General features: G+C 68.3%; 98 protein-coding genes, 1 tRNA gene, 3 pseudogenes and 1 riboswitch (1 of these 103 cut by a window edge). Of the genes and pseudogenes, 48 read left to right on the top strand and 54 right to left on the bottom strand.

The genetic code is table 11. The annotated features are described in order from the left end of the window. Positions 1-44: 44 nt before the first annotated feature. Together ASE43_RS14485 and ASE43_RS14480 are read right to left on the bottom strand one after the other, a co-directional pair. Positions 45-854, bottom strand: coding sequence for a YfaZ family protein (locus ASE43_RS14485; protein WP_235567247.1), 810 nt, complete (start codon positions 852-854; stop codon positions 45-47). 284 nt (positions 855-1,138) lie between these two features. After that, positions 1,139-1,345 carry a DUF2061 domain-containing protein gene (locus tag ASE43_RS14480; RefSeq protein ID WP_056180541.1) on the bottom strand — a complete coding sequence of 69 codons (207 nt, stop codon included), beginning with the start codon at positions 1,343-1,345 and terminating at the stop codon, positions 1,139-1,141. Positions 1,346-1,678: 333 nt separating this feature from the next. Here ASE43_RS14480 and ASE43_RS14475 point away from each other — a divergent pair, with 333 nt between their 5' ends. The 9 genes from ASE43_RS14475 to ASE43_RS14435 all read left to right on the top strand — a co-directional run bounded on the left by ASE43_RS14475 (position 1,679) and on the right by ASE43_RS14435 (position 8,970). Next, the gene (locus tag ASE43_RS14475) at positions 1,679-2,047 is read left to right on the top strand and encodes a hypothetical protein (RefSeq protein WP_082576590.1); all 369 of its coding nucleotides are present in this window, start codon (positions 1,679-1,681) and stop codon (positions 2,045-2,047) included. 10 nt (positions 2,048-2,057) lie between these two features. Next, on the top strand, positions 2,058-2,882 hold the full coding sequence (atpB, locus tag ASE43_RS14470) for a F0F1 ATP synthase subunit A (RefSeq protein WP_056180534.1): 825 nt from the start codon (positions 2,058-2,060) through the stop codon (positions 2,880-2,882). Positions 2,883-2,961: 79 nt separating this feature from the next. Continuing rightward, positions 2,962-3,228 (top strand): F0F1 ATP synthase subunit C, encoded by a 267-nt coding sequence (atpE, locus tag ASE43_RS14465; protein WP_056180531.1) that lies wholly within the window; start codon positions 2,962-2,964, stop codon positions 3,226-3,228. Between the two features lie 88 nt (positions 3,229-3,316). Continuing rightward, the gene (locus ASE43_RS14460) at positions 3,317-3,787 is read left to right on the top strand and encodes a F0F1 ATP synthase subunit B (RefSeq protein WP_056180526.1); all 471 of its coding nucleotides are present in this window, start codon (positions 3,317-3,319) and stop codon (positions 3,785-3,787) included. A 43-nt stretch (positions 3,788-3,830) separates the two neighbouring features. Beyond that, the gene (locus ASE43_RS14455; RefSeq protein WP_056180522.1) at positions 3,831-4,358 is read left to right on the top strand and encodes a F0F1 ATP synthase subunit delta; all 528 of its coding nucleotides are present in this window, start codon (positions 3,831-3,833) and stop codon (positions 4,356-4,358) included. A 63-nt stretch (positions 4,359-4,421) separates the two neighbouring features. Next, positions 4,422-5,972 (top strand): F0F1 ATP synthase subunit alpha, encoded by a 1,551-nt coding sequence (gene atpA, locus ASE43_RS14450; protein ID WP_056180519.1) that lies wholly within the window; start codon positions 4,422-4,424, stop codon positions 5,970-5,972. A gap of 109 nt (positions 5,973-6,081) precedes the next feature. After that, positions 6,082-6,945: a F0F1 ATP synthase subunit gamma gene (atpG, locus tag ASE43_RS14445; RefSeq protein WP_057160949.1), complete on the top strand. Its 864-nt coding sequence runs from the start codon at positions 6,082-6,084 to the stop codon at positions 6,943-6,945. Between the two features lie 61 nt (positions 6,946-7,006). Continuing rightward, positions 7,007-8,410 carry a F0F1 ATP synthase subunit beta gene (gene atpD, locus ASE43_RS14440; protein ID WP_056180511.1) on the top strand — a complete coding sequence of 468 codons (1,404 nt, stop codon included), beginning with the start codon at positions 7,007-7,009 and terminating at the stop codon, positions 8,408-8,410. A 134-nt stretch (positions 8,411-8,544) separates the two neighbouring features. Beyond that, positions 8,545-8,970 (top strand): F0F1 ATP synthase subunit epsilon, encoded by a 426-nt coding sequence (locus ASE43_RS14435; RefSeq protein ID WP_056180509.1) that lies wholly within the window; start codon positions 8,545-8,547, stop codon positions 8,968-8,970. Positions 8,971-9,164: 194 nt separating this feature from the next. Here the strand turns inward: ASE43_RS14435 and ASE43_RS14430 are convergent, their stop codons facing one another. Further along, entirely contained in the window at positions 9,165-9,548 is a 384-nt protein-coding gene (locus ASE43_RS14430; protein WP_057160948.1) for a GtrA family protein, read from the bottom strand. A 144-nt stretch (positions 9,549-9,692) separates the two neighbouring features. Between ASE43_RS14430 and glmU the strand changes: the two genes are divergently transcribed. Then, positions 9,693-11,066: a bifunctional UDP-N-acetylglucosamine diphosphorylase/glucosamine-1-phosphate N-acetyltransferase GlmU gene (glmU, locus tag ASE43_RS14425; protein WP_057160947.1), complete on the top strand. Its 1,374-nt coding sequence runs from the start codon at positions 9,693-9,695 to the stop codon at positions 11,064-11,066. Positions 11,067-11,272: 206 nt separating this feature from the next. Here the strand turns inward: glmU and ASE43_RS14420 are convergent, their stop codons facing one another. From ASE43_RS14420 to ASE43_RS14385, 8 genes are all read right to left on the bottom strand, one after another. After that, complete coding sequence (locus ASE43_RS14420) at positions 11,273-12,592, bottom strand: ATP-binding protein (protein WP_056180500.1); 1,320 nt, start codon at positions 12,590-12,592, stop codon at positions 11,273-11,275. A gap of 10 nt (positions 12,593-12,602) precedes the next feature. Continuing rightward, positions 12,603-13,958 (bottom strand): sigma-54 dependent transcriptional regulator, encoded by a 1,356-nt coding sequence (locus tag ASE43_RS14415; protein WP_057160946.1) that lies wholly within the window; start codon positions 13,956-13,958, stop codon positions 12,603-12,605. Positions 13,959-14,082: 124 nt separating this feature from the next. Then, positions 14,083-15,912 (bottom strand): DUF885 family protein, encoded by a 1,830-nt coding sequence (locus ASE43_RS14410; protein ID WP_200956265.1) that lies wholly within the window; start codon positions 15,910-15,912, stop codon positions 14,083-14,085. Between the two features lie 149 nt (positions 15,913-16,061). Continuing rightward, positions 16,062-17,294: an FtsX-like permease family protein gene (locus tag ASE43_RS14405; RefSeq protein WP_056180494.1), complete on the bottom strand. Its 1,233-nt coding sequence runs from the start codon at positions 17,292-17,294 to the stop codon at positions 16,062-16,064. An 8-nt stretch (positions 17,295-17,302) separates the two neighbouring features. Then, positions 17,303-18,616 (bottom strand): ABC transporter permease, encoded by a 1,314-nt coding sequence (locus ASE43_RS14400; RefSeq protein WP_056181257.1) that lies wholly within the window; start codon positions 18,614-18,616, stop codon positions 17,303-17,305. 25 nt (positions 18,617-18,641) lie between these two features. After that, positions 18,642-19,367 (bottom strand): ABC transporter ATP-binding protein, encoded by a 726-nt coding sequence (locus ASE43_RS14395; protein ID WP_056180491.1) that lies wholly within the window; start codon positions 19,365-19,367, stop codon positions 18,642-18,644. Between the two features lie 34 nt (positions 19,368-19,401). Then, entirely contained in the window at positions 19,402-19,620 is a 219-nt protein-coding gene (locus ASE43_RS14390; RefSeq protein ID WP_157489464.1) for a hypothetical protein, read from the bottom strand. 2 nt (positions 19,621-19,622) lie between these two features. Further along, a complete protein-coding gene (locus ASE43_RS14385; protein ID WP_057160944.1) occupies positions 19,623-20,909 on the bottom strand; it encodes an HlyD family efflux transporter periplasmic adaptor subunit in 1,287 nt (428 codons plus the stop codon). Between the two features lie 210 nt (positions 20,910-21,119). On the opposite strand from ASE43_RS14385, the gene glmS reads away from it, so the two are divergent. The 3 genes from glmS to ASE43_RS14370 all read left to right on the top strand — a co-directional run bounded on the left by glmS (position 21,120) and on the right by ASE43_RS14370 (position 24,775). Then, positions 21,120-22,952 carry a glutamine--fructose-6-phosphate transaminase (isomerizing) gene (glmS, locus tag ASE43_RS14380; RefSeq protein WP_056180480.1) on the top strand — a complete coding sequence of 611 codons (1,833 nt, stop codon included), beginning with the start codon at positions 21,120-21,122 and terminating at the stop codon, positions 22,950-22,952. 234 nt (positions 22,953-23,186) lie between these two features. Continuing rightward, positions 23,187-23,492: a helix-turn-helix transcriptional regulator gene (locus tag ASE43_RS14375; protein ID WP_057160943.1), complete on the top strand. Its 306-nt coding sequence runs from the start codon at positions 23,187-23,189 to the stop codon at positions 23,490-23,492. Then, entirely contained in the window at positions 23,489-24,775 is a 1,287-nt protein-coding gene (locus ASE43_RS14370) for a type II toxin-antitoxin system HipA family toxin (RefSeq protein ID WP_056180476.1), read from the top strand. Before ASE43_RS14375 ends, ASE43_RS14370 begins: the two co-directional genes overlap by 4 nt. Positions 24,776-24,889: 114 nt before the next feature. On the opposite strand, the gene ASE43_RS14365 is transcribed toward ASE43_RS14370, so the two are convergent. The 5 genes from ASE43_RS14365 to ASE43_RS14345 all read right to left on the bottom strand — a co-directional run bounded on the left by ASE43_RS14365 (position 24,890) and on the right by ASE43_RS14345 (position 30,907). Then, positions 24,890-26,473 (bottom strand): Na+/H+ antiporter, encoded by a 1,584-nt coding sequence (locus tag ASE43_RS14365; protein ID WP_057160942.1) that lies wholly within the window; start codon positions 26,471-26,473, stop codon positions 24,890-24,892. A 134-nt stretch (positions 26,474-26,607) separates the two neighbouring features. Then, on the bottom strand, positions 26,608-28,158 hold the full coding sequence (locus ASE43_RS14360) for a phospholipase D family protein (protein WP_057160941.1): 1,551 nt from the start codon (positions 28,156-28,158) through the stop codon (positions 26,608-26,610). Positions 28,159-28,228: 70 nt separating this feature from the next. Next, positions 28,229-28,723 (bottom strand): anthrone oxygenase family protein, encoded by a 495-nt coding sequence (locus ASE43_RS14355; protein WP_057160940.1) that lies wholly within the window; start codon positions 28,721-28,723, stop codon positions 28,229-28,231. Positions 28,724-28,772: 49 nt separating this feature from the next. Further along, the gene (locus ASE43_RS14350) at positions 28,773-29,756 is read right to left on the bottom strand and encodes a PD40 domain-containing protein (RefSeq protein ID WP_057160939.1); all 984 of its coding nucleotides are present in this window, start codon (positions 29,754-29,756) and stop codon (positions 28,773-28,775) included. An 11-nt stretch (positions 29,757-29,767) separates the two neighbouring features. After that, entirely contained in the window at positions 29,768-30,907 is a 1,140-nt protein-coding gene (locus ASE43_RS14345) for a hypothetical protein (protein WP_235568757.1), read from the bottom strand. 100 nt (positions 30,908-31,007) lie between these two features. Here ASE43_RS14345 and ASE43_RS14340 point away from each other — a divergent pair, with 100 nt between their 5' ends. Next, complete coding sequence (locus tag ASE43_RS14340; RefSeq protein ID WP_057160938.1) at positions 31,008-31,946, top strand: LysR substrate-binding domain-containing protein; 939 nt, start codon at positions 31,008-31,010, stop codon at positions 31,944-31,946. 9 nt (positions 31,947-31,955) lie between these two features. Here ASE43_RS14340 and ASE43_RS14335 read toward each other — a convergent pair whose 3' ends face one another. The 7 genes from ASE43_RS14335 to ASE43_RS14305 form a co-directional block, all read right to left on the bottom strand. Further along, positions 31,956-32,339, bottom strand: a complete 384-nt coding sequence (locus ASE43_RS14335; protein WP_056180461.1) for a hypothetical protein — start codon at positions 32,337-32,339, stop codon at positions 31,956-31,958. Positions 32,340-32,370: 31 nt separating this feature from the next. Continuing rightward, a complete protein-coding gene (locus ASE43_RS14330) occupies positions 32,371-32,817 on the bottom strand; it encodes a DUF3592 domain-containing protein (RefSeq protein WP_057160937.1) in 447 nt (148 codons plus the stop codon). Further along, positions 32,814-33,017, bottom strand: a complete 204-nt coding sequence (locus tag ASE43_RS14325) for a hypothetical protein (protein WP_057160936.1) — start codon at positions 33,015-33,017, stop codon at positions 32,814-32,816. Before ASE43_RS14325 ends, ASE43_RS14330 begins: the two co-directional genes overlap by 4 nt. A gap of 190 nt (positions 33,018-33,207) precedes the next feature. Further along, positions 33,208-36,315, bottom strand: a complete 3,108-nt coding sequence (locus ASE43_RS14320) for a serine/threonine-protein kinase (protein WP_157499942.1) — start codon at positions 36,313-36,315, stop codon at positions 33,208-33,210. A 190-nt stretch (positions 36,316-36,505) separates the two neighbouring features. Continuing rightward, positions 36,506-38,350, bottom strand: coding sequence for a TonB-dependent vitamin B12 receptor (gene btuB, locus ASE43_RS14315; protein ID WP_057161140.1), 1,845 nt, complete (start codon positions 38,348-38,350; stop codon positions 36,506-36,508). Between the two features lie 124 nt (positions 38,351-38,474). Then, a riboswitch (cobalamin riboswitch) is annotated at positions 38,475-38,707 on the bottom strand. 1,333 nt (positions 38,708-40,040) lie between these two features. Further along, the gene (locus tag ASE43_RS22925; protein WP_056180446.1) at positions 40,041-40,445 is read right to left on the bottom strand and encodes a TfoX/Sxy family protein; all 405 of its coding nucleotides are present in this window, start codon (positions 40,443-40,445) and stop codon (positions 40,041-40,043) included. Then, the gene (locus tag ASE43_RS14305; RefSeq protein ID WP_056180443.1) at positions 40,442-40,924 is read right to left on the bottom strand and encodes a GAF domain-containing protein; all 483 of its coding nucleotides are present in this window, start codon (positions 40,922-40,924) and stop codon (positions 40,442-40,444) included. Before ASE43_RS14305 ends, ASE43_RS22925 begins: the two co-directional genes overlap by 4 nt. Positions 40,925-41,003: 79 nt before the next feature. Between ASE43_RS14305 and ASE43_RS14300 the strand changes: the two genes are divergently transcribed. The 4 genes from ASE43_RS14300 to ASE43_RS14285 all read left to right on the top strand — a co-directional run bounded on the left by ASE43_RS14300 (position 41,004) and on the right by ASE43_RS14285 (position 46,923). Continuing rightward, complete coding sequence (locus ASE43_RS14300) at positions 41,004-41,759, top strand: TMEM175 family protein (RefSeq protein WP_162250666.1); 756 nt, start codon at positions 41,004-41,006, stop codon at positions 41,757-41,759. Continuing rightward, positions 41,756-42,427 (top strand): dethiobiotin synthase, encoded by a 672-nt coding sequence (bioD, locus tag ASE43_RS14295; RefSeq protein ID WP_157489462.1) that lies wholly within the window; start codon positions 41,756-41,758, stop codon positions 42,425-42,427. Before ASE43_RS14300 ends, bioD begins: the two co-directional genes overlap by 4 nt. Positions 42,428-42,554: 127 nt before the next feature. Then, the gene (locus ASE43_RS14290; protein WP_082576558.1) at positions 42,555-43,721 is read left to right on the top strand and encodes an efflux RND transporter periplasmic adaptor subunit; all 1,167 of its coding nucleotides are present in this window, start codon (positions 42,555-42,557) and stop codon (positions 43,719-43,721) included. A gap of 16 nt (positions 43,722-43,737) precedes the next feature. Beyond that, complete coding sequence (locus ASE43_RS14285; protein WP_057160934.1) at positions 43,738-46,923, top strand: multidrug efflux RND transporter permease subunit; 3,186 nt, start codon at positions 43,738-43,740, stop codon at positions 46,921-46,923. Between the two features lie 767 nt (positions 46,924-47,690). Here ASE43_RS14285 and ASE43_RS14280 read toward each other — a convergent pair. The 3 genes from ASE43_RS14280 to ASE43_RS14270 all read right to left on the bottom strand — a co-directional run bounded on the left by ASE43_RS14280 (position 47,691) and on the right by ASE43_RS14270 (position 48,878). Then, the gene (locus ASE43_RS14280) at positions 47,691-48,092 is read right to left on the bottom strand and encodes a phasin family protein (RefSeq protein WP_056180431.1); all 402 of its coding nucleotides are present in this window, start codon (positions 48,090-48,092) and stop codon (positions 47,691-47,693) included. Between the two features lie 239 nt (positions 48,093-48,331). Further along, positions 48,332-48,685 (bottom strand): 6-carboxytetrahydropterin synthase QueD, encoded by a 354-nt coding sequence (queD, locus tag ASE43_RS14275; RefSeq protein WP_056180428.1) that lies wholly within the window; start codon positions 48,683-48,685, stop codon positions 48,332-48,334. Between the two features lie 116 nt (positions 48,686-48,801). Beyond that, positions 48,802-48,878: transfer RNA gene (locus tag ASE43_RS14270), tRNA-Met, on the bottom strand. 115 nt (positions 48,879-48,993) lie between these two features. Between ASE43_RS14270 and ASE43_RS14265 the strand changes: the two are divergent. From ASE43_RS14265 to ASE43_RS14250, 4 genes and pseudogenes are all read left to right on the top strand, one after another. Continuing rightward, a pseudogene (locus ASE43_RS14265) lies at positions 48,994-49,473 on the top strand (RNA pyrophosphohydrolase); the annotation flags it as partial. 211 nt (positions 49,474-49,684) lie between these two features. Continuing rightward, positions 49,685-49,888, top strand: coding sequence for a (2Fe-2S)-binding protein (locus tag ASE43_RS14260; protein WP_056180423.1), 204 nt, complete (start codon positions 49,685-49,687; stop codon positions 49,886-49,888). 143 nt (positions 49,889-50,031) lie between these two features. Then, positions 50,032-50,502: a bacterioferritin gene (bfr, locus tag ASE43_RS14255; RefSeq protein WP_056180419.1), complete on the top strand. Its 471-nt coding sequence runs from the start codon at positions 50,032-50,034 to the stop codon at positions 50,500-50,502. Between the two features lie 194 nt (positions 50,503-50,696). After that, positions 50,697-51,158 (top strand): hypothetical protein, encoded by a 462-nt coding sequence (locus tag ASE43_RS14250; protein WP_157499939.1) that lies wholly within the window; start codon positions 50,697-50,699, stop codon positions 51,156-51,158. Between the two features lie 81 nt (positions 51,159-51,239). On the opposite strand, the gene ASE43_RS14245 is transcribed toward ASE43_RS14250, so the two are convergent. Continuing rightward, positions 51,240-51,821: a DUF4126 domain-containing protein gene (locus ASE43_RS14245; RefSeq protein ID WP_057160932.1), complete on the bottom strand. Its 582-nt coding sequence runs from the start codon at positions 51,819-51,821 to the stop codon at positions 51,240-51,242. Positions 51,822-51,888: 67 nt separating this feature from the next. Between ASE43_RS14245 and ASE43_RS14240 the strand changes: the two genes are divergently transcribed. From ASE43_RS14240 to ASE43_RS14215, 6 genes and pseudogenes are all read left to right on the top strand, one after another. Continuing rightward, entirely contained in the window at positions 51,889-52,623 is a 735-nt protein-coding gene (locus ASE43_RS14240; RefSeq protein ID WP_057160931.1) for a DUF6776 family protein, read from the top strand. Positions 52,624-52,625: 2 nt separating this feature from the next. After that, positions 52,626-52,997: pseudogene (locus ASE43_RS14235) on the top strand (polymer-forming cytoskeletal protein); the annotation flags it as partial. 93 nt (positions 52,998-53,090) lie between these two features. Continuing rightward, entirely contained in the window at positions 53,091-53,819 is a 729-nt protein-coding gene (locus tag ASE43_RS14230; protein ID WP_057160930.1) for a DUF6776 family protein, read from the top strand. A 248-nt stretch (positions 53,820-54,067) separates the two neighbouring features. Next, positions 54,068-54,445 carry an iron-sulfur cluster insertion protein ErpA gene (gene erpA / locus ASE43_RS14225; protein WP_056180404.1) on the top strand — a complete coding sequence of 126 codons (378 nt, stop codon included), beginning with the start codon at positions 54,068-54,070 and terminating at the stop codon, positions 54,443-54,445. Between the two features lie 65 nt (positions 54,446-54,510). After that, positions 54,511-55,410 (top strand): NAD(+) diphosphatase, encoded by a 900-nt coding sequence (gene nudC / locus ASE43_RS14220; protein ID WP_057161139.1) that lies wholly within the window; start codon positions 54,511-54,513, stop codon positions 55,408-55,410. A gap of 148 nt (positions 55,411-55,558) precedes the next feature. Next, positions 55,559-56,458: a hypothetical protein gene (locus ASE43_RS14215; RefSeq protein WP_056180401.1), complete on the top strand. Its 900-nt coding sequence runs from the start codon at positions 55,559-55,561 to the stop codon at positions 56,456-56,458. Positions 56,459-56,491: 33 nt separating this feature from the next. Here ASE43_RS14215 and ASE43_RS14210 read toward each other — a convergent pair whose 3' ends face one another. From ASE43_RS14210 to ASE43_RS14195, 4 genes are all read right to left on the bottom strand, one after another. After that, the gene (locus tag ASE43_RS14210; protein ID WP_056180396.1) at positions 56,492-56,767 is read right to left on the bottom strand and encodes a CD225/dispanin family protein; all 276 of its coding nucleotides are present in this window, start codon (positions 56,765-56,767) and stop codon (positions 56,492-56,494) included. Positions 56,768-56,828: 61 nt separating this feature from the next. Next, entirely contained in the window at positions 56,829-57,251 is a 423-nt protein-coding gene (locus ASE43_RS14205) for a DUF2752 domain-containing protein (RefSeq protein WP_056180393.1), read from the bottom strand. 1 nt (position 57,252) lies between these two features. Continuing rightward, complete coding sequence (locus ASE43_RS14200; protein ID WP_057160929.1) at positions 57,253-57,582, bottom strand: CD225/dispanin family protein; 330 nt, start codon at positions 57,580-57,582, stop codon at positions 57,253-57,255. A 137-nt stretch (positions 57,583-57,719) separates the two neighbouring features. Continuing rightward, the gene (locus ASE43_RS14195; protein WP_057160928.1) at positions 57,720-59,600 is read right to left on the bottom strand and encodes an MFS transporter; all 1,881 of its coding nucleotides are present in this window, start codon (positions 59,598-59,600) and stop codon (positions 57,720-57,722) included. 313 nt (positions 59,601-59,913) lie between these two features. On the opposite strand from ASE43_RS14195, the gene ASE43_RS14190 reads away from it, so the two are divergent. Beyond that, positions 59,914-60,195 carry a hypothetical protein gene (locus ASE43_RS14190; RefSeq protein WP_056180385.1) on the top strand — a complete coding sequence of 94 codons (282 nt, stop codon included), beginning with the start codon at positions 59,914-59,916 and terminating at the stop codon, positions 60,193-60,195. 130 nt (positions 60,196-60,325) lie between these two features. Here the strand turns inward: ASE43_RS14190 and purD are convergent, their stop codons facing one another. After that, positions 60,326-61,621, bottom strand: a complete 1,296-nt coding sequence (purD, locus tag ASE43_RS14185) for a phosphoribosylamine--glycine ligase (protein ID WP_057160927.1) — start codon at positions 61,619-61,621, stop codon at positions 60,326-60,328. A gap of 261 nt (positions 61,622-61,882) precedes the next feature. Between purD and ASE43_RS14180 the strand changes: the two genes are divergently transcribed. Further along, positions 61,883-63,337 (top strand): sodium:alanine symporter family protein, encoded by a 1,455-nt coding sequence (locus ASE43_RS14180; protein ID WP_200956264.1) that lies wholly within the window; start codon positions 61,883-61,885, stop codon positions 63,335-63,337. Positions 63,338-63,347: 10 nt separating this feature from the next. On the opposite strand, the gene ASE43_RS14175 is transcribed toward ASE43_RS14180, so the two are convergent. Further along, entirely contained in the window at positions 63,348-63,860 is a 513-nt protein-coding gene (locus tag ASE43_RS14175) for an N-acetyltransferase (RefSeq protein WP_057160926.1), read from the bottom strand. Positions 63,861-63,862: 2 nt separating this feature from the next. After that, on the bottom strand, positions 63,863-65,437 hold the full coding sequence (gene purH / locus ASE43_RS14170) for a bifunctional phosphoribosylaminoimidazolecarboxamide formyltransferase/IMP cyclohydrolase (RefSeq protein ID WP_056180375.1): 1,575 nt from the start codon (positions 65,435-65,437) through the stop codon (positions 63,863-63,865). A 252-nt stretch (positions 65,438-65,689) separates the two neighbouring features. On the opposite strand from purH, the gene ASE43_RS14165 reads away from it, so the two are divergent. The 6 genes from ASE43_RS14165 to ASE43_RS14140 are packed head-to-tail and all read left to right on the top strand — an operon-like array spanning position 65,690 to position 71,587. Then, positions 65,690-66,334 carry a CDP-alcohol phosphatidyltransferase family protein gene (locus ASE43_RS14165; RefSeq protein ID WP_056180370.1) on the top strand — a complete coding sequence of 215 codons (645 nt, stop codon included), beginning with the start codon at positions 65,690-65,692 and terminating at the stop codon, positions 66,332-66,334. After that, positions 66,331-68,073, top strand: a complete 1,743-nt coding sequence (locus tag ASE43_RS14160) for a bifunctional alpha/beta hydrolase/class I SAM-dependent methyltransferase (protein ID WP_057160925.1) — start codon at positions 66,331-66,333, stop codon at positions 68,071-68,073. Before ASE43_RS14165 ends, ASE43_RS14160 begins: the two co-directional genes overlap by 4 nt. Beyond that, a complete protein-coding gene (locus ASE43_RS14155; protein WP_057160924.1) occupies positions 68,070-69,413 on the top strand; it encodes a phosphatase PAP2/dual specificity phosphatase family protein in 1,344 nt (447 codons plus the stop codon). Before ASE43_RS14160 ends, ASE43_RS14155 begins: the two co-directional genes overlap by 4 nt. Further along, the gene (locus ASE43_RS14150) at positions 69,410-69,958 is read left to right on the top strand and encodes a hypothetical protein (protein WP_057160923.1); all 549 of its coding nucleotides are present in this window, start codon (positions 69,410-69,412) and stop codon (positions 69,956-69,958) included. The genes ASE43_RS14155 and ASE43_RS14150 overlap by 4 nt, the downstream gene beginning before the upstream one ends. Then, complete coding sequence (locus ASE43_RS14145) at positions 69,951-70,619, top strand: lysophospholipid acyltransferase family protein (protein ID WP_056180358.1); 669 nt, start codon at positions 69,951-69,953, stop codon at positions 70,617-70,619. Before ASE43_RS14150 ends, ASE43_RS14145 begins: the two co-directional genes overlap by 8 nt. After that, positions 70,616-71,587 (top strand): phosphatidate cytidylyltransferase, encoded by a 972-nt coding sequence (locus ASE43_RS14140; protein ID WP_056180355.1) that lies wholly within the window; start codon positions 70,616-70,618, stop codon positions 71,585-71,587. Before ASE43_RS14145 ends, ASE43_RS14140 begins: the two co-directional genes overlap by 4 nt. A 990-nt stretch (positions 71,588-72,577) precedes the next feature. Here the strand turns inward: ASE43_RS14140 and fis are convergent. From fis to prmA, 3 genes are all read right to left on the bottom strand, one after another. Next, positions 72,578-72,850 (bottom strand): DNA-binding transcriptional regulator Fis, encoded by a 273-nt coding sequence (fis, locus tag ASE43_RS14135; RefSeq protein WP_056180352.1) that lies wholly within the window; start codon positions 72,848-72,850, stop codon positions 72,578-72,580. Between the two features lie 121 nt (positions 72,851-72,971). Continuing rightward, on the bottom strand, positions 72,972-73,919 hold the full coding sequence (locus ASE43_RS22365; protein ID WP_235568755.1) for a DUF3426 domain-containing protein: 948 nt from the start codon (positions 73,917-73,919) through the stop codon (positions 72,972-72,974). A gap of 34 nt (positions 73,920-73,953) precedes the next feature. Beyond that, positions 73,954-74,874 (bottom strand): 50S ribosomal protein L11 methyltransferase, encoded by a 921-nt coding sequence (gene prmA, locus ASE43_RS14125; protein WP_057160921.1) that lies wholly within the window; start codon positions 74,872-74,874, stop codon positions 73,954-73,956. Between the two features lie 258 nt (positions 74,875-75,132). Here prmA and ASE43_RS14120 point away from each other — a divergent pair, with 258 nt between their 5' ends. Together ASE43_RS14120 and ASE43_RS14115 are read left to right on the top strand one after the other, a co-directional pair. Next, positions 75,133-76,143, top strand: a complete 1,011-nt coding sequence (locus ASE43_RS14120; protein ID WP_235568754.1) for a hypothetical protein — start codon at positions 75,133-75,135, stop codon at positions 76,141-76,143. After that, positions 76,140-76,487: pseudogene (locus tag ASE43_RS14115) on the top strand (hypothetical protein); the annotation flags it as partial. The gene ASE43_RS14120 and the pseudogene ASE43_RS14115, both read left to right, overlap by 4 nt. Before the next feature lie 259 nt (positions 76,488-76,746). Here the strand turns inward: ASE43_RS14115 and ASE43_RS14110 are convergent. The 9 genes from ASE43_RS14110 to ASE43_RS14070 all read right to left on the bottom strand — a co-directional run bounded on the left by ASE43_RS14110 (position 76,747) and on the right by ASE43_RS14070 (position 84,468). Continuing rightward, positions 76,747-76,986, bottom strand: a complete 240-nt coding sequence (locus ASE43_RS14110) for a hypothetical protein (RefSeq protein ID WP_056180340.1) — start codon at positions 76,984-76,986, stop codon at positions 76,747-76,749. A gap of 68 nt (positions 76,987-77,054) precedes the next feature. After that, positions 77,055-78,422: an acetyl-CoA carboxylase biotin carboxylase subunit gene (gene accC, locus ASE43_RS14105; protein WP_056180338.1), complete on the bottom strand. Its 1,368-nt coding sequence runs from the start codon at positions 78,420-78,422 to the stop codon at positions 77,055-77,057. After that, the gene (locus ASE43_RS14100; RefSeq protein ID WP_056180335.1) at positions 78,415-78,852 is read right to left on the bottom strand and encodes a four helix bundle protein; all 438 of its coding nucleotides are present in this window, start codon (positions 78,850-78,852) and stop codon (positions 78,415-78,417) included. The genes accC and ASE43_RS14100 overlap by 8 nt, the downstream gene beginning before the upstream one ends. Before the next feature lie 27 nt (positions 78,853-78,879). Beyond that, positions 78,880-79,359 carry an acetyl-CoA carboxylase biotin carboxyl carrier protein gene (gene accB / locus ASE43_RS14095; RefSeq protein ID WP_056180332.1) on the bottom strand — a complete coding sequence of 160 codons (480 nt, stop codon included), beginning with the start codon at positions 79,357-79,359 and terminating at the stop codon, positions 78,880-78,882. A 42-nt stretch (positions 79,360-79,401) separates the two neighbouring features. Continuing rightward, positions 79,402-79,848 carry a type II 3-dehydroquinate dehydratase gene (gene aroQ / locus ASE43_RS14090; protein WP_056180330.1) on the bottom strand — a complete coding sequence of 149 codons (447 nt, stop codon included), beginning with the start codon at positions 79,846-79,848 and terminating at the stop codon, positions 79,402-79,404. Between the two features lie 244 nt (positions 79,849-80,092). Continuing rightward, the gene (locus ASE43_RS14085) at positions 80,093-80,695 is read right to left on the bottom strand and encodes a TlpA disulfide reductase family protein (RefSeq protein ID WP_082607294.1); all 603 of its coding nucleotides are present in this window, start codon (positions 80,693-80,695) and stop codon (positions 80,093-80,095) included. After that, the gene (dsbD, locus tag ASE43_RS14080; protein ID WP_057160920.1) at positions 80,695-83,148 is read right to left on the bottom strand and encodes a protein-disulfide reductase DsbD; all 2,454 of its coding nucleotides are present in this window, start codon (positions 83,146-83,148) and stop codon (positions 80,695-80,697) included. Before dsbD ends, ASE43_RS14085 begins: the two co-directional genes overlap by 1 nt. After that, complete coding sequence (cutA, locus tag ASE43_RS14075) at positions 83,141-83,476, bottom strand: divalent-cation tolerance protein CutA (protein ID WP_057160919.1); 336 nt, start codon at positions 83,474-83,476, stop codon at positions 83,141-83,143. The genes dsbD and cutA overlap by 8 nt, the downstream gene beginning before the upstream one ends. 68 nt (positions 83,477-83,544) lie before the next feature. Further along, positions 83,545-84,468: a LysR family transcriptional regulator gene (locus ASE43_RS14070; RefSeq protein ID WP_057160918.1), complete on the bottom strand. Its 924-nt coding sequence runs from the start codon at positions 84,466-84,468 to the stop codon at positions 83,545-83,547. Between the two features lie 94 nt (positions 84,469-84,562). Between ASE43_RS14070 and ASE43_RS14065 the strand changes: the two genes are divergently transcribed. The 3 genes from ASE43_RS14065 (at position 84,563) to ASE43_RS14055 (ending at position 89,388) form a co-directional block, all read left to right on the top strand. Beyond that, positions 84,563-85,573 (top strand): NAD(P)-dependent alcohol dehydrogenase, encoded by a 1,011-nt coding sequence (locus ASE43_RS14065; RefSeq protein ID WP_057160917.1) that lies wholly within the window; start codon positions 84,563-84,565, stop codon positions 85,571-85,573. A gap of 537 nt (positions 85,574-86,110) precedes the next feature. Further along, positions 86,111-87,289: a hypothetical protein gene (locus tag ASE43_RS14060; protein ID WP_057160916.1), complete on the top strand. Its 1,179-nt coding sequence runs from the start codon at positions 86,111-86,113 to the stop codon at positions 87,287-87,289. Next, positions 87,289-89,388 (top strand): WG repeat-containing protein, encoded by a 2,100-nt coding sequence (locus ASE43_RS14055; RefSeq protein ID WP_057160915.1) that lies wholly within the window; start codon positions 87,289-87,291, stop codon positions 89,386-89,388. The genes ASE43_RS14060 and ASE43_RS14055 overlap by 1 nt, the downstream gene beginning before the upstream one ends. A gap of 432 nt (positions 89,389-89,820) precedes the next feature. Here ASE43_RS14055 and ASE43_RS14050 read toward each other — a convergent pair whose 3' ends face one another. Both ASE43_RS14050 and ASE43_RS14045 read right to left on the bottom strand, forming a co-directional pair. Then, positions 89,821-91,599, bottom strand: coding sequence for an endonuclease (locus tag ASE43_RS14050; RefSeq protein ID WP_056180306.1), 1,779 nt, complete (start codon positions 91,597-91,599; stop codon positions 89,821-89,823). Between the two features lie 85 nt (positions 91,600-91,684). Then, positions 91,685-92,101 carry a helix-turn-helix transcriptional regulator gene (locus ASE43_RS14045; protein WP_082576554.1) on the bottom strand — a complete coding sequence of 139 codons (417 nt, stop codon included), beginning with the start codon at positions 92,099-92,101 and terminating at the stop codon, positions 91,685-91,687. 966 nt (positions 92,102-93,067) lie between these two features. On the opposite strand from ASE43_RS14045, the gene ASE43_RS14040 reads away from it, so the two are divergent. The 3 genes from ASE43_RS14040 to ASE43_RS14030 all read left to right on the top strand — a co-directional run bounded on the left by ASE43_RS14040 (position 93,068) and on the right by ASE43_RS14030 (position 96,475). Next, positions 93,068-93,355: a co-chaperone GroES gene (locus tag ASE43_RS14040; protein WP_056180300.1), complete on the top strand. Its 288-nt coding sequence runs from the start codon at positions 93,068-93,070 to the stop codon at positions 93,353-93,355. A 126-nt stretch (positions 93,356-93,481) separates the two neighbouring features. Further along, the gene (groL, locus tag ASE43_RS14035; protein ID WP_056180298.1) at positions 93,482-95,122 is read left to right on the top strand and encodes a chaperonin GroEL; all 1,641 of its coding nucleotides are present in this window, start codon (positions 93,482-93,484) and stop codon (positions 95,120-95,122) included. A gap of 129 nt (positions 95,123-95,251) precedes the next feature. After that, entirely contained in the window at positions 95,252-96,475 is a 1,224-nt protein-coding gene (locus ASE43_RS14030; RefSeq protein ID WP_162258796.1) for a right-handed parallel beta-helix repeat-containing protein, read from the top strand. Positions 96,476-96,635: 160 nt separating this feature from the next. Here the strand turns inward: ASE43_RS14030 and ASE43_RS14025 are convergent, their stop codons facing one another. After that, a complete protein-coding gene (locus ASE43_RS14025; RefSeq protein ID WP_057160913.1) occupies positions 96,636-96,989 on the bottom strand; it encodes a hypothetical protein in 354 nt (117 codons plus the stop codon). A 187-nt stretch (positions 96,990-97,176) separates the two neighbouring features. Here ASE43_RS14025 and ASE43_RS14020 point away from each other — a divergent pair, with 187 nt between their 5' ends. Further along, positions 97,177-99,081 carry an alpha/beta hydrolase gene (locus ASE43_RS14020; protein ID WP_157499937.1) on the top strand — a complete coding sequence of 635 codons (1,905 nt, stop codon included), beginning with the start codon at positions 97,177-97,179 and terminating at the stop codon, positions 99,079-99,081. 406 nt (positions 99,082-99,487) lie between these two features. Here the strand turns inward: ASE43_RS14020 and ASE43_RS14015 are convergent, their stop codons facing one another. The 3 genes from ASE43_RS14015 to ASE43_RS14005 form a co-directional block, all read right to left on the bottom strand. After that, positions 99,488-101,506 (bottom strand): multicopper oxidase domain-containing protein, encoded by a 2,019-nt coding sequence (locus ASE43_RS14015; RefSeq protein WP_057160911.1) that lies wholly within the window; start codon positions 101,504-101,506, stop codon positions 99,488-99,490. A 288-nt stretch (positions 101,507-101,794) separates the two neighbouring features. Continuing rightward, positions 101,795-103,228, bottom strand: a complete 1,434-nt coding sequence (locus ASE43_RS14010) for an XVIPCD domain-containing protein (protein ID WP_057160910.1) — start codon at positions 103,226-103,228, stop codon at positions 101,795-101,797. A gap of 15 nt (positions 103,229-103,243) precedes the next feature. After that, entirely contained in the window at positions 103,244-103,741 is a 498-nt protein-coding gene (locus tag ASE43_RS14005) for a hypothetical protein (RefSeq protein WP_157499935.1), read from the bottom strand. A gap of 299 nt (positions 103,742-104,040) precedes the next feature. On the opposite strand from ASE43_RS14005, the gene ASE43_RS14000 reads away from it, so the two are divergent. The 3 genes from ASE43_RS14000 to glnE all read left to right on the top strand — a co-directional run bounded on the left by ASE43_RS14000 (position 104,041) and on the right by glnE (position 110,280). Next, entirely contained in the window at positions 104,041-105,645 is a 1,605-nt protein-coding gene (locus tag ASE43_RS14000) for an NAD(P)/FAD-dependent oxidoreductase (protein ID WP_057160908.1), read from the top strand. 319 nt (positions 105,646-105,964) lie between these two features. Further along, positions 105,965-107,314, top strand: a complete 1,350-nt coding sequence (locus ASE43_RS13995) for a S8 family serine peptidase (RefSeq protein ID WP_162258795.1) — start codon at positions 105,965-105,967, stop codon at positions 107,312-107,314. 134 nt (positions 107,315-107,448) lie between these two features. Further along, a complete protein-coding gene (gene glnE, locus ASE43_RS13990) occupies positions 107,449-110,280 on the top strand; it encodes a bifunctional [glutamate--ammonia ligase]-adenylyl-L-tyrosine phosphorylase/[glutamate--ammonia-ligase] adenylyltransferase (RefSeq protein ID WP_057160906.1) in 2,832 nt (943 codons plus the stop codon). A 763-nt stretch (positions 110,281-111,043) separates the two neighbouring features. On the opposite strand, the gene ASE43_RS13985 is transcribed toward glnE, so the two are convergent. Then, a complete protein-coding gene (locus ASE43_RS13985) occupies positions 111,044-112,108 on the bottom strand; it encodes an IS30 family transposase (protein ID WP_057160905.1) in 1,065 nt (354 codons plus the stop codon). A 330-nt stretch (positions 112,109-112,438) separates the two neighbouring features. Further along, on the bottom strand, positions 112,439-113,125 hold the 3' portion of the coding sequence (locus ASE43_RS13980; RefSeq protein WP_057160904.1) for a mitochondrial fission ELM1 family protein. The gene runs 267 nt beyond the window's last position; only the last 687 of its 954 coding nucleotides appear in the window; its start codon lies beyond the right edge, outside the window — the gene reads right to left on this strand; it ends in the stop codon at positions 112,439-112,441.

Here is a 113,125-nt window from a genome sequence, read left to right as displayed (position 1 = left end):
CCGCAGCCGCAGCCGCAGCCGCAGCCGTTAGGCCGATTCGCCGATCAGAACGCGAACGTCACGCCCGCCATCGGGCCTTTGAAGCGCTGGTCCAGGCCTAGCACGCCGTCGCTGCCGCGCTGGTCCACGTCCAGCTTGAACCAGTCGTAGCCGACGAATACGCCCACGTTGGGCGTGAAGCGGTATTCGACCAGAGCGTTGGCGCGGCTGAGGTCGCCTTCGTAGTCGTCGAAGTTGCCCCAGCTCGCGTCCAGGTACTGGCCCTGGGCGACGAAGCGCCAGTGCTCGTTCGGTGCCACGGTCAGGCGCGCGCCGACCACCGGCGCGTAGCCGTCGTCGCTGGAGCGCGATTCGTAGGTGTTGACGCCGGACTCGGCGTACAGCTTGCCTTCGAGCTTGGCGTACTCGACGCCCAGCTGCAGGCCGAGGCTGACGGTGTCGGTTTCGACCACCGCGTAGTCGTAGACCACGCTGGCCAGTTCGAACTTGGCCTTGGCCTTGGCGAAGCTGCCGGCGGGGATGGTCACGTTGTCGAACGACAGGTCCTGGCCCAGCGTCGCGCGGCGGTCCTTGTCGTAGCCGAAATAGTTGAACAGCAGACGATTGCGCTCGCTGAAGCGGAACTGGCCTTCCAGACGCGGCACCACTTCGTCGCCGCCGAAATCGAAGTCCTCGCTGAACTCGAATGGCTGGCCGGCGAACACGGTGCTGCCGCGCAGTTCGCTTTGCGCGTCCACTTGCATCGCGCCCAGGCGCAGGGTGAAACGGTCGTCTTCGATGGCATGCGCTGGCAGCGCGAATACGACGCCGGTCGCGGCCAGCGCGAGCGTCAGGGGCAGGGTCTTGGGATTCACTAGTCGCACTCCGGATCGGGGGATGGGCCGTGCGGCACAACAAAAGTGCACGGCAGCCACATCAATGCCGAACGGCGGGTGCAACGACCGTGAAAGCGCGCGTTTGAATCGCGCGATTCAAAGTAGCGAAGGCCGGAAACGCGATAGGCGTCACAAAAGGCGAAGCCCCGGCCGGGGCCGGGGCTTCGGGGAGCCCACCGCTGCTTTTGCCATTGACGAGGAGAGAGTGGCGGGGGGCGTTCTATAAGACTGACCGGGGTCGGGCGGAAAGGTTCCGCGACTTTTCAGGTCGCCAGCGCGGCGGCCTCGGCCTCGGCCCGGCGGCGCTCGATCCGCTTCCAGACCTTCTCGTGCAGGTGGAAAGCCACGGTATTGCAGGCCGGTTCGACCAGGGCCAGGGCGCCGCCGACCCAAACGCTGCCGGTCATCAGATAGCCGACCAGGAAGGCGACGGTGAAATGCACGCAGGCGAAGCTTACGGTCTTGCCCATGATGGCGGCCACTAAATGAGAATTATTCTCAATTGTGCACGCGCGAGTCGCGAAGTCAAATCGATAGACACGCTCGCTTCGATAGTCATCGGCTATCGCGTTTTCGCCCCCGCGGATCCGCGCCGCGGACTTGACCTCCCAGGTAATTCAATGACCTACGCGGCGCGCGCACAGTGTTGCGCATGGACCGAAGACGCATCGAAGCCGTCCTCACCCCGGGCACTGCGCCGCACGCGGCCGTGACGCCCGGCGGTTGCCCGAAACGCTTACGCGTTCTATACTTTTGCGGCTCTACCGGGCGCTTTGCGCCTACCCCAGACCGACGAGACCCGCGTGCACGATCCATTGTCCACGGGCCGCCGGCTGGCGTCGCGCGCGATTGCCTGGCAAGCCGGCGCGACGGCGCTGACCGCGCTGGCCTTCCTCCCCCTCGGTGCGCGACATGCGCTAGCGGGCGCGGTCGGCGGAGGCGCGGTCTTCGCGGGTGCGGTGGTGGCGGCCTGGATGGCGCTAGGGGGCGGCGTGCAGCCGGCCGGCGCGGCCATAGGCCGCTTGCTGGCTGGAGTCATGCTGAAGTGGGTGGTGGTGTTCTTGATGCTCGGGCTGGGTCTGGCCGTGCTTCGGTTGCCGCCGCTGCCAATGCTGGTCGGGGTGCTCGCGGCGACGCTGGCCTTCGTACTGGCCAATCTTTTGAAACGATAGGTGTCTTTTCGTGAGTGAACAGACCGGTTCGGGCGGCCTGAACGAATACATCAAGCACCACCTGACCCACAACACCACGGAGGTGTTCGGGGGGCAGTTCCATTTCGACTCGTGGATCGTCGCTCTGGTGCTGGGCTTGGTGTTCGTGCTGTGGTTCGGTCTGGCGGCTCGCAAGGCCACCGCCGGCGTTCCCAGCAAGGGCCAGGCCTTCGTCGAGATGATCGTCGAGTTCATCGACGGCCAGGTGAAGGACACCTTCCACGGCGACCGCCGTTCGGTCACGCCGCTGGCGCTGACCATCTTCATGTGGGTCGTGTTCATGAACACGATGGACCTGCTGCCGCTGGATCTGTTCGGCTGGCTGGTCCACACCACCGCCGGCGCCGAAGCCGCGCACCACACTTATTTCCGCGCCGTTCCCACCGCCGACCTCAACACCACGTTCGCGCTGTCGGCCTCGGTGTTCTTCATCTTGATCGGCCACGCGGTCTCGGCCAAGGGCGCGCTGGGCTTCGGCAAGGAGCTGCTGACCGCGCCGTTCCACGCCCACGGCTTCATGAAGATCGTGCTGGTCCCGGTCAACCTGGTGATGAACGTCATCGAGTGGCTGGTCAAGCCGGTTTCGTTGGCGATGCGACTGTTCGGCAACATGTACGGCGGCGAGTTGGTGTTCATGCTGATCGCCGGCCTGATGGGAAGCATCTACACCATCGTCCCCGGCATCATCGCCAACGCGGCCTGGGCGATCTTCCACATCCTGATCATCCTGCTGCAGGCCTTCATTTTCATGATCCTCACGGTCGTCTACATCGCAGGCGCCCGCGAAAGCCATTGATTCAAGCCGCGTCACCCAGCTGCACCCCCAATTCGTTTTCCCTTCACCGTTTAGCACTACCTCTACCAGGAGAAGCACCATGGAGTTCATCGCCAACGTTCAGGGTCTGACCGCGATCGCGATCGGCATCATCATCGGTCTCGGCGCTCTGGGCGCTTGCCTCGGCATCGCGATCATGGGTTCGAAGTTCCTCGAATCCGCCGCTCGCCAGCCGGAGCTGGTCCCGATGCTGCAGGGCCGTATGTTCCTGCTCGCCGGTCTGATCGACGCCGCGTTCATCATCGGTCTCGCCGTGGCGCTGTTCTTCGCGTTCGCCAACCCGCTGATCAGCGTCCTCCAGGCCTGATCCGGGCCGGTTCGCGCGGCAACGCGCGAATCGGGCACACGGGCCGGCCACTCGGCCGGCTCCAGTACGACTACGTCGAGGACCCGTCATGAATCCCAACATGACTTTCTTCGGCCAGATGCTCTCCTTCGCGATCCTCGTCTGGTTCACGATGAAGTTCATTTGGCCGCCGCTGAACGCGGCCATCGAAGAACGCCAAAAGAAGATCGCCGAAGGCCTGGCCGCGGCGGAGCGTAGCCAGAAGGATCTCATCCAGGCGCAAGAGCGCGCGGATGCGGAACTTCGCGAGGCTCGCACCAAGGCCAACGAGATCATCGATCAGGCGCATCAGCGCGCCAATCAGATCATCGACCAGGCCAAGACCGATGCCGTCGTCGAAGCCACGCGCCAGAAGGCGTTGGCCGATGCCGAAATCGTCGCCGCCGCCACGCGTGCCCGCGAGGACCTGCGCAAGCAGGTGTCGACGCTGGCCGTCAGCGGTGCCGAGAAGCTGCTCAAGCGCGAGATCGACGCCAACGCCCACAAGGCGCTGCTCGACGATCTGGCCGCGCAGCTCTGAACGGCGCGCGACGCGAACGCACTGATCGGATAGCCCAAAGCTGATGAGCCAGAACCTCACACTCGCCCGCCCGTACGCCCGCGCCGCGTTCGCGTTGTCGCGCGACGGTGGTCGCTCCGCCGCCTGGTCGCAGGGCCTCGCCCTGGCCGCGCGCATCGCCGCCGACCCGCAGGTGCACGAACTGCTCGCGCACCCGCGCCTGTCGTCGGCCGACGCCGTCGGCCTGATCGCGATCGATGGCGCCGACGAAGCCTACCTGCGCTTCCTCGGCCTGCTCGCGGACAACCGCCGGCTTAGCTTGCTGCCGGAGATCGCGGGCATGTTCGAGGAACTGCGCGCGGAAGCCGAACGCATCGTCAAGGCGCGCGTCACCGCCGCCAGCGAACTGCCGGCCGCCGAGCTCGAGTCGATCAAGGCCGCGCTGACCAAGCGCTTCGGCCGCGAAGTCGAGATCGAGACCGCGGTCGACGCGTCGCTGATCGGCGGCGCGGTGATCGACGCGGGCGATGTGGTCATCGATGGCTCGCTCAAGGGCAAGCTCGCGCGCCTGCAGACCGCTCTCGCGGGCTGACCGGCGACCAGAACGAACTTAATTGCAAATCCGGCGGTATCGCCGGGCACAAGGGAACCACCCATGGCAAGCACGCAGCTCAACCCGTCCGAAATCAGCGAACTGATCAAGACCCGCATCGAGAAGGTCAAGCTGGCCGCCGAGGCGCGCAACGAAGGCACGGTCACCTCCGTGTCCGACGGCATCGTGCGCATCCACGGCCTGGCCGACGTGATGCAGGGCGAAATGATCGAGCTGCCGAACAACACCTTCGCGCTCGCCCTGAACCTGGAGCGCGACTCGGTCGGCGCCGTGGTCCTGGGCGACTACGAGCACCTGCGCGAAGGCGACGTGGCCAAGACCACCGCGCGCATCCTCGAAGTGCCGGTCGGCAACGAGCTGCTCGGCCGCGTGGTCAACGCCCTGGGCGAGCCGATCGACGGCAAGGGTCCGATCGACGCCAAGCTGACCGCGCCGGTGGAGCGCGTCGCGCCGGGCGTGATCTGGCGTAAGTCGGTCGACCAGCCGGTGCAGACCGGCTACAAGACCGTCGACGCGATGATCCCGATCGGCCGCGGCCAGCGCGAGCTGATCATCGGCGACCGCCAGACCGGCAAGACCGCGATGGCGATCGACGCGATCATCAACCAGAAGGGCACCGGCATTAAGTGCGTGTACGTCGCGATCGGCCAGAAGGCCAGCTCGGTCGCCAACGTCGTGCGCAAGCTGGAAGAGAATGGCGCGCTCGCCCACACCATCGTGGTCGCCGCCACCGCGTCCGAGTCGGCCGCGATGCAGTACATCAGCCCCTACTCCGGCTGCACCATGGGCGAGTACTTCCTCGACCGCGGCGAAGACGCCCTGATCGTGTACGACGATCTGTCCAAGCAGGCCGTGGCCTACCGCCAGATCTCGCTGCTGCTGAAGCGTCCGCCGGGCCGCGAAGCCTACCCGGGCGACGTGTTCTACCTGCACTCCCGTCTGCTCGAGCGCGCCGCGCGCGTGTCCGAGGAGTACGTCGAGAAGTTCACCAACGGTGCGGTGAAGGGCAAGACCGGTTCGCTGACCGCGCTGCCGATCATCGAAACCCAAGCCGGCGACGTCTCGGCGTTCGTGCCGACCAACGTGATCTCGATCACCGACGGCCAGATCTTCCTGGAAACCGACCTGTTCAACGCCGGTATCCGTCCGGCCGTGAACGCCGGTATCTCGGTGTCCCGCGTCGGCGGCGCCGCCCAGACCAAGATCGTGAAGAAGCTGTCGGGCGGCATCCGTATCGCCCTGGCCCAGTACCGCGAGCTGGCTGCGTTCGCGCAGTTCGCCTCGGACCTGGACGAAGCCACCCGCAAGCAGCTCGAGCGCGGCCAGCGCGTCACCGAGCTGATGAAGCAGAAGCAGTACGCGCCGATGTCGATCGCGCTGCAGTCGCTGTCGATCTACGCGGTGGACAAGGGTTACATGGACGAAGTGCCGGTCGCCAAGATCGGCGCGTTCGAGGAAGCCCTGCACGCCCACTTCACCAACACCGCCGGCGAACTGATCAACAAGATCAACGCCACCGGCGCGTGGGACGACGAGATCGAAGGCGCCTTCAAGAAGGGCATCGAAGAGTTCAAGCAGACCGGGACCTGGTGAGTAAGGCCGGGATTCGAGATACGGGATTCGGGATTCGGCGAGGCCGAACCCGACCCGCTGGTACGAATCCCCAATCCCTAATCCCTAATCCCACGAGCGGAGCGAGTTAATGGCAGGCGGACGCGAAATCAAGACGAAGATCAAGAGCGTGCAGAACACCCGCAAGGTGACGCGCGCGCTCGAGATGGTCTCGGCCTCCAAGATCCGCAAGGCGCAGGAGCGCATGAAGACCTCGCGTCCGTACGCGCGGGTGATGAAGCAGGTGATCGGTCACCTGGCCCAGGCCAATTCCGATTACCAGCATCCGTACATGATCGAGCGTAAGGAAACCAAGCGCGTCGGTTACATCATCGTCTCCTCCGACCGCGGCCTGGCCGGCGGCCTCAACAACAACCTGTTCCGCAAGCTGCTGGGCGAAATGCGCAAGTGGCAGGAGCAGGGCGTCGAGGTCGACGTGGTCACCATCGGCCAGAAGGCCTCGGTGTTCTTCCGCCGGATCAAGGTCAACATGCTGGCCTCGGTGACTCACCTGGGCGACAAGCCGCATCTGGAGCAGCTGGTCGGCGTGATCAAGGTCATGCTGGACGCGTACAGCGCCGGCAGCATCGACCGTGTGTTCCTGTCCTACAACGACTTCGTCAACACCATGACGCAGCGCGCGGCGTTCGATCAGCTGCTGCCGCTGCCGGAGCCGGAAACGCAGGTCGCCCACCACGACTGGGACTACATCTACGAGCCCGATGCGAAGACCGTGCTGGAGCACGTGTTGACGCGCTACATCGAGTCGCTGGTGTACCAGGCGGTGCTGGAGAACGTCGCGTCCGAGCACGCCGCCCGCATGGTGGCGATGAAGGCGGCCAGCGATAACGCCGGCAAGCTGATCGACACCCTGAAGCTGGTCTACAACAAGGCGCGCCAGGCTGCGATCACGCAGGAAATCTCCGAAATCGTCGGCGGCGCCGCGGCGGTCTAAACCATACACGCGGACGCCTGTCGCGGCCGCCATGCAGCATTAAGTTACTGAGGAAAGAACCATGAGCCAGGGCAAGATCGTTCAGATCATCGGTGCGGTCGTCGACGTCGAGTTCGCGCGCGCGGAAGTGCCGAAGGTGTACGACGCGTTGAAGGTCGCCAACACCGAAATCACGCTGGAAGTGCAGCAGCAGCTCGGCGACGGCATCGTGCGTACCATCGCGCTGGGTTCGACCGACGGCCTCAAGCGCAACCTGATCGCGACCAACACCGGTCACGCGATCTCGGTGCCGGTGGGCGCGGGCACCCTGGGCCGCATCATGGACGTGCTGGGCAACCCGATCGACGAAGCCGGCCCGGTGCAGGCGACCGATCATTGGGAAATCCACCGTTCGGCTCCGTCCTACGAGGACCAGTCCTCGGCCAACGACCTGCTCGAGACCGGCATCAAGGTCATCGACCTGATGTGCCCGTTCGCGAAGGGCGGCAAGGTCGGCCTGTTCGGCGGCGCCGGCGTGGGCAAGACCGTCAACATGATGGAACTCATCAACAACATCGCCAAGGCGCACAGCGGTCTGTCCGTGTTCGCCGGCGTGGGCGAGCGTACCCGCGAGGGCAACGACTTCTACCACGAGATGAAGGACTCCAACGTCCTCGACAAGGTGGCGATGGTGTACGGCCAGATGAACGAGCCGCCGGGCAACCGTCTGCGCGTGGCCCTGACCGGCCTGACCATGGCCGAGTACTTCCGCGACGAGAAGGACGCGTCCGGCAAGGGTAAGGACGTGCTGCTGTTCGTCGACAACATCTACCGCTACACCCTGGCCGGTACCGAAGTGTCGGCGCTGCTGGGCCGTATGCCGTCGGCCGTGGGTTACCAGCCGACCCTGGCCGAGGAAATGGGCGTCCTGCAGGAGCGCATCACCTCGACCAAGACCGGTTCGATCACCTCGATCCAGGCCGTGTACGTGCCCGCGGACGACCTGACCGACCCGTCGCCGGCGACCACCTTCGCCCACCTCGACGCCACCGTCGTGTTGAGCCGTAACATCGCGTCGCTGGGCATCTATCCGGCCGTGGATCCGCTGGACTCGACCTCGCGTCAGCTCGACCCGAACGTGATCGGTGCCGAGCACTACGACACCGCGCGTCGCGTGCAGTCGACCCTGCAGAAGTACAAGGAACTGAAGGACATCATCGCGATCCTGGGCATGGACGAGCTGTCGGAAGAAGACAAGCAGGCCGTGTCGCGCGCGCGCAAGATCGAGCGTTTCTTCTCGCAGCCGTTCCACGTGGCCGAAGTCTTCACCGGCGCGCCGGGCAAGTACGTGTCGCTGAAGGACACGATCCGCGGCTTCAAGGGCATCGTCGACGGCGAGTACGACCACCTGCCGGAGCAGGCGTTCTACATGGTCGGCGCGATCGAGGAAGCGGTCGAGAAGGCCAAGAAGATGGGCGTGGGCTGAGACGCCTGACGGCGTCTCGGAAACTGGGGGTCGAGAATCGGGAATCGTAAGAGCGGAACGTCAGCCCTCGCGGCTTTAGACGAATCCTCATTCCCCATTCCCGATTCCCGTCGAGCGAGCAAAGCGAGAGAAACATGGCCACTACGTTCCGTTGCGACATCGTCAGCGCCGAGGAAGAAATCTTCCACGGCGAAGCGACGCTGCTGGTCGCCACCGGCGAAATCGGCGAGCTCGGCATCGCGCCGCGCCACGCGCCGCTGATCACGCGTCTCAAGCCCGGCAAGGTCGTGGTGACCCTGCCCAACGGCGAGCACCTGGACTTCGCCGTGTCCGGCGGCATCCTGGAAGTACAGCCGCAGGTCGTGACCGTGCTGGCCGACACCGCGATCCGCGCTCAGGACATCGACGAGGCCGCCGTGCGCGCCGCCAAGGAAGAAGCCGAGCGCATCCTGTCGAAGAAGGATCCGAAGATGAGCGCGGAAGAGGCTCAGGCGCAGCTGGCGATGAGCGTTGCCCAGCTGAGCGCTCTGGAGCGTCTGCGCAAGAACATGAAGCACTGATCGCGCGCCACCGCGTCGCGAACGAAACGCCGGCCTCGCGCCGGCGTTTTTGTTTTGGGCAGTCCTGGGGGATGAGCGGCGTGAGCCGCGACCACGAAACCTCGGTCGCCGAAGAGCCCGCGAATGCGAGGCAGGGTCGCGGCTTATGACCGAAGGAAATCCCTGTGGGATGCCGCTGCTGCCCCAAAGCCCGGTCAGCGGCGATAGATCCAGTACCGCGACAGCAGGAAGCCGATCGCGCCCAGCACCAGTTCCACCGCGGGCTTGGCCAGCCAGGTCCAGGTCAGGCCGACCGCATCGTCGATCGCGCCCATGGCCCAGGTGCTGACCAGGGTGGTCGCGATCCACATGCCCAGGAAGCGGCCGAACTGACGGCGGCCGACGCGGGTGTCGTCGCCGGCGAAGGTGATGCGGCCGTTGAGCCAGAAGCCGAGCAGGGCGCCGCTGACGCGGCCGGCGATGTTGGCCGGTTCCACCGCCATGCCGGCGTGGCTGAGCGCGACCATCACCCCCCAATCCAGCAGCCATTGGATCAGGCCGATGATGAGGTAGTGGCGGCCCTGACGACCCAGGCTCATCCGGCGCGGCTCCGCGGACGGCGGCGCGCCGATGGGCGGTGGCGTGAATGGCGCGGGGTCGGATTCGGCACCGCCGCATCCTAGCAGGGCCGGCGCGGCTAGAATCACTGTTCACTGATCGCGTAATCGCCTCCCGGAGTCCGCATGGCCGCACCCCTGCATGTCGTCATTCTCGCCGCCGGCGAGGGCAAGCGCATGAAGTCCGACACCGCCAAAGTGCTGCAGAAAATCGGCGGACGGCCGATGCTCGCGCACGTGATCGCGACCGCGCGCGCCCTGGATTCGGCCGGCATCCACGTGGTCTACGGGCATGGCGGCGAGCAGGTGCGCGCGGCCTTCGCCGATCAGCCGGACCTGCACTGGGCCGAACAGGCGCAGCGCCTGGGCACCGGCCACGCGGTGCAGCAGGCGATGCCAGGCGTGCCACAGGATGCGCGCGTGCTGGTGCTGTACGGCGACGTGCCGCTGACCACGCCCGCGACCTTGCAGCGCCTGCTGGACGCGCCGGGCCGGCTGGCGGTGCTGGTCGCCGACCTGATCGATCCCACCGGCTATGGCCGCATCGTGCGCGACGCCGAAGGCCGGGTCGGCCAGATCGTCGAGCACAAGGACGCCGACGAGGCGCAACGCGAGATCTGCACCGTCAACACTGGCATCCTGGTCTGCGACGGCGAGCCCTTGCGGCGCTGGCTGCAGAGCCTGGGCAACGACAATGTCCAGGGCGAGTACTACCTCACCGACGTGTTCGCCGCCGCCGCCGCCGAATTCAGCGCCGCCGAGATGGTGCACGTGAGCGATCCGCTGGAGGTCGAGGGCGTCAACGACCCCTGGCAGCTGGCGCAGATGGAGCGCGCGTTCCAGCGCCGCGCCGCGCGCGCGCTGTGCGAGCAGGGCGCGCGCCTGGCCGATCCGACCCGTTTCGATCAGCGCGGCGTAGTCAGCGTCGGCCGCGACGTCGAGATCGATGTCGACGTGATCCTGGAGGGCCGCGTGGAGCTCGCCGACGGCGTGCGCATCGGCCCGTTCTGCCGGCTCAAGGACGTGACGCTGGGGCCGGGCACCGAAGTGCGCGCGCATTGCGACCTGGACGGCGTGGTGGTCGAGGGCGCGGCCCAGATCGGCCCGTACTCGCGCCTGCGTCCGGGCACCGTGCTCGCCGACGGCGTGCACGTCGGCAACTTCGTGGAAACCAAGAACGCGCGCCTGGGCGTGAGCAGCAAAGCCAATCATCTGGCTTACCTCGGCGACGCGACCATCGGCAGCGGCGTGAACGTCGGCGCGGGCACCATCACCTGCAACTACGACGGCGTCAACAAATCGGTCACCGTGATCGAGGATGGCGCCTTCATCGGTTCCAACTCGGCCTTGGTGGCGCCGGTGACCATCGGCGCGGGCGCGACCATCGGCGCCGGCTCGGTGATCGGCAAGAACGCGCCGGAAGGCAAGCTCACCGTCGCGCGCGCGCGCCAGGTCACGATCGACGGTTGGCAGCGACCGGTGAAGAAGCCTAAGGCTTGAGGTGGGTAGTTGGAGGTTCCCCTCCAATCACTCGAAGTATTTCCCCCCCTCCGCGAACAGTTCCCCCTTTGAAAAAGGGGGGCTAGGGGGGATTTGCTGTTGCTGTTGCTGGTTCGTTCAAGGCAAAAGCAAATCCCCCCTAGCCCCCCTTTTTCAAAGGGGGGAACTCAAAAGCAGGGATGGGGGCGTAGGCGACGAAACCACGCTCAATCCGGAATCAACATCGACACGCACAGGCCGCCGCCTTCGCGGTTGAGCAGGGCGATGCGGCCGCCGTGGGCTTCGGCGATTTCGCGCGCCAGGGCCAGGCCCAGGCCGGTGCCGTTGCGCTTGGTCGAATAGAACGGCAACAGCGCGTTCGCGAGCACCGCCTCGTTCATGCCGGTGCCGCGGTCGAGCACGTCGATGCGCCAGGCGTCGGGCGTGCGCCGCAGCACCAGGCGCACTTCCTCGGGCTTGGAGCCGGACTCGTGCGCGTTCTTGAGCAAGTTGAGCAGGCTCTGCTCCATCTGCGCGGCGTCGAAATGGACGATGCCTTCCTGACCGCGCGCGCGGCCGTCGTAGACGAAGTCGACCTGGCTGCGCAGCTGGGCCAGAAAACGCGACCACTCCACCGCCTCCAGGCGCGGCGCCGGCAGCTTGGCGAAGCGCGCGTAATCGCGGATGAAACCTTCCAGATGGCGCGCGCGTTCCTCGATGGTGGTCAGCGCGGTCGGCAGCTTGTCGTATTGGCCGCGCCGCACCAGCTCGGCGCCGGAGTGGGCGAGCGAGGCGATCGGCGCCAGCGAGTTGTTGAGCTCGTGGCTGATCACCCGGATCACCTTCTTCCAGGTCTGCACTTCCTGCCGGCGCAGCTCGGCGGTGAGCTGGCGCAGCAGCACCAGCTCGTGGTGGCGGCCGTTAAGGCGGAACATGCGCCGGGCGAGGTGATAGATGTCCTCGTTGTCCTCGTCGCCGACGGTGAACATGCCGTCGCCGCCGCGATCGAAAGCTTCGCGCACGGGCTCGGGCGCGCGCGCGAGCAGGTCATCGAAGGACTGGCCTTCGAGCCGGCGGCCTTCGCCCAGCATTTTGCGGGCGGCCAGATTGGCGTGGACCACGCGCCGGCTCGGATCGACCAGCAGCATCGCCACCGGCGTGTTCTGGACCATCGTGTCCAGCAGCAGTTCGCGCTGCACCAGCGACAGCCGCTGTTCGCGCAGGGCCTCGCCGAGCAGGTTATGGCTATCGACCAGCTCGCCGAGTTCGCCGCGGCCCGCCCATGACAGGCCGAAGCTGTAGTCGCCGTCGCGGTAGCTGGCGACGCTGCCGGCGAGCGCGCGGAACAGCGAGTTCATCGGCGCGAACGCGCGGCGCACGTGGTAGACCAACAGCGGCAGCAACAGCGCTACCGCCAGCGCCGGCGCCATCCAGCGCTGCGACAGCAGGGTGCCCAGCCAGGTGGTCAGGGCGGTGCCTACGATCAGGTAAGCCAGCGCGATCGCGCTGAAGCTCAGGCTCAAGGGCAGATGGCGCAACCAGCGCATCGCGTTCTCCTCAGTCCCGTTTTATGCCGAGCCGGTCGAGCCGGCGATACAAGGCCTGACGCGACAGGCCCAGTTCGCTCGCCGCCTGCGCGAGCACGCCACCGGCGCGTTCCAGCGCCGCCTCGATGCTGGCGCGGTCGGGCTCGTCGCCGCCGGAGCCCGCGACGCTCGCATTGGCCGCCGGCAGGCCCAGATCGGCGGCGCCGATGTCGTCGCCGCGCGCCAGCAGGACCGCGCGCTGCAGGGTGTTGCGCAGCTCGCGCACGTTGCCCGGCCAGGCGTGCGCGACCAGAGCGTGCTCGGCGTCCTCGCTCAGGCGCTTGCGGCCGTCGGCTGCGAGTTCGCGCAGGAACTTGCGCGCCAGCGGCAGCACGTCGTCCGAACGTTCGCCCAGCGGGGGCAGGTGAATCTCGATGGTGTTGAGGCGGTAATAGAGGTCTTCGCGGAAGCGACCGTCGCGGATCATCGCCGGCAGGTCGGCGTTGGTGGCGCTGATCACGCGTACCTTGACCTGGCGCTCGCGGTTGGAGCCCAGGCGTTCGAAGCGCCCGGTCTCGAGCACGCGCAGCAGCTTCATCTGGCCGGCCAGCGGCAGGTTGCCGATCTCGTCCAGGAACAGGGTGCCGCCATCGGCGGCTTCGAACTTGCCTTCGCGCGCCTTGCTGGCGCCGGTGTAGGCGCCGGCGTCGGCGCCGAACAATTCGGCCTCGATCAGTTCCGACGGCAGAGCGCCGCAGTTGAGGGTCACGAAGGGGCCGGACTTGACCGAGGAATTGGCCTGCACGATCTCGGCGATCTTCTCCTTGCCGGCGCCGTTGGGGCCGGTGATGAGCACCGGTACGTCGGCGCGCGCGACATGCCCGGCCAGCTCGACCACGCGCGCCAGCGCCTCGGAGGCGAACACCAGGCCGCGCAGGTCGTAGCGCGATTCGAGTTCGCGGTGCGCGCGCTTGCGCTGGTCGTGCAGGCGCGCGACTTCGCGCGTGCTCGCCGACAGCTCCAGCAGGTTCTCGACGCTGGCCAGCAGCTTCTGGTCGTCCCAGGGCTTGGCCAGGTAGTCGGCGGCGCCGGCCTTGGCCAGATCGACCGCGATGTCCAGGTGGGTCCAGGCGGTGAGCAGGATGATCGGCAGGTCGGGGTGGCGCGCACGGATGGCGCGGAACAGGGCCACGCCTTCCTCGCCCGAGGTGGTGTCGGCGCTGAAGTTCATGTCCTGGATCACCAGGCCGATCTGCTCGCGTTCCAGCGCCTGCAGGCCGTCCTCCGGCGATTGCGCGGTGAGCACGCGGATCTCGCGCAGGCCGAACAGCAGGTCCAGCGCGGTGCCGACCGCGGGGTTGTCGTCGATCACCAGGACGGTGCGCATAAGGCTCCGGAACGTTGAGGGTGCGGCGGCGTGCGCGACGTCGCCGCGGGTCCGGCGGAAGTATAGCCAGCGCCGCCGCGCGGCAGCGGCGCGCGCGCGCCGATACCGCGAGACGGCGCGTCGATCATGGCGCGGCCGCGCCGGTGGCGCGAGTGCGTGCGATCCAGCCGTCGATGCGCTGCTCCAGCGCGTCCAGCGGCAGGGCGCCGCCGCCCAGGACCTGATCGTGGAAGGCGCGGATGTCGAAGCGATCGCCGAGCGCGGTTTGCGCGCGCTCGCGCAGCTCGACGATCTTCAGCTCGCCGATCTTGTAGGCCAGCGCCTGGCCGGGGTTGGCGATGTAGCGATCGACCTCGGCCTGGATGTTGGGCTCGTCCGAATCCGAATGCTCGCGGTACCAGGCCACCATCTGTTCGCGCGTCCAACGCTTGTGGTGCACGCCGGTGTCCAGCACCAAGCGGTTGGCGCGCACCAGTTCCTGGGCGAGTCGGCCGAAGTCGCTGTACGGGTCCTGATAGAAACCCAGTTCCTTGCCCAGGCGCTCGGAGTACAGGCCCCAGCCTTCGATGTAGGCGGTCTCGCCGATCAGGCGCCGGAACGGCGGCAGCTCGGGCAGCGCGCGGGTGATCGAGTTCTGCAGGTGATGGCCGGGAATGCCCTCGTGGTAGGCGATCGCCTCGATCGGCAGCAGCAGGCGTTCGGTCGGCGCGCTGGTATTGATCATGATCATGCCCGGCCGGGAACCGTCGGGCGTGCCGGGCATGTAGCCGGCCGCGGACGCGGACTTCTCGCGGTACGGTTCGATCGCGCGCACTTCCACGCCGGTCTTGGGCAGCAGGCCGAACAGCTCGGGCAGGCGCGGCTCCATCTGGGTCACGTACTTGCGGTACAGCTCCAGGATCTGCTCGCGCGACTGCGCGTGTTGCTTGGGATCCTGGCGCACCGCGGCGCGCATCGCCTTGAGGTCGGCATAGCCGAGCTTGCGCGCGATCTCGGCCTGGGTCTTCTCGATCCGCGCGACTTCGGCCAGGCCGAGCTGGTGGATCTGCTCGGCGCTCATGTCGGTCGAGGCCTGCTGGCGGATCTGGTAGGCGTACAGCGCCTCGCCCTTGGGCAGCGACCACAGGCCCGGCGTTTCGCGGCCCTGCGGCGCGTATTCCTTGGCGACGAATTCGGACAGCTTGCGATAGGCCGGCCGCACCTGTTCGTCGACCGCGGCGAGCAGGGCCTTGCGGATGCGCTCGCGCTCGCCGGCCGGCACGCTGTCGGGGAATTTCTGCAGCGGCTGGGCGAACACGTTGTCGGCGCCGGCCGGGTCGGCGATGCCGTCGCATTGCGCGACCACTTTCTCCAACAGGTAGCGCGGCGGCATCAGGCCGTCCTTGGCGCCCTGACGCGCGCGCTCGGTGACCTGGTCCAGCAGCTTGGGCATCGCGCGCAGGCGCACGATGTATTCGTCGTACTGCTTGACGTCGTTGAACGGAAACGCGCTGGCGATGATCGGCAGCAGCAGGTGGATGCCGTTCATCTGGTCCAGCGGCATCTCGTGCAGCTTGAGCCGGTAGAACTCGCGGTCGCTTTCCAGGCGCCGGATCATCAGCTGCAGGTTGAGTCGGTCGGCGTCGGCCAGGCCTTCGGGGTCGATCGCGCGGAAGCGCTTGAGCAGCGCTTCGAGATCGCGGGTCTGGCTGTCGACGGCGGAGAGCGAGAAATCGCTCCAGCCGGCGTTGTAGCGATAGTCTCCGAAGAAGCTGGCCTGCTCCGGCGCTTCGCGCAGGAAGGTCTGCCACTGCTCGTCCAGCAGGGCGTTGAGCGCGCGGGTGCGGGCGGCGACGTCGGCGCTGGTAGCGCTGGACGCCGGCGCCGCGGGGGCGGCGGTTGCGGCGTGGACGCCGCCGATGGCCAGGGTCAGGGCGAGCGCGAGGGCGTGCAAGGGGGCGTTGCGTGGGGACATGAGTGCGGGCTCCGTACCGGATTTCGAGACGACCCGGTCCGGGCCCGTCCAGCGCGGAGGCTGGACGGGCTTGCGGACCGACTCGGAGAGACTAGCGGGCGCGTTGCGCGCGCGCCCGGAACTGCGCCACGCGTTGCGAATCGAACGCGTCAGATCGAGCGGGTCGCGACCGCCGGCGGCACCGCCGCGGCGCGGCGCGCCGGACCGAACACCGCGATCTGGCCCAGCGCCCACAGCGCGACCGCGCCCAGCGGCAGGTAGATCGCCGGCAGTCGCGGCAGTTCGTAGGCGCTCATCAACACCATGTTGATGCCGTAGGCCAGCGCCATGCCGATCATGATGCCGAGCGTGGCAAGCAGGAAGTTTTCGGTCTGGAAGTAGCGCAGCACCTGGCCGCGGGTCGCGCCCAATGCGCGGCGCACGCCGATCTGCTTGGTCCGCTGCTGCACCCAGAAGCTGGCCAGGCCGACGATGCCCAGCGCGGTCACCACCAGCAGGGCGATGCACACCGCGACCAGCAGCCAGGCCATGGAACGGTCCTGCTGATAGAACTCACGGCGCATCGTTTCCAGGGTCTTGCTCTGGTCCTCCAGGATGATTCGGGTCGGCCCGCTTTTCTCCAGCGCCGCCATCGCCGCTTTCATGGTCTCGTCGCGGCGGCTGGGATCCACGCGCAGCAGGTAGTTGCCGCCGACCTCGTAGGTCACCCGGATCGGGAAGATCATCGAGTACTCGTACTCGCCGGCGCCGCCGCGGTTGTTCGGACGCGCGAGGTGGTCGACCACGCCGACGATGCGGATCGGCTTCGGGCCCCAGCTGTAGAACACCTTGCCGACCGCGTTCTCGCCCGGGAACAGCTTCTCGGCGACCACCTTGGTGACGATCGCCGCCGGCACGCCGGCGTCGGCGGGCAGTTTGTCGAAGTCCTCGTAGTTGATGTACTCGTCGTTGGTGAAGCGACGGCCGGCGATCAGGTTCAGGCCCAGGGTATCGAGCAACTGCTCGTCGCCGAAGTAGGTGGTCGCGCTGAGGTTCGGGAACGGCTGATCCTGCTTCACGCTCACGCCGCTGTTCCAGGAGGAATTGCCGAACGTGACCTGGTTGCTGACGGTGGCGGCCTTGACCCCGGGCAGTGCGCGCAGCGCGGCCAGATCGGCCTGGGTGACGGAGCGGGCGTCCTCGTTGTTGTTGATGCCGGTCAGCTGCACCCGCACGATTTCGTTTTCGGCCAGGCCGCTGGTGCGGTTCATCAGTTCCAGACGGTTGCTGATCAGGAACACCGCGTTGCAGATGATGGCGCAGCTCAACGCGATCTCGAACACGATCAGCGCGGCGGCGGTCTTGTGGCGACGCAGGGTCGTCAGGATGGGGCGGATGTCCATGGTGGGCCTCACTGGCTCTTGAGCTGGATGGCCGGGGTCACCTGGCAGGCATGCCAGGCCGGCAACAGGCCGGCCAGCACGCTGGCGACGACCGCGATCACAAAGGTGGCGACCAGCATGGTCGGGTCCAGATGGGCGAGTTCGGCGTAGCTGGCCGGTTGCTGACGCACCGCCCACAGGCCCAGCATCGCCAGGCCCAGGCCGATCACGCCGCCGACCAGGCCGACGGTGCCGGCTTCGACCAGACATTGGGCGAAGATCGCGCGCCGCGAGGCGCCGAGCGCGCGCCGCACGCCGATCTCGTTGGCGCGGCGCAGGAACTTGGCCAGCAGCAGGCCGACGGTGTTGAGCAGGCACACCAGCAGGAAGCCGAACGCCAGCCAGGTCTGCAGGCGCACATCGGAGGGCACGACCTTGTTGTGGTCCAGCCAGTCCATCACGTTGTACAGGCGCACGTTGGTCGGACGCTCGAAGCGGCCGGCGCTGCGCTGCTCGTCGGAGTAGTTGCCCAGATAGGCCAGGTAGTCCTTGGCCTTGTCGGCCGAGTCCAGTTCCACCCAATACTGCAACCAGGCGCAGGGCGCGTTGAGCGCGTGCGAGCCCTCGGGGTCGTCGTTACGGTTCTCTCCCCAGCAGTTCATATCGCCGTTGTTGCCCATGCGCAGGGCCAGCGAGGTCGAGAACGGAATGAACACCTGCTCGCCGCGGCCGAACTTTTCGTTGCTCAAGTCGTAGAAGCGCGGCGTCGGACGCCAGTTGTCGATCACGCCGACCACGCGGAACTCGGATTCGTTGATCCGGATCGGCTTGCCGACGCTGGGGCCGGCGCCGAACAGCTTCTCGCTGAGTTCCTTGCTGATCACCGCCACGCGCGCGCGGTTCTCGTCGTCGCTGGCCTTCCAGGCGCCGCCCTGCAGGAAGGGCACGTCGAACATGGCGAACAGGTCGGCGGAGGTGAAACGCGCGTCGGACATGAAGGGCGTCAGGCCCTGGCGGTCGGGCTCGATGTTGGCCGAGCCGGCGGTCATCACCGCCTGGCGCTGGGCGCGCTTGGCGCGCAGCAGGGCTTCGGAATCGAAGCGGGTCATCTGGAACGAGGGATCCTCGCCCGGGGTGTAGCCGTCCTTGGTGCGCGGATCCATCTGCACGTAGAACAGACGATCGCTCTTGCTCGGGATGGGGTCGCCGGAGAGCACGTAGAACACCGTCAGCGTGGTCATGCTAGCGCCGATGCCGAGCGCGATGGCGAGCACCATCAGCGCGGTCAGCATCTTGTTGCGGCGGAAGCTTCGGAACGCCAGGTCGAGGTAGTAGCCGAACATGGAGTTGGCGGTCATCGCGACGTCCTCAGGCGGTGGTGGCGGCGGCGTCGTCGCTGGCCAGCGAGCGCACCAGGCTGGGCACGGCCGCGAAGTCGGTGGCCATGCCGTCGACGATGTGCACGTTGCGCTGCGCGCGCGCGGCCAGCTCGGGATCGTGGGTGACCATGACGATGGTGGTGCCCTGGCCGTTGATCTCCTCCAGCAGCTCCATCACGCCGCGCGCCATCTGCGAGTCGAGGTTGCCGGTGGGCTCGTCGGCCAGCAGCAGGCGCGGGCTGCCGGCCAGCGCGCGCGCGATCGCGGCGCGCTGTTGCTGGCCGCCCGACAGCTCGGCCGGGTAGTGCTTCATGCGCGAGCCCAGGCCGACCCGGCTGAGCGCGTCTTCGATGCGCTGGCGGCGTTCGGCGCCGGGCATGCCGCGGTAGCGCAGCGGCACGTCGACGTTGTCGAACAGGTTGAGGTCGGGGATCAGGTTGAAGCCTTGGAAGATGAAGCCGATCTTGCGGTTGCGCAGGCGCGAACGCGCGTCGTCGGACATGCCGCTGACGTCCTCGCCGTCGAGCCGGAACTCGCCGCCGGTGAAGGTTTCCAGCAGGCCGGCGATGTTGAGGAAGGTGGTCTTGCCCGAGCCCGACGGGCCGGTGACCGCGACGAACTCGCCTTCGCGCACATGCAGGTCCAGCGAGCGCAGCGCGTGGGTTTCGACGAGTTCGGTGCGGTAAACCTTGGTGACCTGGCGCATGTCGAGCATGACGGTATGTCCTGAGTGAAAAGGTGGAGAGGAATCAGCGAACGCGGAACGAGGTCGGCGCGGCGTTGCGCAGGTAGCCGTTGCGGCGCCAGGCCTGGACCGGGGCTTCGACGTTGGCGCTGGGCTGGGCCTGGGCGCGCGCGGCGTCGAAGTCGAACAGCTCGCTCAGGCGCAGCGGCATCGCGCCGGCCAGGTCGTCGGAGGTCCAATGCAGGTCGAAGGGGAACACTGGGGTGCGGTTGGAAGCTTTCATGATCATTCTCCTGAGAGGCGGATGCTTTCTGCGTTATCGAACTGGTCGCTACCGGATACCACCACGCGCTCGCCCGGTTGCACGCCGGAAACGATCTCGACCGCGCTGAGGCTGCTGGCGCCGGCCTGGATCGGGCGTCGCACCGCGCGACTGCCGTCGACCACGTAGGCGAAGCGGCCGCCGGACTGTTCGAGGAAGGGGCCGCGCTCGACCATCAGCACGTTGCGGCGGGTGTCGAGCACGATGCGGGCGGACAGGCGCTGGTTCTGGCGCAGGCCCGGGGGCTGCTTGCCGGTGAAGCGCAGGCGGCTGGTGACTTCGCCGTTCACCACTTCCGGCGACACCGCCGAAACCTGCGCGGCGTAAGGTTCGCCGGCGCCGCTGGTGATCTGCGCCGGCATGCCGATGCCCAGATCGCGGGCGAAGCTTTCCGGCACCTTGATCTCGACTTCGAACACGGCCAGATCGACCACGCTGAGCACCGGCGCGTTGGCGGCGACGTTGGCGCGCTGCGCGATCTGGACCTGACCGACCTGGCCGTCGAAGGGCGCGCGCAGGGTCAGCGCGTCGACCTGGCGCTGGGTCTCGATCACGATCGCGCGCTGGCGGTCGGCGAGCAGGCGCTTGTTGCGCGTGTCCAGGCCGGCGCCCTGGCCTTGCAGGCCGGCGTCCTGGCGCGCATGCGCCAGACCGATGTCGGCCTTCTTGAGTTCGTCCTGCGCGCGCGCCACGTCGACCTGCGCCACCGCGCCGCCTTCGAAGCCGCGCTGCTGGCGTTCCAGATCGCGGATCGCGGCGGTGCGTTCGATCTGCGCCTGGTCGTAGGCCTTGCGCGCATTCGAGCGCGCCAGCTGGGCGTCGAGCTCGGAGCGGCCGGCCTCGGCTTCCAGGCTGGCCAGGGTCGCCTGTTCCTGCGCCAGCTTGCTGCGCAGTTCGGGGCTGTCGATTTCGGCCAGCGCCTGGCCTTGCTTGACCACGTCGCCGGCGACCACCTTCAACACCACCGTGCCCGCGGCGATCGCGTACAGGGTGGGGCTGTTGGCGGCGATCACGCGGCCGTCGGCGGAGATGTCGCGCACCAGGTCGCCGCGCTTGACCTCGGAGATGCGCACCCGCGATGCGTCGACCGAACGGCCGCTGGCGCTCCAGCCCGACAGCAGCCAGGCCGCCAGCGCGATGGTGCCGACGCCGGCGGCGCCGGCCAGCAGCCAGGGGCGACGGCGCTTGCTCGCGACGGAGGCGGTGGCGGCGACGGGGCGGTCCTGGGCGGCGGTATCGCGGATGCTCATGCGGTGTTCGGCTCGGCGGGTGGGCGAAAGGTCTTTGCTGTTATGCAATGCACGAGTCGTGCCAACCGCAAGTTGTTGATTTTATTGGCTGGCGCGCAGTGTCCGGGTGTCCGTCCGGACGGACACCGCGTCCGCCGGACAGACCGGACATGCCGGTTGTGCCGCCGCGCGCCGTTAAACTAGGCGGACACCAGCAGGAGCATTCGCAGCATGTGTGGAATCGTCGGCGCGATCGCGGATCGCGATGTGGTACCGGTCCTGATCGAAGGTCTTAAGCGGCTGGAGTACCGCGGTTACGATTCCGCCGGCATCGCGGTGATCGACGGCGCCGATGTGCGCCGCGTGCGCCGCACCGGACGCGTCGCCGAAATGGAGGGCGCGGCACAGTCCGAGGGCTTCCACGCCACGCTCGGCATCGGCCACACCCGTTGGGCCACCCATGGCGGCGTCACCGAAGCCAATGCGCATCCGCACATCAGCTTCGGCGAACTGGCGGTGGTGCATAACGGCATCATCGAAAACCACGAAGAGCAACGCGAGCGCCTGCGCGCGGCCGGCTACGCGTTCGAGTCGCAGACCGACACCGAAGTCATTGCCCATCTGATCCATCACCATCAGTCGCAGGGCAAGGATTTGCTGCTCGCGGTACAGAGCGCGGTGCGCGAACTGATCGGCGCCTACGCGATCGCCGTGGTCAGCAAGCGCGAACCCGGCCGTCTGGTCGCCGCGCGCATGGGCTGTCCGCTGCTGGTCGGCCTGGGCGAGGGCGAGAACTTCGTCGCCAGCGACGTTTCGGCGATCATCCAGGCCACGCGCAAGGTGATCTTCCTGGAAGAGGGCGATACCGCCGACGTGCGTCGCGACGGCGTCGACGTGTACGACGAGCATGGCAAGCTGGCCGCGCGCGATGTCCATCTGTCGGACGTGTCGCTGGCCTCGCTGGAACTGGGCCCCTACCGCCACTTCATGCAGAAGGAGATCCACGAGCAGCCGCGTGCGATCGCCGACACCATCGAAGCGGTCATGAACGACGGCGCGTTCCTGCCGGCGCTGTTCGGCCGCGACGCCGAAGCCGTGTTGCGCGATATCGAAGGCGTGCAGATCCTGGCCTGCGGCACCAGCTATTACGCCGGCCTGACCGCGCGTTACTGGATCGAAGCCATCGCCGGCCTGCCCTGTCAGGTCGAGGTCGCCAGCGAGTACCGTTACCGCAAGGCGGTTGCCAACCCGAAGCAGTTGATCGTGACGATCTCGCAGTCGGGCGAAACCCTGGACACGATGGAGGCCCTGAAGTACGCCAAGTCGCTGGGCCACGAGCGCACCCTGTCGATCTGCAACGTGCCAGAGAGCGCGATTCCGCGCGCCAGCAAACTGGTCTACTACACCCGCGCCGGCGCCGAGATCGGCGTGGCCTCGACCAAGGCCTTCACCACTCAGTTGGTGGCGCTGTTCATCCTGACCGCAACCGTGGCCAAGCTGCAGGGCCGTCTGGACGCCGCGCAGGAAGCCGAGTTCATCGACGCACTGCGCTACCTGCCCGGCAGCGTGCAGCACGCCCTGAATCTGGAACCGCAGATCACCGCTTGGGCCGAGCGCTTCGCGCCCAAGCAGCACGCGCTGTTCCTGGGGCGCGGCGTGCACTACCCGATCGCGCTGGAAGGCGCGCTCAAGCTCAAGGAAATCTCCTACATCCACGCCGAAGCCTACCCGGCCGGCGAGCTCAAGCACGGCCCGCTGGCGCTGGTCGACGCGGCCATGCCGGTGGTGGTGATCGCGCCCAAGGACGGCCTGCTGGAGAAGGTGAAGTCGAACATGCAGGAAGTGCGCGCGCGCGGCGGCGAGCTGTTCGTGTTCACCGACGAGGACAGCCAGTTCGGCCCCTCCGAGGGCGTGCACGTGATCCGCGCCCCGCGCAACGTCGGCGTGCTGTCGCCGGTGGTGCACGCGATCCCGGTGCAACTGCTGGCTTACCACGCCGCGCTGGCGCGCGGCACCGACGTCGACAAGCCGCGCAATCTGGCCAAGTCGGTGACGGTGGAATGAGCCGCGACCGCGCCAGTCGGGGCGGTCCGGGTAGATGAGGCTTGCGAGGATGAGCGTACGGCTGCGCTAGGCGCTCTTCAGGGCGTAGCCAGTTAACTAGCGCTTTTCTGCCTATTTAGCGATATCTCCGCCTTATTCGGCGGAATAGTGCTATTTGATTGATATGTATTTAACTAGCGGATTTCCGCCTTGTGGTAGGCTTCGAGCTACCCATTTGGCGAGAAAGCGCTAGTTATGTCTGCCGCATTCAATACGCCGCAAGAACTCCTCTCAGCGCTCGGGGGGCGGATCAGCCGGCTGCGCATCGGTAAGGCGCTCACCCAGGCGGAGCTGGCCAGCCGGGCCGGCGTATCGCCGCGCGCGCTGGGCGACCTCGAGCGTGGCAATGGCTCATCGTTGATTACCTACGTCAGCGTTCTGAAGGCATTGGATGCCTTGTCGTCCCTGGACGCGCTGGCGCCGGCACCGACGATCAGCCCCATGGCTTTGCTGCGCACCCGCCAGGCCCAGCCCAAGCGAGCGCCGAGGCGGCGCTCATGAACGCCGCACCGCTGGTCGTCGTCGAAGTGCGCGTATGGGGCAAGCGCGTCGGCGCGGTCGCGGCGGATCCGACGTATGCGTCCTACGCCTTCGAATACGACCCGGCCTGGGCGCGCCGCGGGATCCAGCTGGCGCCGCTGACGATGCCCACCCCTGGACCCGGCATCCATACATTCCCCAGTCTGGATCGCGAGGCCTACAAGGGCTTGCCGGGCCTGCTCGCCGATGCCCTGCCCGACGACTTCGGCAACCAGTTGATCGACGCGTGGATGGCCAGCCACGGCGTCGCCAAGCAGGACGTGACCACCCTGGATCGCCTTGCGTACATGGGCAAGCGCGGCATGGGCGCGATCGAGTTCCGGCCGGCGCGCGGTTCGGCCAGGGAGTCCAAGAAACCGCTGGCGATGAAGAGTCTGGTGGAAGAAGCGCGCCGTGCCATCCATGCGGATCTCAGCGACGACGAAGCCGCGCAGGCGGCGCTTGCCAACATCATCCGCGTGGGCACCTCGGCCGGCGGCGCGCGCGCCAAGGCGGTGATCGCCTGGCATCCGCAAACCAACGAAATCCGCAGCGGCCAGTTCGACGTGGATCCGGGTTGGGAGCATTGGCTGCTGAAGTTCGATGGGGTCGGCAAGGATCTGGAGCTGGGATCCAGCCAGGACTACGGACGAATCGAGTACGCCTACTACCTCATGGCGACGCACGCCGGCATCGTCATGAGCCCCTGCCGCCTGCTGCAGGAGAACGGCCGACGGCACTTCATGACCAAGCGCTTCGACCGCGAGGGCAACGACAAGGTGCACGTGCAGACGCTGTGCGCCTTGCAACACCTCAACTACAAACAGCGCGGCACGCATGCTTACGAGCAGTTGTTCATGGTGGCCACGCAACTGGGGCTGGCCCCCGAGGCGCTGACCCAGCTGTTCGCCAGGATGACGTTCAACGTGGTGGCGAAGAACCACGACGACCACACGAAGAATCACGCCTTCATGCTGCGCGAAGGCGGGGCCTGGGAGCCGACCCCGGCCTACGATGTGACATTCGCCTACAACCCGAGCGGCGAGTGGACCCAGCAGCACCTGATGAGCATCAACGGCAAATTCGACGCCATCACCAAAGAGGATCTGTTGAACGTGGCGGCCCGGTTCTCGATCCCGAATGCGGAAAAAGCGATAAGCCGCGTATGCGAGGCGGTGCGCGAATGGTCCGGCTTCGCGGCGGAAGCGGGGGTGCAGGACGCGGAAATCGCACGGATCGGGCAGCTCCACATCGCGCGGCTGTAACCGACACCAGCGAGCGACCGCGACAAGCGCGCGGTCGCCGGCTTCGGGGTGACGCCGCTGCCGTCGACGACGGAAAAACGCCGGGCGCGTCCTGCCCCGACGTGACTACCGCGCTTACGCCTTGGCCGAAATCGCGCTCAGCTCTTCCAGATCCAGATCCCGTTCCAGCTCGCGCAAGGTCGCGTCGTCGATATCGCCGGCGCGGTGCAGGCGGATCAGTTCGCGGCGGCCGCTGGCCACGGCTTCCAGGACGACGTCGAAGTGGGCGTGCAGCAGCGGCGTGTAGTGCTCGGTGCGAGCGGCGTAGTCGACGATCGCCACCGACTTGCGTTCGTATTGCGCCAGCAGCTTGGGGTGGATGAGTTCGCCGGCGCTGTCGTAGGCCAGGGCGCGCACGGTCGCGAACTGCGCCTGCGCCATCGCGGCTTCGGCCTGGCTCATGGTCAGACGCGGCTTCTCGGTTTCCGGCTCGGTCAGGCGCGCCCATGCGATCACGCGGCCCAGGGTCATGCCCTGCAACAGGACGGTGCCCAGGATGACGGCGAACGAGGTGACCAGGATGAAGTCGCGGCCCGGGAAGCCTTCCGGCACGCTCAGCGCCAGGGCCAGGGTGACCACGCCGCGGACGCCGGCCCAGCTCAGTACCGTCGAGCCGCGCGCGCCGATGGGCTGGTAACGCTTGAGTCCCAGCGCGTTGCAGAGCTTGATGATCAGATCGGAGCCGAACACCCAGACGAAGCGCGCGATGGTGAGCGCGGCGATCACCCCGAGGATGTGCCATCCCATCGTCGCGGCCACCACGCCGAAACCGCCGCCGCGTTCGACCACGCCGCGCAGCGACAGCCCGATCAGGATGAAGACCGAGGCCTCCATCAGGAACACCAGCACGGTCCAGAACGAAGTGCCGCGCATGCGCGTCGAGGCCGAGAGGATGATGCTGGAGTTCCAACTCGCGATCAGTCCCGCGGTCACCGTGGCGATGACGCCGGACACGTGCAGCATTTCGCCGAGCAGGTAGGCGATCCATCCCAGCAGCGCGGTGGTCGCGATGATCAGGTATTCGTCGCCCAGGCGGCGCACCAGCTTGACCCAGAGCAGGCCGACCAGGGTGCCGACCGCCACGCCTCCCAGCGCCAGCAGAAAGAAGCTGCCGACCGCCTCGCTCGCACTGAAGGCGCCGGTGACGCCGGCCGCGATCGCGAAGCGGAACAGCACCAGGCCGCTGGCGTCGTTGAGCAGGCTTTCGCCCTCCAGCAGGATCTGCAGGCGGCGCGGCAGCTTCACCCGTTGCAGCACCGAGCGCGCGGACACGGCGTCGGGCGGCGACACGATCGCCCCCAGCGCCGCGCAGGCGGCCCAGGGCAGCGATGGAATCAGCCAGTGAGTCACCACGGCCACGACCACGCAGGTGAACAACACCGCGCCCACCGCCATCGAGCCGATGCCGATCAGATGGCGGCGCAGCCGGGTCAGGGCGATGGACCAGGCGCCGTCCATCAGCAGCGGCGGCAGGAAAATGACCAGCACCAGTTCGGGATCGACGCTGATGGCGGGCAGACCGGGCAGGAAGGCCAGCGCCGCGCCGCCGGCGAGCAGACCCACCGACGGCGGCAGGCCCAGCCTGTCGGCCACGTAGTGCAGCGCGATGATCGCCAGGAACATCACGATCACCAGCTCGAACAAATGGGTTGAATCCATGCGGCTCTCCTGCGACCGGGGCCAGCTGTGTCCGGCTCCCTATTTCCGGGTAGGACCGGCCGAAAGGCAACTCTTTAATGCGCGGCGCCGGTGCCGATTCGAGCGGGGGCGGCCAAGCGCGAGCACCTCGCCGCCTACAACTGCGATTCGATCGGCAGCCAGCCCAGTACGCGCGCGGTGGCGCGGCGCATGAGGCCGGCGTCCGGCTCGCGGTCGAGCAAGCGCGGCGGGCGGCTGGTCTCGTCCAGCCAGCACAGGCGGCCGTCGTCCAGGGTCACCCGATAGCTCAGCGCCGGCGCGGCCAGGCGTTCGTACTCGCGGCGCAAGGACGCGGCCAGCGTCGCGTCCTCGAACAGCACACCCATCTCGGTGTTGAGCTCGGCCGAACGCGGGTCGAGGTTGAACGAGCCGACGAAGCCGCGCGCGCCGTCGACCACGAAGGCCTTGGTATGCAGGCTGGCGCCGCTGCTGCCGAACAGGCCGGCGGCGGCGCTGGGGCCGCTGCGGCGGATCTCGTACAGGCGCACGCCGCCCGCCAGCAGGCGCTCGCGGTAGCGCGCATAGCCGCTGTGCACGGCCGGGACATCGTTCGCGGCCAGGGAGTTGGTCACCACGCCGACCTGGGCGCCCTTGCGCACCAGGCCGACCAGGCCGTCGCTGCCTTCCTCGCCGGGCACGAAGTAGGGCGAGATCAGCAAGGCTTCGTGCTGGGTGGTGGCGAGCTTGGCGATCAGTTGGGTCACCAGCCAGTCGTCGCCGCCGTCGCCGCGCTTCTGTGCGGGATCCGACACTACCCGCACGCCTTCGCTCCAGTGCATGCCGGTGTCCCAGGGCAGGTTTTGGTCCAGCGAATCGGAGACGCGTTGCAGATAGCGCTTGGCTTCGTCGCCCTTGGCATCGTCGTCGATCCGGGCGATGTAAGCCTTCAGCTCAGCCGGCTTCTTGTCGCTGAGTGCGGCGATCGGCACTACCGCGGGGCTGTTCCAGTAGCGATCGAAGATGGCGCTGGCGTCGGCGACCGCCGGGCCGGCCAGCAGCAGGTCGAGGTCGCGGAAATTCACTTCCTGGTGGGCGTCGAAGTACTCGTCGCCGACGTTGCGGCCGCCGACCACGGCGACTCGGCCGTCGGCGATCCAGGCCTTGTTGTGCATGCGGTGATTGATGCTGAAAACGCGCTGCACCATTTCCAGCAAACGCCACAGTCCCTCGCGGTTGCGGAAGGGGTTGTAGAGGCGAATCTCGATATTTGGGTGCGCGTCCAGCACCATCAGCGCCGGGTCCAGGCCCTTGGCGTTGATGTCGTCCAGCAGCAGACGCACGCGCACGCCGCGCTCGGCCGCCGCGTAGAGTTCGCGGCCCAGCAAGCCGCCGACCAGGTCGTCGTGCCACATGTAGTACTGCAGATCCAGGCTGCGGCCGCTGGCGCGCGCGCTGGTCGCGCGCGCGGCGAAAGCCTCCAGGCCGCCCGGGATCATCAGCACGCCGGTCTTGCCCGGATGCGCGGCCAGGCGCGGCGCGAGTTCGCGGTCGATCGTGGTCTGCGCCGCGCGCAAGGGCAGGTGGGCGCTGGGCGCGCCCGTCGCGGGCGGGGTCAGACGGTCGGCCAGCAGCACACCGCTGACGACCAGCGCCAGCAAGGCCAGCAGGCCCCAGGCGAACCAACGCCAGCTTATGCGGATGCGCATCGAGGCTCCTTAGCGACGGTCGGAGTATGCGATGCGGCCCTCCGGCGCGCCAAGCCGACTCGCCGCCCCGCTAGCCCGGCGCGGCGCGTTGCAGCAAGGCCAGCACGAATAGCGCGCTGGCGAGCGTGCACGCCAGCGTGCGCACGTGATTCCCGCGCGTCCAATCGCGCAGGTAACGCTGCCAGACCGGCAGCGTGGCTTCGCCGCCCTGGTCGACCGCGGCCAGGGCGTTGTTGAGCGGCACGTTGAACGCGACCGTGCATACGAACATGCCCAGCACGTGTGCGACGCCGCCGACGAGCATGGCCAAGGCGCCGGGCGCGCTTGCATGCACGATCCCGATGCCAGCCAGTGCCAGGCCCGCGAACGTGGTGAGCCAGAACACCGGCATGAACAGCGAACGCAGGATGACGCGGTTGATCGCGTTCATCGCGGCGATGCCGGCGTCGGGGGCGATGCTGCCCAGCGCGCTCATGATGAACACCGAGAAGGCGAAGAACAGGCCGCCGAGCAGGCCGCAGCCGATCGCGCCGATCCAGAGCAAGACGCAGATGACGGTGTCCATCCTGGCGAAAACTCCTGTGTGCGCGGCGATGGCAGCCGTTGCGTTCGAGCTACGGGCTGGGGTCGTCGCCCGCCGCGTGTTTGCGCGCCGCATCGGCGTCCCATGCAGGCAGCCGATAGCGAACCAGATACAGCTCCATGCTCTGCGCGCCGTCGCGTTGGGCCGAGTAGAGCAGACGATCGCGCTGCGACCAGTCCAGCATCGGGCCGTAGCTATCGGTCTCGCGGCTGTTCACGCTCAGCGGCAGCAACTGGCCCGCATCGTAGCCCTTGCCGTGGGGCCTCGCCAGATAGAGGTCGACCCGATCGGTGCGGAAGTCCTGCGCGCGCGAGTAGACGATGCTGGCATCGTTGGCGAGATAGCTGGCGTCGAAATTGTGGGCCGAGGTGTTGATGCCTCCGCTCAGGCGTTGTGCGTCGTCGAAGCCGTCGCCGCGCCGCCGCGCGACGTAGAGGTCGAGTCCGCCGGCGCCGCCGGGGCGGTCGCTGGCAAACAGCAGGCGCCGGCCGTCGGCCGAGAGCATGGGTGCGTACTCCTTGCCCGGGCTGTTCACCGCCGCGCCCAGAGGCTCGGGCTCGCCGAAGCCGGTGGCGACGACCGCGACCCGCCACAAATCGTCCGCGCCCAGGCCGCCGGGGCGGTCCGAACAGAAATAGACGCTGCGGCCGTCGGCGGAGAACGCGGGATCGAAATCGCGACCCGGCGAGTTGAACGGCACCGGCGTCGCCTCGCTCCAGCCCTGTTCGCCGCGGCGCGAGATCCAGATGTCGTAACCGCCCGCGCCGCCGGGCCGGTCGCGGCTGAACCACAGCGCGGTGCGGCCGTCGGGGCTGAGGGTAAGGCGGATCTCCGCGTAGCGCGTGGAGGCGATGCCGGGCGCGAACACGGCCGGCGTATCGAGGATCTCGATCGAGGGCTTCGATGCTTCGCCCGCCGCGGCAGGCGAACTCGCATCGCTTGCGCCGGCGGCCAGCATCAGCCAGCAGATCGCGGCAGGGCGAAGCAGGTGTTTCGCGGCGATGTCCAAGCCCATCGATCGCACCCCTAGGCCTTGCGCACGAAATCGCTGATCCAATTGGTTTCCCAGCTGGCGCCACCGTCGTTGGAGCATGCCTGCTCCCAGCGCGCCGAGCGCGCGGTGATGCGCGACCACAACACGCGGGTACGGATCGGCTTGCCATCGAGACTATCGTCGCCGATGAAAGTGCCCAGGCCCTGCGCGTCGAAGCCGCCGCGCACGGGCGGCGCGATCGAGGTCGGCGTGCGGCCGTCCAGCCACCAGCTCAGCCATTGCTTGGTTTTCGCATCGTAGGAACGCAGGCCGACGCCGCGCACCGTGCCGGTCGGGAACTCGAAGACGTTGTCGCCGACGTTGCCGTAGCCGCCCAGCACCGGCCAATTGCGCAGGGTGCCGCCGAACTCGTCCCAATCCTGGCTGTCGACCAGGCGCTGGCGCAGGCGGCGGTGGCTGACTTGCCAATCGCCGACCAGGAAATCGAAATCGCGCGGCGCGTCGGCCAGCTTGTCCAGCGGCGAGGGCCGCGCGGCGGTGCGGGTGAAATAGTTGCGCCAATTGGTTTCCCAACTGGCGCCGCCGTCGGGCGAGAACGCCTGCTCCCACCACGGCTGTCGGCCGTGGATGTCGTGCCAGCGGAAGCGCATCACGATCGGCTTGCCGCGCAGCGTGTCGTGGCCGACGAACTCGCCGCCATCGCCCGTGAAGCCGCCGCGCACCGGCGGATCGATGTGGGTCGGGTTGCGCGCGTCCAGCCACCAGATCGACCACCGGCCCGAGTCGCGGTCGTAGGCGCGGATACCGAGGCCGCGGTAGGGATCGCCGGGCAGCTCGACTAGGTTGTCGTCGATGGTGCCCAGGCCGTCCAAGGTCGCCCAGCACGCGCTCTTGCCGGCGAAGTCCTGCCAGTCCTGGCTGCCCGCCAAGCGCTCCTTCAAGCGCCGATGGCGCACGTCCCAGTTGCCCTGCAGCCAGGCCCAGTCCCGCGCATGCGCGCCGGGTGTGGCGGGCGCTTTCGCGAAGCTCCAGGCGGGCAGGGCCAAGGCCGCGGCACCGGCCAGGGCCGTGCGGGTCACGAAGCCACGCCGACCCGGCGAGGCCGGCGAATCGGTGGCGTCCGCATCGACCCGCGACGATGCGGATCCGGGCTGGATGGGGAAGGAGGTCATGCGCAGTCCCTGTGGCGGTGGCGGAGGTTGCGGCGCCCAGAATGCGTGCCGCCGCCGCGGTTGACGACACGAATTCCCGGCCGCAGGCTAAGTCACACTTATGGTCCAGTCGCCGCGATTCCCCTCCTTGTCCGCGATCCGGGCCTTCGAATCGGCGGCCCGATTGGGCAGTTTCGCCAAGGCCGCGCAGGAGCTGGACACCACGGCGGCCTCGGTCAGCTACCACGTACGCCGGCTCGAGGAGCAGATCGGCGTGGCCCTGTTCCGGCGCCACCCGCACCGGGTCGAGCTGACCGAGTCGGGCGAGTTGGTCGCGCGCGAAGCCATCGCCGCCTTCGCTGCCCTGCGCGCGAGCTTCGTGCGCGCGGTCGATATCGACGAATCGCGTTTGTCGCTGACCACCTTGCCGACGCTGGGCACCAGTTGGCTCACGCCCAAGCTGGGACGCTTCCGCGCGCGGCATCCGCAGATCGCGTTAGAGCTGGACCTGTCGGTCGACGCGCAGGACCTGGGCGTGGGCCGCTACGATCTCGCGATCCGCAACGGCCACGGCGTTTGGCCCGGCCTGCAGGCGATGGAACTGTTTCCCGCGATCTTCATGCCGCTATGCGCGCCGGCCTTGCGCGCGGCCGCGGCCGAACTCGGCGATCCGCACCGCCCCTTGAGCGTGCCCTTGCTGGGCCGGCCGGATTGGTGGGCGCTGTGGTACCGCGCCCAGGGCCACGCCGACGCGACCCCGCCCGGCGGCTTCGGCACCCATCTGTCGGCCGAACACCTGGACGTCGCCGCCGCGGTCGCCGGCCACGGCATCGCGATCGGCTCGCCCATCCTGTTCCGCAACGAACTCGAATCCGGCCGTCTGGTGCCCGCGCACGATTTCGTCGCCGGCGACGGGCGCGCGTTCTGGCTCACCTACCCGAGCGCGCGCCAGCGCAGCGGCAAGATCGCCAAGTTCCGCGAGTGGCTGAGCGAGGAGGTCGCGCGCGACCGCGACGCGGCCCAGGCCTATCTGCGGCGGGCGGTGATCGTCGCGGCTTGAAGGCCGGGCCTAGCCGGCGAAGTGGAACCGCACCAAGGCCAGGCACAGCGCGAACAGGTAGGCGTAGGAGAAGCGCTCGATGCTCACCTGCACGTGCCCGCGCTTGACCCGCCAAACGCCCAATGCGGCCATCGCGAACCCGGCCAGTATCGGCGTCGCGATCAGGTTGACCACTCGCCAGCTTTCGTCCCGCACCAGCAGTTCCGGCAGCAGCCACAGGCTGACGCCACCGGCCAGCGCGCCCAGGCAGGCGTAAGCGATCGCGGTGAACCAGGGGTTGTAAGGCGGCGATTCGCGCTTCCGGCGGAACGGTTCCAGACCCAGGTCCACCAGCAGTTCCAGCACCCCTTGCAGGACCACTTCGCCGATCAGTTGGAACAGGAATTCGAGCACGATCGACTCCGAGACGGGGGGCAGGCGGCGATCAGGCGACCAGGTAGTACAGCGGCCACAGCGACAGCAGCACCGCCAGGAGCAGGTGCACCAGATTGGCGGTGGAGCTGCCGGGCACCAGCACCGCGCGCTGCGGGCGTTGCGGATCGTAGCTGACCTCGACTTCGCGGCCCTGGACGATGCCGTCTAGCAGTTCGGCGGCATCGGAAAAACCCAGGTAACGCGTGGGCCGATAGCTCAGTCGGGTCGAGGTGTAGTGATGCCGGCCGACCTGATAGCGGTAGCGCACATGCGCCGAATGGGTGACGTCGCCATCCTCATCCGGCTGGGTTTCGTCGAGATAGGCGCTCAGCACCCGGCCGCGCGCACGCGGCCAGCCGGCCGAGGCCTTCGCCAGCAGCAGCGCGCGCGCCTGCCACGCGACCAGGCCCAGCACGATCAGCAGCAGCAAGGCCGGCCCCAGGTCGGATCCGCTCATCGCGACGGCGTCCGCGCGCGCAGGCCGTACGCTAATGCGGACAGGCCGAGCGCCTGCAACAGCGCCAACTGCGGCGCAATGGGCAACTGCAGGAATACGAACCGGCCCTTGGGATCGCCGTTGCCGCCGAAAGCGAAGCCGAGGCAGATCGCGATGAGGGCGAGATAGAGTGCGGCCAGGGCCAATCCGGTCTTGCTCATGCGCGATCTGCGTGAGGGTTGAGCGGATCATCTTGGCCGATCGGCCCGCCGTCAATATCGGTTAAATTCGAGCGAGCATGGGGACGCAACGTGATGCGGTTTCCAACAGGAAATGGCTGCGTTGGTTCGCGATCACCGACCAGCTCGAGCGGCGAATATGCCGGCAGCCACTGGGTGCGAGATCATCGCTTTACCCCTTGTTGCAGGCACGCGCACGCCGATTCACGGCTTCGGTCTCCGACTTCGATAGCCACAAAGCGTTCGTCGTATCCAGCATCAACCCCTGGTCTCGCAGGCTATCGCGGTAACCGCGAACCGTCAGTGTGATGGGATCGTCGCGATCCAGTACGCGCTCGTCAAAACGCAAGGCACGATCCAAATGTGCCGCGGCATCTATTCTTCGGCAGGTTTCATGCGCGTGTAGCGCCCGAAAGACCAAGGCTCGATTAAGAAAGTGAGCGCGCAAGTAATCCTCACTGGTGCGTTCGAGGAGTTTCCTGTCCAGGAAGGCGCGGTTGTCTTCGATGCGCTGCGCGAAACGACGATCCGCTTGCTCGCGCTCTCCGCGCACGTATAGCAGTTGGTCCCCCAGTTGGCTCAAGTCCTGCAATAGGAGATCGTGAGGCCCGCCGTAGTAGCGCTCAGCCTCGCGCAAGCTTTCGTCGACCTGACGCTGGGCCTCGGCCAGGCGCGAAATGTCGCCGTCGGCCAGAATGGTGGAAACCAGCAGGCTCCGCTCGTACGGCGCGGCAATGCCCGACCGACGCTTCTCCTCAATGGTCTGTCGCAAAAGCTCGATACCTTCGGCGACGTCGCGCGGAGTGCGCTGGACGCCGGACAGACTGATCAGGGCCGCGCCAAGGTTTCCTTTGAGCGCGATAGTCTGCTCGGCCTGCGGGCCCGCGGTGCGTTGCAGAGTGCTTAGTGCTTCGCGCAGCAGGCGCACGTTGTCTTTATCGTCGCGTGCGATCGCCCAAGATATACCACCCAAAGCCATGGCGAAGGTCGGACTATCTCGCCCGTGGCTTGCTTCCAGTTGCGTCAACGCACCCTCGATATCTTCCTGCACCTGGTGAGGGTATTGCGCCCAGGCCAAGCCGAGCACGGCCTCCGCCGTCTTGGGATGACTCGGGCCCAGGTTGCGGCGACGGTTCGCGGCCAATTCTTGCGCTCGCTTCAGTACATCGGGCTTGCCTCGGCGGCCGAGAATGGTTACCAGCAGATCCAGCGCATCGTCGGCGAGTATCGGATTGCGCGGCCGCGCCAGCGCCTCGGCTTTGATGGCGTCTGCCTCGGCGTCTTCGAAACGCAACATGCGGTGCAGAAAGTTCGCACGCACAAGCAGAAGCTCTGCGCGGATTTCTTCATGGTCGCGGGATAGTCTTTGCGCCTGGTCCACCAGCTCGTCCATGGTCCGGACCGCGCCGAGGGTGTCCGCCTGTCCCCATTGCGCCTTCGCCAGCTCGGCGCCGAAGCTCAGCCGCATCGACTGTGCGTGCGCATCGTCGCTGTCGCCGATCCTCTCCAATTGGGCGCGGGCCAATTTCTCGGCCTCGGCGTAGCGGCCACGGCTGTTGAGCATCGCCAGTCGCGTGGCCGCGATGGAGCCCTCGTCGTCGCGCGCGTCGCCCAGCGCCACCTGGGCCTGGTCGGCCAGGCGCTGGGCGTGGCGATAGTCGCCGAGCACGGCGTAGCTGCGCGCCAAGGTCGCGAGGCTGCGCGCATGCAGCAACGGATGTTCGTCCAAGGGCAGCCCACGCAGCTCGCGCTCGGTCTTGTCCAGCAGCGCTTTCGACGAGAACGGCGCACTGCCCAGCCCCGACAGCGTGGCCATGCCCAGGGTGGACGCGAACAGGCGACTCACGGCGGCGGTGGCCTGGGTTTCGCGTACCGCGATGCGGTGTTGGCGCAGGGCCAGGCCGGCGCCCACCGCGCCTGCGATCGCCACGGCGGCGGCTACGCCGACGGCCAGGCGGTGGCGGCGCGCGAACTTGCGGGCCCGGTACAGCAGATCGTCGCCGCGTATCGCCAAGGGCCGGTGCTCGCGCCAACGCTGCAGGTCCTCGGCGTATTCGTTGATGCTGGCGTAGCGGTCCTGCGGGCGCAGGGCCACGGCCTTGCGCACCAGCGCCGACAGGTCGCCCGCGAGCAGGCGCTTGAGCGCGGTCAGGTTCGCGACGCCGCGTTGCTCGGCGACGGCGGGCGCGGCGTCATCGAGCAGTCGATCCATCGGCAGCGCCTCGCCGGGACCGGCATCGTCCATCAGATCGCGCAGCGCGTGCAGCGGTGTCGGCCATTGCCCGCACAGCAAGCGGTAGCTCAGCACGCCCAATGCGTACAGGTCGGTGGCCGGGGCGGTGGCGCCGTGGTCGCGCGCCTCGGGGGCGGCGTATTCGCGCGACAGCGCGAGCTGCTCGCGGTCCGCGCCGGCAAACGCGACGAAGGTGGAGGCGATGCCGAAGTCGACCAGCTGCACGCGCCCGTCGGCGTCGACCAGCAGATTGGATGGCTTGATGTCGCGGTGCAGTACGCCCTGGGCGTGGGCATAGCCCAGCGCTTCGCAGGCCTGGATCAACAGGTCGACGCGCTGCCGCACGCTGGCGCGATGGCGGTCGCACCAGGTGTCGATGGCGATGCCTTCGACGTAACGCATCGCGAACCAGGGATGACCGGTGTCGTCCACGCCGGCGTCGATCAGCGCGGCGATGCCCGGGTGGTCGAGGCGCGCCAGCACATTGCGTTCGTCGCGGAAGGCCGCGATCAGCGCCGGCGTCGCCAGCTCGGCGAGGATGCATTTGAGCGCGACCCGCTGCCGATATTGGCCGTCGTCGCGCTGAGCTTCGTACACGCTGCCCATGCCGCCGCGCGCGATCAGGCGCTCGATGCGCCAGGGCCCCAGGCGAGTGCCGAGGCGAGGATCGGGTCCGGCATCGGCTTGATCGCGACTTTCGCGGGCGCGCCGCTGCTCCACCAGCGCCGCCGGCGAACGGTCCAGCAGGCTGCTGTCGGCATTCGCATCGGAATCCAGCAGGGCCTGCAGCGCGCGATACAGTTCGGGGTCGCGCGTGGACAGCTCCGCGAGCGCGCGTTCGCGCTGCGCCGGAGGCATCTCGATATAGTCGTCGAACAAGTCCAGGGCGCGTGCGCTGACGTCGCTCATGAGGCTGTCTGCCGCTGCGGTGAGTGGGCGGAGCTGGGTGCGCCGATGCGTGGCGTGGCGCCGGTCCGCTGCGGCTATCGTACGCCCTCCGACCGGGGATCCGATTGGACCTTCGCAGGGGGCGCGCCCGATCCGCACCCGATCGGAGCGCTCAGTAATGTCACTTAATTAGTGGATCCGTGAGGGTTTGGGCACGGTACGGCGCGCCGGGTCGGACGGTCCGTGGCCTCGCAGCGCCGCGGCAGACGCGAGCCCGCCCACCGCCCGGCTCGCCGCAAAAGAAAGCCCGGCGGAGCCGGGCTTTCGAGAGCTTGAACGCGCGTCCGGCTCAGCGGGCCGGTGCGTAACGCAAGGTCAGGAACCATTCGCGACCGGGCTGGTTGTAGAACGAGATGGTCTCGTAGTCGCGGTCGAAGACATTGGCCACGCGCGCCTGCAGCGACCAGGCCGCGGTGAGCGCGTATTCGGCGCGCAGGTCCAGGGTGCCGTAGCCGCCGACGCGGCGGCTGTTGGCGACGTCGTCGTAACGCGCGCTGGAACCGACCGCGGTCACGCCGAAGCGGAAGTCGCCGAAGGCGCGGTCGATGTCGACGCGCGCGCTGCGCTTGGCGCGACGCGGCAGATCGTTGCCGGCGTAGAAGCCGACCCGGTTCTCGCTGTCGAGGAAGCTGGCGCTGGCGGCCACGGCCCAATCGGCGACGGTGGTGTCGATGCCGATCTCGGCGCCGCGCACACGCGCGCGCTCGATGTTGTTGGGCAGGAAGATCGCGGCGTCGTAGGCGATCAGGTCGTCGACCTGGGTGCTGAAACCGTCGATGCGCGCGTTGAAGCGCTCGCCGCGGTAGGCCAGGCCAAGCTCCCAGGTCTTGGACTCTTCCGGGCGCAGCGCCGGGTTGCCGAAGAACGGGTAGTAGAGCTCGTTGAAGGTCGGGGCTTTGAAGGCGGTGCCGTAGCCCGCGGTCAGACGCCAGTGTTCGGCGAAGCCCAGGCCCCAGGCGATGCTGCCGGTGGTGTGGCCGCCGAACTGGTCGTTGTCGTCGCGGCGCAGGCTGGCCTCGATCGACTGCGCGCCGAAGCGGCCCTGGTACTGGACGAAGCCGGCGCGGTTATCGCGCTCGTTCTTGTCGTAGGCGGTGTCGCTGTCGGCGTGGTCGCGCAGCCAGTCGAAGCCCACGCTCAGCAGCTGGCCTTCGCCGACGCCGTAGTCGGTCTGCACGGTGAAGCTGTCGCGGTTGGTGGCGAAGTAACCGTTGGGCACGTTGCCGAGGAAGTTGTCGGACTCGTCGCGATTGCGGCCGGCGCTGACCTGCAGGCGCAGGTTTTCGGAAGGACGCCAGGTGCCCTTGGCGCCGACCACCTGCTGCACGATCTCGGAGTAGTTGACGAAGCTGCCGTCGTACTCGTTCTCGCCTTCGGCGCGCAGCACATGGCCTTCGAAGCTCAGGGTGTCGGTGGCATCGAAGCCACCGCGCAGCGACAGCGAGCGGTTGCGGTAGCCGTCGCGGTCGGGCTCTTCGGTGAAGCAGCCGGCGAACAGGGTGCTGGAGCCGTCGCAGGCATTGATGCCGTCGGTGCGCTGGTAGGCGGCGTCGGCGCCGAACCAGCCGCGGCCGACGCGGCCGCCGATGCCGGCGCTGGCTTCGCGGCCGCCGTGGCTGCCGACGGTGACGCTGGCGCGCGGGGCGACGGCGTCGCGGTCGCGGCGGGTGAAGATCTGGATCACGCCGCCGATCGCGTCGGCGCCGTACAGGCTGGAGCGCGGGCCGCGCACGATTTCGATGCGGTCGATCAGGGCGACCGGCAGGTCCTGGAACGAAGCCAGGCCGGAGGTCGCCGAGCCGATGCGGATGCCGTCGACCAGGACCAGCACGTGGTCGGTCTCGCTGCCGCGCAGCGACAGCGTGGTCAGCTTGCCCAGGCCGCCCTGGTTGCCGATCGAAATGCCGGCGCGGCCGCGCAGCAGGTCGGGCAGCGAGCGCGCCTGGCTGCGCGCGATGTCGTCGTGGGTGATCACCTCGACCGGCGACAGCGCGTCGTTGGCGCTGATCGCGGTGCGGGTCGCGGTGACGACGACATCGTCCAGATCGGTGGCGTCGTCGTTCGGCTGCGCCTGCGCGAGAGCGGGCAGGGCGAGGGCGGCGGCGATGGCCAGGGACAGCTTGGGAACACGCATGAGCAAACTCCAGGGGCGCGGCGGTGGAGCCGCGCCGTCGATCGAGGGAGTCGCGAGGAGAGAGGGGCCGCGAATGCGGGCGCTGAACGCGCCGACGGTCGCCGCCGCGACGCCCTCCGCATCGCAACCAGTCGCGCGTCGGGGCCGGTCTCCGGACTCGCGAGCCGGGACCGGGGTCCCGTGCGCGGCGCCTTCCCGTGCTGAGCACAGTGGCGGTTGCCGCGGTCGACTCGCTTACCGTTGCGGGGGCAGTGCCGGGCTGGCCCGATCGCGCTGTCGTAGCGCTGGGGCGTCACCGGCTTCCCGTTTCAACCCTGACGGCGGATGCCGGGGGTCACCTCGAAGCGCGCGCAGTCTACGCGATCGAGGGCGCTGGGGCCAAAAGAGCGGGGGTTTAAGGGGGGCCGTGGCCATTAGCCCCTCTCCCGCTTGCGGGAGAGGGGTTGGGGTGAGGGTCCGGCGCGAGTGCGTTGCTTGAACCTCGTCGCGCGCCCTCATCCGCCCTGCGGGCACCTTCTCCCGCAAGCGGGAGAAGGGAAGATCAAGAACGTCTCCCGCAAGCAGGCAGGGGAAGATCAAAAGCTAGCGTTGCGAGCCCCTCTCCCGCTCGCGGGAGAGGGGTTGGGGTGAGGGCCCGGCGCGAGTGCGTTGCTTGAACCCCGCCGCGCGCCCTCATCCGCCCTGCGGGCACCTTCTCCCGCAAGCGGGAGAAGGGGAGATCAAGAACCTCTCCCGCAAGCGGNTGCGTTGCTTGAACCCCGCCGCGCGCCCTCATCCGCCCTGCGGGCACCTTCTCCCGCAAGCGGGAGAAGGGGAGATCAAGAACCTCTCCCGCAAGCGGGAAGAGGAAGATCAAGAGCCAGCGTTGCGAGCCCCTCTCCCGCTCGCGGGAGAGGGGTTGGGGTGAGGGGCCGGCGCGAGTGCGTTGCTTGAACCTCGTCGCGCGCCCTCATCCGCCCTGCGGGCACCTTCTCCCGCAAGCGGGAGAAGGGSAGATCAAGAACCTCTCCCGCAAGCAGGCAGGGGAAGATCAAAAGCCAGCGTTGCGAGCCCCTCTCCCGCTCGCGGGAGAGGGGTTGGGGTGAGGGCCGATGCGGATGCGTTGCTTGAACCCCGCCGCGCGCCCTCATCCGCCCTGCGGGCACCTTCTCCCGCAAGCGGGAGAAGGGGAGATCAAGAACCTCTCCCGCAAGCGGGAAGAGGAAGATCAAGAGCCAGCGTTGCGAGCCCCTCTCCCGCTCGCGGGAGAGGGGGTGGGGTGAGGGCGCGCCGCAAGCCGCAAGCTCCCACCTCACCCNCAAGCCCCTCTCCCGCTCGCGGGAGAGGGGTTGGGGTGAGGGCCGATGCGGATGCGTTGCTTGAACCCCGCCGCGCGCCCTCATCCGCCCTGCGGGCACCTTCTCCCGCAAGCGGGAGAAGGGGAGATCAAGAACCTCTCCCGCAAGCGGGAAGGGGAAGATCAAGAGCCAGCGTTGCGAGCCCCTCTCCCGCTCGCGGGAGAGGGGTTGGGGTGAGGGCCCGGCGCAGAGCGCGCAGCTCCAACTTCATCCCGGCTCTTCATCCGGTCCGCAGCCCGTCCTGAGCCTGCCGAACGGGGCACCGCCTCCCACTGTTGGGAGCAGGGAAAGCCAGGTCGGGGGCGTAACCAAGCGCCGCTAATCCGCGCCGCAAAGCGGAACACAGGACCGCCTTACTCCCGCTCTTCCGCCTCGTCGCGGCCTTCGCCCGCAGGCTCGTCGTCGAAACCGTCGTCGTAGGACGGCGGCATCGCCACGGTGTCCTCGGTCAGCACGGTGGTGCGCACCGGGCCGGCGGCCGGGCGGTTGCGCGGCGCGGGCAGCAGGGCGGTGGCGGCCTCGGCGGCGGCGATCAGTTCGTTGCGACGTTGGTCGGGGATCTCCTGCCAATGGCAGTCCAGCAGGGCGCCCTCGATCGCGTACAGCAGGTTGAGCGTCGGTTTGAAGCCCGCGCGCTTGACCCGCATGAAAGCCTCGACCGTGCCGATCGCGGCGATGTCCTCGTGCGAGCGTAGGCCGACCTGGCGCAGCCAGGCCGCGCTCTTGGGGCCGATGTTGCGCAGCTTGGCCGCGGTCATCGCAGCGACTCCACGAAGGCCTGGGCGATCGCTTCCAGGCCGCGCTGATCGTCGGCGTCGAAGCGGTCGAGCTTGGGGCTATCGAGATCGAACACGCCGATCAATTCGCCGTTCAAGGACAAAGGCACCACCAGTTCGGAGTTCGACGCCGAATCGCAGGCGATGTGGCCCGGGAAGCGGTGCACGTCGGCGATGCGCTGGGTCTGGCCGCTGGAGGCCGCCGCGCCGCACACGCCCTTGTCGAGCGGGATGCGGATGCAGGCCGGCAGGCCCTGGAACGGCCCGACCACCAGCTCGCGGCCGTCGTAGAAGTAGAAGCCGACCCAGTTGAGGTCCGGCAGGGCGTGATAGACCAGCGCCGACAGGTTGGCGGCGTTGGCGACACGGTCGCGCTCGCCCTCGATCAGGGCGCGTGCCTGGGCCAGGAGCAGGTCGTATTGTTCCGGCTTGCTGCCGGACAGGGGGTTGGCGGCGAACATACCGCGAGTGTAGCAGCGGCACGCCCGGGCATTACCATGGCCGGATACCGCCCCCCCAAGCCCGCTGCCGAGGATGCCGATGACCGAGTCTGGCTCGACCATGCCCGCCTTCCGCGAACGCGGCCATCAGGTGACGCGGCTGGAAAGCTTCGTCGACGCCGCGTTCGCGTTCTCGCTGACGATGCTGGTGATCCTGTTCAACGAACTGCCCGACACCGTCGCCGAACTGCGCGAAGCGCTGCGGCGGGTGCCGACCTTCGTGTTCTGCTTCGTGCTGCTCGCCTTGTTCTGGGGCGCGCACAATCGTTGGAGCCGACGCTACGGACTCGACGATGGGCGCTCCAACGTGCTCAGCCTGGCCCTGGTGCTGGTGGTGATGATCTACGTCTACCCGCTGCGCATGGTGGTCTCCAGCGCGATGTCGATGTTCACCGGCGGCTGGGTCAAGAGCGAGTTGGGCATCGACCCGGCGCATTGGAACGCCGACCTGCAGACCGCCTTCATGGTCTACGCGGTGGGCTTCGGCCTGTTGTCGTGGATCGTGTGCGAGCTCAACCGGCACGCCTTGCGACGCGCCGACAAACTGGGTTTGACCGCGGCCGAGCGCTACGAGACCGGCACCGAGATCGGCCTGCACTGGATCCTCACCGGCACCGCGGTGCTCAGCCTGGCGCTGAGCGGCCTGGCGCTGGCCTGGCCCGGCGAGAACGCGCCCGGTCTGATCGCGGCGCTGCCGGTATGGGTGTACGCGGCCTTGGGCGCGGTCATGCCGGCCTACGCCGTGCGTCGCAATCGCCGATGGTTGGCCCATCAATCGAAGGAAGCCGCCGCTTGAGCGCACGCAGTTATTTCGTCACCGGCACCGACACCGGCATCGGCAAGTCAGTCGCCAGCGCCACGCTGCTGCATGCACTGCGCGCGCGCGGGCTGCGCGCGGTCGGCATGAAGCCGGTCGCGAGCGGTTGCGAGCTCACGCCGGAGGGTTTGCGCAACGAAGACGCGCTGCTGTTGCAGGCGGCCAGCGCGCCCACGCCCGCCTATGCGGACATCAATCCCTATGCCTTGCGCGCACCGCTGGCGCCGGAGCTGGCCGCGGCCGACGACGGCGTCGAGATCGCGCTGCCGACGCTGCTGGCCGCGCACGCGCGCCTAGCCGCGCAGGCCGAGGTGGTGGTGGTCGAAGGCGTGGGCGGCTGGGCGGCGCCGCTGTCGGCGAGCCTGGACCAGGCCGAGCTGGCGCGCGAACTGGACGCGGCGGTGGTGTTGGTGGTCGGAATGCGGCTAGGCTGCATCAACCATGCGCGCCTGACTGCGCGTGCGATCGAGGCCGACGGCCTGCGCCTGGTCGGCTGGATCGGCAATGAGATGGACCCTCATATGGACCGACGCGATGACAATTTCCGTTTACTGCGTGAGCGTCTGCCCGCACCGTGCTGGGGCCGCCTGCCGTACGCCCCCGAACCCGACGCCAGCCGTTTTTCGCACTTGCTCGAGGTGGCATGACGGCGCTGGGCCCGTGACTTATGGGGGGTGGGGCCAAGTAGCAGAATGCTAGACTTTTCAGTATAGGAATTAGCGGCAACCACCGAGCGATCGCGCTCTAGACAACGATGGAACCGGAGTCTTTCCCATGATCATGATCCCGCGCTCCGCGGCCCTGGCCTTCGCGTTGGCCCTCGCACTCTCCGCTTGCGGAGGTGGTGGCGACGAACAAGCCGGCGGTGCGCCGCCGCCGCCGGAACTGGGCGTGATCAAAGCGCAGCCGGCGAACGTGCCGCTGCAGAAGGATCTGGTCGGCCGCCTGGCCGCTTACCGCAGCGCCGATGTGCGTGCGCGCGTACCGGGCGTATTGCAGCGCCGCGTGTACGCCGAAGGCAGCGACGTCAGCGAAGGCCAGGTGCTGTTCCAGATCGATCCCTCGCAGATGCAGGCCGAAGTCGGCCAGGCCCAGGCCTCGCTGGCCTCGGCCGAAGCCAACTACGCCAACGCGCGCGCCGCGGCCGATCGCGCGCGCCGCCTGGCGCCGGAGAAATTCATCTCTCGCTCCGACCTCGACAACGCGCTCGCCGCCGAACGCAGCGGTTCGGCCGCGGTGAAGCAGGCCGAGGCCGCGCTGGCCAACGCGCGCATCAACCTGGGTTACGCCACCGTGCGCTCGCCGATCAACGGCCGCGCCGGCAAGCAGCAGGTCACCGAGGGCGCGTTGGTCGGCCAGGGCACTGCGACCCTGCTGACCACGGTCGATCAGATCGACCAGCTGTACGTGAACTTCTCGCTCAGCGTGTCCGAGCTGGAACAGATCCGCCGCGCCCAGGCCGGTCAGGCCCAGGGCGAAACCCAGGTCCAGGTGGTGCTGCCCGACGGCACGGTCTATCAGCGCCCGGGCGTGATGGATTTCTCCGGCGACGTGGTCGATCCGGCCACCGGCGCGATCGCGCTGCGCGCGCGCATCCCGAACCCGGACAAGACCCTGCTGCCCGGCACTTACGTGACCCTGAAGGCCACTCTGGGCAATCAGGCCAACGCCTTCCTGGTGCCGCAGGCCGCGCTGCAGCGCGACGCCGGCGGTCCCTATCTGCTGGTGGTGGGCGCGGACGGCAAAGTCGCGCGCAAGGGCGTGACCGCCGACCGCAGCCAGGGCGGCAATTGGGTGATCAGCAGCGGCGTGGCCGCGGGCGATCAGGTCGTGGTTTCCGGCATCCAGCGCGCCGTTCCGGGCGAGGCGGCCAAGGCCACGCCGTGGCAGCCCGAGGGCGCCAAGGGCAAGCCCGATGCCGCCGCGCCGGCCGCCAAATAAGGACTGAGCGAACGCCATGTCCAGATTCTTCATCAATCACCCGGTCTTCGCCTGGGTCATCGCGATCCTGATCACGCTGGGCGGCGTGCTCGCGATCTTCAATCTCGGCGTCGAGTCCTATCCCAACATCGCCCCGCCTCAGGTGGGAATCTCGGCCAGCTACCCCGGCGCCAGCGCCGAAACCGCCGAGGGCGCGGTCACTCAGGTGATCGAGCAGCAGCTGACCGGTATCGACAACCTCGACTACTTCAGTTCCTCGTCCAGCGCCTCGGGCGGCTCCTCGATCACCCTGACCTTCGCGCCGGGCACCGATCCCGACATCGCCCAGGTCCAGGTCCAGAACAAGGTCGCACTGGCGACGCCGCGACTGCCGGAGGAAGTGACCCGGCAGGGCGTGGTGGTGGCCAAGTCGAATTCGAACTTCCTGATGGTGGTCGCGCTGCGCTCGGAAAATCCGGGCGTGGACACCAACGCGCTCAGCGACATGATCGGTTCGCGCGTGCTCGACCAGATCGCGCGCGTGCCCGGCGTGGGCAGCACCCAGCAGTTCGGCAGCGAATACGCCATGAACATCTGGCTCAACCCCGAACAGCTGCAGGGTTACGGCCTCTCGGCCACCCAGGTGCTGAACTCGGTGCGCGGCCAGAACGTGCAGTTCGCCGCCGGTTCGATCGGCGCCGAGCCCTCGCCGAAGGAACAGGCCTATACCGCCACGGTCTCGGCCGAGGGCCGTTTCAGCACGCCCGAGGAGTTCGGCAACATCATCCTGCGCGCCAATGCCGACGGCACCACGGTGCGCCTGAAGGACGTCGCCCGGATCAAGATCGGTGCGCAGTCCTACGGCTTCGAGGCGCGCTGGAACGGCGCCCCGACCGGCGCCTTCGCCGTGCTGCTCAGCCCCGGCGCCAACGCCCTGGGCGTGGCCGAGGCGGTGCGCAAGCGCATGGACGAGCTGCAGACCAGCTTCCCGCAGGGCGTGAAGTGGTTCTCGCCCTACGACACCTCGACCTTCGTGCGGATCTCGGTGGAGGAGGTCGTCAAGACCCTGCTCGAGGCGATCGCGCTGGTGTTTCTGGTGATGCTGATCTTCCTGCAGAACCTGCGCGCCACCCTGATCCCGACTCTGGTGATCCCGATCGCCTTGATGGGCACCTTCCTGGGCATGTATATCCTCGGGTTCACCATCAACCAGCTCAGCCTGTTCGGCATGGTGCTGGCGATCGGCATCGTGGTCGACGACGCGATCGTGGTGATCGAGAACGTCGAACGCATCATGACCGAGGAGGGCCTCAACGCCCGCCAGGCCACGATCAAGGCGATGAGCCAGATCAGCGGCGCGGTCATCGCGATCACGGTGGTGCTGGCGGCGGTGTTCATCCCCAGCGCCTTCCAGGGCGGTTCGGCCGGCGAGATCTACAAGCAGTTCGCCATCACCATCGCCATGGCGATGGGCTTCTCCGCGTTCCTCGCCCTGGGCTTCACCCCGGCGCTGTGCGCGACCATGCTCAAGCCCACCGAGCACCACAAGTCGAACTTCGTCTTCCGCGGCTTCAACACGGTCTACAACAAGGTCGCCAACACCTACGTCGGCCACATCGGCAGCGCGGTCAAGCACGCGCCGCGCTGGATGGCGGTGTTCGTGGCGCTGGCGGTGCTGTGCGGCTTCCTGTTCACCAAGTTGCCGGGCAGCTTCCTGCCGGAAGAAGACCAGGGCTACGCGCTGGCGCTGGTGCAGTTGCCGCCGGGCGCGACCATGCGCCGCACCCAGGCCGTGTTCGACGATATGCGCAAGGCCCTGGAGAAGCAGGAAGGCTACGACGGCATGATGGAAGTGGCCGGCTTCAGCTTCGTCGGCCAGGGCGAGAACATGGGCATGGCCTTCATCCGTCTGAAGCCCTGGGACGAGCGCAAGGTCGACGCAAGCACCTTCATCCAGACCACCTACGGCACCCTGAGCGGCATCCGCGACGCCCAGATCTTCGTGATCAACCTGCCCACCGTCAGCGGCCTGGGCTCGTTCGGCGGCTTCGACATGTACCTGCAGGACCGCGGCGGCAAGGGCCGCGAGGCGCTGACCGAGGCCCGCAACATCCTGCTCGGCAACGCCGGCAAGAACCAGGCGCTGGTCGGCGTGCGTCCGAACACACAGGAAGACTCGCCGCAGCTCAAGCTCGACGTCGACCGTGTGCAGGCGCAGGCGATGGGCCTGTCGGTGAACGACATCTACAGCTCGATCCAGCTGATGCTGGCGCCGGTGTACGTCAACGACTTCGTCGACAACGGCCGCATCAAGCGCGTGACCATGCAGGCCGATGCGCAGTACCGCACCGGTCCGGAAGCCTTGGCCCGGTTCTACACGCCCAACCCGTCGGCGGCGACCAACGTCGACGGCAGCGCGGCCGACAGCACCACCAACGCGATGATCCCGCTGACCAACGTGGTCCACAGCAAGTGGATCATGGCCTCGCCGTCGTTGACCCGTTACAACGGTTATTCGGCGGTCGAGATCGTGGGTTCGCAGGCGCCGGGGCATAGCTCGGGCGAGGCCATGAACGCGATGCAGGCGATCGTCGACAACGATCTGCCGGAAGGCTTCGGCTACGACTGGACCGGTCAGTCCTACCAGGAAATCCTGTCGGGCAATCAGGCGCCGATGCTGATGGCGCTGTCGATCCTGGTGGTGTTCCTGTGCTTGGCCGCCCTGTACGAGAGTTGGTCGGTGCCGGTGGCGGTGCTGCTGGTGGTGCCGCTGGGCGTGCTCGGCGCGGTGGTGTTCTCGCTGCTGCGCGGTCTGCCCAACGACATCTATTTCAAGATCGGCCTGATCACGGTGATCGGCCTGGCGGCGAAGAACGCGATCCTGATCGTGGAGTTCGCGATCGAGCAGCGCCAGGCCGGCAAGACGCTGCGCGAGGCGACCATCGAGGCCTGCAAGCTGCGTTTCCGTCCGATCCTGATGACCTCGTTCGCCTTCATCATGGGCGTGATCCCGCTGGCCATTTCGTCCGGCGCGGGCGCCAACTCGCGGCACGCGATCGGCACGGGCGTGATCGGCGGCATGGTCTTCGCGACCTTCCTGGGCGTGCTGCTGATTCCGGTGTTCTACGTGGTGGTGCGTCGCCTGCTGGGCGACAAGCTCGACGAGGCGCCGAAGATCGTGCGCCATGACGACGAGCCGCCAGCGGCCAAGCCTGCGGTCTGATCCGGATCCGCTGTTACCGAAAAGCCCGCCGAACGGCGGGCTTTTCTTTGGGTCGCTTTACGCATTTAGCCCTCAACTCCCTTTTAGCCTTTGACTTCGTCCTTTGAAAAAGGATGAAGCCATGCGGTTAATGAGCCGCAGGTTCATGCACGGCTGAACGCCAGCTTGCTGCTAGCTCCCTCCTTTGTAAAAGGAGGGTTGGGGAGGATTTGCTGTTGCTGTTGCTTCGTCTTTTCTGACCGAAGGTCAAAGGCTTCCGCCTGCTGCGCATGCGGGTCACTTTCTCTTGCTAGCCCAAGAGTCCGTCTGGATTCCCTTCGGTCAAACGTAACCAAAGAGAAGGGCTAGCGTGACCAACCCTCCCTTGCGAGTTCGGTGCCTGCGCCGGGATTTTTCGAATGGACATCCCTGTCCATTCGAAAAACGGCGCGCGTCCTGCGCGCCGCCCTTCGGGTCTACGCCTGGTCGTGCGAGTGCGTGACTTTTGGATTTGAATGCAACGGCAACGGCAGCCGCGTTATCCCTTTGCGGTCATCCCCGCGAAGGCGGGGATCCAGTGGCTTAAGAGCGCTGCTGGAGCGCTGACGCCGTGGGTCTCGGCCATCGCGTGCGATGAGCCGAAGCCGAACCGTAGCGTCGCGTCTTCGATGCCTCGGATCGCTACTGCCAAACCCGACCCCCAAACCGCGCCCAACAAAAAACCCGGTAGCTGGCGCTACCGGGTTTCGTGTCCGTCGGGGGTACGACGAGGAGAGAGACCTTGCGACTTACTTGGCGGCGACCTTGGTCGCGGCCTTGGCGGCCTTCTCGACGTTGGCCTGGGTGGTCTTGGCGGCCGACTCGATCTGCGACTTGGTCAGCTCGCCGATGGCTTCGTTGGCCTTCAGGGTGCGGCCGAAGACTTCCTGGCCGGTGCTGACGGCGCGCTCGACGTTCTCGCGGGCGACCTGCGCGGCCTTCGGCCACAGGGTCTTGAGGCTGTCGAAGTCGCGGGCTTCGGCGGCTTCGCCGAAGAAAGCGAAGGTGGCGTTGACGCGCTCTTCGATCGCGGCCAGCTGCAGGCCGAACACGGCCTCGGCGTTGTCGAGGGTCAGACGGTTGACCTGAGCGGCCGTGTCAGCGAACTGACGCGTCGCGGCGGCGAACTGCTCGTTGAACTGCTGGTACATGGCGTGCTCCTAGAGATTCGGGTGGTCCGGGCCGGGGGAATGCCCGGATTGTGCGGTGCAGCATAATCCTGCTTTTGTTGCGTTGCAACATCGAACCGACCAGCGGTTGCCGACCGTTCATGCGGTCTTTGCAATCAACCACTTACAGGGTGAGCGGCGGTCCGGCGCGGCCCAGGATCGGCCGCGGCGATGACCGCGCGATGACGAAAAAGCGGCGGGCTCGGCCGCTCGGGCGGGGCTCAGCCGCGGTAGCGGCAGCCGGAGGTGCAGGTCTCGTGGACCACGATCTCGCTCAGCAGCGGCAGCGCCGGCTTCAGGCGTTCCCAGATCCAGATCGCCAGCCGCTCGCTGGTCGGGTTGTCCAGACCGGGGATGTCGTTGAGATAGTGGTGGTCGAGCTGGTCGTACAGCGGCTGGAACGCCTTTTTGACGTCGCTGAAGTCCATCACCCAGCCGCTGTGCTCGCCAAGTTCGCCGTCCAGATGGACCTCGACCCGGAACGAATGGCCGTGCAGGCGCGCGCATTTATGGCCTTCCGGCACGTTCGGCAGCCGGTGGGCGGCTTCCAGGGTAAAGACCTTGAAGATGTTCATGGCGTCATTGTGCGGCAAGCCGCTGCGGTCGGCGATCCGGCCTTTGGTGAGGGCGGCGGATACGAAAAAGCCCGCTGGCGGCGGGCTTGAACTGCGGCGCCAGGCGCCTGAAACGATGGTGGCTATGGGTGGACTCGAACCACCGACCCCAGCATTATGAGTGCTGTGCTCTAACCGGCTGAGCTACATAGCCACGGGGAACCGCGAATTATTCATGCCGGGGCGGGTGCCGTCAATCGTCCCGGGCCGGCTTGTCGTCGGGCGGGGGCCGTGGCAGAGTCGGTCGCAGTGAATTTGGAGTCCGCATCGTGATCGATCCGGACGGCTACAGGCCTAATGTCGGCATCGTGCTGATGCACCCGGACGGCCGCCTGTTCTGGGCCCGACGCGTGCATCGCGACGGCTGGCAGTTCCCGCAAGGCGGGATGAACACCGACGAGACGCCGCTCGAGGCGATGTACCGCGAGCTGCGCGAAGAGACCGGCCTGCTGCCGCAGCATGTCGAAGTGCTGGGCGCGACCCCGGGCTGGCTGCGCTATCGCTTGCCGCAGCGGGCGATCCGGCGCAACGACCGGCTGGTCTGCATCGGCCAGAAACAGGTCTGGTTCCTGCTGCGCCTGACCGGCCAGGAGTCCGACCTGCGCCTGGACCTGACCGACAAGCCCGAGTTCGACCACTGGCGCTGGGTGGACTTCTGGTACCCGGTCGAACACGTGGTGGTGTTCAAGCGCGGGGTCTATTCCAGCGCCCTGCGCCATCTGGCCCCGTTCGCGCGCAGCATCGCCGGTGCCCAGGCGGTGCCGGCGCCAGGTCCGGACCCGCGCGCTCAGCTGGACCCGCGTGCGGGCGGCCCCGGGCGCAATCGCCAGCGCCCGCGCGCCCGGCAACCGGGGATGAACGTCCGCGGCGGCCAGGATCCGTCGTCGAATTGACAATCATTCGCATTCCTGGCGAAATGGACCTGCAGCCGATCCGGCTGCCTGCCCGCCCAACGCCACCGTGTACGTCTGCATCTGCAACGGAGTCACCGAACGCGACATCCTCCAGGCCGCCGAGGCCGGTTGCCGCAGCGTGCCCGAACTGACCATGCGTACCGGCGCCGGCGCCAACTGCGGCAGCTGCCTGGACATGGCCTCCGAACTGCTCGAGCGCGCCCGCGCGCTGCGCGATCTGCCGCTGCCGGTATTGCAGCAAGCTGCCTGATCGTCTCCCGCGAGCGCCGCGCGTTCGCGAACTCCTTAAGTTTTCCGCGCCGGCGCGTACGCGAAATGCACTCGATTCGCGTTCCGTCACGGCCTGCGCGAAAGGGCTAGAGTGCCCGCCATTGCAACTGCCGGAGCACGGCCATGAAGGGCGACGCCAAGGTCATCGAGTTCCTCAACAAGGCGCTCTATAACGAGCTGACCGCGATCAATCAGTACTTCCTGCACGCCAAGATGCTGAAGAACTGGGGTCTGAAGGAACTGGCCGATCACGAGTACCACGAGTCGATCGACGAGATGAAGCACGCCGACAAGTTGTCGGAGCGCATCCTGTTCCTCGACGGCCTGCCGAACTTCCAGGCCCTGGGCAAGCTGCGCATCGGCGAGAACCCGCGCGAGCTGCTCAACTGCGATCTCGCGCTGGAGCTGGAAGCGCTGCCGGTGCTGCGCGACGGCATCAAGCACGCCGAAGCGGTCGGCGACTACGTCAGCCGTCAGTTGTTCGCCGACATCCTCGACTCCGAGGAAGAGCACATCGACTGGATCGAAACCCAGCTGGCGCTGATCGATCGCCTGGGCGAGCAGAACTACCTGCTGACCAAGATCGAAGAGTAAGTCGCCGCGCCTCGCGCGCGGCCACAAGATCCAGCCAGCCATCGGGCGCGCCAGGCGCGCACCGTCGCCAGCCAGACATCCGAGCCACCGGTACGCCGGTGGCTTTTTTGTGTTCGGGGAGTGTTAGCCCGGGCGTTTCCCGGCACAGTCTTATTTGGTGTCAAATACCGCAACCGCTCAAGGAGACGGGTGCGATGGGAATGCGCGGCAAACGTTGGCTGATGCTCGTCGGCATAGGCGCTGCGGTCACCATGGCCGCCACGGCGGCGGATCCTGCGAGGCTGGCTATCGCGGGGATCGGGGTAGGGAGCTTCGAGAAGGACGTCGTGCGAAAACTTGGCAAGCCTCGTAGCCGAACCACGGAAGAGGGCTACATCATGGCCACGTTGCACTACGACCGTTCGGCGTACTTCCTCGATGAGGATGACCGTGTAGTAGGCATGCGCTCGTCGAATCCGCGTAGTTGTTTCGAGCGCGTCGTCTGTCCCGGCATGCCGCTGTCCGAGGCTAGAAAACATCTGTCGCGGATGCTGCCCGGCCCAACTCACGATCCGAAAGGCCTGGCGTTCGTCGATCCCGGAGGCAGCGGCTGTTGGGTCGAATTGACGCCGAAGGGCAAGACGCTCGCGAGCCTCGCGATCAAGTGTGAGCCCTGAGTTCGTTGCGCCGATCCAGCTCGATGCGCGAGGCCGAGCTGTCGCGACGGGTCGAAGATTCGGGGTGGGCTAGAGCCGGCCCTATGCGGCGCTGACCTTGGGCGCGCGCCGGAAGATCAGGCGCCAGACCCACCACAGCAGCAGGGCGACGACCAGGCTGATCAGGGCGACCAGCGACAGCGCGATCCACGGGTGGGCGAACACCAGGGCCAGGGTGCCGACCACGGCCAGGTCTTCGCCGACCGAGGCGGTCCAGTTGGTCACCGGTTCGGGCGAGGTGTTGAGCAGCACGCGCGAGCCGGCCTTGAGCAGGTGGCTGCCCAGGGCCACGCCGGCGCCGGTGGCCAGGGCGCCGGCGCCGAGCTGGCCGTCCGGGGACAGGGTGGCGGCGGCCAGGAAGGCGCCGACCGGCACCCGCAGCAGGGTGTGCAGCAGGTCCCAGCCCGAGTCCACGCCGGGGATCTTGTCGGCGAAGAATTCAGTGGCGGCGAGCACGCCGGAGACGCCGATCACCCACGGCGACTGGGTCGCCTGCAGGGCCTGCGGCAGGTCCAGCCAGCCCAGGGCTCCGGCGATGCCGACCCCGAATACGGTCATGTAGACCCGGACCCCGGCCAGCCAGGCAAGAACTACCCCAATTGCGAACAGGTGCGCATCGGACACGGCGGCAACCCCGCTAGACTTGTCGGCCGAGTATAGAACCACCCGGCGGCCCCCGCCGCTCCGTCGCATGGCCAAGCCACCACCGCCCCGTTTCGTCATCGTCCAGCAGCAACCCGACCGGCGGCCGTTGATCGCGGCCGTGGTGGCGGCGATTTGGCTGGCGTCGCTGGCTGGCGCCTGGGCCTGGGCGACCTGGCGCGCGGCGCCGCAACTGCCCAAGGTCAGCGCCGAGCTCGACGCCGTGCGCGCGACCCTGCGCGAGCGCCAGGCCCGTCTGGACCAGCTGGAACAGCGCGAGGCCACCTTGCAGCGTTCCGACCAGATCAGCCGGGTCGCCAACAAGCAGATCCAGGGCGCGCTGGCCGATCGCGAGGAAGAGATCGCCGACTTGCGCGCCGACGTCGCCTTCTACGAGCGTCTGGTCGGTTCGACCGGCAAGCCGCAGGGCCTGAACGTGCACTCGACCCAGTTCTCGCCCGAGGCGGGCGGCACCTGGCGCTACATGATCGTCCTGACCCAGAACCTCAACCGCGGCGCGGTCAGCGCCGGCCGGCTGGAGTTCGCGGTCGAGGGCGTGCGCAACGGCAAACTGACCACGATCGGTTGGGACGAGCTGCATCAACGCCCGGCGGCGCCGGCGCAGGACTATTCTTTCCGCTACTTCCAGCAGCTCGACGGCAGCGTGATGCTGCCGGCCGGCTTCACTCCGCAGCGCGTACGCGTGTCGCTGCGAGGCGGGGACGCCTCGGTGGAGCAGGCGTTCGACTGGCGCAGCGGCGCTACCGTCACCGGGGAAACCTAAGCATGTTCAAGAACAAACCCACCCAGCTCGCGGCCGGCCAGGTCGATACCATGATCGGCCCGCAGGTAGTGATGCGCGGCGACCTGCAGTTCAGCGGCGGCCTGTACATCGAAGGCCGCATCGTCGGCAAGATCGTGGCCGAGCCGGGCCAGCCGGCCGTGCTGACCCTGGCCGAGAACGGCAGCATCGAGGGCGAGGTGCATGCGCCGGTGGTGATCATCAACGGCGAGCTCACCGGCGACGTCTACGCCGCCGAGCGCGTCGAGCTGGCGGCCAAGGCGCGCGTGCTGGGCAACGTCCATTACAAGGTGGTCGAGATGATCGCCGGCTCGATGCTGACCGGCCGCCTGATCCATTCCGACACCGCCGGCGCGCCGCGCGCGGGCGCTGAAGCTCCGGTGACCGCGCACGCCCTGGCCGACTGAGGGGAGATTGCGCCGGCCCGCGCCGCGCCCTATTAATGGGGCATGGCCGAATCCGAACCGCGCAGTCCCCAGAACGCGCCCCGCCACTGGCGCTACGCCGCCGGCGTGGCGATGGCCGCCGTGCTCGCGTTCGGCGCCTGGGGCCTGTGGCGCGCCTGGTCGCCGCCGCCGCCCGCGGCGCCGGCCGGCTCCGACGCGGCGCGCGACGCGCGCGCCGAACACGCCGAGCTCGAGCAACTGCGCCAGCGCGTGACCACGCTGAGCCGATCGGATCAGATCAGCCGCGAGGCCAACCGCGACCTGCAGGGCACCCTGTCCGAGCGCGACGAGGAAATCGCCGGCCTGCGCGCCGACGTCGCCTTCTACGAACGCCTGGTCGGCTCCACCGCGCAACGCCGCGGCCTGGCCGTGCACGCACTGCGGGTGCAGCCCCAGAACGGCGGGGCCTGGCATTTCACCAGCACCCTGACCCAGAACCTCAACCGCGGCGCGGTCAGCGCCGGCCGCCTGACCGTGGCCCTGGAAGGCAGCCGCGGCGGCAAGCTGCAGAAGCTGGCCTGGGACGATCTGCGCCAGCAGCCCAATGCGCCGGGCCTGGCGTATTCGTTCAAGTACTTCCAGCAGATCGAAGGCGACCTGTTCCTGCCCGCGGGCGTGACCCCGGTGCGGGTGGTCGTGCGCCTGACCCCGCAAAGCGGCGCGGCGATGGAGCAGTCGTTCACCTGGGCCGAGGCTACGCGCGAGGGCAGCGGGGCGACGACGGCGGAGTAGGGGTGGGTTAATTGGCTCGGCGGAAACCCCGATGCGCGATCGCTTTTGTCCGTGATTCCCGCGGAAGCGCAGCCCGCCTATGCGGGAATGACGAATGACGACTGGCGAGTTTCGACCGAATTGCGACCGCGCCAGACCGCGCAAGCCCCTCAAGTCGAGGTCCGCCGCGCCGCGATAGCAGCAACGATCAACCGCAGCGTTCGATCCGCGAGCTTGAATGCGGGGCCTTCGCCCCCCATCCTGGAGGGATGGAAACGATCACTGCCCTGCCCACGGCGCCGGACTACCAGTCGCTGGAGCGCCCGCTGGATTTCACCGCCTCGGCGGCGACCAAGGTCCGCGAGCTGATCGCGGAGGAAGGCAATGCCGCGCTCAAGCTGCGCGTCTACATCCAGGGCGGCGGCTGTTCGGGCTTCCAGTACGGCTTCGAATTCGACGAGCAGCAGGGCGAGGACGACCTCGCCGTGCAGACCGACGGCGTCACCCTGCTGGTGGATCCGCTGAGCCTGCAGTACCTGATGGGCGCGGTGGTCGATTACACCGAAAGCCTGCACGGTGCGCAGTTCGTGATCCGCAATCCGAACGCCAAGACCACCTGCGGTTGCGGCTCCTCGTTCGCGGTGTGAGCGACGCCGCCGACCAACCCGAGCGCGCGCCTTACGCCTTCGTCGAAGCCGGCAGCGATGCCGCCGTGCGCGCAGCCTTGGACCGTGCCGACCACCTGCGCGACCAGCCCGAAGCGCTGACCGCGCTGTGGCCGCAGGCGCGGGTGATCCTGCTGGACGAGTCCGGTCAGGCCCTGGCCGACGACGACGGACAATTACTCGCGCCCAGCGGCGCCGAACTCAGCGCCGGTCCCGGCGGAATCGGGGCGGCCGTGTTCCTGGGCCTGGCGCCCGACGGCGGCGGCTGGTTCGCGCTGGAGTCGGCGCTGGCCGCGTTCGAAGCGCCGCGCCGGGTCGATCTGCGCAACGCCGCCGCGCATTGGCCGGCGCTGCACGCCAGCGTGTTCGCGCAGGCGCGCGCGCTGCAGCATTGGCGCACGCGCAACCGCCACTGCGGCGTCTGCGGCGGCGAAGTCGGGTTTTCGCGCGGCGGCTGGCAAGGCCGCTGCGCGCAATGCGGCGCCGAGCACTATCCGCGCACCGATCCGGCCGTGATCGTCGCCGTCAGCGACGGCGAGCGCCTGCTGTTGGGCCGCCAGACCGGCTGGCCGGCGCGTCGCTATTCGGTGCTGGCCGGCTTCGTCGAGCCCGGCGAATCGCTGGAGCAGACGGTCGCGCGCGAAGTGTTCGAGGAGGCCGGCGTGCGCGTGCAGCGCTGCCGTTACCTGGGCTCGCAGCCGTGGCCGTTCCCGGGCGCGCTGATGCTGGGCTTCTTCGCCGAGGCCGGCCCGGACGAGCCGCAGGTCGGCGACGAGCTGGAAGAAGCGCGCTGGTTCACCGCGCAGGAAGTCCGCGAGGCCCAGGCCCGCGGCGAGCGTCCGCCGCACGAGGACGACCAGGGGCCCCTGCTCTCGCCCAGCATTTCGATCTCGCGCTGGCTGATCGATCAGTGGCTGGCGGCCGCCGAGGCACGTGCTACGCGTTGAGCCACGGTAGAATCGGCGCTGGCGGACGTTGCAGAGCGTTCTGCCGGATGGCCGGTTCGGCCATGACGGCGGTACGCGCCAGGCGCGCGCCGCCCACGCATACAACGGACACCTTCATCGGATTGGCCACGCCGGGAGCCGGGACGCAATGTCAGAAACGCTGATCGCCGCCGTCGTCGCGCTCGTGCTCGGCCACCTCGCGCAGTCGCTGGCGGCCTCGGTGCGGCACTACGGCTGGTACGCCGATTGGCTGCGATGGCTGGGCACGCGTTTTCCCGAAGACAGCATCTGGCGCGGCCGCTGGGGCATCGCACTGGCGCTGGTGCCGCCGCTGCTGGCGGTGGGCCTGTTCCAACTGGCCCTGGACGAGCCGCTGTACGGGCTGGCCGGCCTGGTGTTCGGGATCGCGGTGCTGTTCTACGTCTGGGGCCCGCGCGATCTGGATCTGGACGTGGACGCGATCGTCGCCGCGCCGGATGCGGCCTCGCGCCGCGAAGCCGCCTCGCGGCTGTGGCCGCAGGGCGCGACGCCTTCGTTGGACGGCGGTTCGCTGGTCGAGGCGGTGTTCCGCAACGCGTTGCGGCGCTGGTTCGGCGTGCTGTTCTGGTTCCTGGTGCTGGGTCCGTTCGGCGCGGTGTTGTACCGCCTGACCGAATTGGCGGCCGAAGGCGAGGGCGCGCAGGAATTGCCCGGCGAAACCGCCGTGGGCGCGCGCACGCTGTTGGCGATCCTGGAATGGCCGGTGGCGCAGCTGCTGACCCTGGCGATGGCCCTGGTCGGCAATTTCGACACCGTGCTGGGCGCCTGGCGCGAATCCGGCGGCGCCGCGCTGAGTCTGGACAACCGTTTCCTGGGTGCGATCGCGCGCGCGAGCGTGAAGATCGAGCTGGCCGAAGAGGCCGCCGACTACGCCGAGGACAACGGCAACGCGACCCTGGCCAGCGCGGAGCTGCCCGAATTGCGCGACGCCATGAGCCTGGTCTGGCGCAGCCTGCTGGTGTGGCTGGCGGTACTGGCGCTGTTCGTGATCGCCGGCTTCGTCAGCTGATCGCCTGACGGCGACCCCTGACCGGCCGCGGGCTCATTGCCCGAGCGCGGCGCCGAGCACGGCGAGTCCGCCGAAGAACACGAACCACAACACGATCGCGACCGGCAGCGCGACCACGGATGCGATCGCCCAGTTGATCGCGCTGCGCGAGGCCGCGCGCGCGCCGGCGATGTCGCCCGCAGCGCGTTTGCCGTCGACCTGCGCGGCATAGACGATCGAGACCACGCCCAGCGGCAGGCAGCAGAACAGGGTGGACAGGATCGCCCAGACCAGGTGATTGGGGACGTATTCGCCGTGAGGTGCGTTCATGCGGTTCTTCTGCAAAGGGGACGGTGCGCCGCGTTCGCGGCGCCGAGACGGAGGATGCGATTCAGCCCGGCGCGAGCCAGCTGAAAGGCCACCAGGGCAGGTTGCGCGCGATCCAGTAGCCGAAGATCAGGCTGAGCCAGAACTTGCCGCTGAGCAGCAGGTCGATCGCGCGTTTGGGCAGGGGCAGGCGATAGCCCATGCCGTGCGCGATCAGCAGCGGCATGGCCGGGATCACCACGAACAACAGCGGGTTCATCGCCAGTGCCTGGCCGAGGTCGCCGTGGACCAGGCCGTGCATGGCGCGGGTGCTGCCGCAGCCCGGGCAATACAGCCCGGTGAAGTGGAAGAACAAACAGCCCGGTAGCGGGCTGTCGGGCGCGTTCGGATCGACGCGCCGCAACAGCCAGACGCCGGCCCCGGCCGCCGCGAGCGCGGCGGCCGCAGCCGTCGCGTGCCACAGTCGGGGCTGGCGCAACGCGGTCATATCAACGCGCGTTCTGCATCTGCTGCATCATTTCCATGTACTGGGCGGAGCCGCCCATCATGAAGCTGCCGATGTTGAGCAGCAGGCCCAGGGCGACCGTCGCGGTCGCGACCCAGCACCAGATCTTGGCGTTCTCGGAGGCCTTGCGCGCGCCTTCCAGATCGCCCGCGTTGGACTTGCTGTTGACCTGCGAGCCGTAGACGATGCCGACGATGCCCGGCGCGCAGCCGATGATGCAGCACAGGCAGAAGCCGAGCACGGTCATGCTGATCGACCAGGCCAGGTAGTTTTGAATCGGCTGCGCAGGCGCGGCCTGAGACGGCTCGTACATGGGTGTCCCCTATCCTTGTTGTGTTTGTGATCGCCGGCACGCGCCGACGCCCCCTTGCCCATCCTAGCAGCGGCTTGCGACGGCTGTCAGTCCTGAATGGGCTTTAGCGGGGTTTTACCGGCGCCGGGCCGGCATCTTCACGCGGCGTCGCCGCGCAGCGCGCGCACCTGCGCTTCCAGGCCCTCGGCGCTGGCGGCGGCGCCGTCCACCGGCGCGGCCGCGACCACCTCGACCTGGGCGCGGAAACGCCGCGGCACGCGCATGCGCGACATGCGCGAATCGCGATGGCTCCACATGCTGGTCCACATCCCGCGCAAGGCCATCGGGATCACCGGCACCGGCTGTTTTTCCAGGATGTGCTCGACGCCGGACTTGAACTTGGCGATCTCGCCGTCCTTGGTCAACGCGCCCTCGGGGAAGATGCCGACGATCTGGCCGTCGGCGAGCGCGGCCTCGATCTCCTCGAACGCGCGTCGCATGATCTCCGGATTCTCGCGCGCGCCGGCGATCGGGATCGCCTTGGCGGTGCGGAAGATCCAGCTCATCACCGGGATGTTGAAGATCTTGTAGTACATGACGAAACGCACCGGGCGCGGAATGCTCGCGCTCAGGATCAGGGCGTCCATGTAGCTGACGTGGTTGCACACCACCAGCGCCGCGCCCTCGTCGGGGATCTGCTCGACACCCTTCACGCGCAGCCGGTACAGCGCGCGCACGAGCACCCAGCTCATGAAGCGCATCAGGAACTCGGGCACCAGGGTGAAGATCCAGATCGCGACCAGCACATTGGCAACCGCCAGGGCCAGGAAGACCTGGGGAATGGTCCAGTGCAGGAAGCGCTGCACCGCTACGCCGAGCACCGCGGCCAGGACGATGAAGGCGGCGTTTTGGATGTTCATGCCGGCGATCACGCGCGACAGTTCGTGCTTGGCGGTGCGGCTTTGGATCAGTGCGAACAATGGCACCACGAAGAAGCCGGTGAACAGGCCGATTCCGACTAGATCGATCGCGATCCGCCAGCTGCCCGGTTGCTGCATGAAGGCGGCAATGTCCAACCCGGCGGTTTGAGCGAGGCCCGTACGAGCGAAATAGAGGTCGAACAGGAACGCGCTCATGCCGAACGCGCCCAGCGGCACCAGGCCGATCTCGACGGTGCGCGCCGACAGCTTCTCGCACAGCATTGAGCCCACGCCGGTGCCGATCGAGAACAGCGCCAGCGGGAACACGTACCAGTCGCCCATGCCGAGGTTGAGCTCGGTGTAGCTGGGGATGTTGGCGGTCAGCACGGTGCCGACGAACCAGAACCAGGACACGCCTAGAATCGAGTTGCGCACCGCGACTTGTTTACGCGCCAGCCGGATGATCGCCAGCGACTCCGGCAGTGGGTTCCAGTTGATCTTGAGTTCCGGAGCGCCGGCTTCGGCGCGCGGGATCGCGCGGCTGACCAGGTTGCCGGTCACGGCCAGTACGATGATCGCGATCGCCGCGACCACGGGGCCGTGATCGCCGGCGATCTTGAAGATTACCCCGCCGAAGATCATGCCGATCAGGATCGAGATCGAGGTGCCCATCTCGACTAGGCCGTTGCCGCCGGTGAGCTCCTCGGGTTTGAGCACCGAGGGCAGAATCGAGTACTTGACCGGGCCGAATAGGGTCGACTGCAGGCCCGTGCAGAAGAGCGCGGCCAGCAGTATCGGTAGGTTGTGGGTCAGAAAACCTATCGCGGCCAGCGACATGATCACGATTTCCATCGTGGTCGTGATCCGGATCAGGCGCGACTTCTCCAGTTTCTCCGCGATCTGGCCGGCCGTGGCCGAGAACAGGAAGTACGGGAGGATGAAGATGGCCGGAGCCAGGTTGGTGTAGAGCGTCTTGTCGGCGGCGTCGACGGCCATGTAGCCGAGCAGGCCGATGATCGCCTGCCGATACACGTTGTCGTTGAACGCACCCAGCGCCTGGGTCAGGAAGAACGGCAGGAAACGTCGCTGCTTGAGCAGCTCGAACTGGTTGTGCGCCATGCGGCCTGCGGGTCCGGTCAGGTCCGCACGTCGATGTGCGGCTCGTGCGAAGGGTTCGCCGGTGGAGCCTAGCAAACCCCCCTGACGGGGTGTAGCGGTACCGGCGAGGTAGCGGAAAACTAGCCCCGCGATGCCATCGGCCTAGCCTTGGCCGCCCTGCATCGTCGCCTAGACGGCGCTGGGGTGCCGGCGAGCTGCCCGGAGCTCGTCCTGGGTGACCGGTGAAGGCCGCGTGTGCAAGGCGCGATCCGTTTCGCGGGCAGCCAGCTTGGCCTGGCTACCCTGAGGCCCAGCTTGTGCAGAGGAGGTTGCCATGTCCGCCGATAACAAGACGCCGTTGGATCACGTGAACTCGGCCTTGAACCAGCTCAAGGAAATGCGTCACTACTCCAAGAACTATGTCGAGCAGCTGACCGCGCAATGGCTGCTGTTCGATGGCGAGCTGTCGAAGTTGAAGCTGGCAGCGCACATCGAGGATCTGATGGTGCGTCAGGGCGAGTTGTACGAGGCCTTGGAGAAGGAGATCGCGGAGTTGGAAGAGGTGGCGGTATCGCTGCAGCCGGCGCCTGAGGAGGCGGCTGGGGCGGCGCACTAGTTGCGGTGGTCGCGCCGGTGCTTGTGTTGGCGCGATCGCGGCTTACGCCGCTCCCACAGAGAGCGCTAAAGAAAACGGCCGGGAGCGCGATGCTTCCGGCCGTTTGTTTTTGCGTGCGGCGATGTCGGGCTTAAACCTGCGCGGCGCGCTCGCGCTCGATCGCGCGCCAGCCGATATCGTGGCGGTGGAACTCGCCGTGCCAGGAGATGCCGGCCACCGCTTCGTAGGCGCGGTGCTGGGCTTCGGCCACGCTGGCGCCCAGCGCGCACACGCACAGCACGCGGCCGCCCGCGGTCACGACCTGGCCGTCGACCAGTTGGGTGCCGGCGTGGAAGACCTTGCTGTCCTCGGGCAGGGGCACGTCCCAGGCGCTGATCGGATCGCCGGTGCGCGGCGTCTCCGGATAATGCTCGGCGGCCATCACCACGCCCAGGGACGGGCGCGGGTCCCACTGCGCCTGCGTCTCGTGCAGGCGGCCGTCGATCGCGGCCTCGACCAGGTCCAGCAGGTCGGACTGCAGGCGCAGCATCACCGGTTGGGTTTCCGGGTCGCCGAAGCGCACGTTGAACTCGATCACCTTGGGCGCGCCGGCCTTGTCGATCATCAGGCCGGCGTAGAGGAAGCCGGTGAAGGGGATGCCGTCGGCGATCATGCCGCGCACGGTCGGCTCGACCACTTCGCGCATCACTCGCGCATGCACTTCGGGGGTGACCACCGGCGCCGGCGAGTAGGCGCCCATGCCGCCAGTGTTGGGACCGGTGTCGCCGTCGTGCACACGCTTGTGGTCCTGCGAGGTCGCCATCGGCAGAGCGGTGCGGCCGTCGACCATGGAAATGAAGCTGGCCTCCTCGCCATCGAGGAATTCCTCGATCACCACGCGCGCTCCGGCCGCGCCGAAGGCGTAGTCGGCGAGCATGTCGGTGATCGCGGCTTCCGCCTCGGCCAGGGTCATGGCGACGATCACGCCCTTGCCGGCGGCCAGGCCGTCGGCCTTGATGACGATGGGCGCGCCCTTCTCGCGGACGTACTCCAACGCTTCCTCGACATGAGTGTGCACGGCGTAGTGCGCGGTCGGGATCTGGTGGCGGGCCAGGAAATCCTTGGCGTAGGCCTTGCTGCCCTCGAGCTGGGCCGCCGCGGCGGTCGGCCCGAAGATGCGCAGGCCGGCGGTGCGGAAGCGGTCGACCACGCCCGCGACCAGCGGCGCCTCGGGGCCGACCACGGTGACCGCCACGCCCTCGGCCGCGACCAGGGCCAGCAGGCCGTCGATGTCGGTCGCGGACACCGCGACGTTACGGCAGCGCTCCTCCGTCGCGGTACCGGCATTGCCGGGGGCGACCAGCACTTCGTCGATGCGGGAAGACTGGGCCAGCTTCCAGGCCAGCGCGTGTTCGCGCCCGCCGGACCCGATGACGAGAACCTTCATACGTGCTCCAGGGAAATAACGGATGGGGAGAGGCTCATGAGCCATGGGATTTTACGCCACCGGCCGGGACGGGGTGGGTGGCTGCTACCATCGCGACGGCTATCGGCACGCTTTCCGGCCTGAGCCCGGACGCAGTCCTCGTCCGGTTCGCGACAGGGCCGCGCGCATGCCGGCGATCCGTAACGACGGCGCCGGCAGGGCGGCATGGACGCGGCCGCACGAGCCCCTCTTCCTTCCCGCCCTCATTTCGGAACCGTCCGCATGGATTGGCTGCTGCACCAGATCGAACTCGCGATCTCCCCGGTCGTCGCCACGATCAACAACCTGCTGTGGAACTACATCCTGATCTACGGCCTGCTGGCGGTGGGCGTGTTTTTCACCGTGCGGCTGGGCTTCGTGCAGGTGCGCCGCTTCCCGCACATGCTCAAGGTGATCGGGCGCGGCACCGACGGCGACGACGCCGGCATTTCGCCTTTCCAGGCGCTGTGCACCTCGCTGGCGGCGCGGGTGGGCACCGGCAACCTCGCCGGCGTGGCCATCGCCTTGAGCCTGGGCGGCGCGGGCGCGCTGTTCTGGATGTGGTGCACGGCAGCGGTCGGCATGGCCACCGCCTACGCGGAGAGCTCGCTGGCGCAGCTGTACAAGGTGCGCGACGAGAAGGGGCAGTATCGCGGCGGTCCGGCCTACTACATCGCGCGCGGCCTGCGCATGCCGAAGATGGGCTGGGCGTTCGCCGCCTGCTTGTTGTTCTCCTACGGCGTGGTGTTCAACGGCGTGCACGCCAACGCGATCGCGCAGTCGGTGGGCGAAACCTTCAAGTTCAGCCAGACCCAGGTCGCGGTGGTGTTGGTGGTGCTGACGGGGGCGATCATATTCGGCGGCCTGCGTTCCATCGCCAAGGTCGCCGAATGGGTGGTGCCGTTCATGTCGATCGGCTACATCGGCCTGGCGGTGTGGGCGCTGGTCGCGCATTACGACCAGATTCCCGCCGCGGTGATGATGATCCTGCGCGGCGCGTTCGGCCTGGACCAGGCCGCGGGCGGCATCGCCGGCGGCATGGCGGCGGCGATGCTCAACGGCGTCAAGCGCGGCCTGTACGCCAATGAGGCCGGCATGGGCAGCGCGCCCAACATCGCCGCGGCGGCGACGCCGGTGCCGCACCACCCGTCCAGCCAGGGCTTCGTGCAAGCCCTGGGCGTGTTCTTCGACACCATGTTCATCTGCACCGCGACCGGGCTGATCGTGTTGCTGTCGGGCGTGCTCGACCAGGGCGGCGATGGCGTGGTGATCACCCAGCGCGCGATGACGGTGTTCTTCGGCGAGTGGGGGGCCTGGTTCGCCTCGATCGCGCTGTTCTTCTTCGCCTTCACCACCATCCTGGGCAACTACTCCTACGCCGAGAGCGGCCTGCTCTACATCGGCGGCGGGCGCAAATCGCTGTTCGCGCTGCGCATCGTGGCGCTGTGCGTGATCGTATGGGGCGTGTTCTCGAAAGTGCAGCTGGTCTGGGACGCCGCCGACGCCGCAATGGCGGTGATGGCGACCTTGAACCTGATCGCGATCGTCTTGCTGGCGAAAGTGGTGGTGAAACTGACCCGCGATTACGACCGCCAGTTGGACGAAGGCAAGTCGCCGGAATTCCACATCGCGCAGTATCCCGAGCTGGGAGAGGGCGTGGACCACGAGATCTGGAAGGAACGCACGCCCAAGGCCTGAGCGGGCGCGGTCAGGCGACCTCGAACGCGCGGTGGTAGGTCACCGCGCCGGACGGCGTGGCGCCGGCGAATGCCAGCGCCATGAAGTACTCGGGCGGCAGGCCGGGATAGTGCAGTCCGGTGTCCTGGCGGAAGCCGAAACGGCCGTAGTAGCCCGGATCGCCGACCACCACGCAGCCTTGCGCGGCCAGCGCGCGCAGGCGCGCCAGTCCTGCTTCGATCAAGGCGCGGCCGATGCCGCTACCCTGCGCCCGCGGCGCCACCGCGACCGGGCCCAGGCCGTACCAGCCCTGGCTGCCGTCGTCGATGCCGACCTGCGAGAACGCGACGTGGCCGAGCACGGCGCCGTCGCGTTCCGCCACCAGCGACAGGCTCAGCGCATCGGCGGCGCGCAGGGCGTCGACGATGCGGTGTTCGGTCTGCTGGCTGTGCGGATGCCCGACGAACGCGGCCGCGACCACGGCGCGGATCGCGTCGCGATCCCCGTCGCGCTCCTCGCGGATGACCGGCGCGTCGCTGCCCACGTTCAGTGGCGGAAGTGGCGCACGCCGGTGAACACCATCGCCAGGCCGTGCTCGTCGGCGGCGGCGATCACTTCGCCGTCGCGCATCGAGCCGCCGGGCTGGATCACCGCGCGCACACCGGCCGCGGCGGCGGCGTCGATGCCGTCGCGGAACGGGAAGAAGGCGTCGGAGGCCATCACCGAGCCCGGCACCACCAGGCCCGCTTCCTCGGCCTTGAGTGCGGCGATCTTGGCCGAGACCACGCGGCTCATCTGGCCGGCGCCGATGCCGATGCTGCGGTGGTCGCGCGCGTAGACGATGGCGTTGGACTTGACGTACTTGGCCACGCGCCAGGCGAACAGCAGGTCGGCGAGTTCGGCCGGGTCGGGCGCGCGCTGGGTCACGACCTTCAGCTCGTCGCGGCCGACCTCGCGGATATCGCTGGTCTGCATCAGCAGGCCCGAACCGACGCGCTTGACGTCGAAGTTGTTCCTGCCGTCGCCGTGCGGGATGCGCAGCACGCGCACGTTGGCCTTCTTGGCGCAGTAGGCCAGCGCGGCCTCGTCGTAGTCCGGCGCGATCAGCACCTCGACGAACTGACGGTCGAGGATGGCCTTGGCGGTGGCCGCGTCCAGGCGGGTGTTGAAGGCGATGATGCCGCCGAAGGCCGAGGTCGGGTCGGTGGCGTAGGCCAGTTCGTAGGCGTCGCCGCAGGCCACGCCCTCGGCCACGCCGCAGGGATTGGCGTGCTTGACGATCACGCAGGCCGGGCGCTCGAACTGGCGCACGCATTCCCAGGCCGCGTCGGCGTCGGCGAGGTTGTTGTAGCTCAGTTCCTTGCCCTGCAACTGGCTGAAGGTGGCCAGGGTGCCTGGCACCGGGTACAGGTCGCGGTAGAACGCGCCCTGCTGGTGCGGGTTTTCGCCGTAGCGCAGGTCCATGACCTTGACGAAGTTGCTGTGCTGCTGGGCCGGGAACTGCTGGCTGCGCACGCCGTCGGCGTCCAGCGAGGACAGGTAGTTGGCGATGCAGGCGTCGTACTGGGCGACGCGGTTGAACGCGGCCACCGACAGCGCGAAGCGGGTCTGCGCCGACAGGGTGCCGGCGTTGGTCTGCAACTCCTCGATCAGGGCCGCGTACTGGGCCGGATCGGTCGCGACCGCGACGCGGGCGAAGTTCTTGGCCGCCGAGCGCAGCATGGCCGGGCCGCCAATGTCGATGTTCTCGACGATGTCCTCGAACGAACTGTCGGCCTTGGCCGAGACCTGCTCGAACGGATACAGGTTCAACACCAGCAGGTCGATCGCGCCGATGCCGTGTTCGGCCATCACCGCATCGTCGATGCCGGCGCGGCCGAGCAGGCCGCCGTGCACCAGCGGGTGCAGGGTCTTGACCCGGCCGTCCATCATTTCCGGGAAACCGGTGACCTCGGAGACGTCGCGCACGGCCAGGCCGGCGTCGCGGATCGCCTTGGCGGTGCCGCCGGTGGACAGCAGTTCGACGCCATGGGCGGACAGGGCACGGGCGAGGTCGAGCAGGCCGCTCTTGTCGGAAACAGAGAGCAGCGCCCGGCGGACGGGCAGGCGATCGGAGGTCATGCGGGGAGTCGGGCAGCGGAAGGGCGCGGGAATTATAGCGGTGCGACTGCGCCATCCCGGCCCCGCGCGCCGAATCCAGCCGGTACGCCCGCCCGCGGGGCATCCGGCGCAGCCGAAGGTGGCGCGGCGCTGGCCCCGGGGGTCAGCAATGCGCTACCCCTGCGATCGGGCCGCGGCGGGACCGTCAACGCGTGCGCCAGCGGCTAAGCTGATGCCCGATCGCCCGTGAGGGCATGCGGACCGGCTCAGGGAATGGCATCGATCTACGCGTTGAAGGGGCGCTTCCAGGCCTTGTTGCGGCCGCTGGTGCGCGCCCTGTTCGCGGCCGGCGTGACCGCCAATCAGGTCACCGTGCTGGCCGGCCTGGGCTCGCTGGCGGTCGCGGCCTGGGTGGCCTGGAACGGCAGCGAGCAGCCCTGGGCATTCGCGGCCCTGCCGCTGTGGATGTTCCTGCGCATGGCCCTGAACGCGATCGACGGCATGCTGGCGCGCGAGCACGGCCAGCAGTCGCGCCTGGGCGCCTACCTCAACGAACTGTGCGACGTGGTTTCCGACAGCGCCCTATACCTGACCTTGCTGGTGGTCCCCGGCGTCGCGCCGTGGACCCTGCTGCTGTTCGCGGGGCTGGCGGCGCTGACCGAATTCGCCGGGATCCTGGCACCGATGGTCGGCGCGCCGCGCCGCTACGACGGGCCGATGGGCAAGAGCGACCGCGCCTTCGTGGTCGGCGCGCTGGGACTGGCGCTGGCCCTGGGCTGGGCCGGCGCGCGCGCGACCGAATTGGTCGCGATCCTGGCCGCTTTGTTGTGTGTGTGGACGGTGCTGCGGCGGGTGACCGCCGGCGTGCGCCACGGCGCGGCATCCGCCGACGCCGCAACGCAAGGGAGTCGCGAATGAGGGAACACCAGGAACGCCACTACGCCAGCTTCGACGGCACCGAGCTGTACTACCGTCATTGGCCGGCGCGCGGCGAGGGGCCGCGGCGCGCGGTGGTGCTGCTGCATCGCGGTCACGAACACTCCGGCCGGGTCGCGCACCTGGTCGAAGAGCTGGGCCTGGACGATTGCGATTTCTTCGCCTGGGACGCGCGCGGCAACGGCCGCTCGCCGGGCGAACGCGGCGACGCGCCGGGCTTCGAGGCGCTGGTGCGCGATCTGGACCGCTTCGTCGCCCACATCGGCGACGTCCACGGGATCGCGGTGGAGGACACCGCGCTGATCGCGCAGAGCGTGGGCGCGGTGGTCGCCGCGACCTGGGCCCACGACTACGCGCCGCGCCTGCGCGCGTTGGTGCTGGCCTCGCCTGCGTTCAAGGTCAAGCTGTACGTGCCGTTCGCGCGCGCGGGCCTGGGTCTGATGCAGAAGCTGCGCGGCAATTTCTTCGTCAACAGCTACGTGCAGCCGCAATGGCTGACCCACGACGGCGAGCGCGTCGCCAGCTATCGCAGCGACCCGTTGATCGCGCGGCCGATCTCGGTGCGCGTGCTGCTGGGCCTGTACGAGGCCGCCGACCGCATCGTCGCCGACGCCCAGGCGATCCGGGTGCCGGTGCAGCTGCTGGTCTCGGGCTCGGATTTCGTGGTCCACCGCGCGCCGCAGGACCGCTTCTACGAGCGTCTGGGCTCCAGCATCAAGCAGCGCCACTTCCTGCCCGGCTTCTATCACGACACTTTGGGCGAGAAGGAGCGCGCGCCGGCGCTGGCCAAGATCCGCGACTTCCTGCGCGCGCGCTTCGAGGAGCCGCTGCAACACGCCTCGCTGCTGGATGCGCATCAGCGCGGCGACAGCTTCGAGGAGGCCGAGCGCCTGGCCTGGCCGCCGCAACGCAATTCGTTGCAGGACCTGCGTTGGCGCTTCGTGCGCGCCGGTCTGCGCTTCGGCAGCCACCTGTCGGAAGGCATCCGCACCGGCCTGGACACCGGCTTCGATTCCGGCAGCAGCCTGGACTACGTCTACCGCGATCAGGCGCGCGGCGCCGGTCCGCTGGGCCGCATGGTCGATCGCAACTATCTGGACGCGATCGGCTGGCGCGGGATCCGCGTGCGCCGCACGCATCTGCACGAGCTGCTGGGCGAGGCCATGCGCCGCTTGCGCGAAGCGGGCGAGCGCGTGGACGTGGTGGATATCGCCGCCGGCCACGGCCGCTACGCGCTGGAGGCCCTGGCCGGCGGCGCCGATTCGATCCGCCTGCGCGACTACAGCGATCTCAATGTGCGCCAGGGGCGCGCGCTGATCGCGGAACTCGGCGCCGGCGGCGTGGCCGAGTTCGAGCAGGGCGACGCCTTCGACCGCGCCGCGCTGGCCGCGCTGACACCGCGCCCGACCCTGGCGATCGTGTCCGGCCTGTACGAACTGTTCCCCGACAACGCCCTGGTGCGGCGCTCGCTGGCCGGCCTGGCCGATGCGGTCGCGCCGGGCGGCTATCTGGTCTACACCGGCCAGCCCTGGCACCCGCAGTTGGAGTTCATCGCGCGCGCCCTGACCAGCCACCGCGGCGGCGAGGCCTGGGTGATGCGGCGGCGCTCGCAGGCGGAGATGGACGAATTGGTGCGCGCGGCGGGCTTCCGCAAGCTCGATCAGCGCATCGACCGTTGGGGCATCTTCACCGTGTCGCTGGCGCAGCGGGTCGAGGAATGAGCGAGACCGCCGTGCGCCGGCCCTGGGGCCGCGCGCTGCTGTGGCTGGCCCTGCTGGGGCCCTTGTTCTTTCTCAGCTACGGCTATGCCAACTCGGTCGCCGCCCAGCGCGTCGGCGTGCCCAGCATCGTGTTCGGCTGGGAACACGCGATTCCGTTCTGGGCCTGGACCATCCTGCCGTACTGGTCGATCGATCTGTTCTACGGCATTTCGCTGTTCGTGTGCCGCGACCGCCGCGAACTCGACAACCAGGCCTTGCGCCTGCTGACCGCGCAGGCGATCGCGATCGCCTGCTTCCTGGCATTCCCGCTGACCTTCAGCTTCGTGCGGCCCGAAACCGACGGCGTGTTCGGCTGGATGTTCGACGTGCTGCTGGGCTTCGACAAGCCGTTCAATCAGGCGCCGTCGCTGCACATCGTGCTGTTGATCGTGCTGTGGGTGCGTTTCGCCCAACATCTGAGCGGCGCCTGGCGCTGGCTGCTGCACCTGTGGTTCGGCCTGATCGGGGTGTCGGTGCTGACCACCTATCAACACCACTTCGTCGACGTGCCGACCGGGCTGCTCGCGGGTTGGCTGTGCGTATGGCTGTGGCCGGAAGGCGCGCGCTCGCCGTGGCGCGCGGCGGCTTGGGCGCGCGATCCGAAGCGTTGGCGACTGGCATCGCTGTATTTGTTGGGCGCGGCCTTGTGCGCGGCGCTGGCCTGGATGCTGCGCGGCGCGGCGTGGTGGCTGTTGTGGCCGGCGCTGTCGCTGCTGCTGGTGGCGCTGAACTATGCGCTGCTGGGCGCGGACGGATTCCAAAAGCGCGCCGACGGCCGCCTCAGCCCGGCCGCGCGCTGGCTGTACGCGCCCTACCTGTGGGGCGCGTGGATCAATTCGCGGCTGTGGACGCGGCGCGCGCCGCAGCCGGTGGAAGTCGGCGACGGCGTCTGGCTGGGGCGCATGCCCGGGCGGGACGAGGCTGCACGCTACGCGGCCGCGGTCGATGTCTGCGCCGAGTTGTCGGCGCCGTCGACGCTGCGGCTGGCGGCGGTGCGGCCGATGCTGGACCTGGTGGCAGCCGAACCGCAGGCGCTGCGCGCGGCCGCGCAAGACATCGAAGCCGCGCGCGCGGCCGGCCCGGTGCTGGTGTGCTGCGCGCTGGGGTATTCGCGCAGCGCGGTGGCGGTCGCGGCCTGGTTGCTGGAGAGCGGCCGCGCCGATACCGTCGAAGCCGCGGTCGCGCAGGTGCGCGCCGCACGACCGGCGGTGGTCCTGGGCGAGGCGCATCTGCGTGCGTTGGAACAGGTCCGTGCCGGTGCGATGCCGATCTCCGTGCAGGCAGGGGCGCCCGCGACATGACCACCGCTTTCGAGCTGCACACCATGGGCCTGCTGCTGCGCCAGGGGCGATGCTTGAATGCGTTGTCGCTGGGCTTGCTGGCCCTGACCGGCCTGTGGCTGCTGCTGGCCGGTTTCGGTTTCGGCGCGCTCGTAGGCTGGACCGCCTACGGGCTGGGCCTGAGCGCGATCGCCGGCCTGCTGCAGGTCTATTACGCCGCGCGCGTGGATTTCGACGCGGGCCTGCTGCTGGCCGCCGCGCGCGAACGCGATCCGGCGCATGCGGCGACGGCCGTGGACGCGAGTCTGCAAGCCCTGGGCCTGCAGCCGCCCGAACGCGCCGGCCGCGACTGGTCCGCGCGCTGGCGTGGCGCGCGCGGCCTGCTGCGGCGTCAGGCCGCGTGCCTGATCGCGCAGGCGCTGTTGCTGGCGAGCGCCTGGTGGTTGGCGCCGTTGCCGCTGGATAACGATCCGGCCCCAGAGGCGTTCGACGACGGTCCGGTCGCGAGCCTATGGCGGCCCGAGCGCGCGCCCTCGTCCATTTTCGGAGTACGTATCGATGCTTAGCGGTTGGATCGCCGACGGTTTCAGTTTCGCGATCCGCGCCCTGACCGGCGCGCGCGCGCTGTGGCGCTGCCCGCCGCTGGGCGATCGCCGGGTCTATTACGGCAACCACGTCAGCCACGGCGATTTCGTGATGATCTGGTCGGCCTTGCCGCGCGCGATGCGCGACGAGACCCGGCCGGTCGCGGGCGCCGACTATTGGCAGCGCGACGCTTTGCGCCGTTACCTGATCCGCGAGGTCTTCAACGGCGTGCTGGTGGACCGCGAGCCCAAGCCACAGGACTGCGGCGATCCCGACCAGCGCCGCCACGAGGCCATGCAGACCTTGTGCGACGCGGTCGACGGCGGTGCCTCGCTGATCCTGTTTCCCGAGGGCACGCGCAACCAGGGCGAGGGCCTGCTGCCGTTCAAGAGCGGCCTGTTCCACCTCGCCCGGCTGCGTCCGGAGCTGGAATTCGTGCCGGTGTGGATCGACAACCTGGCGCGGGTCATGCCCAAGGGCAAATTGCTGCCGCTGCCGCTGCTGTGCACGGCCACTTTCGGCGAGCCGCTGCGCCTGCACAGCGACGAGGACAAACCGGCGTTCCTGGCGCGCGCGCGCGAGGCGTTGCTGGCCTTGTCCGATGACGGTACGGGCACGCGCGGCTCGGAGGGCGGCGCATGAGCGCGAACCTCGCGATCCTGATCGAGCGGGTGAAGGTGCTGCCGCATTCGGTCTTGTTGTTCCTGGGCGTGGCGGGGGTGCTGTTGCTGGCCACGGCGATCGCGGAATTCCTGCGCTGGCGCACGCGCGGGCGGCCCAGCCCGGTGATCGCCAACCTGACCGCGCGCATCCGCGCCTGGTGGGTGATGGCGGCGGTGGTGGGCGCGTCCTTCCTGATCGGCCGGGTCGGGGTGATCGTGCTGTTCGCGCTGGTGTCGCTGTTCGCGCTGCGCGAGTTCATCACCCTCACGCCGACCCGGCGCAGCGACTACTACGCGCTGGCGGTGGCCTTCTACGCGGCGCTGCCCTTGCAGTACTGGCTGGTCTACACCGACTGGTACGGGCTGTACACGCTGCTGATTCCGGTCTACGCCTTCCTGCTGCTGCCGATCCTGTCCACGGTCGGCGGCGACACCACGCGTTATCTGGAGCGCGCGGCCAAGGTGCAGTGGGGGCTGATGATCTGCGTGTTCTGCATTTCGCACGTGCCGGCGTTGTTGAACCTGGACATTCCGGGCTACGAGGGTCGCAATCTGCTGCTGATCGCGTTCCTGGTGATCGTGGTTCAGTCCTCGGACGTGCTGCAGTACGTGTGGGGCAAGTTGTGCGGGCGCCGTTTGATCGCGCCCAAGCTGTCGCCGTCGAAAACGGTGGAGGGTTTCGTCGGCGGCGTGGCCTCGGCGACGGCGCTGGGCGCGGCTTTGTGGTGGATCACGCCGTTCACGCCGCTGCAGGCGGCGGCGTTGGCGCTGGTGATCAATCTGATGGGGTTCTACGGCGGTCTGGTGATGTCGGCGATCAAGCGCGATCGCGGGATCAAGGATTGGGGGCACATGATCGAGGGGCACGGGGGCATGCTGGATCGGTTGGATTCGGTGTGCTTCGCGGCCCCGGTGTTCTTCCATTTGATTCGGTATTGGTGGGCGTAGCCGGACGCTTTGCGCGCATTGCGCGCAGTCCGGCTACGCGCCCGGCCATGGATGGCCGGGCCGGGCGATCCGAAGTCCGCGGAAGTGGCGCCATGGATGGCAGCGAGTCGCTACCTATGCGTCGTGCAGAACGCGCTCATCCCAAGTAGACGGCTTTGCTGGTGCTTGTCATCCCGGCGCGGGCGGCTTACGAGCGCAGGTTCGTTCACGGTTGAACGCCAGAGGGCTCTCGCTCCTAGCTCCTAAGCTCTTTAGCTCTTTAGCTCCCTCCTTTGGAAAAGGAGGGTTGGGGAGGATTTGCTTTTGCTGTTGCTTCGTCGGCTCGGTTCGAAGGTCAACGGCTTCCGCCTGCTGCGCATGCGGGTCACTTTCTCTTGCTAGCCCAAGAGTCCGTCTGGATTCCCTTCGGTCAAAAGTAACCAAAGAGAAGGGCTAGCGTGACCAACCCTCCCCTGCGAGTTCGAGGCTTTCGCCGGGATTTTTCGAATGGACATCCCTGTCCATNGGCTTCCGCCTGCTGCGCATGCGGGTCACTTTCTCTTGCTAGCCCAAGAGTCCGTCTGGATTCCCTTCGGTCAAAAGTAACCAAAGAGAAGGGCTAGCTTGACCAAACCTCCCCTGCGGGTTCGGGGCTGGCGCCGGGATTTTTCGAATGGACGTCCCTGTCCATTCGAAAAACGGCGCGCGTCCTGCGCGCCGCCCTTCGGGTCTACGGTTGTCTGTGTGAGTGCGGTGCTTTTGGACTTCAATGCAACGGCAACGGCAACGGCAACGGCAACGGCAACGGCAACGGCAATCGCAGCCGCAGCCGCAGCCGTAGCCGCAGCTCCGTGAAAGGCGGTAGTCGTAGGATGTGGTGAGCCGAAGGCGAACCGTATCGTCGCGGCGGTTCGATGTGCGGCGGACCTTGTCGTGTTGGCCTGGAACGGTCGGAACGGCGGGAAAGCCCGGGAAAACGAGGCTTTCGACCGCTCGCGCAGCGGCGGCAGATTACTCCAGCCCGTACTCGCGCAGCTTCTTGCGCAGGGTGGCGCGGTGGATGCCCAGCATGGAGGCGGCGCGGCTTTGGTTGCCGTCGCAGTGCTGCAGGACTTCGGCGAACAGCGGGATTTCGAGTTCGCGCAGGGCGATCTCGTAGAGGTTCTCGGTGCCGCTGCCGTTGAGGTCGCCCAGGTAGCGCCGGATCGAGGTGGCCACGTGGTCGCGCAGCGGGACGCGCGGTCCGCCGCGGGTGGCTTCGTTGCGATCGATTGCGGCGTTCAAGCGGTTCCCCTGATGCAGTGTCGTCCCGCCGGGCGGGTGCCTGGCGCAGGGCGCGGCGGACGGGCGGGAGGGGGAGTCTAGCGCGCGACGGTCGCGGCGGACAACGCGACCGTCGCAGTTTTTATCGGAAGTCGAAGGTGAATGCGACGATCCGGGGCGCCGGCTCGACCACGTCCAATTGCACCGTCGCGCTCTGCCCGGGGGCGAGTTCGTCGGTGGGGGCGTGGCCGCGGCGGTAGTCGGAGGGAGCGAACGCGCGCTGGCCGACCTCCCGGCCATCGACATCGGACAAGGTCAGCAGCAAGGTCGGCCAACGCTGCGGCCAACGCGCATCGTTGCGGAAGCTGGCGTTGACGCGCAACACGCCCGGCGCGCCGGGGCTGGGGCGCACGTTGCGGTTGAGCATGCTGTAGGCGGTGGGCTCGTGCCAGGGCGGAAGGCTGCAGCGCAGTACGCCGCACAGCGCGCCGACCAGCGGGCGCCAGCGCGCATCGGCGGCCAGTTCCTGGCGTTGGGCCAGGACCAACTGCAAGCCCAGCGCCAGCACCAGCACGGCGATCGCGGCGACCGCGCGCCAGTCTCGGCGCGTCGGCGCTGCCGCTGCGCTGCCGCGCACGAAACTGGGCGCGTCGCGCTTGGCGCGCGGCGTGCGCACGGTGCGGGACGGGCGGGTGCGCGTGTCGGGCAGGGCGGACGCGGCCACCGCCTCTTCCAGCGAGGGCACGGCGGCGGCGGTGGCCGCCGCTTCGGTTGCGGCGCCGTCGGCGTCCGCGGTGGCGGACGCGAGCGCGTCGGCGGGTTCCGGTTCCGGCGATATGGGCGCGCTTGCCGGCGACTGATCATCGGGCGCGGGCGGCGCCTCCGGCGAGACTGCGTCGGCCTCGGGCTCCGCGTCGCCGGGCGCGATGTCTGCGTCCGCGCCGGCGGCGTCGGCCGCATCGGCCTGCAAGGGGCGCTCGCAACGCGGGCAGCGTTGCGGCGTTTCGCGCGCCCCGCTGCCGGCGGCAGGCAGGATCAGCGCGACCAGGAATCCGCAATGTGGGCAGGCGACGAACATCGGCGTATTCAAGCACGCCGGCTTCGCCGCTGTCCGCCCCCCTGACTCAGCGGCGACGCGTGCCCGTGACGCGCATCCAGTCTTCGAGGCGGTCGGCGCGCAGGTCTTCGAAGGCGTCGGCGTAGCGCGCCAGCACGTCTTCCTCCTGCCCGGCGAGGATGCCCGACAGCGCGATGCGGCCGCCCGGCGCGACGCGCGCGGCCAGGGTATCGGCCAGCGCGATCAGCGCCGAGGCGAGGATGTTGGCGACCACGATCGGGTAGGTCGCTACCGGCTCGTCCTGCGGCAGGTAGACCTGCATGCGTGCGGCCACGCCGTTGCGTTGCGCGTTGTCGGCGGTGGCGAGCAGGGCCTGCGGGTCGTTGTCGACGCCGATGGCGTGGGCGGCGCCGAGCTTGAGCGCGGCCAGCGCGAGGATGCCCGAGCCGCAGCCGAAATCGAGCACGCGGGCCTCGCCGAGCTGGCCGTCGGCGGCCAAGCCGTCCAGCCACTGCAGGCACAGCGCGGTGGTCGGATGGGTGCCGGAGCCGAAGGCCAGGCCCGGGTCGAGCCGGATCACCGCCGCGTCGGCGGCGTCGGCGCCCTCGGGCAGGTCGTGGTTCCAGGGCACGATCCAGGTCCGCGCGCCGAAATGCAGGGGCACGTACTGGTCCATCCAGGCGCGTTCCCAGTCCTGGTCCTCGACCGCGCGGAAGCGCGCCTGGGTCCAGTCCAGGCCGGCGTCGAAGGATTCCAACGCGGCCAGCAGCACCAGTGCGTCGGTCTCGTGCGGGAACAGCGCGCTGAGCACGATCTCGTCCCACAGCGGGGTTTCGCCGACGCCGGGTTCGAGGATGGCGTGCTCGTCGTCGGTGTCGGCATCGGCGTCCAGCATGGTTACGGCCAGCGCACCGACGTCGTCCAGCGCGGTCTCGTAGCGGGGCTGCTCGGATTCGCGGCAACGCAGGGTCAGTTCGAGGAAGGGCATCGCGGTCGCAGCGGATAACGGGACCGCATTATCCCACCCTTGGCCGCGGTTCCGGTTCAGGTCGGGCCGCCGCCGCCGTTCGTGCCGCCGACGGCGCCGGTGGGCCGGCCGTTTCGGCGCCGGCTGACGGCTTGCTTTACTATTCGAGGTATCAGGGTGCCACCCGCTACCGCGCGCAGGCTGCGCGGCGAGGAAGGGCGGGCCCGCTGGCACCAGGCCGCAGGACCCAGCCCCGCACGCGGCGGAGATCAGGACCGAATGTCCGACTTGCTGACATCCCAGCTCGAGAAGCAGGCGCCGCCCGCGGCTCGGGCCGGCGTGTTCGCTTCCGTGCGGCCGATGTGGGCGGTGGCCGCCGTGGCTTTGCTGGCCGGCGGCGTCTTGTACGCGCGGCGCGGCCAGGTCGCGCCCGATGCGGCGCCCGAGAGCGCCGCGACCTCCGCCAGCTCGGTCACCGGCGCTAGCGCTGGCACCGGCCATGGCGTGGGCGATGCGGAGGCCGACGCGCCCCAGCGCACGCGCGCGCTGACGCCGGCGCAGCGCTTGCGCGAGCGCTTCGAGCACAGCGACGATCTTTACGGTTACGCCCAGGAGCTTGGCGCGGCGGCGCGCGCGGGCGAGCCCGAATCGACCTGGATGCTCAGCCGCGTGCTCGACTACTGCGCCGGCTACGCCGCTTCGCCCGCCGACTACGGCCGCGATACCCAGGCCATCGCCGGCATGAACCTGCGCACCTCGGCGGCGATGGCGGCGGCGCGCAATCGCGTCGGCGAACGCTGCGCGCGGTTCACGCCCGCCGACGATCTGTCCTACGCGACCATCCAGCGCACCCGCATCCGCGCGGCCAAGGCCGGCAGCCTGCCGGCGGAAGCGGCGCTGATGGGCATGGACCAACCGCTGCAGAACGACGAAGCCTATGCGCGCGACCTGGTCGACCGGGTGCGCAATTCGCTGGACCCGGAGGCCTTCTTCGCGATCTCGCCGAAGATGGGCATCGCCTCCAGCGGTCGCAAGAATTTCTACGGACCGGTGGCCGGTACCCAGTTCTCGGAACTGGCCTGGCAGCTGGCCGCTTGCAAACTGGGGTTGGATTGCAGCCCCAACAGCGTGCTGATGACGACTTATTGCGCCAACGGAGGTATCTGCTCGCAGGACCCGAACCAGGACTTCAGCAGCTTCGTATTCGACGCGGCGGTGCCGCGCCAGGGAACCGAAGTGATGAACGACATGGTCAACGGTCTTGTCGGCGGAACGAGGATAACCAAATGAAAGACAAGCGCTTCGTACACAAGGCCAAGCTGGGCTTCTGGGTGCTGCTGTTCGCCGCCTATTCGGTGGGTGCGGCCGGGGTCGTGATCGACGTGCTCGCCGACGACTACAGCGAGCTGTCGCAGGTCGCGGTGACCACGGTGCACTCGCCCGAACAGACCCGGCGCGCGAGTTCGGCGCAGATCGCGGCGATGTATCGCGCCCAGAGCGGCACGCCGTTCTCGTCGCTGCCGCCCGGAAGCACCTTCAAGGTGGTCTGGCCCGACGGCTCCAGCGAGTACGTGATGATCGTCAGCCCGGCGTCGAGTTCCGGCGCGCAGCCGATCCAGGGCACGCAGTCGCGTGCGCAGGGCGGCCCGATCACGGTGCCCGCGCCCGGCGGCCTGGACGGCGTCAGTGTCGGCGACCTGGGCGAAGTCGGCGAGGTCACGGTGCCGCGCCAGTTGGATTGAGCGCGCGCATCGTCGCGCCGCCAGGGCCGCGCCGCGGATCGAATGCGAATCCGCGACGGTCGCTCATCCCAGGCGCTAGCGCGCGCCGGGACGCTTGAACCGCAGGGCCGCCTACTGGGCGGCCCTGATCGTTTCCGCCATCGGCCGCCGATCAGGTTGGATCGCGAATAGCCCGATAGACGCCGATGCCGAGGAAGAGGCCGATCTGGCATAGCAGCAGCGCCAGCCAAGCTGCCTTGATGACGATCAGGACCAGCGCGGACAGCGCGATCGACATCAAGGCCCACCAGTAGCTGTAGTCGTACTGCGCGCCCACCGACTCGATGCGGCCCGCGCGAAAGAACGTGACCGCGCACACCAGGGCCAGCACCACTTCGATACTGATACCCACAGGCTTCCCCATGCGAAGACGGCGCCGGTGTTCCAGCGCCGTCGGAAGGTCCGCTACCGGCGATCGGATCAGACGATCGAGATCGACTTTTCCTTCTGTTCCTTGAGGCGCTTTTCCAGGTAATGGATGTTCATGCCGCCCTGCTGGAAACCGGCGTCGGACAGGATCCGCTGCTGCAGCGGAATGTTGGTCTTGATGCCGTCCACGACCATCTCGCTCAGGGCCACGCGCATGCGCGCGATCGCGGTTTCGCGGTCGGGGCCGTGCACGATCAGCTTGCCGATCATCGAGTCGTAGTTGGCCGGAACGCGGTAGCCCTCGTAGATGTGGCTGTCCACGCGCACGCCCGGGCCGCCTGGGGCGTGAAAGTGCTGGATCAGGCCGGGGCTGGGCAGGAAGCTGTCCGGGTCCTCGGCGTTGATGCGGCATTCGATCGCGTGGCCGGACAGCACCACGTCGCTTTGCTTGATCGACAGCTTGTGGCCGGCGGCGATCATCAACTGCTCGCGCACCAGGTCGATGCCGGTGACCAGCTCGGTGACCGGGTGCTCGACCTGGATGCGGGTGTTCATTTCGATGAAGTAGAAGCGGCCGTTCTCGTACAGGAACTCGAACGTGCCCGCGCCGCGGTAGCCGATGCGGATGCAGGCCTCGACGCAGACCTTGCCGATCTCGGCGCGCTGCTCGAGGCTGATGCCCGGCGCCGGCGCTTCCTCGACCACCTTCTGGTGGCGGCGCTGCATCGAGCAGTCGCGTTCGCCCAGGTGGATCGCGTTGCCCTGGCCGTCGGCGAGGACCTGGATCTCGACATGGCGCGGGTTCTCGAGGAACTTCTCCATGTAGACCATGTCGTTGCCGAACGCGGCCTTGGCCTCGGACTTGGTGGTCTGGATCGCGGCGTTGAGGTGGGCCTCGGTGTGGACCACGCGCATGCCGCGACCGCCGCCGCCGCCGGCGGCCTTGACGATGATCGGGTAGCCGATCTCGCGCGCGATCTTGATGTTGGTGGCGTTGTCGTCGCCGAGCGGGCCGCCGCTGCCGGGCACGCAGGGCACGCCGGCGTCCTTCATCGCGCGGATCGCCTCGACCTTGTCGCCCATCAGGCGGATGGTGTCGGCCTTGGGCCCGATGAAGATGAAGCCCGACTGCTCGACGCGCTCGGCGAAGTCGGCGTTCTCGCTGAGGAAGCCGTAGCCGGGGTGGATCGCCTGGGCGTCGGTGACTTCGGCCGCGGCGATGATCGAGGCCATGTTGAGGTAGCTCTCGGTCGACGGCGCGGGGCCGATGCAGACCGACTCGTCGGCCATGGCGACGTGCTTGAGATTGCGGTCGACGGTGGAATGCACCGCGACCGTGCGGATGCCCAGCGCGTGGCAGGCGCGCAGGATCCGCAACGCGATTTCGCCGCGATTGGCGATGACGACTTTATCAAGCATGGGATTTGGGATTCGAGATTAGGGATTCGTAAGGCGCGTGCGTCTCACTGACGGCGCGCGGCGATGAGTCGAGTGAGCGGATCAAGGCATTTAGACGGGCGAACGTTCGGTCCATCAGGTCGGCGTCCGTGGCGTCCTCGGTGAGGTAACCGACGCGGCGCGCGATCTCGTACTGAGTGCTGACCTCGGCGAGCGAGCCGCGCGCTATCGCTAGGAATCGCAGGTACTCCTGCCGCGAGCGACGCGCTGCGCCTTCGGCAATGTTCGACGGAACGCTTACGGCGGCTCTGCGCAATTGCAAGGCCAGACCCAATCGCTCCGTGTCGGGAAATGAAGCCGTGATCCGGTAGATCGATTCGACCAGCAACATAGCATCGCGCCAGACCTCAAGGCGCTCATGCGGCCGCTGGTTTTCCGAATCCCTAATCACGAATCCCGAATCCCGTCGTGATCGGCCTTAGCCGATCACGAAGAGCGGCTGATCGAACTCGATCGGCTGGCCGCTCTCGGCCATCACCTTGAGTACGGTGCCGGACACGTCGGCCTCGATCGGGTTGAACATCTTCATCGCCTCGATGATGCCCAGGGTGTCGCCGGCCTTGACCGCCTGGCCGACGCTGACGAAGGCGGGTTTGTCCGGCGACGGCGAGGTGTAGAAGGTGCCGACCATGGGCGCGCGCACCACGTGGCCATCGGGCAGGTCGTTGGCGGGCTTGGCGCTGCCGCCGGTGGCCGCTTCGGTGGGCGAGTGCATCGGCATCGCCTGCGGCGGGCGCTCGGCCATCGGCGCGGCCTGCATCATCGGCTGGGCCACGGCGTAGCCGCCCTTGGGCGTGCGCGCCAGGCGCACCGACTCTTCGCCCTCCTTGATCTCGATCTCGGCGAGGTTGGATTCCTCGAGCAGGTCGATGAGTTTCTTGATTTTGCGCAGGTCCATGGGCGGGCCTCAGGTAATGCCCCGGGCGACGGGGCGGTGGTTTCAGGATTGGGGATCGAGCCGCTGCAGCGCGGCATCCAGCGCGTAGCGGTAGCTGTCCGCGCCGAAGCCGCAGATCACGCCCAGCGCCAGATCGCTGAAGTAGCTGGTGCGGCGGAAGTCTTCGCGGCGGTGCGGGTTGGACAGGTGGATCTCGATGAAGGGGATCGCCACCGCGGCCAGGGCGTCGCGCAGGGCCACGCTGGTGTGGGTGAACGCGGCTGGGTTGATCAGGATCAGGGCGGTGCCGTCTTCGCGCGCGGCCTGCACGCGGTCCACCAGCACGTGCTCGGCATTGGACTGCAGGCTGTCGTAGCGGTGCCCGGCGGCCTCGGTGCGGCCGCGCAGGTCGGCATCGATCTGCGCCAGCGTGGTGCGGCCGTAGACCTCCGGCTCGCGCGTGCCGAGCAGGTTGAGGTTGGGGCCGTGCAGGACCAGAAGCGTCGCCATCGGAACCGGAGCGGTGGCCTTCAAAGGGCGGCAGTGTGCGTGAAGGCCGGTGCCATGTCCAGAAGTTCGCCGCCAAATCGGCGAAGTTGTTACGATTTAAGCGGTTGTTTGAGTGGCGACTCTAAATTTCCCGGCGCCCGGGCACGTTGCCGGCGCAATCGCCGACGATGGCGCGGGGAGGCGGCGCGATGGGCGTAGGGGCAAGGTGGCGCCGGCGAGGCCGGCTGTCAATCCGGGGCTTGGCTCACTGCGCCGAGCCGACCCAGGCCTCGAGTTCGCCGGGTTCGAACGGCCCGATCTTCTGCTTCAGCAGCCGCCCCTCGGCCGAGACCAGGGCGGTGTAGGGCAGCACGCCCTTGGGATTGCCCAACTGCACGCCGGCGTCGCGCGGGCCGGCCCGGTCCAGCAGGATCGGGTAGCGCACCGGCACCCGGCGCAGGAACTCGCGTACCGCATCGGCGTCGTCCAAGGCGATCCCGACCACCTGGGTGCCGGTCGCGTCCTGCTGGGCGGCGTAACGGTCCAGTTCGGGCATTTCCTGGATGCAGGGGCCGCACCAGCTGGCCCAGAGATTGATCAGCACCGGCCGGCCGGGGTACGCCGAGGGCAGACGCAGCGGCTTGCCGTCCAGCGTAGGCAGCTCGATCACCGGCACCGGCGCGCCGCGCGAGGCCACGGCCAGGCCCCGCGGCGGCGCGGGCGCGGTCGAGGCGATCACGCCCTGCAGCACGCGCTGCCCAGCCTCGGTACGCAGCAGCGGACCGGGGCCGTTGAGCCAGATCCCGAGACCGGCGCCGAGCACGCCGGCGATGCCGGCCACCAGCAGGACTTTCGCGGTCGACCCCATCAGCGCGCGCGCCGCGCGCGTTCGACGAACTTGGGCGCTTCCTCGAAACCGAACAGGCGCAGCTCGCGACGCTCGGCGCCGCCGGTGTAGTACAGCGTGGCCGGCGGGCCGTGGATGCCCAGGCGCTTCATCAGCGCCGCGTCGAGCTCGTCGTTGGCGGTCACGTCGGCCTTAAGCAGGACGAAGCCGGCCAACGCCTCGTGCACTGCGGGCTCGGTGAAGGTGTACTTCTCCATCTCTTTGCAGGACACGCACCAGTCGGCGTAGAAGTCCAGCATCAGCGGCTGGCCGGCGGCCTGGGCCGCGGCGACCTCGCGATCGAGGTCGGCCACCGATTTGATGGTGCGGAACGGCAGCTCGCGATGCGCGGCGGCGCCGCCGCGCAAGCCGGCCAACGGCTGCAGCGGATCGCTGCCGCCGGCCAGGGCGCCGACGATCTGGGCGGCGCCGGTCAGGCCCAGCAGCAGCGCCGCGGTCCAGCCCAGCGCGCGCAGACCTCCGCTAGCGCCGACGCGGCTGGCGACCAGGCCGATCGCGGCGGCCGCGCCGCACAGCAGCGCGCCCCACAAGGCCAGCACGAACGGGCCGGGCAGGATGCGCGACAGCATCCACACCGCCAGGCCCAGGAACACGAAGCCGAACGCGCGCTGCACGCCCACCATCCACGGCCCGCTGGTCGGCACGCCCTTGCCCGCGGCCACGCCGAACGCGAGCAGCGGCACGCCCATGCCCAGGGCCAGCAGGAACAGGGCCGCGCCGCCGAACCACTGGTCGCCGCTCTGGCCGATGTAGAGCATCGCCGCCGCCAGCGGCGGCGCCACGCAGGGGCCGACGATCAGCGAGGACAGCGCGCCCATCGCCGCCACGCCCAGCCAGGAGCCGCCGCGCTGGCGGTCGCTGAGGCTGCCCAGGCGATTGCGCAGCGCGGCCGGCATCTGCAGTTCGTAGAGGCCGAAGCTGGACAGCGCCAGCAGCACGAACAGCAGCGAGAAGGCGACGATCACCCACGGGGTCTGGAACAGGATCTGCAAGTTGGCGCCGACGCTGGCCGCGATCACGCCGGCGATCGCGAACACCACCGCGTTGGCCAGCACGTACACCAGCGACAGCGAGAACGCGCGGCGCACGCCGATGCCCGGGCCGTGGCCGGCGATCAGGCCCGACAGGATCGGGATCATCGGCAGCACGCAGGGCGTGAACGACAGGCCCACGCCCATCGCCAGGAACACCAGCAGGGTGAACCAGCGGTTGGGGCCGGACAGAGCGGCGGCGAGCAGGCTGTCTTCGGCTTGCTCGGGGGCCTGGGTGGACGCGGATTGGATCGCGGCCACATCGGCTTGCGCTGCACGCACATCGGCGCCGGTTTGCGTGGCGGCGGACGATGCAGGGTCCGCGAGCGCCGTCGCCGCTTCGGCGTCGGCTGCCAGAGCGGCGCCAGCGGCTTCCGGATTGGCGGCGTCCGTCGCCGCGACCGCGGGCTCCACCGCGATCTTGCCGCGCGGCAGATCGATCGAGACGGTGCGCGTCATCGGCGGATAGCAGATGCCGTCGGTCTGGCAGCCCATGAAGTGCGCGGTCAGCACGAACTTGGCGGCGTCCTCGCGCGTGCGCCGCAGCGGCAGCGGCACGTCGATCTGCTCGAAGAACACGATGACCTGGCCGAAGTGCTCGTCGCGGTGCGCGCTGCCGCGCGGCCATTGCGGCGCGCCCAGGGCGATGCCGGCCTTGCTCGCGGCCGCATCCAGCTTGAACGAGGTCTTGTCGCGGTACAGGTAGTAGCCGCGCGCCGGGGTGAAGCGCAGCAGCAGGGTGTTGCCGTCGCCGGGGATGGCCTCGAAACCGAAGGCCTGTTCCGGCGGCAGCGGCAGCGCATCGGCGCCGGCGGCGGCGCTGGGCGCGTTGCCGAGCAGGCCGCCGCCCAGCGCCGGTGCCCCGCCTGTGCCGGCATTGCCGAACGCGACCAGGGGTTCGTCGTTGCCGGCCGCCGCGTTCGCGGCCGCGGGCAGGTTCACGCTGACATTGCGCGTCACCGGCGGGTAACAGATGCCGGCGTCGGCGCAGCCCTGGTACTTGATCTGCAGATCGACGCGGGTGGCGCCGGCGCGGCCGGGCAGGGTCGCGCTCAGGGCCTTGCGGTAGGTCTCGACTTCGCCGAAGAACTCGTCCTTGTGCTTGTCGCCCTTGGGCAGCTGCAGCGCCTGCGCCGCGAACGCGGGATCGGCCTTGACCGAGATGCGGTGCTTATAAAGGTAGTAGCCGTCGGCGATCTTCCAGCGCAGCACGATGCGGTCAGCGGCAGGCGCCTCCGCGCTCAGCACGAAGGCCTGTTCGACCGGCAGCAGATCGGACTCGTCGATCGCCAGGGCCGGGCCGGCCAGGGACAGGCCGAGGACGAGCGCAGCGGCGGCGTAACCGGCGCGCGCGCGCCGGAGCAAGGCTTTCAGTTCAGTCATCGTCACGAGTCTGTTCGGCCACCCAGTGCAGGTACTGGGGCAGGCCGCCGCAGGCTTCGACCGCGACAGCCTCCGGCAGTTCATAGGGATGCAGCGCCCGCAGGCGCTCGATCAGGGCGTCCAGGCGGTCGGCGCTGGTCTTGATCAGCAACTGCACCTCGTCCGCGCTTTCCACCTGGCCCTGCCAGCGATAGGTCGAGCGCAGGCCGGGCAGGCGGCTCACGCAGGCGGCCAGCCGTTCGCCGACCAGGGCCTGCGCGATCGCGTCGGCGCTGGCGGCATCGGGGCAGCTGCTGAAGACCAGGCGGATGGGCGAGGGTGCGGGCATGAGGGGCGCAGTGTAATGCCCGCCCCTGGGCGCGGCGACCGTGGAGGCGGCCACGGACCGTTCCGCGCTCAGCCGCCGGCGAGCAGGCGTTCCCAGTGCGCGGGCCGGCCGATCGCTTCCTCCAGGAAGTCGATGAAGACCTCGACCTTGCGCGGCCGGTACTCGCGCCCCGGATAGACCGCGTAGAGGCCGATCGGGACCAGGCTCCAGTCCGGCAGCACCTCGCACAGGCGGCCGTCGGCGAGTTCCTGGGCGACGGCGAAGGTCGCCGTTTGCAGGATGCCGCCGCCGTGCAGGGCGGCGTCGACCAGGGGCGCGCCGTAGTTCGAACGCAGGCGCCCGCGCACCGGCACCCGCAAGGTCTCGCGGCCGCGGTGGAATTCCCAGGTCGCCACATCGCGGAACAGGGTGTAGTGCAGGCAGTCGTGGCCGACCAGCTCGCCGGGCGCGCGCGGTGCGCCGCGGCGCTGCAGGTAGTCGGGCGAGGCGACCAGGATCCGGCGGGTGTCGGCCAGCCGGCGCGCGACCAGGCGCGAATCGTCGAGCGCGCCGATCCGGATCGCCAGGTCGTAACCCTCGCCGATCAGGTCGACGTAGCGGTCGTCGAACTGGGCGTCCAGGGCGATGCCGGGCCAGCGCTGCAGGAACGCGGGCAGGCGCGGCATCACGTACAGGCGGCCGAAGTTCATCGGCAGCGACACCCGCAGCTCGCCGCGCGGTTCGCCGCCCAGGTCGTGCACACGCTCGGCCGCCGAGGCGATCTGGGCCAGCGCGGGCGCGATCTGGGCGTAGTAGTCGCGGCCGGATTCGGTGAGGCTGAGGCGGCGGGTCGAACGGTTCAGCAGCTTGGCGCCCAGCCGGGTCTCCAGTGCATGCAGCCGGCGCGTGATCGCGCCGGTGGTCACGCCCAGCTGGCGCGCGGCGGCGGTGAAGCTGCCCTGGGTGAGGATGGCCTCGAAGGCCTCGAGCTCGGAGTACAGGCCGCCCAACATTATTGATATTCACTCAATGATGAGTTGATGGGCTGATCCTATATCTACTTCTACCTCAACAATAGTCTGTGTCTCCCCGATCCGGAGACACCCCATGGACGCTTACCAATTGCAGGGCCACCACCTGGACAGCCTGCGCCAAGTGCGCCTGCCCGAGCCCGCGCCCGGCCCTGGCGAGGTGCGGATCCGCACCGAGGCGGCCTCGATCAACTACCGCGACTACGCCCTGGCCACCGGCCTCTACCAGCCCGGGCTACCGCGCCCCTTCGTGCCGCTGTCCGACGGCGTCGGCCGGATCGAGGTACTGGGCGAGGGCGTGAGCGGCCTGCAGGTCGGCGACCGCGTGCTCGGCCACTACACGACCACCTGGCTGGACGGTCCCTTCCGCTCCGAGAACCATGCCCACAAGCTCGGCGGCCCGCGCGACGGCTGGCTCGCGCGTTCGATCGTGCTGCCCGCCCCCGCGGTGCTGCCGGCGCCGGCCTACCTCAGCGCCGCCCAGGCCGCGACCTTGCCGGTGTCGGGCCTGACCGCCTGGGCGGCCCTGCGCAAACTCGCGCTCGCGCCCGGCGCGAGCCTGCTGGTGCAGGGCAGCGGCAGCGTGTCGCTGATGGCCATGCAGCTGGCGGTGGCGCGCGGCGTGCGGGTGATCGCGACCAGCGCCGACCCGGCCAAGGCCGAACGCCTGCGCGCGCTGGGCGCCAGTGCGGTGATCGATTACCGCCAGCGCCCCGACCTGGCCGCGGCAGTGCGCGAACTCACCGACGGTCGCGGCGTCGACGGCATCGTCGACGTGGTCGGCGGCCCGGGCCTGGTCGAATTGCTGGGCGCCGCTGCCGACAACGCCCACATCGCCATCGTCGGCTTCCTCAACGGCTTCGAAGTCGCCGGCAATCTGATCGCGCCGATCATGGCCCACCAGCTCAATATCCACGGCGTCAGCGTCGGCAGCGCGCGCGACTTCGCGGAGTTCCTGGCCGAGCTCGAACGCCACCGCATCGAACCGTTGGTGGGCGAGGTGTTCGGCTTCGACGACGCCCCCGCCGCGATCGCCTCGGTCGCGCAGCAGCGCGTGTTGGGCAAGCCGGTGATCGTGTTCGATTGATCGAGCTTCGCGGCGAAGGCGAAGGCGAAGCGAACGTTCAGCGTACCCGCAATGCGCGAACCCCCACCCTGTAGTAGCGGCGCAAGCCGCGACCGCGCAGTAACCGAAGTCGCGCGGTCGCGACTCGCGCCGCTCCTACCCCAAAGCCCACGCGGCGATACGTGGAGGAGACGTTGCTGCAAACAGGCGACGACGGTTCCCCTGTGGGAGCGGCGTGAGCCGCGAYCGCGTCGTAGCCGMAGTRGCGYAGTCGCGACTCACGTCGCTCCTACCCCAAAGCCCGCGCGGCGATATGTGGAGGAGGCGTCGCTGCGAACAGGCGACGACGGTTCCCCTGTGGGAGNCTGCGAACAGGCGACGACGGTTCCCCTGTGGGAGCGGCGTGAGCCGCGATCGCGTCGTAGCCGCAGTAGCGCAGTCGCGACTCACGTCGCTCCTAMCCCAAAGCCCACGCACATCATCGACAGCTGCGATCCGCCGCCGGGCCGCGCATCGCGCCGGGTTATCCTGAGCGCCCGACTCGCAACAGGATCGTGCATGGCGTCGCATCAAGGACGGTGGTGGTGGTCGCTATGCCTGTTCGCCGCCGCCGCGCCCGCGGCAGAGCGCCCGCAATGGCTGCCTTTCATGGGCGGCGAAACCAGCCAGGCGCATGCGATCCATCTGTCGACGCAGAAGCTGCGCCCGGACGGGCTGCTGGAATCGGCCAGCCGCTATCCGCGCACGTCCGCCGCCGGTTGGACCGCCGAGCAGCACCAGCGCGGCTGGTACGAGTATCTGGAACGCCTGATCGATTGCGAAAGTGGCCTCTACGTCGACACCGCGCTGTCCTTGCTCGATCGCGACAACCGCCTGGTCGCGCGCCGCGAAACCCGCCGCGACGATCAATTGCAGCAGATCGCGCTGACCCGCTCCGACGTGGCCGCGCATCGCTGGCCCAGCCACAGCGAAATCTGGCTCGCCTGCGCGGCCAGCCGCGATCCCGCGGTCGGCGCCGATGCGCGTTCGACGATGAGCGACAACGGTGGGCACTACGCCTACGACTTCGAGGCGATCGGCGCCTCGCTTCCGTCGGACGGCAACGGCCTGTACGAACGTCTGCGCGCGCAGTACGACGCCGAGCGAGCGCGCGACTCGATGCCGTCGCCGCAGCCCGCGGGCCCGGTGGCGGGACCCTACAAAGGCGCGCCGTGGCTGACCGTCGGCGACCACGAGGCCGGCGCCTGGCACCTGGCCGGCCTGCGCCATCGCGGCGGCGGCACGATCGAGGTCGCGCAGCGCGCGGGGCGCGACCGACAGCCGCCGCCTGCGGTACCCGACGATGCGGATCTGCGCATCGAGCACAAGATCGACTGCCGCACCGGCCTCACCGTGCCGGTAGCCAGGGCCTACTACGCCGCCGACAGCGAACGCCTGTTGCTGCGCACGTCCACGCCGGTGTTCGACACCGTGCAGACCCTCTCGCACGACGCCCAAGGGGCGAGTGCCTGGACGCCCTGGTTGGGCCCGTCGATACCGGGCGACGCGGCCGCGTTGTGCTTCGCCGCCGCCGCGCGCTGCAACGGCGGAAAGGCGCAGGCGCCGGGAACGCTGTTCGAGATCGATCCTGAAGACTTGCCCGCCGCCAGCGGCGCGCCCTTGCTGCTCGCGGCGCGCGCGCGCTGGCTCGCGCATCGCGACGGCTTCGTTCCTGCCTGCCTCATTGGAGTTCCCTGATGCGTATCCGCCCCTTGCTGCTGGCCACCGCGCTGTCGTTGGCCGCTTTCGCCGCCGCGGCGCAGGAGCCGCCGCTGCAGATCTTCTCGGTCAAGAACGAGTTGACGCGCTGGCGCGGCGATGGCCTGCGCGACGCCCAGGGCCGCGTGGTGCTGGCGCCGGCCGGTTTGCTCACCGCGCTCGGAAACGGCGGCTTCATGGCCCAGCGCGACGGCGCCTACTGGTTATACGACGCGCGCGGCGCGCGCATCGGCGGCCCCTATGACAGCCTGGAAGTGGTGGATCCGGCCCTGGATGCCTTGATCGTCGGCGTCGGCGGCAGCCCGGTGCTGGGCGGCGATGGCGGCTTGATCGATGGCCGCGGCCAAACACTGATGGCGCCGGTCCAGAAAGATTTGCGCTACCTGCCGGGCACCCGCTTGTTCTCGTTCGAACAGGCGCGGCGCTGGGGCCTGGCCGACGCGCGCGGCCAGATCGTGGTCAAGCCGATCCTCGACAGCGTCAACGATGCGCCGGGCGCGGTGCTGGTCGGCGACGCCGGTCGGCAGGGCCTGATGGACCGCACGGGCCGCTACGTGGTGCCGTTGAGCGAACACCTGGTGTCCTCGCTCAACGACAGCGCCGGCGCCGCCACGGGTTACTTCGCCGTGTGCGATAGCCAACGATCGAGCTGTCGTGGCGTCGACGGCGGCGGCCGGCCGATTCTGGGCGGGCGTACCTTCTCCGAAGCGACGTTTCATCGCGACCTCGCGCGCTGGGTCATCACGCCGGCGCGCGAGCCGGCGGCGACGGTCGCGGCCGACGATCCGGTGGTCGCCGCCGTGGCGGTGCAGCTGGGCTGGACCCTGGCCGACGAGCAGGGCCGCACCCTGGCCACGTTCGACTGCGGTTACCCGTACCGCGCCGGCGGCCTGTTCCGCGGCGCGCGCGCCAAAAGCGATGCCGGCGACTGCCTCTGGGGCCTGGTCGACCGCGATGGCAAATGGCGCGTGCCGGCGCGTTACGACTCGATCGAGCCGGCCCACAACGCCTGGGGCGTGAACGCGGAAACGCCGGAGGCGAAGGCCGACGAATACGAGGTCGGCATCGAAGGCGAGGACCGCGTGCGCCGTTACGGAATGCTCGCCGCGGATGGCAGCGAAGTGCTGCCCCCGCGCTACGCGCAGATGTACGACCGCTATCCCGAACTCGGCCTGTACGTGGTGCGCCAGGGCGACAAGATCGGTTTGGTCGATCGCCAGGGCCGCTGGCGTGTGGAGCCCCGCTATAGCGAGACCGCGCCGAACTCCAGCCTGCCGCTGCCCTATCTGATGTTGAGCGAGCGCGACGACGACGGCGACGGCCCGCAGCGCGAGCGCGACTCGCTCATTGACCTGCGCACCGGCAAACCCGTATTCGCCGGCGACTACGAGTTTCTGAGCGTCGGGTACGACTTCCGCTGGGAGAAGCTCGGCCTGCCCTGGGAAGAGTTCGCCGTCGTCGAGGCCAGACGCAACGGCAAGTACGGCGCGCTCGATCTGCAGGGCCACGTGATCGTTCCGTTCGAGTACGACAGGTTGGAGGGTCTGGATGCCTGGGGGCGGCTGCAGCCGATGCGCGGAGAACGCGAATTGCCCTGGGTGTCCGGATTGGGGCCGCAACGCAGCGCGCGCTTGCACGAGGCGCTGTCGCGCAAGTTGCGCACGGAGCCGGCGCCGTACGCCAGCGAGGGGGCGCCGTACGCCGGACGCTACGTGCCCGCCGACTATCGCAGCGCCGAGCAGGTGCGCGTGGCGGCCGCCGCGGGTCGTTTGTCGCGCGCGGTCGCGCCGCTGCTGTTGCTGGACGCGGACACGGTGATCTTCGACCTGGACATGATCGCCAGCAAGCAGCGGCCGGATTTCGAGTTCCTGGAGTACTACTGCGCGCGCGACGACGGTTTCGACATTCCCTTGCCGGCGGCGGCGACGTTCGAGAACGCCTGCGAGGACCCGGCCGCACCGAAACTCGAATTCCGCGCGCGCGCCGACCAGGCCTGGGACTGCGCGAACTGCGCGCGCCAGGGCCTGCCCACGCAATGGGTGCGCACCGATCCCGCGCCGGATGCGGCGATGCCGTAAGACGCGCGAACGACCGCGGGATCTTCGCGGGTCCTTGGCGAAGTCGTGCGCCGCGACCGTGCAAGGCGACCAGGATCCTGTGCTGTAGGAGCGGCGCAAGCCGCGACCGCGCCGTAGCCGAAGTGGCGTAGTCGCGGCTCACGCCGCTCCTACCCCAAAGCCCGCGCGGCGATACGTGGAGGAGGCGTTGCTGCGAACAGACGACGACGGTTCCCCTGTAGGAGCGGCGTGAGCCGCGATCGCGTGGTGGCCGAAGTGGCGTCATCGCGGCTCACGCCGCTCCCACAGAAAGCGGCAGGCCATCGCCAAGCGGCAGACCATCGCTGCGAGTAGGCACCTGCAGCTAGAGAATGCCCCTCCCGCTGGTTTCGCCTTCCCAAAAAACGAACGCCCGCATCTCGCGGGCGCTCGTCATAGCGGCAGTAGCCGCGATTACGGAATCAACACGCAGCTAGCCGGCTTGCTCGAAGTGAACAGCGCGTTGCTCGCCCACTCCGGATGATCGATGAAGGGATTGCGGTTGCCCTGGAAGCTGAAGATCACTTCGTTGCGTTCCAGTTCGGCTGCGTCCGGCGGATCCTGGGTGTGCCAGGCCAGCAGCGTGCTCAGCAGGCCCATGTAGGCTGGCGAGGACGAGGTGATCACGATCTTGCTGCGGTCGTCGGTGAGCTCCAGATCCGGCTCGCCCTGGCCGGTGACCGGATGGCTGTCGCCTTCGTAGCGGATCGCCATGTACAGCACCGCGCGCGCCATGTTGCCCTTCATGTGGTTCCAGACCTGGAACGAGCCGGCGTTGCCGTCGGGCGTCTTGACCCAGTTGGAATTGCCCGGATACACGCCGCTGCCGCCGCCGTAGCCGGCGTTGGCCTCGGTGATGCGCTCGCCGCAACCGCTGGCCAGGGTGCAGTCCGCGTACGGCTTGTTGCCGCGGTCGGCGTTCCAGGTCGCGTCGGTCAGGTACAGCATGTGGGTATCGGTGTACGGCGCGTAGGGCAGGCCGAGGTTGCCGGTGGTGCTGCCGAAGCCCAGCGAGTTCGGCCAGGTGTGCTCGCGGTTGTACTTCAGGCCGCTGCCGCTGCCCGCGCGGTCGGTGACCTTGAGGTAGCTGCGGTTGCGATAGGCGTCGAGGATGCGGCCGGAATTGTTCGGATCCTCGTCGGCGATCTCCAGGATGGTCCAGGTGTTGGTGGTGCCGCCGCTGTAGGGATAGACCGTGTGGCCCTTGATGGTCTCGTGCAGCGAACAGCGCAGCTGGCTGGCGCTGCTGGTGTTGACGTGGGCGTAGTAACCGCCGCCACCGCCGCCGCTGGCCACGCTGAAGTTGACCACGGTGTTGGCGGACGGATGCGCGCCGCCGCTGTCGGTGACCTGCGCAGCGACCACGGTGTAGGTGCAGCTCTCGCCCGCGACCAGCGCGGTGCCGGTGGAGGCGGTGAAGCTGGTGCCGCTGGACGGGTAGGTCAGCGCGATCGTGCCCGAGCTCGCGCACTGCAGCGTGAGCGCGCCGCTGCCCAGGGTCACCGCTTCGCTGAAGCTGACCGCCAGATCGCCGGCGGCCGGGAAGCTGTTGCTGCCGTTGGCCGGTGTGGTCGAGGTCACGGTCGGCGCCGGGTTCGGCGTCGAGAAGGTCTGGCCGGCGTTGCAGGCACCGAAGCTCTGCGCGGCCGAGGCCTGCCAGGTGAAGTTGGCGTAAGTGCTGCCGCTGCCGGACAGGCGCAGCGAGGTGCCGGCCGCCGTCGAGCCGCTTTCCGAGACCGGCAGGTTGGTGCTGGTCATGCCCGCGGCCGGGCCGCTGGAAGCGGTGATCGCGCCCTCGTAGCTGAGGAACTGGACCACGTTGCCGCTGCCGTCGACCAGCGCGAAGCCGTCGTTGCTGCCGTTCTGGATGCCGTTGGTGGGATAGCTCAGCACGCCGATGCGCACGCTGCCGCCGCAGGACACCAGGCTGCCGGCGGGCAGCAGGTCGTTGTCGTAACTGGTGGCGGCCGACGGCGTCGAGCCGTTGTACAGATAGATGCGGTAATTGCTGAGGGTTTCGCCGGCGGTGGCGACGACCTCGATCTTCTCGCCGACGTCGCCCGCGGAGGTGGCGTCGTCGTAGTGGAATTCGTTGATGAAGACGGCGGCCGGTGCGGCGGTGGGCAGCGCGGCGGCCATCAGCAGGCTCAGGCAGGACAGGCTCAGACAGGAACGACGTAATGACAACGACATTGGGCGACTCCCTTTCCCCAGGTAGTCGCCGGAGTCTAGTCGGCCTTTGTGACATCGTCTGCCGCAGCGCAGCAGGCGGCGCCGCCTACAAGACCACGCGTGTGCCCTTGGTGAGCGTGGCGCGTGGACGGCCGGTGCGCAGCTCGGCCAGCTGCTCGGCGATTTCCACCAGCGGCGCCTTGGACTTGGTCGGGGTGTCGCGGAAGGCCACGATCAGGCGCAGTTCCAGCGGGTCCTCGACCAGCAGGGCGTCGGCGGCGGCCACCGAATCCATTTCGGTGTCGGCCGACAGGTTCATCTTGCCGCGCCCGGTCGCCAGCCATTCGAACTGCACGCCGGTAATCAGCGCGACCTCGCGCAGATGCGCGACGCTGGGGAATTTGCCCTGCGCGCTTTCCCAGTGGCCGACCGCGCTACGCTGCACGCCGACGGCCGAACCCAGGGCCGCTTGCGACATGCCGGCGTGGCGCCGGGCCAGTCGAATCCGTTGTTGAGGCGTCATCCTTGCGCTCCTTGCTAGGTGGGTTAGGGGTTTTTGCCTAAGAAATAGCCATTTGCTACCAAAAGTCACTAGGCGACCAATAGAGAGGAGACCTTGTGTGCTTTCGGTAGCAATATGAGCTTACTGGGTGGTCGTAAGTCAATGGTGACGGCGTTCATGCTTTCGCGGTGCCACCAGGAGTCGGCAGATTTCGCGACCAGGCACCTAGAAAATGTGACGTGGAGTGAACACCATCCACTCACGCCAACAAGGATGTGGGCAAACGACACGAGGTCGGTTCGGGGGAAGGGGCGCAGGATCGCGCCATGCTGAGGACGGCCGTCTCCGCACCAAAGAGCGCGTTCCACGGGACGCGCTCTTTTCTTTTGGGCGATCGGAACGCGCGCGACGCGATGCGCAGCGCGATGCGAATCGCAAGCCAGCTTCCACTCGATGTTTCGAGTGCGCCTGCTTTGGGGCAGGAGCGGCGCAAGCCGCGAGCGGGCCACCACTGCGATGACGCGATCGCGGCTTACGCCGCTCCCACACGGACAGATGCGTTTGCGGGCGATGCATTCGATGCGTCCGGGTCCAGGGGCGCGCGCGGGCCGGCCTGTCGTGGTGCCTGCCTTGGGGCCTACTTTGGGGTAGGAGCGGCGCAAGCCGCGACCGCGCGACTTCGGCGGCGACGCGGTCGCGGCTTGCGCCGCTCCTACAGGGAGGGACTGCCGCCACCGCCGCCGCTCCAGCATGAGAGGCCTCCGCCACCGCTCCAGCACTAGGGCTCCCGCCGCCGCCCGAAGGCTGCGCGGCCCTACCGCCCGGCGGCCAATCGCATCCCGGCGCTTGAAAAGCCCCGCCGCCGCCCCATCTCGTGGCTATCCCGGTTCGCCGGGCGTTTTTTGTCCCCGGCATTGGCACTCCGCCGGGGCGACTGCTAAAATTACCGTTCTTTCTCCACCCATTCAGTCACTTACAGAGGTCGCCATGAATCTCAAGCCGCTTTACGACCGCGTTGTGGTCAAGCCGATCGAAGCCGACGAAGTCTCCGCCGGCGGCATCATCATCCCCGACGCCGCCAAGGAAAAGTCGACCAAGGGCGAAGTCGTCGCCGTCGGCGAAGGCAAGGCCCTGGACAACGGCAGCCTGCGCGCGCCGAAGCTCAAGGTCGGCGACAAGGTCATCTACGGCCAGTACTCGGGCAGCTCCTATAAGCAGGACGGCATCGAATACAAGATCCTCAAGGAAGACGACGTCCTCGCGATCGTCGGCTAAGAGCCGAGATTCGGGATTGGAGATTCGGGATTCGTAAAGCGCTTGCGCTGTGATCCCGCCCAACCCGACGTCTGCTCCCGCTCTTGCCAATCCCGAATCCCAAATCTCAAATCCCGGAGTTTCAAAATGGCTGCCAAAGAAATTCGTTTCGGTGAGGACGCTCGCGCCAAGATGGTGCGCGGCGTCAACGTGCTCGCCAATGCCGTCAAGGCCACCCTCGGTCCGAAGGGCCGCAACGTCGTGCTCGAGAAGAGCTTCGGCGCGCCGACGATCACCAAGGACGGCGTGTCCGTCGCCAAGGAGATCGAACTGGCCGACAAGTTCGAGAACATGGGCGCGCAGATGGTGAAGGAAGTCGCTTCCAAGACCTCCGACAACGCCGGCGACGGCACCACCACCGCGACCGTGCTGGCCCAGGCGCTGATCCGCGAGGGCATGAAGGCGGTCGCCGCCGGCATGAACCCGATGGACCTCAAGCGCGGCATCGACAAGGCCGTGATCGGCGCCGTCGAAGAGCTGAAGAAGATCTCCAAGCCGTCGTCGACGAGCAAGGAAATCGCCCAGGTCGGCGCGATCTCGGCCAACTCCGACGCCGACATCGGCGACCTGATCGCCCAGGCGATGGACAAGGTCGGCAAGGAAGGCGTGATCACCGTCGAGGACGGTTCGGGCCTGGAGAACGAGCTCGACGTCGTCGAGGGCATGCAGTTCGACCGCGGCTACCTGTCGCCGTACTTCATCAACAACCAGCAGTCGATGTCGGCCGAGCTGGACGACCCGTTCGTGCTGCTGTACGACAAGAAGATCTCCAACGTGCGCGACCTGCTGCCGGTGCTGGAAGGCGTCGCCAAGGCCGGTAAGCCGCTGCTGATCGTCGCCGAGGAAGTCGAAGGCGAAGCGCTGGCGACCCTGGTGGTCAACACCATCCGCGGCATCGTCAAGGTCTGCGCCGTCAAGGCCCCGGGCTTCGGCGACCGTCGCAAGGCGATGCTGGAAGACATGGCCGTGCTGACCGGCGGCACCGTGATCTCCGAGGAAGTCGGCCTGCAGCTCGAGAAGGCCACGATCAAGGATCTGGGCCGCGCCAAGAAGGTGCAGGTCTCCAAGGAGAACACCACCATCATCGACGGCGCCGGCGACGGCGACTCGATCCAGGCCCGCATCAAGCAGATCAAGGCCCAGATCGAAGAGACCTCGTCGGACTACGACCGCGAGAAGCTGCAGGAGCGCGTGGCCAAGCTGGCCGGCGGCGTTGCGGTGATCAAGGTCGGCGCTTCGACCGAGATCGAGATGAAGGAAAAGAAGGCACGCGTTGAAGACGCGCTGCACGCCACCCGCGCTGCCGTGGAAGAAGGCATCGTCCCGGGCGGCGGCGTCGCGCTGCTGCGCGCCAAGGCCGCGATCGCGGGCCTGAAGGGCGCCAACGAAGACCAGAACCACGGCATCCAGATCGCCCTGCGCGCGATGGAAGCCCCGCTGCGCGAGATCGTCACCAACGCTGGCGAAGAGCCCTCCGTCATCCTCAACAAGGTGCAGGAAGGTTCGGGCGCGTTCGGTTACAACGCCGCCAACGGCGAATACGGCGACATGCTCGAGTTCGGCATCCTGGACCCGACCAAGGTCACCCGTACCGCACTGCAGAACGCGGCTTCGATCGCCGGTCTGATGATCACGACCGAGGCGATGGTCGCCGAGCTGCCGAAGAAGGACGAGCCGGCGATGCCGGGCGGCGGTGGCATGGGCGGCATGGGCGGCATGGATTTCTAAGTCCGTAACACCCGCAAAACGCAAACGAAAAGCCCCGCAGCGATGCGGGGCTTTTTTGTTGCGCGCGATCGCGGCCATTTGCGGCGCGCCGTCGATCTGACTAGGCTCGAACGACGGACGACTGACCACATGGAGCGCGATATGAAGATGCGGATTGAGTTTGTGCGCAAACTTTGCGTAAAAAATGCACTCAAAAAATTCAGTGTTTCCTCGGCTCTGATTCTGCTCATATTCGCGGCTTGCGCCGTGGCTCCGGCGAGTGCCGCTGGCGGGATCTTCACCGTGTACATGGCGCCAGCCGATGCCGGCGGTTCGGACTTCAACGATGGGCTGAGCACCGCTACCCCGGTCGCCACGTTGGCGGAGGTGCAGAAAGTGCTGACCGATGCGCGGCCGGATTCGGATGTCGAGGTTCGTATTCGCCAGGGCGTGTACGAGGCGCCGCCGCTGGGCTCGTGGACCTTCTATGTACCGGGCCACACGGTCTCGTTCCTGCCCATCGACTACGTTTATGGCGCGGGCGGAGGCAGCATTGCCGGGCTTCCCGTGTTCAGGAACAAACAGAACAGCGACGGCACCTATCCGAATGGGCCCTGGTTGATCGCACGCGTGGGCGGCGCATTGCCCAACGGCGGCGACAGTCGGTTGCGCTTCTACTATCTGCAGGTCGAAAAATACTCCGATGGCCTCAGCGTCGCCGGCCTGCCCTACGGTGAGGACACCGATGGCGGCAATCCCGCCTACTACGCCAAGAACACCGCGGGACTCAACCGCAACGTCGTGTTCGGCATGTACTTCTTGAATATCGGCACCTACTGGACCGGCAACGATACCGGTAGCGGATACGGCGCCATCGTGCTGTCAAACTCATCCAACAACTTGATCGAGAACAGCCACTTCATACGCGTCGAGAACCAAGCCGGTCAGCGGGCGCAACTGCTGCATGGCGTCTACCTCGGTCATTTCAGCGACAACAATTCAATCAAGCGCAATCGCTTCTATTTCAACTCGGGTGCGCCGGTGAAGGTTCGCGATCGCAGCAATTTCAACGCCTTCGATAGCAACACCTTCGAGCGCGCGGGCGCCACCGAATTCTATGCCGACGATGTGTGCGATCCCGAATGCCAGGCGCGTTTTCCGGAAATCGCGCGTGCGCTGGAATGCGCGGGATACCACAATAGCTTCATCAACAATCGGTTGATCTCCGCTTATCAGGGCGGCATGCCCGAACGCGTCTGGCGCATGTTTCCCTGGAGGCGGACCGACGATGAGTCGCAGCATTACGCAGGCGATCCCGCGCGTTGCACGCTTCCGGCCAACGAAGTGCGTCTGTATGTGAGCGGAAATCTGTAGCGGTTGCAGTGCGTGCGCCGTTCGCGCGAAACCAAAAAACCCGCCGCGAGGCGGGGTTTTTTGCGCGTTGCGAGGGCGACGCGACCGAGTCGGGCGATACGCCTTGCGCGGGTATCCTCACGCCTTCGTGCAGAGGCTCGCCCCGGAAGCGCAGCGTGGCCTAGTGTTGGCGGATCGTAAACGCCAAGGTCGTGCCGCGCACCTCGAAACGGGCGGCCTCGCCGTTGGGCGCGTATGCCACCGAAGGCCCGCTGCGCCGCACGCCGCCGACCGCGCCGATGCGCAGGCGCACGTGATCGCCCACGTTCAAGCGCTGGCCATGAAAATGCAGCGTTCCCAAATCGATTCGTTGGCCCCGATGGTGCGTCATGCGGCCGAGCAAACGGGTCTGGCTGATCACTTGGCCGTCGACCAGGCGTTGCACGACGAAGCGCGCCACGAAGGCGCCTACGTGGATGTAGTCGATGTACTGGTAATGCGGTTCCGGTTCCGCGGACGCTTCTGGCGTGTGCATGGCAGGCCCCCCTCCGTGTGCGCAGCAAGATCGTTCGCGGAGTCTACGTGAAGACCGGGCGGTCCAGCCGGTGCTTCCCGGCCGGCTTGGACCGCTTGGCGGGTCGGCGGCCGATGGGCGCCGCGCGCGTTTACCGCCGCCCTCGCATAAGCGGACAATGGCGGCCTGATCCAGCAACGGAGGCGGGATGCGATCCAGCCGGCGGTACTTGCAAACGATGGTGCTGGCCCTGGCCTGGCTGCTGCTCAGCGGCTGCGCGGTGGTCTCGGTCAAGCAGCACACCGCCGACGATGCCGCGATCGCGCGTCGCGCCGACGTGCTCAGCAGCGGCAAGCTCAGCACCGACGCCACCACCTCCCTGGCCGCGGCCGGCCTGGACAGTGGCGCCTGCACGCGCGATCCCGCGCCTTGCGTGCAGCAATTACGCGCCGCCGTGCCGGTGGAGGCCTGGCTGGCCACCGCGGCGGAATTGCAGCTCGCGCGCCTGCAATCGGACAAAGAGGCGCAGGCCACGGGTGCGCCGCTGCGCACCCAGCTGGCGGCCGATGCCGCGCGCTGGTCCTACGCCTATCTGTTCCTGACCCCGCGCACGCCCGAGCAGCGTGTGTTCGAATCGCGCCAGCAGCGCGTGCTGGCGATCTACAACCGGGCGGTCGAGCTGCTGGCTCAGGCCACCTTCGAGGCCAGCCGCGCCGAAGGCGGCGTCGGCAGTTCGCCGGTGCGGGTCGGCGAGTTGGAGACCACCGTGGTCCTGCACGGCTTCGAAGCCAGCCAGCTGGGCACCCAGCCCGACGAACTGCTGGCCTCCGACACCCTGGGCTTCGACAACCTGCGCGCGGTGTATCGCCGCGACGGTTTCGGCTCCAGCCTGGTCGCGGTGTATCCGCGTCCGCAGCGCGACCCCGATCAGGCCCAGGTCGCTTACCGCGACACCCGCTACCTGCCGGTGACGGTGACCGTGCGTTTTCCGGGCGACAGCCTGGACGCGGTGCTGGCCAGCCGCCAGCTGCGCGTGGACGCCTATAACCCGTACCGGATCGACAGCGAGACCATCGCCGGGCGCACCGTGCCCCTGGCGGCGAATTTCTCGGCCGCCTACGGTGTGTGGCTGGCGCGTTCGGACCTGGCCAAGCTGAGCCTGGCCAGCCTGCTCAAGCCGCGCCAGAGCACGGTGTTCAAGCCGCGCGTCTATCTCAATCAGCCCTACGATCCCGACAAGCGCGTGATCGTGCTGGTGCATGGCCTGGCCAGCAGCCCAGAGGCCTGGGTCAACCTCGCCAACGAATTGCTGGGCGACGACGAGCTGCGCGACCAGTACCAGGTCTGGCAGGTGTTCTATCCGACCAACCTGGGCCTGCTCGCGAGCCGGCAATCGATCGACGCCGCGCTGCAGGCCACCTTCCGCCACTACGATCCGGACGGCGACGATGCCGCCAGCCGGGATGCGGTGCTGGTCGGGCACAGCATGGGCGGGGTGATCGCGCGCCTGCTGGTCAGCGACAGCGGCGAGCGCGTGCTCGACGCCAGCCTGGCCTCGTTCTCGCCCGAGCAGACCGCGCGCCTGCGCCAGGAGCCGCTGGTGCGCGGCCTGACCGTGTTCGCGCCGATGCCGCAGGTCGGGCGCGTGGTGTTCATGGCGGCGCCGCATCGCGGTGCCGGCGTGGCCGACGGCTGGGCCCTGCGAGTGGTGCGCAAGCTGATCGGGCTGCCGTTCGAGGTGCTGCGCGAAACCGCCGAACTGGCGCAGCGCGCCGACGTCGATGAGCAGGCGCTGCAGAAGGTCGGCTTCCGTAAGGGACGGCCGCCGACCGGTCCCGACGATCTGAGCCCGACCTCGTGGTTCATGCGCATCACCGCCGGAGTGCCGATGGAGCCCGGTTTGCCGTTCCACACCATCGTCGGCCGCAAGGACCCGGCACTGCCGCTGGCGCAGTCCAGCGACGGCTATGTGCCTTACGCCAGCGCGCACCTGGACGGCGCGGTCTCGGAACTCGCGATCACCTCCGGCCACAGCGTGCAGGAGACCCCGCAGGCCATCATCGAACTGCGCCGGATCCTGCGCGAGGACGAGCGCGCGCACGCAAAGCCCTGAGGCGGTAACGCTCGCTAGACATGCGCCTCGCGCCGGCGCGGTTGCCACCGCACCCCGGCATACGCCGAAACAAGCGCACCGCGTTCGTAGGATGCGGTGAGCCACAGGCGAACCGCATCATCGCCATGCACCGAACCCCCGCGCCGGTGCGGTTGCCACCGCACTCTACGACTTGCGCCGAAACAAGCGCGCCGCGTTCGTAGAATGCGGTGAGCCATAGGCGAACCGCATCATCGCCATGCACCGAAACCCCACGCCGGTGCGGTTGCCACTGCACCCTACGACTTGCGCCGAAACAAGCGCGCCGTGTTCGTAGGATGTGGTGAGCCATAGGCGAACCGCATCATCGCCATGCACCGAAACCTCGCGCCGGTGCGGTTGCCACCGCACCCTACGGCGCCCGGCCTCAATGATGCCGGCTGCTGTCGATCCCGCCGCCCTTGCCGTCCGGCACCAATACGCGCACGTTCTGCATCATGCCCTGGTCCTCGTGCTCGAGGATATGGCAATGCAGGACATACTCGCCGATGTAGCGCTGGTAGCGGGTGCGCACGAACACGCGATAGCCCTTCTTCACGAACAGGGTGTCCTTCCAGGTGCCCTTGGTGTTGGCGTATTGCGGGTCGTTCTTCTCGCCGCTGACGCTGACGTCCTGGCCCTGCGGGTCGAGGATGCGCGAGACCTGGAACGGATTGACGTGGATGTGGAAGGGATGGCCGCCGAGCTCCGAGCGCAGTTCCCATTCCTCGACGTTGCCCAGGATCAGGTCGCGCGATTTGCTCGGGTCGTAGGGGTAGCCGTCGACCATGTACACGTTCGGGATCCGGCTGCCGTCGATGTTGAACACCAGGTCCTGCTTGCCGGTGAGTTCGCCGTCGCCGATATCCGGGTGCGGCACGAACGCGTCCAGGCGCAGGCCGTCGCGCAGCGCCGCGACGATGCCGGCGCGCAGGTCGGTCGGCATCTGGGTTTCGGCGGCCGCGACCAGGCGATCGGTCACGTAGGGCCGCAACTGCGCGATCGGCGCGCCGCTGCCCGCGGCCACGGTGGCCACGCCCAGCAGCTGGCGGTCCTCGGCGGCGTTGAGGATGCTGGCGCTGGCCGGCGCGGCGGCGTCGATCACGCAGTACTGGCCGGCCTTGGGGAACACGACCAGGGCGTCGCTGCGATAGCCCGGCTGCAACACGTTCTCCGCTTTCTCGATCGCGCGCGCATGGCTGAGGCCGTCGGCCGCGACCTCGAACTGCGGCACCACCGGGCCGGTGCAATTGCGCGCGACCCAGTTGTCCAGCGCGGTGCCGGACAGGCCTTCCAGGCTGCCGGGGTTGGCGCGCAGCTCGCGCAACTGCAGGTTGATGGTGTCGCGCACGCCCGCGTGCAGCAGGCGCCAGCGCTCGATGCGGCCGGCGACCAGGCCGGTGAAGGTCGGCAGCACGTCGCCGTTGATGCTGGTGTGGCGCCCGGACTGCACCCAGGTGTCGATCTTGGCGCCGGGCTCGAAGCCGAACTGGTCGTAGCCTTCGATCTCGCCGACATCGCCGGGGTCGCAGACCCAGGCCACGGTCTCGCCGGCGGCGTTCTTGCGCACCTTGATCTTGCCGGTGGCCTTGTCGCGACAGGCGTAGGCGACCTGCTGGAACAGCAGCACGCGCTCGGGCAGGGCGCTGCCGTCGGGCTCGCGCAGCAGGGTGTCGAGATCGCCGGTGCGGCCCGGCGCGGGCAGGCGGTTGCCGCGCACCAGCAGCGCGCCGGCCATGCCGCTGGACACCTGTAGCGCGGTCGAGCCGTGCAGATGCGGGTGATACCAGTAGGTGCCGGCCGGATGGTCGGCGGGCAGGTTGTATTCGTACTCGAACTTCACGCCCGGTCGCAGCGTCAGCAGCACGTTGTCGCTGTTGCCGGTCGGGCTGACCCACAGGCCGTGCGAGTGCAGGTTGGTGGAGTTGAAGCAGTGCGGGATGTTGATGTCGGAGTGCGCGCAGTCCTTCTGCTCGGGCAGGCTGTTGTCCAGGCGGATGCGCACGGTCTCGCCGGGCGAAGTCACGATGGTCGGCGCCACGAAAGGCACGTCAGGATGGGTGCCCGGGCTTTGGTAGGAGCGCAGGTTGACCTCGTCGTAGCGCTGGCTCTCGGGGTTCCAGATTCGCGAACGGGTATAGACGATACGCAGGTCCAGCTGGGCTTCGTGGGTGTCCAGCGGCTGCGCGCCCTTGGGCGTCAGGCTCAGCAGCGGTTTGGCGGCGTCGCCGGAGCGCAGCATGCGCGCCATCACCGGCTGATCGAGATCGCGTTCGTCCGGCGCGGTGTCCTGCGCCGTTGCGAGCGGCGCGAATGCGAGCAGGCAGAGTAAGGGCAGAGCGGTGGCCTTGCGCTCGCGCCGCGCGCGGCCGAGGCCCGGAATCGAGTCCAGGGAAATGCGTTCCATGCGTCGGTGCTCCTGATGGCGGAGTGGATGTGCCATCCGAGCATATAGCCGGCCGTGAACCCGCGCACTGGCGTGTATTGGCGACGCGCTTGCGTGCGCGCAGGTGCTGCGCTGCCGCAATCGGTGCCGTGCTGCGCGAGCGTAATCGCGGGATTCGCCGCGCACTCACGCGCAGGCGCGTCGCGCGCGGGCGATGCGCAACGAGCGGAGAACGTCGGGAACGCGCAGACGCGCGTCCCCGCCGCGCCGACCGCCGATGCCGTGGCACCGACGGACGGTCGGTCCGCCTTACATCGACTGCGCCTGGCGCTGTTCCTTCAGCGGCGCCGGCTGGGCCGGGGTCTGGCCCTGGTTGAGCGCGTCGAGCTGGCGGAAGGATTCCTCGGCCGACGGCGCCTTGTCGGTGGGCACGCCGACGCGCACATGGGCCGGGTCGCTGAGCCCGCCCTGGACCAGGAACGCGGTTTTGCCGACTTCCTTGGTCACTGGGTCGACGCTGAGGGCGACGTGGTCGGGGCTGGTGATGCCGTTGCGCTTGCCCTCCACGGTCATGCCGGCGGCGATGCGGTCCAGATCGCCCTCGGACATGCTGCGGCCGTGGCGCGCGAACTCGCCTTCGACCTTGTCGCGGATGCCGGTGAACAGCTTGTGGTCGGCATGCTCGGCGCTGCGCGGATCGACGCGGATGTGCGAATGCGTGTCCTCCAGCAGCTTCTCCAGCGGCGAGTTGATCGGCACCGCCGTGTGGGTGGTCTTGGTGTGGTCGAAGTGACCCGGCTTGGGCGTGCTGGTGCTGATGTCGACGTAGGCCTGACGCCCGGCCGAATTCGCGCCCAGGTCGATGCCGTTCTGCTCCATCAGGCTCTCGTTGAGCTTGAGCTGGGTCATGTTCAGATGCACCGCCGGCTTGCTGCCATCGGCGGTCTTGCCGTGCGCGTGCTCGAGCTGGCTGATGTAGCTGACGTAGCTGGCGCCGTAGTAGTTGGCGTAGTCGGAATTGCCGTTGTGGCCCAGACGCGCCTGCGAGCCGGGCATGTCGAAGTAGTACTTGCCCATCGCCTTGATGTTGTCGGCGCTTTGCGCCATCGACAGGTCGGCGCCGACGGTGAGGTCGGGCTTCATGGCGTAGGTGAAGTTGGGCGCGGTGCCGCTGCGGTTGATGAAGTCTCCGGCGCGGCCGGGCGATTTCAGGTAGACGTCCTCGAGCGTGGCGGTGGGCTTGGCCTGACGCACGTTGCCGACCAGCGCGTTCCAGCCGGCGATGTGGGCCTTGGCCTCGTCGTCGCGGTTGGTCTGGATCATCTTGCCGACGATCGTGGTGTAGTCGTGCACCGAGGCCGGGCTCTTGGCCATCGCCGTGGCTTCGGTGGCGAAGGTCGACAGGGCGGTGGCGCGATCGGTGCGGAAGTAGCCGTGCTGCACTTCATGGCCGAGCACGAAGGTCATGTTGCCGGCGTTGTAGCTGCCGCCGGGCGCGTTCTCCAGGCCCTTGATCGGCAGCAGCATGGTCTGGTCGCCGCTGCGGTAGGCGCCGCCGGCGTGCGGGTCGGTCAGCGCGGCGAAGCCCTTCAGGTGGCCCTTGGTGACGACGTCGTTGAGCTGCGCCATCAGGGCCGGCGAGCCGTTGATCGTGGCGGTGAGGTTGGTGACGGCTTCGGCGCTGACGCCGGACTGCTTGCCGAAATCGTCGATGAGTTTCTGCAGATCTGCACTGATAGGCATGACGGGATCCTTCCCTTACTCGACCGTGATCATCTTCACGCAGTGGTGGGTGGTCTTCTCCGGCGTTTCGCTGGATTCGCCCTCGATATAGACCTCCAGCGACAGCGTCGGACGCTGGAACCGGTAGTGGTCGACCCGGCCGTGTTCGCCGTAGCTGACGCTGTCCTGGAAGCCCATGCCCTTGAGCGCTTCGGCGTACTGCTTGAAGTCGACGCCGCAGATCGCGCTCATCGGCGCGTTGCCCTCGCCGGTGCGCGAGAAGTCGAAGATCAGCTTGTTCCTGTCGGCGCCGTCGGGCTTGGTCACGTACAGGTTGTAGGCCCAGTCCGGGGTCAGCTGGGCGCCGGTGCCGAACGAATCGGCGCGGCCGGCCGCGCGCTGGATCGCCAGGCCGGTCTGCTGTTCCACGTATTCGGGGGTGAGCTGATCGCTGGACTTGAGCCCCTCGATCAGCTTCAACACGCGCCGGCTGATGTCGTCGGCGGTGAGCTGGGGGGTGGCGGTGGTGGTCATGGATTCCTCCTTGATGGACGTCTTGTCTGTAGGCTCGCTCTGCGACACATGCGCGCAGGCGGCCAAGGCGAGGCTGCTCAGCGGCAGCGCGCACCAGGTGATGAGGGATGCGAAGGGGGAAGTGCGGCGGGGCGGCGGCATGGCGTCTCCTCCTTGGACGCTGGGGACTTCCCAGTTATAGAACATGCGTTGACCCCTAACAACGACAGAACCGTGTCGCGCAGGACAGGCGAAACCGTCTCTGGCCTGGACGCGATCCGGCCTGCGTTGCCAGTGCAGAACCCGACGAGGAAGCGCGTATGGCCCGCACGCCCCTGTACTCCTTATTGCGCCGCGCGGCCCGCATCGCGCGCGCGTCCCTGCATGCGCGCCAGCCCCTGGACGAGCTGCAGGCCTACGCCGACGAGCGCCGCACCGACCTGCGCCGGCGCCGCCTGCTGCAGGGCGCGGGCGCCGGCCTGGTGCTGGCCGGTTGCGCGCAGGCGCCGCCGCGCGCACTGCTGCCGCCGGACGAGGAGGTGGTGGTGGTCGGGGCCGGCATCGCCGGCCTCACCGCGGCCTGGCGGCTGCGCCAGGCCGGCGTGCGGGTGCGCGTGTTCGAGGCCCAGGGCCGGGTCGGCGGACGCATGCTGAGCCTGCGCGATCATTTCCCGGACGGCCAGGTGATCGAACTGGGCGGCGAATTGATCGACAGCAACCATCTGCGCATCCGCGCGCTGGCCGGCGAGCTCGGTCTGGCCCTGGACGACTTGCTGGAAGGCGATGCCGGCACCGACCGCTGGTACTTCGACGGCCGCCGCATCGACGAGCGCGAACTGGTCGAGGCCTTCGTGCCGGTCGCCGCCTTGATCGAGCGCGACCTCGCGCGCCTGGGCGACGGCGACATCACCTACCGCGACGCCCAAGGCGCGCAGGTGCTGGACGCGCTGTCGATCGCGCAATGGCTGGATGCGAACCAGGTCGGCGGCTGGCTGCGCAAGCTGATCGACGTGGCCTACACCACCGAGATGGGGCTGGCGATCGAACAGCAGTCGGCCTTGAACCTGCTGACCTTCATCGGCACCGACGACAACGCCTTCGCGGTGTTCGGCGAAAGCGACGAGCGCTTCCACGTGCGCGGCGGCAACGACCTGATCGTGCAGCGCCTGGGCAGCAAGCTCGAGGACGCGGTCGAGACCGGGCAGGTGCTGGAATCGGTGCGCGCGCAGGCGCGCGGCGGCTACACGCTGTCGTTCCACGCCGGCGCCGGCTCGCGCCAGGTGCAGGCGAAGCAGGTAGTGCTGGCCCTGCCGTTCACCCTGCTGCGTCAGGTCGCGATCGAGGCCGAGCTGCCGCCGGTCAAACGCCGCGCGATCGATACCCTGGCCTACGGCAGCAACGCCAAGCTGATGATCGGTTACGACCGCCGGGTCTGGCGCGAGCACGGCGGCAACGGCGCCTCGATGAGCGACCTGAGCTATCAGACCAGCTGGGAGACTTCCCGCAAGCAGCCCGGCCGTGGCGGCGTGCTGACCAACTTCACTGGCGGCCAGCACGGCATCGACCTGGGCCAGGGCACGCCGCGCGAGCAGGCGCAGGCCGTGACCGAGGCCTTGGAGCGCGTGTTTCCGGGTCTGCTGCAGGCACGCGCCGGCCAGCGCGAGGCGCGTTTCCACTGGCCCAGCCACCCCTGGACCCTGGGCAGCTACGCCTGCCTGCGTCCCGGCGATTGGACCGGTCTGCGTGGGGCCATGGGCGAGTCGGTGGGCGGCCTGCATTTCGCCGGCGAGCATTGCGCGCTCGACACCCAGGGCTTCATGGAAGGCGGCTGCGAATCGGGCGAGACCGCCGCGCGTGCGGTCCTCGCCCAGCTGCGTCTGAGCCAGTTCCGGCGCGGGCCGAGCCCTATTCAGGTAACTGCCTGAATCCCGGGGCTTTTTGAACTGGCGGGTATCGTTTTGCAGTGCAGCGTGCAAAGGGGATAACGTTTCCTTCACGATCGCCCCGCATCCCGACGTGGGGGAGGGAGCAGGCCCGCAACCGGTTCGACCGGGGCGGGCTTTTTTATTGCCCGCTAGTTCGCGTTCCACCTCCATCCGCAAGCGTCGTGCCGGCTCCGCGCGACAGTCGGTGGCCGTTTTCGGCCGCAAATCCGTGCCTTGAGACCCCTTCCGCATGGGCCTACCCTGCTTCGGCATGGGGGAAGACCGTGACGCAAGTCACTCTTATCCAGGAGAAGGGGTTATGAAGCGTTGGACATTGGCTGTGTGCGCGGCCGCGTTGGCTGCGGGCAATGCGCATGCGGCGACTTACGTCGTACAGGCGAAAGCGCAGAACTTCAGTCCGGCCCTCGCCGCCAAGATCGCCGCCGCCGGCGGTCAGGTGAAGGCGCGCTATGCGCAGATCGGCGTGGCGATCGTCGAGGCCGACGACAGCTTCGCCGCGCGCGCGCTGCAACTGGGCGAAATCGAATCGGCGTCGCGCGACCAGGTCTTGCAGTTCGAACAGCCGACCGTGGTGAGCGGGCTCAGCCTGGGCGAGAACGCCGCCAGTCCGCCCAACACCGGCGACAACGACACCCGCTTCGACCTGCAGTGGGGGCACACCGCGATCCGTGCCACCGACGCGTGGGCGCGCGGCTATCGCGGCGCCGGCGCGGTGGTGGCGGTGCTGGATTCGGGCGTGGACTGCACGCATCCGGACCTGGTGCCCAACCTTCTGATCAATCTCAACACCTCCTTCGTGGCCGGCGAGGGCGCGTGCGCGACGCGTCCGTTCCCGGCCTTCAACCACGGCACCCACGTCGCCGGCACCATCGCCGCCGCCGACAACGGCATCGGCATCATCGGCGTGGCGCCCTCGGCCAAGTTCTTCGCGGTCAAGGTGCTGTCCGAGTTCACCGGCAGCGGCAGCTTCGCCGGCATCCTGCAAGGCATCCTCTACGCCACCGACAACGGCGCCGACGTGATCAACATGAGCCTGGGCGTGTCCGGCGGCCTGCCGATCGCCGCCGACACCAAGGACCTGATCAAGGCGATGCAGAAAGCGGTGCTGTACGCGCGCCAGAACAACACCATCGTGATCGCGTCCACCGGCAACGACGCGATCGACTTCGATCGCGCGGTCGATGCCGACGGCAACCGCCTGATGTCGTTCCCGGGCGGCGTCGACGGCGTGGTCGGTATCTCCGCGACCGCGCCGATCGGCTGGGCGCTGAACTTCGATACCAACCTCGACATCCCGACCAGCTACACCAACTACGGCAAGCACACGGTCCACTTCGCCGCGCCGGGCGGCGACTCGGTGTATCCGGGCAACGAGAACTGCACCGTCGCCGGCCTGTTGCGGCCGTGCTGGGTGTTCGATCTGGTGTTCAGCGACAGCACCGGCGGCTTCTCCTGGGCCGGCGGCACCAGCATGGCCTCGCCGCACGCGGCTGGCATCGCCGCGCTCATCATTGGCGCCAACGGCGGCGATCTGCAGGTTTCGCGGGTGGAGAACGCGCTCAGGCAAGGCGCGGCCGACCTGGGCACGCACGGCGTCGACGAGTTCTTCGGCCAGGGACGCGTGAACGCCAACGATTCGCTGCGCTAAGCAGCCACCGCGCAGGGGCGCCGCGACCGATGGTGACCGGTCGCGGCGATGCGAACGCCCGTCGCGCCTGCCGCGGCGGGCGTTCGCTGTTTGCGCGCTACTGAACGCCGCGGCCGCCATGCCATCATCGCAGGATGTCCGCAACCGTCTCCATGCCCTCCGACGCGACCGAGCGCGCGCTTGCGCGCCTGCGCGCGTCCGCGCCCGAAAGCGCCGCCGCGCTGTCCGATCCCGAGCTCGCCCGACGCGTGGCCCGGGTCGCGGCGATCAGCGATTTCGCCATCGACACCCTGGTGCGTCAGCCCGCCTTACTGGCCGCGCTGGCCGGCGACGACGGTGCCGAGCCCTGGCCCTTGCCCGAGTTGCGGCCGGAGCAGCGCGCCGACTGGGGCAGCCTGCTGCGTCGCTATCGCGCAGCCGGCTCGACCCGCCTGATCTGGCGCGACGCGCTGGGGCTGGACGAGGTCGACGCCACCTTGGCCGGCAGCACCGCCCTGGCCGAGATCTGTCTGCAGCGTGCGGTGGACGCGCTGGAAGCCGAGTTCGCCCAACGCTACGGCGCGATCCGCGACCGCGACGGCCGGCTGCAGCGGCTGGTGGTGTTCGGGCTGGGCAAACTCGGCGGCGGCGAACTCAACTTCAGCTCCGACGTCGACCTGGTCTACGCCTACGAACACGACGGCAGCACCGAATACGACGGCCGCGACCCGGCGCGCGCGCTGGACGCCGAGAACTATTTCGCCAAGCTCGGCCAGCAGCTCGCGCGCCTGCTCGACGAGGTCACCGCCGACGGTTTCTGCCACCGCGTCGACCTGCGCCTGCGCCCCTACGGCAATGCCGGCCGCCTAGCCTGGTCGTTCGCGGCGATGGAGCAGTATTTCCAGCGCGAAGGCCGCGACTGGGAACGCTACGCCTGGCAGAAGGCGCGTCCGGTCGCCGGCGATCTGGACGCCGGCGAACGTTTTCTGGAAGCGTTGCGCCCGTTCGTGTACCGGCGCTACCTGGATTTCGGCGCGCTCGACGGCTTGCGCGCGATGAAGGCGGCGATCAGCGCCGAAGTCGCGCGCAAGGAACTGGCCGACGACATCAAGCGCGGGCCGGGCGGCATCCGCGAGATCGAGTTCCTGGCCCAGGCCCTGCAACTGATCCGCGGCGGCCGCGAGCCCGAATTGCGCGGCAGGCGCTTGCTGCCGGCGCTGCGCGAGCTGATCGCCCAACGCCAGATCGGCGAAGCCGCCGGGGCGGCCCTGATCGACGACTACCGTTATCTGCGGCGGCTGGAAAACCGCCTGCAGATGCTGCGCGACGCCCAGACCCACGCCTTGCCCGAGGGCGAGGACGACAGGCTGCGAATCGCGCGGGGGCTGGGCTACGCGGATTGGGACGGGCTGCGCGCCGAACTCGATCCGCGCCGCGCGCGCGTGACCGCCGAATTCGACGCCCTGCTCGCACCGCGCCGGCGCACGGTCGCGCCGAACGCGCTGACCGTGTATTGGGGCGCGTTGCCCGAGGCGGGATCGGCCGAGGTGCTGGCCGACGCCGGTTTCGAGGACGCGACCGCGGCCGACGCCATGCTGCGCGATCTCGCCCGCAGCCCCGGCGTGCGCGGCTTGTCGGACGGCGCGCGAGCGCGCCTGGATCGCGTTCTGCCGGCATTGCTGCAAGGCGCGGCGGTGTCCTCGCAACCGATGCTGGCCTTGAAGCGTCTGCTCGCGCTGCTGCACAACATCCTGCGCCGCAGCGCCTACCTGGCCCTGCTCGACGAACAACCGGCCGCGCTGTCGCGTCTGCTGGAGGCCGTGACCCGCAGCGCCCTGCTGGCCGAACGTCTGGCTGCGTATCCGCTGCTGCTGGACGAACTGCTGGACGCGCGCGTGGCCGGGCCCTTGCCGGGACGCGCCGAATTGATCGCGGCCTGCGAGGAGGTCGACGAGGGCGACGACACCGAGGCCACTCTGCAGGCCTTGAACGAGGTGCGTCAGGCGTTGAGTTTCCGCATCGCCCTGGCCCTGCGCGATGGCCGTCAATCGGCCGAGGAGAGCGCGCGCCAGCTGGCCTGGCTGGCCGACGGCGTGGTCCTGCGCGTACTCGCGCTGGCCGAGCGCGATATCGCCGCCGCGCATGGGCGCGTGCCGGGGTCGCGCTTCGTGGTGCTCGGCTATGGCAGCCTCGGCGGCGAGGAACTGGGCTTCGGCTCCGATCTGGACCTGGTGTTCCTGTACGACGCGCCGCGCGCGGACGGCACCTCCGTGGAGGGCATGCAGTCCGATGGCGCGCGGCCGCTGGACGCGGTGCGCTGGTTCGCGCGCCTGGCCCAGAAGGTGGTCGCGCTGTTGGGCGCGGTGACCGCGGCCGGGCGCTTGTTCGATGTCGACGTGCGCCTGCGCCCGGACGGCGCCAAGGGCCTGCTGGTGTCGTCGTTGACCAGCTTCGCCGACTACCAGCGCGAGCGCGCCTGGACCTGGGAGCACCAGGCGCTGGTGCGCGCCCGCAGCGTGGCCGGCGATCCGGGGCTGCGCGAGGATTTCGAGCGCGTGCGCGCGCAAACGCTGGCCAGCGCGCGCGATCCGGCCAAGGTGCGCGAGGACGTGGGCGCGATGCGCTTGCGCATGCGCGCCGAGCTGGACCGCAGCGATGCGGCGGCGTTCGATCTCAAGCAGGGCGAGGGCGGCCTGGTCGATCTGGAATTCCTGCTGCAGGCCTTAGTGTTGCGCGAGGCGCAAGCGCACGCGGCCTTGTTGACGCCGCGCGATACGCCGGGGCTGATCGGGATCGCGCAGTTGGTCGGGGTGTTGGACGAGGTCACCGCGACGTCGCTGCGTTCGGCGCACACGACCTTGTTGGCGCGAGGCTTGGATTGCACTTTGGATCGGCGTGCGCGACGGGTGGCGCCGGACGAGGCGGTGGAGGCGGCGCGTGCGGCGATACGCGCGGCGGCGAAGGCGCAGGGCTTGGCGTTCGACTGAAGAGCTTGCTTGGGTAGCCGATCCCATCCTCCGCGGTTCCGCGCGCTCTACGTTGTCATCCCTGCGGAAGCGGGCTCCGCTTTACTTCGGCGTAGCCGAGCATGCAGCGCCTTCGGCGCTCTCCTGCAGGCGCTTGGACATGATGCCTTTGCTGTTGCTCGTCATCCCCGCGAAAGCGGGGATCCAGTGTCTTTGGCGCCTTCCTACAAGCAAGTCCCATCCTTTGCTTTTGACTCCCTCCTTTGTAAAAGGATGAAGCTGCGCGGCTTACGAACCGCAGGTTCGTGCGCGGCTGAACGCCGGCAGGCTATGCCTGCTGGCCGGGCGGGTTGGGGAGGATTTGCTGTTGCTTTGCTTTCGTCTTTTCTGACCGAAGGTCAAAGGCTTCCGCCTGCTGCGCATACGGGTCACTTTCTCTCGCTTCTAGCTCCCTCCTTTGTAAAAGGGTGAAGCCGTGCGGCTTACGAACCGCAGGTTCGTGCGCGGCTGAACGCCAGCAGGCTGTGCCTGCTGGCCGGGCGGGTTGGGGAGGATTTGCTGTTGCTCTGCTTTCGTTTTTTCTGACCGAAGGTCAAAGGCTTCCGCCTGCTGCGCATGCGGGTCACTTTCTCTTTCTCCTAGCTCCCTCCTTTATCAAAGGAGGGTTGGGGAGGATTTGCTGTTGCTTTGCTTTGCGCGGGTTCTTCACGGAAGTCAAAGGCTTCCGCCTGCTGCGCATGCGGGTCACTTTCTCTTGCTAGCCCAAGAGAAAGTAACGGCGGAGTCAAGATAGAAGTGCACCATCGATCCGATCCGCTAGTTCGTGATGACCTAACAGGCGCATGAACATCTCCGCTGGACAGTGGTAGCCCAGCGTGGCGCGGGGGCGATGATTTAAACGTTGGGCGATGGCGTCGAGTTGCTGCTGGCTGTAAATCGACAAATCCGCACCCTTAGGCAAGTACTGCCGCAGCAAACCATTGGTGTTCTCGCAAATTCCGCGCTGCCAAGGGCTGCGCGGATCGGCGAAGTAGATCGCCACTCCCGTGCGCTGCGACAAGACCCGATGCAGGGCCATCTCCTTGCCTTGGTCGTAGGTCAGGGTTTGGCGAGCGTGGACGGGTAGCGGTTTCAACGCGTGGGTGAAGCCATCTAGGGCATGCAATGCTGAACATCCCTCCATACGCGCCAAAATCACATACAGCGTGGTGCGGTCAACCAGAACGCCGACTGCAGATCGGTTACGCGCGCCCTTGATGAAATCCCCTTCCCAATGCCCAGGCGCCAGACGCTCCTCGGCTTCCGGCGGACGAACATGGATGCTAGGCAGATCCGCGAGCTGGCCGCGTCGGTTCGCGCCTTGCCCGCGAGGGCGACGTGCGCATTTGTGCTGGCGTAACAGCTGCACCAGCTCTCGCCGCATGGCACCGCGCGGCGTGGCATAGATGGCGGTGTAAATCGTCTCGTGTGACACGTGCTGCGTCGGTTGATCTGGGTAGAGTCGCCGCAGTGTGCGGCTGACCTGTTGTGGTGACCAGCCCTGCCCCAGGAGGCGGCAGACCTGCTGCCACAGCGGCGAATCTCGACGCAGCTTGCGGGATCGGCATGGCTTGCGTCGCAATCGCAGCGCCCGTTGACCGGCCCGTGTGCCGTCGTAGGGCAAACGGGGGCGGCCCATGCGGGGTTGGGCCCAGGGGTCAACGTGGCCATTGCGGCGCAGCTCACGCACCACCGTGCTGCTGGAGCGCCCAAGCACCATCGCAATCGCCCGGCCACTGTGCCCTTGCGCCTTCATCGCCATGATCACACCGCGCTCTTCGGCGCTGAGATGGCTGTATTCCTGACCCATGTCGCCTCCAATTCAAGTGATGCACTTGAGCTTAGAGACCGCCAACCAAAGAGAAGGGCTAGCGTGACCAACCCTCCCCTGCGAGTTCGGTGCGTACGCCGGGATTTTTCGAATGGACATCCCTGTCCATTCGAAAAACGGCGCGCGTCCTGCGCGCCGCCCTACGGGTCTGCGGCTGTCTGTGTGAGTGCGTTGCTTTTGGACTTCAATGCCGCGGCAACGGCAACGGCAACGGCAACGGCAATCGCAGTCGCGGCTGCGTGAAAGACGGCACTCGTAGGATGTGGTGAGCCGCAGGCGAACCGCATCGTCGCGTAGCGCATCGTTGCGCTAAGCGCCTAACCCCAGACGCCGTCGCACCTCGTCCGCGATGCGCGCCGTTTCGCGTAGCGGCGTGACCGCATAAGGCGCGAGGGTATTGGCGACATCGAAGCGCCGTGCCCGCGCGCTAGCGAGCAAAGCGTCGACGAAGCGGCGCGGGCGGCCGCTGAGCGCGTCGATGCCGGCGATGTACAACGGCATCGTGGTCGCGGCCGCTTCCGACAACAGATTGACCGAATCGGCCGTGCAGACCACGCGGTCCGCCCAGCCGAGCAGGCCGGCGTAGGGATTGGCGCCGTCTTCCGGGCCGGCCCAGACCACGCCGGGCACGTGCGCGAATCGCGCGCGCAACTGCTCGCGCACCATCGCCGGCGTGCGGCGCGACGCGGTCGCGAGCACGCTGCCGCCCTCGCGTTCCACCAACGCGGCGACGCGCGCGATCAAGTTTTCGAACATGCCCGCATCGAACGCGGCATGCGCGCTGGGGCCGCCCAACAGCAAGGCCGTGCGCGGCGCGGGCAGGGCGCCGAAGGCCGGGAAGGCGCTGCGCGCGGCGGCCAGCCAGAGGTCGTCGACCGGATGCAGGCTGCCGAGTGGGGACAGGCTGTTGGCCGCGCGCAAACCGTCGTGTTCGGGCGCGATCACCAGATCCCAGTGGCGGCTGTCGATGCGCGGATCCAGGATCTGCACCGCGTG

The sequence above is a fragment of the Lysobacter sp. Root983 genome, assembly GCF_001429345.1.
Lineage (GTDB): Bacteria > Pseudomonadota > Gammaproteobacteria > Xanthomonadales > Xanthomonadaceae > Lysobacter.
Note: the sequence above shows the minus strand (reverse complement) of the source record. Positions and strands in the feature narration are given on the sequence as shown.

Bases quoted from the DNA above. Each gene is read 5' to 3' on its own strand.
- ASE43_RS14480 (WP_056180541.1), bottom strand. From the start codon at position 1,345: ATGGGCAAGACCGTAAGCTTCGCCTGCGTGCATTTCACCGTCGCCTTC.
- atpE (WP_056180531.1), top strand. From the start codon at position 2,962: ATGGAGTTCATCGCCAACGTTCAGGGTCTGACCGCGATCGCGATCGGC.
- ASE43_RS14460 (WP_056180526.1), top strand. From the start codon at position 3,317: ATGAATCCCAACATGACTTTCTTCGGCCAGATGCTCTCCTTCGCGATC.
- ASE43_RS14455 (WP_056180522.1), top strand. From the start codon at position 3,831: ATGAGCCAGAACCTCACACTCGCCCGCCCGTACGCCCGCGCCGCGTTC.
- atpA (WP_056180519.1), top strand. From the start codon at position 4,422: ATGGCAAGCACGCAGCTCAACCCGTCCGAAATCAGCGAACTGATCAAG.
- atpG (WP_057160949.1), top strand. From the start codon at position 6,082: ATGGCAGGCGGACGCGAAATCAAGACGAAGATCAAGAGCGTGCAGAAC.
- atpD (WP_056180511.1), top strand. From the start codon at position 7,007: ATGAGCCAGGGCAAGATCGTTCAGATCATCGGTGCGGTCGTCGACGTC.
- ASE43_RS14435 (WP_056180509.1), top strand. From the start codon at position 8,545: ATGGCCACTACGTTCCGTTGCGACATCGTCAGCGCCGAGGAAGAAATC.
- ASE43_RS14430 (WP_057160948.1), bottom strand. From the start codon at position 9,548: ATGAGCCTGGGTCGTCAGGGCCGCCACTACCTCATCATCGGCCTGATC.
- glmU (WP_057160947.1), top strand. From the start codon at position 9,693: ATGGCCGCACCCCTGCATGTCGTCATTCTCGCCGCCGGCGAGGGCAAG.
- ASE43_RS14420 (WP_056180500.1), bottom strand. From the start codon at position 12,592: ATGCGCTGGTTGCGCCATCTGCCCTTGAGCCTGAGCTTCAGCGCGATC.
- ASE43_RS14415 (WP_057160946.1), bottom strand. From the start codon at position 13,958: ATGCGCACCGTCCTGGTGATCGACGACAACCCCGCGGTCGGCACCGCG.
- ASE43_RS14410 (WP_200956265.1), bottom strand. From the start codon at position 15,912: ATGTCCCCACGCAACGCCCCCTTGCACGCCCTCGCGCTCGCCCTGACC.
- ASE43_RS14405 (WP_056180494.1), bottom strand. From the start codon at position 17,294: ATGGACATCCGCCCCATCCTGACGACCCTGCGTCGCCACAAGACCGCC.
- ASE43_RS14400 (WP_056181257.1), bottom strand. From the start codon at position 18,616: ATGTTCGGCTACTACCTCGACCTGGCGTTCCGAAGCTTCCGCCGCAAC.
- ASE43_RS14395 (WP_056180491.1), bottom strand. From the start codon at position 19,367: ATGCTCGACATGCGCCAGGTCACCAAGGTTTACCGCACCGAACTCGTC.
- ASE43_RS14390 (WP_157489464.1), bottom strand. From the start codon at position 19,620: ATGAAAGCTTCCAACCGCACCCCAGTGTTCCCCTTCGACCTGCATTGG.
- ASE43_RS14385 (WP_057160944.1), bottom strand. From the start codon at position 20,909: ATGAGCATCCGCGATACCGCCGCCCAGGACCGCCCCGTCGCCGCCACC.
- glmS (WP_056180480.1), top strand. From the start codon at position 21,120: ATGTGTGGAATCGTCGGCGCGATCGCGGATCGCGATGTGGTACCGGTC.
- ASE43_RS14375 (WP_057160943.1), top strand. From the start codon at position 23,187: ATGTCTGCCGCATTCAATACGCCGCAAGAACTCCTCTCAGCGCTCGGG.
- ASE43_RS14370 (WP_056180476.1), top strand. From the start codon at position 23,489: ATGAACGCCGCACCGCTGGTCGTCGTCGAAGTGCGCGTATGGGGCAAG.
- ASE43_RS14365 (WP_057160942.1), bottom strand. From the start codon at position 26,473: ATGGATTCAACCCATTTGTTCGAGCTGGTGATCGTGATGTTCCTGGCG.
- ASE43_RS14360 (WP_057160941.1), bottom strand. From the start codon at position 28,158: ATGCGCATCCGCATAAGCTGGCGTTGGTTCGCCTGGGGCCTGCTGGCC.
- ASE43_RS14355 (WP_057160940.1), bottom strand. From the start codon at position 28,723: ATGGACACCGTCATCTGCGTCTTGCTCTGGATCGGCGCGATCGGCTGC.
- ASE43_RS14350 (WP_057160939.1), bottom strand. From the start codon at position 29,756: ATGGGCTTGGACATCGCCGCGAAACACCTGCTTCGCCCTGCCGCGATC.
- ASE43_RS14345 (WP_235568757.1), bottom strand. From the start codon at position 30,907: ATGACCTCCTTCCCCATCCAGCCCGGATCCGCATCGTCGCGGGTCGAT.
- ASE43_RS14340 (WP_057160938.1), top strand. From the start codon at position 31,008: ATGGTCCAGTCGCCGCGATTCCCCTCCTTGTCCGCGATCCGGGCCTTC.
- ASE43_RS14330 (WP_057160937.1), bottom strand. From the start codon at position 32,817: ATGAGCGGATCCGACCTGGGGCCGGCCTTGCTGCTGCTGATCGTGCTG.
- ASE43_RS14325 (WP_057160936.1), bottom strand. From the start codon at position 33,017: ATGAGCAAGACCGGATTGGCCCTGGCCGCACTCTATCTCGCCCTCATC.
- btuB (WP_057161140.1), bottom strand. From the start codon at position 38,350: ATGCGTGTTCCCAAGCTGTCCCTGGCCATCGCCGCCGCCCTCGCCCTG.
- ASE43_RS22925 (WP_056180446.1), bottom strand. From the start codon at position 40,445: ATGACCGCGGCCAAGCTGCGCAACATCGGCCCCAAGAGCGCGGCCTGG.
- ASE43_RS14305 (WP_056180443.1), bottom strand. From the start codon at position 40,924: ATGTTCGCCGCCAACCCCCTGTCCGGCAGCAAGCCGGAACAATACGAC.
- ASE43_RS14300 (WP_162250666.1), top strand. From the start codon at position 41,004: ATGACCGAGTCTGGCTCGACCATGCCCGCCTTCCGCGAACGCGGCCAT.
- ASE43_RS14290 (WP_082576558.1), top strand. From the start codon at position 42,555: ATGATCATGATCCCGCGCTCCGCGGCCCTGGCCTTCGCGTTGGCCCTC.
- ASE43_RS14285 (WP_057160934.1), top strand. From the start codon at position 43,738: ATGTCCAGATTCTTCATCAATCACCCGGTCTTCGCCTGGGTCATCGCG.
- ASE43_RS14280 (WP_056180431.1), bottom strand. From the start codon at position 48,092: ATGTACCAGCAGTTCAACGAGCAGTTCGCCGCCGCGACGCGTCAGTTC.
- queD (WP_056180428.1), bottom strand. From the start codon at position 48,685: ATGAACATCTTCAAGGTCTTTACCCTGGAAGCCGCCCACCGGCTGCCG.
- bfr (WP_056180419.1), top strand. From the start codon at position 50,032: ATGAAGGGCGACGCCAAGGTCATCGAGTTCCTCAACAAGGCGCTCTAT.
- ASE43_RS14250 (WP_157499939.1), top strand. From the start codon at position 50,697: ATGGGAATGCGCGGCAAACGTTGGCTGATGCTCGTCGGCATAGGCGCT.
- ASE43_RS14240 (WP_057160931.1), top strand. From the start codon at position 51,889: ATGGCCAAGCCACCACCGCCCCGTTTCGTCATCGTCCAGCAGCAACCC.
- ASE43_RS14230 (WP_057160930.1), top strand. From the start codon at position 53,091: ATGGCCGAATCCGAACCGCGCAGTCCCCAGAACGCGCCCCGCCACTGG.
- erpA (WP_056180404.1), top strand. From the start codon at position 54,068: ATGGAAACGATCACTGCCCTGCCCACGGCGCCGGACTACCAGTCGCTG.
- ASE43_RS14215 (WP_056180401.1), top strand. From the start codon at position 55,559: ATGTCAGAAACGCTGATCGCCGCCGTCGTCGCGCTCGTGCTCGGCCAC.
- ASE43_RS14210 (WP_056180396.1), bottom strand. From the start codon at position 56,767: ATGAACGCACCTCACGGCGAATACGTCCCCAATCACCTGGTCTGGGCG.
- ASE43_RS14205 (WP_056180393.1), bottom strand. From the start codon at position 57,251: ATGACCGCGTTGCGCCAGCCCCGACTGTGGCACGCGACGGCTGCGGCC.
- ASE43_RS14200 (WP_057160929.1), bottom strand. From the start codon at position 57,582: ATGTACGAGCCGTCTCAGGCCGCGCCTGCGCAGCCGATTCAAAACTAC.
- ASE43_RS14195 (WP_057160928.1), bottom strand. From the start codon at position 59,600: ATGGCGCACAACCAGTTCGAGCTGCTCAAGCAGCGACGTTTCCTGCCG.
- ASE43_RS14190 (WP_056180385.1), top strand. From the start codon at position 59,914: ATGTCCGCCGATAACAAGACGCCGTTGGATCACGTGAACTCGGCCTTG.
- purD (WP_057160927.1), bottom strand. From the start codon at position 61,621: ATGAAGGTTCTCGTCATCGGGTCCGGCGGGCGCGAACACGCGCTGGCC.
- ASE43_RS14180 (WP_200956264.1), top strand. From the start codon at position 61,883: ATGGATTGGCTGCTGCACCAGATCGAACTCGCGATCTCCCCGGTCGTC.
- purH (WP_056180375.1), bottom strand. From the start codon at position 65,437: ATGACCTCCGATCGCCTGCCCGTCCGCCGGGCGCTGCTCTCTGTTTCC.
- ASE43_RS14165 (WP_056180370.1), top strand. From the start codon at position 65,690: ATGGCATCGATCTACGCGTTGAAGGGGCGCTTCCAGGCCTTGTTGCGG.
- ASE43_RS14160 (WP_057160925.1), top strand. From the start codon at position 66,331: ATGAGGGAACACCAGGAACGCCACTACGCCAGCTTCGACGGCACCGAG.
- ASE43_RS14155 (WP_057160924.1), top strand. From the start codon at position 68,070: ATGAGCGAGACCGCCGTGCGCCGGCCCTGGGGCCGCGCGCTGCTGTGG.
- ASE43_RS14150 (WP_057160923.1), top strand. From the start codon at position 69,410: ATGACCACCGCTTTCGAGCTGCACACCATGGGCCTGCTGCTGCGCCAG.
- ASE43_RS14145 (WP_056180358.1), top strand. From the start codon at position 69,951: ATGCTTAGCGGTTGGATCGCCGACGGTTTCAGTTTCGCGATCCGCGCC.
- ASE43_RS14140 (WP_056180355.1), top strand. From the start codon at position 70,616: ATGAGCGCGAACCTCGCGATCCTGATCGAGCGGGTGAAGGTGCTGCCG.
- prmA (WP_057160921.1), bottom strand. From the start codon at position 74,874: ATGCCCTTCCTCGAACTGACCCTGCGTTGCCGCGAATCCGAGCAGCCC.
- ASE43_RS14120 (WP_235568754.1), top strand. From the start codon at position 75,133: ATGTCCGACTTGCTGACATCCCAGCTCGAGAAGCAGGCGCCGCCCGCG.
- accC (WP_056180338.1), bottom strand. From the start codon at position 78,422: ATGCTTGATAAAGTCGTCATCGCCAATCGCGGCGAAATCGCGTTGCGG.
- accB (WP_056180332.1), bottom strand. From the start codon at position 79,359: ATGGACCTGCGCAAAATCAAGAAACTCATCGACCTGCTCGAGGAATCC.
- aroQ (WP_056180330.1), bottom strand. From the start codon at position 79,848: ATGGCGACGCTTCTGGTCCTGCACGGCCCCAACCTCAACCTGCTCGGC.
- ASE43_RS14085 (WP_082607294.1), bottom strand. From the start codon at position 80,695: ATGGGGTCGACCGCGAAAGTCCTGCTGGTGGCCGGCATCGCCGGCGTG.
- dsbD (WP_057160920.1), bottom strand. From the start codon at position 83,148: ATGACTGAACTGAAAGCCTTGCTCCGGCGCGCGCGCGCCGGTTACGCC.
- cutA (WP_057160919.1), bottom strand. From the start codon at position 83,476: ATGCCCGCACCCTCGCCCATCCGCCTGGTCTTCAGCAGCTGCCCCGAT.
- ASE43_RS14070 (WP_057160918.1), bottom strand. From the start codon at position 84,468: ATGTTGGGCGGCCTGTACTCCGAGCTCGAGGCCTTCGAGGCCATCCTC.
- ASE43_RS14065 (WP_057160917.1), top strand. From the start codon at position 84,563: ATGGACGCTTACCAATTGCAGGGCCACCACCTGGACAGCCTGCGCCAA.
- ASE43_RS14060 (WP_057160916.1), top strand. From the start codon at position 86,111: ATGGCGTCGCATCAAGGACGGTGGTGGTGGTCGCTATGCCTGTTCGCC.
- ASE43_RS14055 (WP_057160915.1), top strand. From the start codon at position 87,289: ATGCGTATCCGCCCCTTGCTGCTGGCCACCGCGCTGTCGTTGGCCGCT.
- ASE43_RS14050 (WP_056180306.1), bottom strand. From the start codon at position 91,599: ATGTCGTTGTCATTACGTCGTTCCTGTCTGAGCCTGTCCTGCCTGAGC.
- ASE43_RS14045 (WP_082576554.1), bottom strand. From the start codon at position 92,101: ATGACGCCTCAACAACGGATTCGACTGGCCCGGCGCCACGCCGGCATG.
- ASE43_RS14040 (WP_056180300.1), top strand. From the start codon at position 93,068: ATGAATCTCAAGCCGCTTTACGACCGCGTTGTGGTCAAGCCGATCGAA.
- groL (WP_056180298.1), top strand. From the start codon at position 93,482: ATGGCTGCCAAAGAAATTCGTTTCGGTGAGGACGCTCGCGCCAAGATG.
- ASE43_RS14030 (WP_162258796.1), top strand. From the start codon at position 95,252: ATGGAGCGCGATATGAAGATGCGGATTGAGTTTGTGCGCAAACTTTGC.
- ASE43_RS14025 (WP_057160913.1), bottom strand. From the start codon at position 96,989: ATGCACACGCCAGAAGCGTCCGCGGAACCGGAACCGCATTACCAGTAC.
- ASE43_RS14020 (WP_157499937.1), top strand. From the start codon at position 97,177: ATGCGATCCAGCCGGCGGTACTTGCAAACGATGGTGCTGGCCCTGGCC.
- ASE43_RS14015 (WP_057160911.1), bottom strand. From the start codon at position 101,506: ATGGAACGCATTTCCCTGGACTCGATTCCGGGCCTCGGCCGCGCGCGG.
- ASE43_RS14010 (WP_057160910.1), bottom strand. From the start codon at position 103,228: ATGCCTATCAGTGCAGATCTGCAGAAACTCATCGACGATTTCGGCAAG.
- ASE43_RS14005 (WP_157499935.1), bottom strand. From the start codon at position 103,741: ATGACCACCACCGCCACCCCCCAGCTCACCGCCGACGACATCAGCCGG.
- ASE43_RS14000 (WP_057160908.1), top strand. From the start codon at position 104,041: ATGGCCCGCACGCCCCTGTACTCCTTATTGCGCCGCGCGGCCCGCATC.
- ASE43_RS13995 (WP_162258795.1), top strand. From the start codon at position 105,965: ATGAAGCGTTGGACATTGGCTGTGTGCGCGGCCGCGTTGGCTGCGGGC.
- glnE (WP_057160906.1), top strand. From the start codon at position 107,449: ATGTCCGCAACCGTCTCCATGCCCTCCGACGCGACCGAGCGCGCGCTT.
- ASE43_RS13985 (WP_057160905.1), bottom strand. From the start codon at position 112,108: ATGGGTCAGGAATACAGCCATCTCAGCGCCGAAGAGCGCGGTGTGATC.